103 protein-coding genes and 2 other annotated features (2 of these 105 only partly in view) are annotated in these 115,343 nt (G+C 30.6%); of the genes, 76 read left to right on the forward strand and 27 right to left on the reverse strand.

From position 1 onward, the window contains the following. Together ACX0KU_RS05910 and ACX0KU_RS05915 are read left to right on the forward strand one after the other, a co-directional pair. Positions 1–555, forward strand: partial view of a sugar phosphate isomerase/epimerase family protein gene (locus ACX0KU_RS05910; RefSeq protein WP_472991937.1) — the 3' portion only. Its footprint begins 237 nt before the window's first position; 555 of the gene's 792 nt are visible here — the last part of the coding sequence; its start codon lies beyond the left edge, outside the window; it ends in the stop codon at positions 553–555. 261 nt (positions 556–816) lie between these two features. Beyond that, positions 817–2,388: an N-acetylglucosaminidase gene (locus ACX0KU_RS05915; RefSeq protein ID WP_472991938.1), complete on the forward strand. Its 1,572-nt coding sequence runs from the start codon at positions 817–819 to the stop codon at positions 2,386–2,388. Between the two features lie 242 nt (positions 2,389–2,630). Here the strand turns inward: ACX0KU_RS05915 and ACX0KU_RS05920 are convergent, their stop codons facing one another. The 3 genes from ACX0KU_RS05920 to ACX0KU_RS05930 are packed head-to-tail and all read right to left on the reverse strand — an operon-like array spanning position 2,631 to position 4,796. Further along, positions 2,631–3,209 carry an anti-sigma-I factor RsgI family protein gene (locus ACX0KU_RS05920; RefSeq protein WP_472991939.1) on the reverse strand — a complete coding sequence of 193 codons (579 nt, stop codon included), beginning with the start codon at positions 3,207–3,209 and terminating at the stop codon, positions 2,631–2,633. 20 nt (positions 3,210–3,229) lie between these two features. Beyond that, on the reverse strand, positions 3,230–4,111 hold the full coding sequence (locus ACX0KU_RS05925; RefSeq protein WP_472991940.1) for an anti-sigma-I factor RsgI family protein: 882 nt from the start codon (positions 4,109–4,111) through the stop codon (positions 3,230–3,232). Further along, positions 4,104–4,796, reverse strand: coding sequence for a sigma-70 family RNA polymerase sigma factor (locus tag ACX0KU_RS05930; RefSeq protein WP_472991941.1), 693 nt, complete (start codon positions 4,794–4,796; stop codon positions 4,104–4,106). The genes ACX0KU_RS05925 and ACX0KU_RS05930 overlap by 8 nt, the downstream gene beginning before the upstream one ends. 192 nt (positions 4,797–4,988) lie before the next feature. Here ACX0KU_RS05930 and ACX0KU_RS05935 point away from each other — a divergent pair, with 192 nt between their 5' ends. The 3 genes from ACX0KU_RS05935 (at position 4,989) to ACX0KU_RS05945 (ending at position 7,650) form a co-directional block, all read left to right on the forward strand. Continuing rightward, positions 4,989–6,317 carry a DUF5667 domain-containing protein gene (locus ACX0KU_RS05935; protein WP_472991943.1) on the forward strand — a complete coding sequence of 443 codons (1,329 nt, stop codon included), beginning with the start codon at positions 4,989–4,991 and terminating at the stop codon, positions 6,315–6,317. 197 nt (positions 6,318–6,514) lie between these two features. Then, the gene (locus tag ACX0KU_RS05940) at positions 6,515–6,964 is read left to right on the forward strand and encodes a TlpA family protein disulfide reductase (RefSeq protein WP_472991944.1); all 450 of its coding nucleotides are present in this window, start codon (positions 6,515–6,517) and stop codon (positions 6,962–6,964) included. Continuing rightward, on the forward strand, positions 6,964–7,650 hold the full coding sequence (locus ACX0KU_RS05945) for a cytochrome c biogenesis CcdA family protein (RefSeq protein WP_472991945.1): 687 nt from the start codon (positions 6,964–6,966) through the stop codon (positions 7,648–7,650). The genes ACX0KU_RS05940 and ACX0KU_RS05945 overlap by 1 nt, the downstream gene beginning before the upstream one ends. Positions 7,651–7,766: 116 nt before the next feature. Here the strand turns inward: ACX0KU_RS05945 and glgD are convergent, their stop codons facing one another. Further along, a complete protein-coding gene (gene glgD / locus ACX0KU_RS05950) occupies positions 7,767–8,897 on the reverse strand; it encodes a glucose-1-phosphate adenylyltransferase subunit GlgD (protein ID WP_472991946.1) in 1,131 nt (376 codons plus the stop codon). A gap of 16 nt (positions 8,898–8,913) precedes the next feature. Further along, positions 8,914–10,059: a glucose-1-phosphate adenylyltransferase gene (locus tag ACX0KU_RS05955; RefSeq protein WP_472991947.1), complete on the reverse strand. Its 1,146-nt coding sequence runs from the start codon at positions 10,057–10,059 to the stop codon at positions 8,914–8,916. A gap of 311 nt (positions 10,060–10,370) precedes the next feature. Between ACX0KU_RS05955 and ACX0KU_RS05960 the strand changes: the two genes are divergently transcribed. Further along, positions 10,371–11,408, forward strand: a complete 1,038-nt coding sequence (locus ACX0KU_RS05960) for a DUF6263 family protein (RefSeq protein WP_472991948.1) — start codon at positions 10,371–10,373, stop codon at positions 11,406–11,408. 209 nt (positions 11,409–11,617) lie between these two features. Then, positions 11,618–12,844: a peptidase T gene (pepT, locus tag ACX0KU_RS05965; protein ID WP_472991949.1), complete on the forward strand. Its 1,227-nt coding sequence runs from the start codon at positions 11,618–11,620 to the stop codon at positions 12,842–12,844. Between the two features lie 114 nt (positions 12,845–12,958). Here pepT and ACX0KU_RS05970 read toward each other — a convergent pair whose 3' ends face one another. Then, a complete protein-coding gene (locus ACX0KU_RS05970; RefSeq protein ID WP_472991950.1) occupies positions 12,959–13,201 on the reverse strand; it encodes a metal-binding protein in 243 nt (80 codons plus the stop codon). A gap of 230 nt (positions 13,202–13,431) precedes the next feature. Here ACX0KU_RS05970 and ACX0KU_RS05975 point away from each other — a divergent pair, with 230 nt between their 5' ends. The 6 genes from ACX0KU_RS05975 to ACX0KU_RS06000 all read left to right on the forward strand — a co-directional run bounded on the left by ACX0KU_RS05975 (position 13,432) and on the right by ACX0KU_RS06000 (position 21,780). Then, entirely contained in the window at positions 13,432–14,007 is a 576-nt protein-coding gene (locus ACX0KU_RS05975; protein WP_472991951.1) for a nucleoside recognition domain-containing protein, read from the forward strand. A gap of 62 nt (positions 14,008–14,069) precedes the next feature. Further along, entirely contained in the window at positions 14,070–14,591 is a 522-nt protein-coding gene (locus ACX0KU_RS05980) for a spore maturation protein (RefSeq protein WP_472991952.1), read from the forward strand. Between the two features lie 196 nt (positions 14,592–14,787). Next, positions 14,788–15,513, forward strand: coding sequence for an ABC transporter ATP-binding protein (locus ACX0KU_RS05985; RefSeq protein ID WP_472991953.1), 726 nt, complete (start codon positions 14,788–14,790; stop codon positions 15,511–15,513). Then, positions 15,506–17,167: a putative ABC transporter permease subunit gene (locus tag ACX0KU_RS05990; protein ID WP_472991954.1), complete on the forward strand. Its 1,662-nt coding sequence runs from the start codon at positions 15,506–15,508 to the stop codon at positions 17,165–17,167. The genes ACX0KU_RS05985 and ACX0KU_RS05990 overlap by 8 nt, the downstream gene beginning before the upstream one ends. 313 nt (positions 17,168–17,480) lie before the next feature. After that, entirely contained in the window at positions 17,481–18,374 is an 894-nt protein-coding gene (thrB, locus tag ACX0KU_RS05995) for a homoserine kinase (RefSeq protein WP_472991955.1), read from the forward strand. A gap of 139 nt (positions 18,375–18,513) precedes the next feature. Beyond that, complete coding sequence (locus ACX0KU_RS06000; RefSeq protein ID WP_472991957.1) at positions 18,514–21,780, forward strand: SNF2 helicase associated domain-containing protein; 3,267 nt, start codon at positions 18,514–18,516, stop codon at positions 21,778–21,780. A gap of 68 nt (positions 21,781–21,848) precedes the next feature. Here the strand turns inward: ACX0KU_RS06000 and ACX0KU_RS06005 are convergent, their stop codons facing one another. After that, on the reverse strand, positions 21,849–22,751 hold the full coding sequence (locus ACX0KU_RS06005) for a polysaccharide deacetylase family protein (RefSeq protein WP_472991958.1): 903 nt from the start codon (positions 22,749–22,751) through the stop codon (positions 21,849–21,851). A gap of 237 nt (positions 22,752–22,988) precedes the next feature. Continuing rightward, positions 22,989–23,244: a binding site (T-box leader), on the forward strand. A gap of 97 nt (positions 23,245–23,341) precedes the next feature. Here ACX0KU_RS06005 and metG point away from each other — a divergent pair. The 11 genes from metG (at position 23,342) to ACX0KU_RS06060 (ending at position 35,540) form a co-directional block, all read left to right on the forward strand. Then, complete coding sequence (metG, locus tag ACX0KU_RS06010) at positions 23,342–25,282, forward strand: methionine--tRNA ligase (protein WP_472991959.1); 1,941 nt, start codon at positions 23,342–23,344, stop codon at positions 25,280–25,282. A 127-nt stretch (positions 25,283–25,409) separates the two neighbouring features. Continuing rightward, positions 25,410–26,936 (forward strand): DUF445 family protein, encoded by a 1,527-nt coding sequence (locus tag ACX0KU_RS06015; protein ID WP_472991960.1) that lies wholly within the window; start codon positions 25,410–25,412, stop codon positions 26,934–26,936. A gap of 123 nt (positions 26,937–27,059) precedes the next feature. Then, positions 27,060–27,569: a hypothetical protein gene (locus tag ACX0KU_RS06020; RefSeq protein ID WP_472991962.1), complete on the forward strand. Its 510-nt coding sequence runs from the start codon at positions 27,060–27,062 to the stop codon at positions 27,567–27,569. A 147-nt stretch (positions 27,570–27,716) separates the two neighbouring features. Then, positions 27,717–28,481, forward strand: a complete 765-nt coding sequence (locus ACX0KU_RS06025) for a TatD family hydrolase (RefSeq protein WP_472991963.1) — start codon at positions 27,717–27,719, stop codon at positions 28,479–28,481. A 275-nt stretch (positions 28,482–28,756) separates the two neighbouring features. Next, positions 28,757–29,797, forward strand: coding sequence for a 3D domain-containing protein (locus ACX0KU_RS06030; RefSeq protein WP_472991964.1), 1,041 nt, complete (start codon positions 28,757–28,759; stop codon positions 29,795–29,797). Positions 29,798–30,022: 225 nt separating this feature from the next. Beyond that, entirely contained in the window at positions 30,023–30,589 is a 567-nt protein-coding gene (rnmV, locus tag ACX0KU_RS06035; RefSeq protein ID WP_472991965.1) for a ribonuclease M5, read from the forward strand. After that, positions 30,570–31,421 carry a 16S rRNA (adenine(1518)-N(6)/adenine(1519)-N(6))-dimethyltransferase RsmA gene (rsmA, locus tag ACX0KU_RS06040; RefSeq protein ID WP_472991966.1) on the forward strand — a complete coding sequence of 284 codons (852 nt, stop codon included), beginning with the start codon at positions 30,570–30,572 and terminating at the stop codon, positions 31,419–31,421. The genes rnmV and rsmA overlap by 20 nt, the downstream gene beginning before the upstream one ends. A 126-nt stretch (positions 31,422–31,547) precedes the next feature. Beyond that, a complete protein-coding gene (locus ACX0KU_RS06045; RefSeq protein WP_472991967.1) occupies positions 31,548–33,041 on the forward strand; it encodes a DUF7922 domain-containing protein in 1,494 nt (497 codons plus the stop codon). A gap of 141 nt (positions 33,042–33,182) precedes the next feature. Continuing rightward, positions 33,183–33,764 (forward strand): hypothetical protein, encoded by a 582-nt coding sequence (locus ACX0KU_RS06050; protein WP_472991968.1) that lies wholly within the window; start codon positions 33,183–33,185, stop codon positions 33,762–33,764. Between the two features lie 173 nt (positions 33,765–33,937). After that, the gene (locus tag ACX0KU_RS06055; protein ID WP_472991969.1) at positions 33,938–34,762 is read left to right on the forward strand and encodes a YhfM domain-containing protein; all 825 of its coding nucleotides are present in this window, start codon (positions 33,938–33,940) and stop codon (positions 34,760–34,762) included. Positions 34,763–34,835: 73 nt separating this feature from the next. Beyond that, on the forward strand, positions 34,836–35,540 hold the full coding sequence (locus tag ACX0KU_RS06060) for an MgtC/SapB family protein (RefSeq protein WP_472991970.1): 705 nt from the start codon (positions 34,836–34,838) through the stop codon (positions 35,538–35,540). 46 nt (positions 35,541–35,586) lie between these two features. Here ACX0KU_RS06060 and ACX0KU_RS06065 read toward each other — a convergent pair whose 3' ends face one another. Next, on the reverse strand, positions 35,587–36,684 hold the full coding sequence (locus tag ACX0KU_RS06065) for a toxic anion resistance protein (RefSeq protein ID WP_472991971.1): 1,098 nt from the start codon (positions 36,682–36,684) through the stop codon (positions 35,587–35,589). 15 nt (positions 36,685–36,699) lie between these two features. Next, a complete protein-coding gene (locus ACX0KU_RS06070) occupies positions 36,700–39,165 on the reverse strand; it encodes a YceG family protein (protein ID WP_472991972.1) in 2,466 nt (821 codons plus the stop codon). 365 nt (positions 39,166–39,530) lie between these two features. On the opposite strand from ACX0KU_RS06070, the gene ACX0KU_RS06075 reads away from it, so the two are divergent. From ACX0KU_RS06075 to ACX0KU_RS06150, 16 genes are all read left to right on the forward strand, one after another. Further along, positions 39,531–39,770: a hypothetical protein gene (locus tag ACX0KU_RS06075; protein WP_472991973.1), complete on the forward strand. Its 240-nt coding sequence runs from the start codon at positions 39,531–39,533 to the stop codon at positions 39,768–39,770. Positions 39,771–39,915: 145 nt separating this feature from the next. Next, positions 39,916–41,613 carry a bifunctional diguanylate cyclase/phosphodiesterase gene (locus tag ACX0KU_RS06080; RefSeq protein ID WP_472991974.1) on the forward strand — a complete coding sequence of 566 codons (1,698 nt, stop codon included), beginning with the start codon at positions 39,916–39,918 and terminating at the stop codon, positions 41,611–41,613. Between the two features lie 79 nt (positions 41,614–41,692). Next, a complete protein-coding gene (locus ACX0KU_RS06085; RefSeq protein WP_472991975.1) occupies positions 41,693–42,352 on the forward strand; it encodes an AIM24 family protein in 660 nt (219 codons plus the stop codon). 39 nt (positions 42,353–42,391) lie between these two features. Next, complete coding sequence (locus ACX0KU_RS06090) at positions 42,392–43,174, forward strand: TerD family protein (protein WP_472991976.1); 783 nt, start codon at positions 42,392–42,394, stop codon at positions 43,172–43,174. An 88-nt stretch (positions 43,175–43,262) separates the two neighbouring features. Beyond that, on the forward strand, positions 43,263–43,466 hold the full coding sequence (locus ACX0KU_RS06095; protein WP_472991977.1) for a heavy-metal-associated domain-containing protein: 204 nt from the start codon (positions 43,263–43,265) through the stop codon (positions 43,464–43,466). Between the two features lie 236 nt (positions 43,467–43,702). Then, positions 43,703–44,332 (forward strand): Fe-only nitrogenase accessory protein AnfO, encoded by a 630-nt coding sequence (gene anfO / locus ACX0KU_RS06100; RefSeq protein WP_472991978.1) that lies wholly within the window; start codon positions 43,703–43,705, stop codon positions 44,330–44,332. 58 nt (positions 44,333–44,390) lie between these two features. Then, on the forward strand, positions 44,391–45,245 hold the full coding sequence (locus ACX0KU_RS06105; RefSeq protein WP_472991979.1) for a hypothetical protein: 855 nt from the start codon (positions 44,391–44,393) through the stop codon (positions 45,243–45,245). Between the two features lie 71 nt (positions 45,246–45,316). After that, positions 45,317–45,640: a HesB-like protein gene (locus tag ACX0KU_RS06110; protein ID WP_472991981.1), complete on the forward strand. Its 324-nt coding sequence runs from the start codon at positions 45,317–45,319 to the stop codon at positions 45,638–45,640. A 184-nt stretch (positions 45,641–45,824) separates the two neighbouring features. Next, positions 45,825–46,970: a glycerate kinase family protein gene (locus ACX0KU_RS06115; protein WP_472991982.1), complete on the forward strand. Its 1,146-nt coding sequence runs from the start codon at positions 45,825–45,827 to the stop codon at positions 46,968–46,970. Between the two features lie 122 nt (positions 46,971–47,092). Next, positions 47,093–48,262, forward strand: coding sequence for an HpcH/HpaI aldolase/citrate lyase family protein (locus tag ACX0KU_RS06120; protein ID WP_472991983.1), 1,170 nt, complete (start codon positions 47,093–47,095; stop codon positions 48,260–48,262). A gap of 12 nt (positions 48,263–48,274) precedes the next feature. Beyond that, complete coding sequence (locus ACX0KU_RS06125) at positions 48,275–49,738, forward strand: phosphoribosyltransferase family protein (RefSeq protein ID WP_472991984.1); 1,464 nt, start codon at positions 48,275–48,277, stop codon at positions 49,736–49,738. 4 nt (positions 49,739–49,742) lie between these two features. Then, positions 49,743–50,858, forward strand: a complete 1,116-nt coding sequence (locus ACX0KU_RS06130; RefSeq protein WP_472991985.1) for a cysteine protease StiP family protein — start codon at positions 49,743–49,745, stop codon at positions 50,856–50,858. After that, the gene (locus ACX0KU_RS06135; RefSeq protein WP_472991986.1) at positions 50,855–51,655 is read left to right on the forward strand and encodes an HAD family hydrolase; all 801 of its coding nucleotides are present in this window, start codon (positions 50,855–50,857) and stop codon (positions 51,653–51,655) included. The genes ACX0KU_RS06130 and ACX0KU_RS06135 overlap by 4 nt, the downstream gene beginning before the upstream one ends. Before the next feature lie 122 nt (positions 51,656–51,777). Beyond that, positions 51,778–52,359: a TerD family protein gene (locus ACX0KU_RS06140; protein WP_472991987.1), complete on the forward strand. Its 582-nt coding sequence runs from the start codon at positions 51,778–51,780 to the stop codon at positions 52,357–52,359. A gap of 49 nt (positions 52,360–52,408) precedes the next feature. Further along, a complete protein-coding gene (locus ACX0KU_RS06145) occupies positions 52,409–52,987 on the forward strand; it encodes a TerD family protein (protein WP_472991988.1) in 579 nt (192 codons plus the stop codon). A 42-nt stretch (positions 52,988–53,029) separates the two neighbouring features. Then, the gene (locus ACX0KU_RS06150; RefSeq protein WP_472991989.1) at positions 53,030–53,635 is read left to right on the forward strand and encodes a TerD family protein; all 606 of its coding nucleotides are present in this window, start codon (positions 53,030–53,032) and stop codon (positions 53,633–53,635) included. 69 nt (positions 53,636–53,704) lie between these two features. On the opposite strand, the gene ACX0KU_RS06155 is transcribed toward ACX0KU_RS06150, so the two are convergent. Both ACX0KU_RS06155 and ACX0KU_RS06160 read right to left on the reverse strand, forming a co-directional pair. Beyond that, positions 53,705–54,502: a rhomboid family intramembrane serine protease gene (locus ACX0KU_RS06155; protein ID WP_472991990.1), complete on the reverse strand. Its 798-nt coding sequence runs from the start codon at positions 54,500–54,502 to the stop codon at positions 53,705–53,707. Positions 54,503–54,537: 35 nt separating this feature from the next. Then, positions 54,538–54,924: a DUF2500 domain-containing protein gene (locus ACX0KU_RS06160; protein WP_472991991.1), complete on the reverse strand. Its 387-nt coding sequence runs from the start codon at positions 54,922–54,924 to the stop codon at positions 54,538–54,540. Between the two features lie 338 nt (positions 54,925–55,262). Between ACX0KU_RS06160 and ACX0KU_RS06165 the strand changes: the two genes are divergently transcribed. Beyond that, complete coding sequence (locus ACX0KU_RS06165; protein ID WP_472991992.1) at positions 55,263–56,861, forward strand: sensor histidine kinase; 1,599 nt, start codon at positions 55,263–55,265, stop codon at positions 56,859–56,861. 58 nt (positions 56,862–56,919) lie between these two features. Here the strand turns inward: ACX0KU_RS06165 and ACX0KU_RS06170 are convergent, their stop codons facing one another. The 4 genes from ACX0KU_RS06170 to argB form a co-directional block, all read right to left on the reverse strand. Beyond that, a complete protein-coding gene (locus ACX0KU_RS06170; RefSeq protein WP_472991993.1) occupies positions 56,920–57,798 on the reverse strand; it encodes a lysostaphin resistance A-like protein in 879 nt (292 codons plus the stop codon). 273 nt (positions 57,799–58,071) lie between these two features. Then, on the reverse strand, positions 58,072–59,070 hold the full coding sequence (locus ACX0KU_RS06175) for a phosphodiester glycosidase family protein (protein WP_472991994.1): 999 nt from the start codon (positions 59,068–59,070) through the stop codon (positions 58,072–58,074). A gap of 286 nt (positions 59,071–59,356) precedes the next feature. After that, positions 59,357–60,526 carry an aspartate aminotransferase family protein gene (locus ACX0KU_RS06180; RefSeq protein ID WP_472991995.1) on the reverse strand — a complete coding sequence of 390 codons (1,170 nt, stop codon included), beginning with the start codon at positions 60,524–60,526 and terminating at the stop codon, positions 59,357–59,359. Continuing rightward, positions 60,508–61,374, reverse strand: coding sequence for an acetylglutamate kinase (gene argB, locus ACX0KU_RS06185; RefSeq protein ID WP_472991996.1), 867 nt, complete (start codon positions 61,372–61,374; stop codon positions 60,508–60,510). The genes ACX0KU_RS06180 and argB overlap by 19 nt, the downstream gene beginning before the upstream one ends. Before the next feature lie 214 nt (positions 61,375–61,588). Between argB and argC the strand changes: the two genes are divergently transcribed. The 4 genes from argC to ACX0KU_RS06205 all read left to right on the forward strand — a co-directional run bounded on the left by argC (position 61,589) and on the right by ACX0KU_RS06205 (position 66,447). Further along, positions 61,589–62,626 (forward strand): N-acetyl-gamma-glutamyl-phosphate reductase, encoded by a 1,038-nt coding sequence (argC, locus tag ACX0KU_RS06190; RefSeq protein WP_472991997.1) that lies wholly within the window; start codon positions 61,589–61,591, stop codon positions 62,624–62,626. 19 nt (positions 62,627–62,645) lie between these two features. After that, entirely contained in the window at positions 62,646–63,863 is a 1,218-nt protein-coding gene (argJ, locus tag ACX0KU_RS06195) for a bifunctional glutamate N-acetyltransferase/amino-acid acetyltransferase ArgJ (RefSeq protein ID WP_472991998.1), read from the forward strand. Between the two features lie 147 nt (positions 63,864–64,010). Then, positions 64,011–65,477 (forward strand): aminoacyl-histidine dipeptidase, encoded by a 1,467-nt coding sequence (locus ACX0KU_RS06200; protein ID WP_472991999.1) that lies wholly within the window; start codon positions 64,011–64,013, stop codon positions 65,475–65,477. Between the two features lie 142 nt (positions 65,478–65,619). Continuing rightward, the gene (locus ACX0KU_RS06205; protein WP_472992000.1) at positions 65,620–66,447 is read left to right on the forward strand and encodes a ZIP family metal transporter; all 828 of its coding nucleotides are present in this window, start codon (positions 65,620–65,622) and stop codon (positions 66,445–66,447) included. A gap of 131 nt (positions 66,448–66,578) precedes the next feature. Here ACX0KU_RS06205 and ACX0KU_RS06210 read toward each other — a convergent pair whose 3' ends face one another. Together ACX0KU_RS06210 and ACX0KU_RS06215 are read right to left on the reverse strand one after the other, a co-directional pair. Next, a complete protein-coding gene (locus tag ACX0KU_RS06210) occupies positions 66,579–67,229 on the reverse strand; it encodes a hypothetical protein (RefSeq protein ID WP_472992001.1) in 651 nt (216 codons plus the stop codon). 250 nt (positions 67,230–67,479) lie between these two features. Further along, positions 67,480–70,914, reverse strand: coding sequence for a pyruvate carboxylase (locus tag ACX0KU_RS06215; RefSeq protein WP_472992002.1), 3,435 nt, complete (start codon positions 70,912–70,914; stop codon positions 67,480–67,482). A gap of 444 nt (positions 70,915–71,358) precedes the next feature. On the opposite strand from ACX0KU_RS06215, the gene ACX0KU_RS06220 reads away from it, so the two are divergent. Then, positions 71,359–71,784, forward strand: a complete 426-nt coding sequence (locus ACX0KU_RS06220) for a CBS domain-containing protein (protein ID WP_472992003.1) — start codon at positions 71,359–71,361, stop codon at positions 71,782–71,784. A gap of 49 nt (positions 71,785–71,833) precedes the next feature. Here ACX0KU_RS06220 and ACX0KU_RS06225 read toward each other — a convergent pair whose 3' ends face one another. After that, the gene (locus ACX0KU_RS06225) at positions 71,834–73,732 is read right to left on the reverse strand and encodes a type I glutamate--ammonia ligase (RefSeq protein WP_472992004.1); all 1,899 of its coding nucleotides are present in this window, start codon (positions 73,730–73,732) and stop codon (positions 71,834–71,836) included. 286 nt (positions 73,733–74,018) lie between these two features. Continuing rightward, positions 74,019–76,106 (reverse strand): glutamine synthetase III family protein, encoded by a 2,088-nt coding sequence (locus ACX0KU_RS06230; RefSeq protein ID WP_472992005.1) that lies wholly within the window; start codon positions 76,104–76,106, stop codon positions 74,019–74,021. A gap of 430 nt (positions 76,107–76,536) precedes the next feature. Between ACX0KU_RS06230 and murI the strand changes: the two genes are divergently transcribed. From murI to nrdG, 7 genes are all read left to right on the forward strand, one after another. Beyond that, positions 76,537–77,304: a glutamate racemase gene (gene murI, locus ACX0KU_RS06235; protein ID WP_472992006.1), complete on the forward strand. Its 768-nt coding sequence runs from the start codon at positions 76,537–76,539 to the stop codon at positions 77,302–77,304. A gap of 122 nt (positions 77,305–77,426) precedes the next feature. Then, positions 77,427–77,900, forward strand: coding sequence for a hypothetical protein (locus ACX0KU_RS06240; RefSeq protein ID WP_472992007.1), 474 nt, complete (start codon positions 77,427–77,429; stop codon positions 77,898–77,900). Between the two features lie 105 nt (positions 77,901–78,005). Beyond that, positions 78,006–78,521: a peptidylprolyl isomerase gene (locus ACX0KU_RS06245; protein ID WP_472992008.1), complete on the forward strand. Its 516-nt coding sequence runs from the start codon at positions 78,006–78,008 to the stop codon at positions 78,519–78,521. A 21-nt stretch (positions 78,522–78,542) separates the two neighbouring features. Then, positions 78,543–78,926 (forward strand): DUF3783 domain-containing protein, encoded by a 384-nt coding sequence (locus tag ACX0KU_RS06250; protein WP_472992009.1) that lies wholly within the window; start codon positions 78,543–78,545, stop codon positions 78,924–78,926. Positions 78,927–78,947: 21 nt separating this feature from the next. Further along, positions 78,948–79,607: a S24 family peptidase gene (locus tag ACX0KU_RS06255; RefSeq protein WP_472992010.1), complete on the forward strand. Its 660-nt coding sequence runs from the start codon at positions 78,948–78,950 to the stop codon at positions 79,605–79,607. A 225-nt stretch (positions 79,608–79,832) separates the two neighbouring features. Continuing rightward, positions 79,833–81,950: an anaerobic ribonucleoside-triphosphate reductase gene (gene nrdD / locus ACX0KU_RS06260; protein WP_472992011.1), complete on the forward strand. Its 2,118-nt coding sequence runs from the start codon at positions 79,833–79,835 to the stop codon at positions 81,948–81,950. 14 nt (positions 81,951–81,964) lie between these two features. Further along, the gene (gene nrdG, locus ACX0KU_RS06265) at positions 81,965–82,465 is read left to right on the forward strand and encodes an anaerobic ribonucleoside-triphosphate reductase activating protein (protein ID WP_472992012.1); all 501 of its coding nucleotides are present in this window, start codon (positions 81,965–81,967) and stop codon (positions 82,463–82,465) included. A gap of 96 nt (positions 82,466–82,561) precedes the next feature. Here the strand turns inward: nrdG and ACX0KU_RS06270 are convergent, their stop codons facing one another. Together ACX0KU_RS06270 and ACX0KU_RS06275 are read right to left on the reverse strand one after the other, a co-directional pair. Continuing rightward, entirely contained in the window at positions 82,562–83,203 is a 642-nt protein-coding gene (locus ACX0KU_RS06270; protein WP_472992013.1) for an MBL fold metallo-hydrolase, read from the reverse strand. A 206-nt stretch (positions 83,204–83,409) separates the two neighbouring features. Next, on the reverse strand, positions 83,410–84,627 hold the full coding sequence (locus tag ACX0KU_RS06275) for a transposase (protein ID WP_472989904.1): 1,218 nt from the start codon (positions 84,625–84,627) through the stop codon (positions 83,410–83,412). 316 nt (positions 84,628–84,943) lie between these two features. Between ACX0KU_RS06275 and ACX0KU_RS06280 the strand changes: the two genes are divergently transcribed. The 4 genes from ACX0KU_RS06280 (at position 84,944) to ileS (ending at position 93,086) form a co-directional block, all read left to right on the forward strand. Beyond that, positions 84,944–87,511 (forward strand): N-acetylmuramoyl-L-alanine amidase, encoded by a 2,568-nt coding sequence (locus ACX0KU_RS06280; RefSeq protein WP_472992014.1) that lies wholly within the window; start codon positions 84,944–84,946, stop codon positions 87,509–87,511. 150 nt (positions 87,512–87,661) lie between these two features. Next, positions 87,662–88,663 (forward strand): lysostaphin resistance A-like protein, encoded by a 1,002-nt coding sequence (locus ACX0KU_RS06285; protein WP_472992015.1) that lies wholly within the window; start codon positions 87,662–87,664, stop codon positions 88,661–88,663. A 43-nt stretch (positions 88,664–88,706) separates the two neighbouring features. After that, positions 88,707–89,318 (forward strand): type II toxin-antitoxin system PemK/MazF family toxin, encoded by a 612-nt coding sequence (locus tag ACX0KU_RS06290; RefSeq protein ID WP_472992016.1) that lies wholly within the window; start codon positions 88,707–88,709, stop codon positions 89,316–89,318. A 352-nt stretch (positions 89,319–89,670) separates the two neighbouring features. Further along, positions 89,671–89,891, forward strand: a binding site (T-box leader). A 78-nt stretch (positions 89,892–89,969) separates the two neighbouring features. Further along, positions 89,970–93,086 (forward strand): isoleucine--tRNA ligase, encoded by a 3,117-nt coding sequence (ileS, locus tag ACX0KU_RS06295; protein WP_472992017.1) that lies wholly within the window; start codon positions 89,970–89,972, stop codon positions 93,084–93,086. 96 nt (positions 93,087–93,182) lie between these two features. On the opposite strand, the gene ACX0KU_RS06300 is transcribed toward ileS, so the two are convergent. The 4 genes from ACX0KU_RS06300 to ACX0KU_RS06315 all read right to left on the reverse strand — a co-directional run bounded on the left by ACX0KU_RS06300 (position 93,183) and on the right by ACX0KU_RS06315 (position 97,086). Beyond that, positions 93,183–94,148, reverse strand: coding sequence for a polyprenyl synthetase family protein (locus tag ACX0KU_RS06300; protein WP_472992018.1), 966 nt, complete (start codon positions 94,146–94,148; stop codon positions 93,183–93,185). 17 nt (positions 94,149–94,165) lie between these two features. After that, a complete protein-coding gene (locus ACX0KU_RS06305) occupies positions 94,166–94,684 on the reverse strand; it encodes a Gx transporter family protein (protein WP_472992020.1) in 519 nt (172 codons plus the stop codon). Positions 94,685–94,694: 10 nt separating this feature from the next. After that, a complete protein-coding gene (locus ACX0KU_RS06310; RefSeq protein WP_472992021.1) occupies positions 94,695–95,078 on the reverse strand; it encodes a NusG domain II-containing protein in 384 nt (127 codons plus the stop codon). 145 nt (positions 95,079–95,223) lie between these two features. Then, on the reverse strand, positions 95,224–97,086 hold the full coding sequence (locus ACX0KU_RS06315) for an FAD-dependent oxidoreductase (protein WP_472992022.1): 1,863 nt from the start codon (positions 97,084–97,086) through the stop codon (positions 95,224–95,226). Between the two features lie 327 nt (positions 97,087–97,413). Here ACX0KU_RS06315 and ACX0KU_RS06320 point away from each other — a divergent pair, with 327 nt between their 5' ends. The 18 genes from ACX0KU_RS06320 to ACX0KU_RS06405 all read left to right on the forward strand — a co-directional run bounded on the left by ACX0KU_RS06320 (position 97,414) and on the right by ACX0KU_RS06405 (position 114,157). Further along, positions 97,414–98,286 carry an FMN-binding protein gene (locus tag ACX0KU_RS06320; protein WP_472992023.1) on the forward strand — a complete coding sequence of 291 codons (873 nt, stop codon included), beginning with the start codon at positions 97,414–97,416 and terminating at the stop codon, positions 98,284–98,286. Between the two features lie 93 nt (positions 98,287–98,379). After that, positions 98,380–99,429, forward strand: a complete 1,050-nt coding sequence (locus ACX0KU_RS06325; protein WP_472992024.1) for an FAD:protein FMN transferase — start codon at positions 98,380–98,382, stop codon at positions 99,427–99,429. Between the two features lie 23 nt (positions 99,430–99,452). Beyond that, the gene (gene menA, locus ACX0KU_RS06330) at positions 99,453–100,415 is read left to right on the forward strand and encodes a 1,4-dihydroxy-2-naphthoate polyprenyltransferase (protein WP_472992025.1); all 963 of its coding nucleotides are present in this window, start codon (positions 99,453–99,455) and stop codon (positions 100,413–100,415) included. A gap of 157 nt (positions 100,416–100,572) precedes the next feature. Beyond that, complete coding sequence (locus tag ACX0KU_RS06335) at positions 100,573–101,565, forward strand: oxidoreductase (RefSeq protein ID WP_472992026.1); 993 nt, start codon at positions 100,573–100,575, stop codon at positions 101,563–101,565. Positions 101,566–101,673: 108 nt separating this feature from the next. Then, positions 101,674–103,740 carry a YgiQ family radical SAM protein gene (locus ACX0KU_RS06340; RefSeq protein ID WP_472992027.1) on the forward strand — a complete coding sequence of 689 codons (2,067 nt, stop codon included), beginning with the start codon at positions 101,674–101,676 and terminating at the stop codon, positions 103,738–103,740. Positions 103,741–103,974: 234 nt separating this feature from the next. Then, entirely contained in the window at positions 103,975–104,313 is a 339-nt protein-coding gene (locus tag ACX0KU_RS06345; protein WP_472992028.1) for a hypothetical protein, read from the forward strand. Positions 104,314–104,355: 42 nt separating this feature from the next. Beyond that, positions 104,356–105,291: a lysophospholipase gene (locus ACX0KU_RS06350; RefSeq protein WP_472992029.1), complete on the forward strand. Its 936-nt coding sequence runs from the start codon at positions 104,356–104,358 to the stop codon at positions 105,289–105,291. A gap of 19 nt (positions 105,292–105,310) precedes the next feature. After that, positions 105,311–105,838, forward strand: a complete 528-nt coding sequence (locus tag ACX0KU_RS06355; RefSeq protein ID WP_472992030.1) for a nitroreductase family protein — start codon at positions 105,311–105,313, stop codon at positions 105,836–105,838. A 61-nt stretch (positions 105,839–105,899) separates the two neighbouring features. Further along, positions 105,900–106,895 (forward strand): alpha/beta fold hydrolase, encoded by a 996-nt coding sequence (locus tag ACX0KU_RS06360; protein ID WP_472992031.1) that lies wholly within the window; start codon positions 105,900–105,902, stop codon positions 106,893–106,895. Between the two features lie 518 nt (positions 106,896–107,413). Continuing rightward, positions 107,414–108,823 (forward strand): group II intron reverse transcriptase/maturase, encoded by a 1,410-nt coding sequence (gene ltrA, locus ACX0KU_RS06365; RefSeq protein ID WP_472991374.1) that lies wholly within the window; start codon positions 107,414–107,416, stop codon positions 108,821–108,823. Positions 108,824–108,995: 172 nt separating this feature from the next. Next, complete coding sequence (locus tag ACX0KU_RS06370) at positions 108,996–109,496, forward strand: prolyl-tRNA synthetase associated domain-containing protein (RefSeq protein ID WP_472992032.1); 501 nt, start codon at positions 108,996–108,998, stop codon at positions 109,494–109,496. 15 nt (positions 109,497–109,511) lie between these two features. Further along, on the forward strand, positions 109,512–110,414 hold the full coding sequence (locus ACX0KU_RS06375; RefSeq protein WP_472992033.1) for a radical SAM protein: 903 nt from the start codon (positions 109,512–109,514) through the stop codon (positions 110,412–110,414). A gap of 12 nt (positions 110,415–110,426) precedes the next feature. Then, positions 110,427–111,674: a radical SAM protein gene (locus ACX0KU_RS06380; RefSeq protein WP_472992034.1), complete on the forward strand. Its 1,248-nt coding sequence runs from the start codon at positions 110,427–110,429 to the stop codon at positions 111,672–111,674. Positions 111,675–111,721: 47 nt separating this feature from the next. After that, positions 111,722–112,123 (forward strand): hypothetical protein, encoded by a 402-nt coding sequence (locus ACX0KU_RS06385; RefSeq protein WP_472992035.1) that lies wholly within the window; start codon positions 111,722–111,724, stop codon positions 112,121–112,123. 53 nt (positions 112,124–112,176) lie between these two features. Then, positions 112,177–112,626 carry an NUDIX hydrolase gene (locus tag ACX0KU_RS06390; RefSeq protein WP_472992036.1) on the forward strand — a complete coding sequence of 150 codons (450 nt, stop codon included), beginning with the start codon at positions 112,177–112,179 and terminating at the stop codon, positions 112,624–112,626. A 46-nt stretch (positions 112,627–112,672) separates the two neighbouring features. Then, positions 112,673–113,074, forward strand: coding sequence for an NUDIX hydrolase (locus tag ACX0KU_RS06395; protein WP_472992037.1), 402 nt, complete (start codon positions 112,673–112,675; stop codon positions 113,072–113,074). Between the two features lie 11 nt (positions 113,075–113,085). Then, on the forward strand, positions 113,086–113,739 hold the full coding sequence (locus ACX0KU_RS06400) for an HAD family hydrolase (RefSeq protein WP_472992038.1): 654 nt from the start codon (positions 113,086–113,088) through the stop codon (positions 113,737–113,739). Between the two features lie 28 nt (positions 113,740–113,767). After that, on the forward strand, positions 113,768–114,157 hold the full coding sequence (locus tag ACX0KU_RS06405) for a ribosomal maturation YjgA family protein (protein ID WP_472992039.1): 390 nt from the start codon (positions 113,768–113,770) through the stop codon (positions 114,155–114,157). Between the two features lie 92 nt (positions 114,158–114,249). Here the strand turns inward: ACX0KU_RS06405 and ACX0KU_RS06410 are convergent, their stop codons facing one another. Beyond that, entirely contained in the window at positions 114,250–114,462 is a 213-nt protein-coding gene (locus ACX0KU_RS06410; RefSeq protein ID WP_472992040.1) for a C40 family peptidase, read from the reverse strand. Then, the gene (locus ACX0KU_RS06415) at positions 114,422–114,643 is read right to left on the reverse strand and encodes an SH3 domain-containing protein (RefSeq protein ID WP_472992413.1); all 222 of its coding nucleotides are present in this window, start codon (positions 114,641–114,643) and stop codon (positions 114,422–114,424) included. The genes ACX0KU_RS06410 and ACX0KU_RS06415 overlap by 41 nt, the downstream gene beginning before the upstream one ends. A 271-nt stretch (positions 114,644–114,914) precedes the next feature. Between ACX0KU_RS06415 and ACX0KU_RS06420 the strand changes: the two genes are divergently transcribed. Beyond that, positions 114,915–115,343, forward strand: partial view of a PocR ligand-binding domain-containing protein gene (locus ACX0KU_RS06420; RefSeq protein ID WP_472992041.1) — the 5' end (the start) only. Its footprint extends 1,308 nt past the window's final position; the window shows 429 of its 1,737 coding nt (coding positions 1–429); the start codon lies at positions 114,915–114,917; its stop codon lies off the right edge, out of view.

Here is a 115,343-nt window from a genome sequence, read left to right on the forward strand (position 1 = left end):
AATAGAGCAGGAATTAGTAGATTAAAAGAAGTAATAGATTTTGGATATGATATAGGGGCAACTAGGATGACTATGCATATTGGACCTGCAGTATGTTTTACATTAACAGATAGAAAGACCTATCTAGATGAGATTTATTATGAAGAATACAGGAAGGTTTTAGAAGAGAATTTGAAGGAGTTAGTGGCTTATTCTAAAAACAAAATAAAGCTGTGTATTGAAAATTCAGGAAGATTTCCAGTTAAGCTAGTTCAAGAAGTTTTAGAGAAGTTACTAATGGTGGAAGAAGATTTATTTTTAACATGGGATATAGGGCATTCTTATGAAAATAAGTATAATGAAGTAGAATTCTTTTTAAAGCATGTTGATAAAATAAGAACTTGCCATGTTCACGATAATAATGGAAAAAGTGATCATCAAATTATTGGAGAAGGAAATGTTGATTTTAGTTGGCATTTTGACAAAATGAAGAATAGAGACATAGTCTATATAATAGAAGTAAGACCAAGAGATAATGCAGTGAATTCAGCAAAGTTCCTAAGAAATATAATTTAAGAAGCAGAAAGATTAGAAGACTAAAGATAGAATAGGTACAGATTCTATGCCATCTAGATTTAGTCTTTTATAAAGATTTTAAAAATTAACGATTATTTAATATTGTAAAATATGGAGTTGTCTAAAATATAATGGTACAATTAAATAAGCGTATATGAAACATGGTAGTAAGTTCCTTAATATTTATAGTCTGAATGTACTTGAATTTTTGATATTTTTATCGATAATAAAGTAAGAAAAATTTCAAAGGAGGGTGGAGGAATGAGGAAAATATTTAGTATAGCTAAAGTTATAATTATTACAACATTATTTCTATGTAGTTATACACTGGCATTTGCAACAGGGATACAGTTTAACGAATTGCCTTCTCAACAAAATAAAAATATAAACAAGCCATGGACTGTTAAATTTAATTTAGAACTTGATGGAAGTACCATCAATAATACCAATGTAATAGTTAAGAGTAGTAATGGTAAACAAATGAAAACAACTATATCACTAGGCAAAGATAATAAGTCCTTAGTAATATATCCGCCAGTTGGAGGATACATTCCAGGAACAACGTATTCTGTAGAGTTAAGTACCGAAGTTAAAAGTAAAGATGGTAAGAAATTGTCCAAGCCTACTAAAATGAGTTTTACAACTTCCAAAGTATATGAAGATTCTACAAGTTATGTAGGACTACCTGTTATTAAGACTGTTGATATACTTGAAAAACCTGTTTTGAAGAATACTAAGACAAGCTTTAAAATTACAACAAATTACTTAGGAGATGTTCAGTATAGAATTTTTGCTTTTAAGTATCCAGATGAAGTTTATGATAATCCAAATACATATATTAATTCTCCTACATACAATGAAATAACAAAAGGATATACAACTGCTATAAGTGCAGCTAATCCATACACATTTTTAAAGTCAGAGGGTTTTGAATTAGGCAAATATAAGATTCTGATTTATGTAAAGAATAAGGGAACAGTAGGGCAAAATAAAGATGCTAATACGGATTATGATAATTATTATTCTACATATTTTAGAGTACTTTCAAATAACATATTTGAGAGTAATTTGAGTAGTATAGCAAGTACAGATAATACAATAATACCTACTATTTCATATACAAGCTATGACAAGAGCTTAGATGAGGCTGCTTTAGATCAGCTTAATGGGGCGCCAACCTATAGCGAAGGAAATTCATGGATGATACCAAGTAAAGAGTTAATAAAATATTACATGAATCCAAATAATTTTTTAGATAACACTTATAAATATAAGTTTTTAAATTTAAATTATATGGAGGGTGTTACTGAAGCTGACTTAAACAATATATTAAAAGGTAAGGGTGCCCTAAACGAAAAAGGAGCTGTATTTTTAAAGGCTGCTAAGGATAGCAATATTAATCCTTTATACCTAGTGTCACATGCCTTACTTGAAACTGGTAATGGAACCTCTACACTAGCTACTGGAATTCTTGTAAGTTCAGTAGGAGGAGTTAAGGTAGAACCTAAAACAACATATAACTTATTTGGAATAGGCGCAATAGATTCTGCTCCAGAAAAAGGTGGTTCAGAACGAGCTTATAAAGAATGTTGGTTTAGTGTAGATGAAGCAATAATAGGAGGAGCTAAGTTTGTAAGTACTGACTATATAAATAGTGAAAAGTACAAGCAAAATACACTTTATAAAATGAGATGGAATGTTAGTGTAAGATGGCATCAATATGCTACAGATACTGGATGGGCTCGGAAACAACTTGCAAGAGTGAAATTTGAAGAGCTTATGGCACAGGTTACGTCAGCAAAGCCAGTCTATGAAATTCCTAAATTTAAATAATGTACAAGCTACTAAGAAAAAAAATAAGTCATATAAGATTAGTTAAATCTTATATGACTTATTTTTTTTAGTTTATAGAAAATTATAATTTTATTCTTTTGTGGATAAACTTATAATTTTCTATAAAATAGGGTGTGCAGAGGGGGAACCCATTGCCGTAATAAGGGGGGTGCTCAGACGCATAGCGTCGTCGAAGGGGGACTAGGTCCCCATAGCGAAAAAAATCGGCGTAGCCGACTTTTTTATTCAATAACATAATCTGAACCTTTATTATTTATTTGTAAATTTAACTTTCTATCTTTAGTATAGCTTTGAAAGGAAGTCAGATTAATTGTTTGATTAGTTTTGCCAGAAATATATATAGTAATGGCATGTCCGCTATCTATATAATTTTTATTTATTACATTTTTTTTAGTGGCTTCTTCAATAATTAGTTCTAAACCTTTAGTTACATGTAGATTTTTTAAATCCAACTCAGATAACAACTTTCTACCAGAGGTACTAGTAGGTTCAATGGATACTATCTTATTCCATTTGTTTACTTTTAATTGTATAGTGGGAGGGATACTTATTATAACGGAACACGAGGAGCTGAAGTAGTAGTATATATGCCTACCAAAAATAATTACACCTGCTAATATGGCAATGAATATAAGGCGCTTTATAATAATAGGTCTTGGAATTGAAATGGTTCCAGAGTAAATATCACCTATCTTTGGAGTATTTCCTTGAAGCTTTAGGTTGAAAAATTCACCATGTACAGTCCGCACACATATAAAATCTGTAGCAACCTTAACTACTACACCAGTTTTTCTTTTCATATAGTCCTCCTAAAATCAACTTACTTATCTTTATGTTCTTTACTTTTATTATTTTTAGAGTTATTTTTCTCATTATAATTACTGGATTTAGGTATGTTTTTTTCTTTATCTTTTTTATCGTTTAAATCTGAATTTATATTTGCATTAGAATCCTTAACTTCAGCTTTTGAACTATTTTTAGGATTCTCATAAGACTCATCTATATTATCTTTTTTATTATTATCTTTATTATTTTTCAAATTCTTATTAGATTTAGAAGGAGTAACTTCCTTAATATCAGTATTAATATTTTCCTGTTCTTTTTCTAATTCTTTTCCATTTTTTATTATATCATTCTTAGCATTGTTTTTACTATAGTCAATTTTAATATCTATTTTTTTAGAACCAGCTTTTTCTTGGAGTTTAGGTAAATTTAGTGAAGTATCTTTGGAAGAAGTAACACTTAAAGAAATGTATTGTTCTTCTTTAAGGTTATCTTCATTTATAAAGTGTTCTTTTTCGGCTTCATCTAGAATTATTGTAAGTCCAGTATCAATATCTTTATTTTTTATATCTATAGAACTAGCTAATTGCTCACCAGTTTTATTTAGCGGTATAGTTTTTATTATTTTATTCCATCTATTTAATTTAAGTTCAAGAGACGGATTTATATCAACCACTACAGAAGTAGTTGGTGTATAGTAAGCATAAGCAGCTCCCCCAATAGAGGTGAAAAATGCTAGGCAAGCTGCACTAGCTATATATTTGTAAAAGTTAGGTCTTTTATAAATTTGTCCTGTATAAGTACTTCCGATAGATGGGAGGGTATCATTAATTGTAACGTCTACAAACTCACCATTAGGAGTCATTAAGAAGGCTCTTTTGTTTTTTATTTCCATAACAATTCCTGTTCTGCTATTCATTATTTTCACCAACCTTTATATTTAAATAAGATTTTATATAAGGATAATTTTTACTTGAAAGTATCAGTATTAAGGTAAGTAAATATCTGCGCCATTTTTCTAGATATCTTTTTTTGCAATTAGTAAAAAGAGCTATTTGGCTTATAGGGAGTAACCTCTTACTTTTTATATAGTTTAATATATCCTCATTACTAGAGCAGAGCAATGCTACATTTAATAAATTATTTCTAGTATCAATATGAGAGGGTGAAGAATTTATAAGTTCGTTAAGACTTAGCTTATATTTAGCAAGTTCCATAGAAAATTCAGCAATTTCCTCTGATCTTTTAGCATTTTCACAGTCAAGTTCATATTGATTTAATGATATTTTATAATCTATATACTCAGTAGTATTAATGTCATCATTATCGTTATTGAATATAATATAGGGTGTATTCCCTGTCTTTCTAAAAAAATCAATAAGGGAATTTTTTATTATAACAGAGGCATAACTAAAGAAGTTGCCCCTATCTTCACTATATTTATCACAAGCAGTATTAAAGGAGATAAGAGCAATGCTAAGTTCATCATCGTTATTCCAATCTAGCTTTCGTTTACATATTTTATAGGCAATGCCATATATAAAGTTTTTATTCTCTTCTATAAATTTAGTTCTATTATTATAAATAAGATCTGTTACATTCATTGCATCACCTCTCTGTCACTTCATATATATATATACGTATTGTACCCTATATTTAAGATGGGGTGTATCTTAAGATATTACCAAAATAAAATTATAGTTTAAAAACTTTTTTATCTACCCCTTAAAAATCAAAAGGTAGGTGCGTACATATATGCAGAAAAGAAAATAAAACATTTTGAGGAGGATGTACCGATGAAAAAATTAAAAATATTTGTGGTAACAGTAGCAATGCTTGCTAATATTGGGGGAGCTGCTCTTGCAGAAGGGGTGGATTCATTAGCAAATTCAGCTGGAATCAAACCAGATAGTATATTCTATGGCGTAGATACAGCATTAGATGATGTAAAGATAGCACTTGCTTTTAATGAAGAAGCAAAGGTTGAAGTTATTACTGATGTTGCAGAAGAAAGGCTTGGAGAATCAGAAGTTATGGTTGAAGAAGGAAAAGAAGACCTAGCTCAGACTGCTATTGAAGAATACAACAAAAACATGGAGACATCTAATGAGATACTTCAACAAATTATTCAGGCTACAGAAGGGGAAGAAGTTATAACAGAAACAGAGATTACTTTAGAAGATCAAGAAGGAACAGTTCTTGAAAATTCAAATCAAACTGAAGAAGTAGCAGCTGAAGAAAATGCTGTTATAGAAAATACTGATACTACAGAAGGTACAACTGTTACTGAAGAAAATACTACAGTTGAAGAAGTTACAACAACTACTGAAACTTCTACAGAAGAAGATGCTACAGCTACAGAAGAGAATACAAATGTAGATGAAACAAATAATACTGAAGAAACTGTTGAAGAAGAAGTTACTGAAGAAGCAGTTCAAGTAGATGAAAAAGATAATGAGAAATTAAAAGCTTTAGAAGCTAGAATAGTTGCAAGACATAAAAAATCAATCGAAGTATTAAAAGCAATACAAGAAAAGGTTTCAGAAAATGCTAAAGAGACTATTGCAGCTGTAATTGAGATGCAAACTGCAAGACAAGAAGCTATGATAAAAATGGTTGAACAAAGACATGAATTTAATACCGTAAAACAAGATGTAAAGGAAACTTTAGTTAAGCTTGAAGAAGCAAAACAAAGTGGAGATGAAGTAGCAATTAAGGAAGCAGAAGAAGTAGTAACTGCTAAAAAAGAAGCTTTTGTTGAGGCAAAGAGTGAATTTAAAGAAGCTTTTAAAAATAATATGGTTGTAAATAAAGCTATCAAAGAAGTAAAGAAAGAGCTTAAAAAAGAACTAAAAGTTGAAGTTAAAGCAGGAAACATAACTAAAGAAGAAGCAAAAGAAGCAGTAAAATCTATTGATACGAATAATGGACAAGGCGTTGTAAATAGAATTAAGGATAAAGCTGAAAAGGTTAAAGATGAAGTTAAAGAATTAGAAGATAAAGAAGGCAAGGAAGAAGTAAAAGAAAAAGAAGAAAAAGCTAGAGAAGAAAGAAAAGAAAATGAACAAAAGGGAAAAGAAACAGCAAAAGAAGCAAAAGAAGCAAAAGAAAAAAGTAAGAAATAAGATGGGGAGTAAAGACTAACTTTGCTACCAAATAATAAAATCAGGAAGAAACCTATAGTTTGATGGACTATAGGTTTCTTCTATTGATGTTATATAAGTAATACTAAAATACCTATCAAAAGATTTAAAATACTTATGTTATAATAATGAACATAAGCACATATTTATGATTAGATATAGATTTTGGAGGTAGGTAGATGAAAAATCAATTTAAGATAGCTATAACTATAATACTTATTATAGCTGTAGCAGGTATATATTATAGTAAGAATATTTATGGCAAGAAAGATAAGTTGGAGACTAGTATTACTAATAGAATAGAAGATATTATGAAGGTACATAATGGAGAACTTAAAAAGCTGGTTATTATGCAGTTATCTACAAAAACCTGCCCTAATTGTGTAGAAATGTATCCTATAATGAATAGTATAAATGAAAAGTATGGGGATAGGGTTATTGTTGGTGTTGTATATTTAGATGATAAGAAGATTTTAGATACGGCAATGAAACTCGCTAGAAAATATGAGGTTATGTATGTTCCAACAATAGTGTTTTTAGATAAAGATGGCAGGGTAGTGTCAAAGAAGGTTGGAGTCATGACAGAGGAAGAAATATTAGATATATTAAGTAAAATGGAAGTGATTTAATGGGAGAACTACTAAGGGATTTTTCAAGTATAATCTCAAGTAATGTGTATTTAGCGCTAGGTTTATCTTTTATAGCCGGAATAGTATCTTCATTTAGCCCTTGCGTATTATCTAGTATTCCACTTGTAGTTGGATATGTTGGAAAAGCAGGAGTTAAAGATAAGAGCACAGCTTTTAAATATTCATTATTTTTCTCCGTTGGAGTAGCTATGACCTTTACAATAATTGGGGTAGTTGTTGCAAGTATTGGACGCTTTATTAATTTAACTGGGACATCGTGGTATCTAATACTAGGAGCTATAATGCTCTTTGTGGGATTGAAGCTTATAGGTGTAATTGGAGAGGGAACTAGTAGCTGTAAGGTGCCAAATAAGAAAAGAGGATTATTTGGGGCATTTTTTCTAGGTATTGTAGGAGGAGGATTATCATCACCTTGTGCAACTCCTGTAATGGCCGCGATCTTAGCATATGTAGCTCAGCGAGGAAATATAGTAATTGGAGCACTAATGCTTCTATTGTACTCTATTGGACACTCTATACTAATACTTATTGTGGGAACTTCAGTTGGATTTGCCCAGCAACTAAGCATGTCAAGTAAGACTAAAACTATTGGAAATATAATAAAGATTATGTTAGGTATTATTGCTTTATTAATAGGGTTATATTTATTCTATCTAGGTTTTTGATTATTATATATTAAATTTATGTTTGAACTTTTATCCGATGACTACCTGTCGTAAGACTCCCATCTTAAGGAAGTTTAAATAAAAAAGGAAATCCATTTTGGATTTCCTTAAAATATTTATGCATGTTTTGCTTCGTCATAGCAGTAGAAATTTTTCTCAATAACAACAGGGTATTGAAGATCTCCTTTAAGCTCTTTATTCTGTTCTACTATAACATTTTTGTCTATTATTACTCTAGAGAGTTTAGCGTTTTCTTTGATTTCACAGTTTTGAAGTATTATGCACCCATCTAGTTCTGCACCTTTATGAATTATTACTCTTCTAGATATAATGCTATTCTTTACTGTTCCTTCTATAATGCAGCCATTAGCAATCAGTGAGTTGGAAACATTGGACTCGTATGAATACTTAGTAGGAGGAGCATCTTGTACCTTTGTATAAATAGGTCCTGCACCTAGAAATAATTCTTCATTCACTTTAGGGTTTAACATATCCATGTTTACTTTATAATATGAATTTGTAGAATTTATACATTCTAAGTAACCTTTAAACTCATAACCTTTTATTTTGAAATTCAAGGTATTTGCATAGATGCAACTTTTAATTGACTTATAGCATCCAGTAGATACACATTGATTTATAATACTTAATAGAATAGATTTTTTCATTATAAACATGTCCATTGATATATTATTAATAGATTTAACACCTATGTTTTTTCCAACACTTACAACATTATTGTTATCATCTAGATTCAAGGTATTACAACCAGAAAAACTTGAATCTGCATTATGAATATTTTTATATATTATAGTTATATCGGAACCGGATTTTTCATGATATTCTATAGCTTTAGTATAGTTTATATTACATATCATATTTGAAGATGAGAAAATAACATTGCTATGCTTACTTCTATATAAGTAGTCCACATTATCTTTAAATAAGTCCATATCATTCGTTTTTCCATCAGCAAAGTTAAAGTTAAACATAAAAAGTCCATTGATCTTTCTATCTAAATCCCATGGTTTACCAGATTCTAAATGATGTAGTAGAGATCTAGATTTGTCTTGGGTGTATATACCTATATTAGTCAACCCTGCATTTACCATATTAGATAGGACAAAATCAATTACTCTATATCTTCCGCCAATAGGGATTGCCGCTAACGGTCTGCTACTAGTTAAATTTTTTATGTGCTCATCATCCTCGTTTAAACTTATAATTCCCATATAGTCTTTAAGCATATTTATCCCCCTTGAATTATTTTATTATAGAGTTAATTTCAATTTTCTCATGATCTCCAACTACAGTTATACCTTGAGAATTTCCTATTATACTATTTTTGTGTATTTCACTTTCAGAACCAATGATACATTTTCTTACTATTACATTGTTTTCAATCTTAGTATTAGACATAATTACTGAATCCTCGATTATTGTATTTTCTCCTACATAAACACCAGGGAAGATTACAGAATTATTGACAGTTCCAAGAATACTACAGCCCTCAACTATTAAAGAGTTATTTATTTTAGCATTTGTACCTATATATTGAGGAGGTTTTGCTGGAGTTACAGAATATATTTTCCAATCCCTATCATGAATATTTAGTTCATTGTCGGGATTTAATAAATCCATATTAGATTCCCATAAGCTTTCAATAGTACCGACATCTTTCCAGTAACCTTTAAAAGGATAGGCATATAAATTATAACCAGAATTTAATAGTGAAGGGATAATATTCTTTCCGAAGTCATGATGAGAATGTTCGTCACGAGAGTCAGTAGTTAAGAACTTTTTTAAAGTTTTCCAGTTGAAAATATACACACCCATAGAAGCTTTATTACTTTTAGGATTTTCAGGCTTTTCTTCAAATTCATATATTTTGCTATCTTCATCTGTATTCATAATTCCAAATCGATTAGCTTCCTCGAAAGGAACATCTATTACCGCTATTGTTGCATCAGAACCTTTTTCTTTATGAAATTTTAGCATTTTAGAGTAATCCATTTTATATATATGATCACCTGAAAGTATAAGAACATGTTCAGGTTCATATCTATTAATAAAATGCATGTTTTGATATATAGCATCAGCTGTACCAATATACCAGTTACCACCGTCATTTCTAATATGAGGTGGTAGAATTGTAACTCCACCTTTATTTCTATCTAGATCCCAAGGGCTTCCTATACCAATATGAGCATTTAATATATGAGGTTGATATTGAGTTAAAACTCCTATAGTATCAATTCCAGAATTAGAACAATTACTTAAAGTAAAATCTATTATTCTATATTTGCCACCAAAAGGTACAGCTGGTTTAGCATTATTTGTAGTTAAAATTTTAAGTCGTGTACCTTGACCACCAGCAAGAATCATTGCTACTATTTCCTTTTTTAGCATTTATTTCACCACCGTTTATATTTGTAATAGCTTATCTTATAAATTGTATTAATGTTTGTATGAATATATTCAGGTTAATATATAAAATAGTTTATTATAATGTATTTAGCGCATATAAGTATATTACAATATTTTACAGTTAATTTCAATAATAAAATCCTAAAATTACCAAAAATAAAGTTTTAGGGATTTGAAATTTTAAATTTCAATATAATATTTATAGTTTTTCTAGAGAGATTTTCATTATAATACTTAAATATTTAAATTAATGGAACAATAACATTAAGAAAAATTTTTAGGAGGGAATATAATTGAAAAAAAGATTAAGGGTTTACATATTATTCCTTTGTGTATCTTTATTGTTTAGTGGATGTATAAATAAATCAGTTAACATGCTAATAAAACTAAAAAAAGGTGATTCATACAAAGTTGAAGTAGATAGCAGCGAAAAGATTATCCAAACAATAAAAGGTGGAGACACAGAAGTACAGTCTAAAATTAGAATAGGGTATTTATGCCATGTAACTAATATAGATGAAAATAAAAATGCGGATATTACGGTGAGCTTTGATACTGTAGATGCAAAATTCACCACAAGCAATGGACAAAGTTCTAATAATAAATCAAAAGGGGACGGTGGTGAAGAAGACAATGATGAAGAGAAAGAGCAAGAACAAAGTAATAGTCAGAAACAACCACCTTCAGAAAATAAAGAAGCTCTAGCTCAAGGAATGGATAAGTTTTCAAAGATTTATAATGCTCTAGTAGGAAAAAGTTTTACTATAAAAGTAGGGGAATATGGTAAAGTGAAACAAGTGGTAGGAATGGATGAAATAGTAAATAAACTTTTTACTGAGATGAATATAAAGAGTGAAAAAGATAAGGAAGAAATCAAAAAGGTTATGAAAGATAAGTTTGGAAATGAAGCAATAACAAAAAAGATAGAGAGAATAACTGCAGTATATCCCAATAAAAATATTAAAGTGGGAGAAAGCTGGAAAGAGGATAGAGATGTTTCGAATGAATTTCCTATAGTGACAGAGAATAACTATACTTTAAAAGAAAGTTCAGATGGAACATCAAGTATTACTGTAGATTCAAAGATAAAAGGTAAGGAAGAGGCTGAACCTACTATAGTAGATAATATAAAGATCAACTATGAGGATATTAAAGGAACTCAAAAAGGAAATATTAGCTTAAATGAAGAAACTGGTGTAATTAAAATGGCAGATATGGAGAGCAAATTTGATGGAAAAATGAAGTTTATATCAGATGATCCTAATATGGGGAGTATGATATTTCCTATATCTGTGGAAGAGAAAATAAGGGTTAATGTACTAAGACAGTAATGATACTTAAAATAGCTTTATAAACTTTAAGGATTCTAGAAAAGACAATGAATCCTTAAAGTACTCTATAAGATAATGGTGCTAAAATGGTAATGATGATTGTAAATATATTATGTTAAATTATAATATAAATGTGGGTAATTTTTGAAATTGACTAAGCGAAAATAGAATTGAAAAATTTATAGTTAAGGAATAAAGGAGGATGTATTATGGAAGGGGTAGTAGAACGATTTTTAAAATATGTTAAATATGATACAAGCTCTAGTGAAGAAACTGGAAAAGTACCAAGTACAGATACACAAATGATATTAGCAAAGGAATTAAGAAAAGAGTTAGAAGAAATGGGTATGAAGGATGTATCTTTAGATGAGAATGGGTATGTAATGGCTACACTACCTTCAAATACAAATAAGACTGTTCCAACAATAGGATTTATAGCACATATGGATACATCGCCTGATATGAGTGGAAAAGGAGTTAATCCACAGATTATAGAGAACTATAAAGGGCAAGATATAATAATTAATAAATCCAATAATATAGTATTAAAGATATCAGATTTCCCGGAATTAAAAAGTTATATTGGAAAAACATTAATAACTACAGATGGAACTACACTATTAGGAGCAGACGATAAAGCAGGAATTGCAGAAATAATGACTGCTGTAGATTATCTAATAAAACATCCAGAAATAAAACATGGAACAATTAAGGTTGGATTTACTCCAGATGAGGAGATAGGACAGGGAGCAGATCACTTTGATGTTAAGAAGTTTGGGGCAGATTTTGCTTATACTATGGATGGAGGCCCTATAGGAGAGCTTGAGTATGAAAATTTTAATGCAGCAGAGGCTAAGATAACTATACAAGGTAGAAATGTTCATCCAGGATATGCAAAGGATAGAATGATTAATTCAATACTTATTGCAAATGAATTTATAACAATGCTTCCACAGAAAGAAGTTCCTGAAAAAACAGAAGGGTATGAGGGCTTCTATCATCTTAACTCTTTTAATGGAGATGTTGAGGGCACAGTTCTTCAATATATAATAAGAGACCATGATATGAATAAGTTTGAAAATAGAAAAAGTACTATTACGAATATCATAGAAAATTTAAATAACAGGTATGGTGAGGGAGCAGTTACATTAGAAATGAAGAATCAATATTATAATATGAAAGAAAAAATTGAACCAGTGAAGCATATTGTAGATATTGCTTTTAAGGCTATGAAAGAGGTTGGAGTAGAACCTAAGGTAGTACCTATAAGGGGTGGAACGGACGGAGCAAAACTTTCCTTTATGGGACTTCCTACACCAAATATATTTGCAGGAGGTCATAATTTCCATGGGAAATATGAGTATATACCTATCTTTGCTATGGAAAAAGCAGTGGAAGTAATACTTAAAATAGTAGAATTATATGAAAAAGTCTAATGTAATGTGAAGATTTTAGTACAATAAAAATCAGCAGTTATTTTTTAAAAATTATGCTGCTGATTTTATTATTAGCATGTGCTTTAGTTAATATAAGAATAGTATTTATTTAAACTAGTGCATAGCCCTTTTGGCTGTTTTAAATAACTCATCCTCTATAAATGGAGCACAAAAGCTAAAGGATTTTTCATGGCCACATTCAGAACAAACACATATGCAGATATCATGTGGGATATTATCTAGCACATGAATCTCTAAAGATTCCGCTATAAAAGATCCTCCGCAAGCTTCACAAGGAGTAGAATTAATAATGCCATATTCACTTTCTATATACTTCATAATATCACGCAATATCATTTTTCTCCCCCAAATCGTATAAAGAATTATATAACCACATTTAATAGTATCATTTAACATGTATAATTTCAATAAGGTTATAGAAATATAGGACAGTCTCTTGATTTTAAGGTTAAGGGACTGTTTTTCAGTAAATATTTTAATTATTTTCATATGTTCAAGGTGATGGCTATATTGATAATTACATATACATAGATTATTGGAACTTACTTTTTATAGGGGTGGTAGATTTGATAAATATAATATGGTTTTTCTTAGTAGTTTTTGGAGTGATATTTGGACTAGCTACTGGAAGAGGAGAGTTAATTTCAAAATCAATTATGGGATCAACAGAAGCTTCAGTAAAATTAATTATTGCATTGATGGGAATGATGTGTCTTTGGTGCGGAATAATGAAGATTGCTCAAAAAAGTGGAATAACTGATAAATTAGGTATCGTATTAAGACCAATACTAAAGATATTATTTAAGGATGCTCAAAAGAGCCAAGAAGCTACGGGAAGTATACTTTTAAATCTTACATCTAATATGTTAGGACTTTCAAATGCGGCTACTCCTTTTGGCATAAAGGCTATGGAGGAACTACAAAAAATCAATCCACGTAAAGATACAGCAAGTAATGATATGGTACTTTTCTTGGTACTTAATGCAGCATGTATTCAACTTATTCCAACATCGATTATTTCTATGAGAGCAGCATGTGGATCTGCTAATCCAGGAATTGTAATTATTCCAGCTATAATAGCTACCGGGATAGCTGCATTTATGGGAGTTATATATTGTAAAATACTACAAAGATTTTTCTGAGTATATAAGCAATATGAGATTAATTTTAAAGTGTAATTCTGTTTTGTAGAGGGGGAGATGGTTTGACGTATTTTATAAGTTCACTAATTCCTATATTGGTAGGTTCTATAGTTGCCTATGGAATGTTTAAAAAAGTAAAAGTATACGAATGCTTTATTGAAGGGGCAAAGGACGGTCTTAAAGTTTGTTTTAATATTTATCCTTATTTATTAGCTATGCTTATAGGAGTAGGAGTATTTAGAGAATCAGGTGCTCTAGGGTATTTTATAAAAGGTGTACAGCCAATAGTAAAGTTTATTGGTCTTCCACCAGAGGTAGTTCCTCTTGTGATGGTAAAACCTTTATCAGGAAGCGGAGCACAGGGAATATTCATGGATATTTTAAGTAGGTATGGAGCGGATACATATATAGGACTTGTAGCATCAATTATAATAGGTTCTACAGAAACTATATTTTATACTCTTACAGTATATTTTGGTGCAGTAAATATAAAAAAGATACGACATACATTGTGGGCAGCAATTTTAGCTGACCTGACCGCTGTGATAGCTGCAGTAAGTATTGCAAAGATTATGTTTAAATAAAGTTAGGTGGCTGTTCATGTAATTAAATTATAGAACAGTCGCCTAACTTTATTTATTTAAATTACATGACAAAACTAGGACATCGGATTAATTATATATGAACAAATTGGAATGAATTTGTGGTGTTGAATAAACCTTTGAGGTATAATAAATAATTAATATTATTAAAGAACTAATTATTTAAAAGGAGTAAGTTATGATTGAAATTTTAAATGTAAATAAAAGTTACAATAATGTAGTAAAGGCTGCGGATAATTTAAATATAACAATAGAAGATGGAGAGATTTTTGGCTTTCTAGGCCCAAATGGGGCAGGCAAAACAACTACCATTAAGATGATAACAGGTATTTTAAAACCCGACTCTGGGAGCATAAAAATAAATGGCATAGATATACAAATGGATCCGTTAAAGGCTAAGGAGCAGTTTGGGTTTGTACCAGATAGTCCAGACATGTTTTTAAGATTAAAAGGAATAGAATACTTGAACTTCATGGCAGATATTTATAATGTATCTAAGGAGATTCGTAAAGATAGAATAGATAGTCTATCAGAAAGATTTGAAATAAAGGATGCACTTGGTGATCAAATTCAAAGTTATTCTCATGGTATGAGGCAAAAAATAATAATAATGGGAGTGCTTATACATGAACCATCAGTTTGGATATTAGATGAACCGATGACAGGATTAGATCCAAAATCCTCATATACATTAAAGCAAATGATGAGAGAGCATGCTGATAGTGGTAGGACCGTTTTCTTTTCAACTCATGTTCTTGAAGTAGCAGAAAAGATTTGTGACAAGGTAGCTATAATAAATAAAGGAAAGATATTATTTTTCGGAAGATTAGAAGAGCTAAAAGAGCAGGCTAAAGGAAATGAGTCCTTAGAAAAAATGTTTTTGGAGATGACTGGAAATGAGTAGGTTTATAGCCTTAACAAAGGTATTATTAAAAACTAATGGAGAATCCTTAGGAAAAAGTAGAGGTAAAATAAAGCTAAAGGGAGTAGGCATTATATTATTTTTAATAGCATGCTTTATGCCTTTAGCTATAGGCTTAGGAGCTTTTGTTAGTAAAGTTTATGAGGCATTAGCTCCAATAGATCAACAAGGAGCGCTGCTAGGACTTGGACTTTCTGTGGTAAGTATGATTATATTTTTCTTTGGCATATTTTATGTAATGGGAACATTCTACTTTTCTATGGATATAGAGTATCTATTACCCCTTCCTTTTAAGGCATCACAGATAATGAGTGCTAAATTGGTGGTTGTTTTAATTTATGAATACTTAACTGAAATAATAATTTTAGCGCCAATAATAATAGCCTACGGTATTAGTGATAGTGCTGGGATTTTATATTATATATTTGGGATATTAATATTTCTAATCCTTCCTATAATACCACTAATAATATCATCTATAATAGTAATGGTAATAATGAGATTTACTAGTATAGCAAAGAATAAAGATAGATTTAAGACGGTTGGCGGTATATTTGCAATGTTTATCGGTATAGGAGTAAATATATTTATGCAAAAAACTGCAGCAAGTCTTACAAGTCCAGAACAAATTCAAAAAATGTTTGTGGAGGGAAATAATTCTCTTATAGATTTAACTTCAAGAATGTTTCCAAGTGGAAAACTTGCTGCCTTAGCTTTAGTGGAAAATACTTCACTTATTGGAGCTTTAAATCTAATCCTATTTATAGGAATAACTATACTAGCAATAGCTATATTTATTTTATTAGGTGAAGGACTGTATTTAAAAGGAATTATAGGAATTTCAGAAGTTACAACTAAAAGAAAAGAATTAAGTAGTGAAGAGTTTTCTAAAGTAACAATTCAAAATTCCTCATTTAAAGCATATACAATAAAAGAAATTAAAATACTCTTTAGAACTCCAGCGTATTTTATGAACTGCGTAATAATAAACTTTTTATGGCCAGTATTTATATTACTTTCATCAGTTTTGAATCCAGAAGAGGGAAATAGTTTAGAAATGATAAGTGGTCTTGTGGCTCAATCAGACAAAGCACCAATTATACTTGCAGGAGCTATTGCAGCAATAGTATTTATATCTAGTTCAAATGCTATTGCTGCAACATCAATATCTAGGGAAGGGAAAAACTTATTTGTAAATAAGTATATACCTATGAATTATAAGACACAAATAATGTCAAAGGTATTCTCAGGATTTATTATGGGAGCAATTGGAATGATTATGCTTATCATAGTACTAATAGTGTTCACTCCTACCCCTATGTTATTATTAATTCTAATTAGTACTATTGGATTATGTGCTATTCTATTTACAAACTTTATTGGTATACTAATAGACTTAATTAGTCCTAAGTTACATTGGGATAATGAACAGAAGGCAGTAAAGCAAAATATGAATGTCCTTATAAACTTAGTGTTAAGTATAGTAGTATCAGGAAGTCTACTTTTTATTATATATAAATTTAAAGTATCTTTTACTATAACAGCTATATTTTTGTTTACAGTATATAATAGTATTAATTTAATTCTATACAAAGTAATATTAAGAAGAGGCACAAAACTGTATGGTAATTTATAATTGATAAGAAAAATAATATAAAAATAATTAAGAGTCAGGTGAAAATCTGACTCTTAATATATTTAATAGTGGTTTTAAAATTTATAGCGGGATATGTATTAAATATATGAGTATAGTTCCTAATTTTAATGCTTGAAAACACTGATATAGTATGATATTATTATGAAAATCCTTAAATAAAACACATATGTAATCTTGGAAAGAACAATAAATGGCATTATTTAGATTAAGAGTATTAAATATAATAATTAGTTTAGATAAAATATAAATACTGATTTAGTACGTGGCTCTAAAAAGATGAGGGGTGTATATTATGATAAAGGTAAGAGTGCCTGCAACTACGGCAAATATGGGACCGGGATTTGATAGCTTTGGAATGGCTTTGAATCTTTATAATGAGATAACAATAGAGAAAATTGAAAATGGAATAGAGTTTCTAGAAAATGGACAAACATCTGAAATACCATTAGAGGAAAATTTAATATATAAGTGTTTTTCTGATACAATGAAAAAAAACGGATATCCTTGTGATGGTTTTAGAATAAATATGATTAAATGCGATGTGCCTATGTCTAGAGGGCTTGGAAGTAGTGCTACTTGTATAGTAGCTGGAATAGCTGGAGCAAATGCATTTATGGGTAATATATTAAGTGAGGAAGATATAATAAATGAGGCGGCAAAGATAGAAGGACATCCTGATAATATAGTTCCAGCTGTAGTAGGGGGCATGGTTATATCTCTTGTACACAATAATAAGGTAGAGTACTCAAAGGTTAATGTGCCTGAGAATATAAGTATGTTTGTTATGGTGCCAGACTTTAAGCTAAGTACAGAGGATGCAAGAGGGGTATTACCTAAAACATATACAAGAGAAGATTGTATATTTAATCTTTCAAGAACGGCAATGTTTGTTAATGCTATGAATAATAGTGAGCTTGAAAAACTTAGAGTAAGTATACAAGATAAAATCCATCAAGATTATAGAAAAGGATTAATAAGAAATACAGATAGCATATTTAAGGAAGCAGAGAAAAATGGAGCTCTAGCAGAGTTTATAAGTGGATCAGGATCTACTCTTATAGCCTTAATAGATGATAATAATAAAGAGTTTTATGAAAATATGAAAAAGTTTTTAGACTCATTAGAGGATAAATGGCAAACATATACACTTAAAGCGGACTTTGAAGGAGTTAAGGTTTATAAATAGGTAAGGGATAGTTCTCATTTTTGAGGACTATCTCTTAATTATTTTCCAGAAATTTTATATTGATGTTTGTTTTTATAGGAACTTAGTCTAAAATGATTAATATAATATATTTTCATGTAAATTTTGTAGAGGTGATCATTTGATTTATATAGATGAAGGAACTATTAAGAATTTGACTAGTAGAGTTATTTATGATAGAGGGGAGAGTCATTACTTAGATGGCAAGGTTTTAGAAGTGTCATCTAAAAAGGTAAAAGAAGATACTACTGGAGAAGAGTTTACATTGATTAAAGGAGTTATTGAATCAAGTAGTAAGGATAGAGTCTATAATTCAAGAGCATTCGTTACTGAATATGGAGGAATAGTAAATTCCAAATGTGATTGTCAGCCCTTATCTAATTATTTTTCTGCAATAGGAATTTGTGAGCACGTTGTGGCTTTACTGTTAAAGCAAGTCAGAGAGGAAAGAAAGATTATTCAATTTAGTAAAGGATCAAGACAAATTAAAGATTTATTACAAGAGCTTAATGTAGGAATTTTAGTCAGAGATAATATAAAAAAGCAAGTGAAGTTACATTATACAATTCACCAAAAGGATATTTTTTCAGAACTATCTTCTATAGAATTTAAAATAGGAGAAGATACATTATATGTAATAAAAGATTTAATTGAGTTTTTGGATGTTGTTCAAAATAAAGATAAAAATATTAACTTTGGAAAGAACTTTATTTATAAGCCTAAAGAGCATGTATTCTCTCCAAATGATGAGAAGAGTATAAGTATACTTATGGAGATTTATGAAATAAATAAGAATCTTCAAAGTTTTGATAAGGGATATAGACATAATAGATTATTAAAGGGAAAAAAGGCATTATTAGCAGACAATCAATTAAAGCGAATTTTATATAGCTTAAAGGATAAACCTATTGAATTTAGATTCAATAAAGGATATTCAATTACTACAAATATAATAGAAGAAAAACTACCTTTGGAGTTTGATATATATGAACAACAGGGATATATATATATGAAACAAAAAGGAGAATCGATTATATTTTTAACTAAAGACGGTGAATATGTAATATATAATAATATGATATATCATATTACAAAAGATAAGGCTAAGATATTTAAAGCCTTTTATAATTTATATGATACTAAGATAAACAATACTATAAAGTTCAATATGGAGGACAAGGAAGAACTGGGATCTTATATATTGCCTAGTTTAAGAGACATAAGTTCTAATATAAATATAGATCCTACTATATCTGACGAATTTTATGAGGAGCCCTTAAGGGCAGAAATGTATTTTGATAAAAAAGGTAATGGAGTTACTATAGAAGTAAAGTTTAACTATGGAGATATAAGTATAAATCCTCTAAAGGACAAAGAAATAAGAAGTGGGGATAGTATACTTATAAGAGATATATCTCAGGAACTTAAGATAATTCAAGAATTAATAGATAGCGGATTCCAAAAAGAAGACTATAGGTTTGTTATGAAAAAGGAAGAAAATATTATAAGCTTTATACAAAACAAAATTGAACATCTATCTAATTTAGGAGAAGTTTATTACTCAAAAGAATTTAAGAATATAAAAATATACAATAATCCTACTATAGTATCTAATGTGAAAATAAATGAACATAACTTACTAGAATTTGATTTTAATATAAGTGAAGTTGAAAGAGAAGAACTTAAGGATATATTTAATGCAGTAAAAGAAAAGAAGAAATATTATAAGCTTAAGAAAGGTGGGTTTATACCACTTGAATCACAAGAACTGCAGGATTTTTCTAATATGATTAAATACCTAAATATAAAAGATTTTGATTTGCAAAAGGAAAAAATTCTTTTATCTACTTATAATGCTTTATATATAGATGAACTTGTAAAAGATAAGCAAGTATCAGTAAAAGCCCATGAGAGCTTTAACAATCTTGTAAGTAATATAAAGTCTGTGAAAAATATCGAATTTAAAGCTAGTGAAAATTTAGATAAAGTTATGAGAGAATATCAAAGATTTGGATTCAAGTGGCTGAAAACTCTTGCAGGTTGTGGACTAGGAGGAATATTAGCAGATGAGATGGGACTTGGTAAAACTCTTCAAGCAATAGCTTTTATTGAATCGGAAATAAAGGATAATAAAAGAGTACCAACACTAGTTATTGCTCCAACATCTTTAGTATATAATTGGAAGGATGAAATAGAAAAGTTTGCACCTAATTTAACTACTTTAATAATATCAGGTGATAAAAAAGAGAGAAAAGTAAAGCTAAAAGAAGCTGAAAATTATGATATTATAATTACGTCTTATCCATTAATAAGGAGAGATGTAGAAGAATACAAAGAAATTATTTTTAAATATTGTCTACTAGATGAAGCACAAAATATAAAAAATCCTAGTTCTATAAATTCAAGAGCTGTTAAAGAAATAAAGGCAAAAGCTTATTTTGCTTTAACAGGAACTCCAATAGAAAATTCTCTTACTGAGTTATGGTCTATATTTGATTTTATAATGCCAGGATATTTGATGAATCATAATAAGTTTTTGCAAAATTATGAAGTTCCTATTGTAAAAGATAATGATAAATTAGCATTGCAAGAATTGAATAGGCACATTAAACCTTTTATATTAAGAAGATTAAAAAAGGATGTGTTAAGTGAACTACCACCTAAAATTGAGCATAAAATATTGGTAGAAATGACTGATGAACAGAAAAAATTATATGCTGCATATTTAAGTCAATTCAAAGAGGATTTAGCTATAGAAATAAAAGAAAAAGGCTTTAAGAAAAGTAGACTTAAAATATTATCTATGTTAACACGATTAAGGCAAATTTGTGATGATCCATCTATATTTATAGAAAATTATAAGGGTGATAGTGGCAAGATGGAAACACTTCTAGGTATTTTAGAGGAAAGCATATCTTCAGAGCATAGGATACTACTATTTTCTCAATTTACTACTGTCCTTAAAAATATAGAAAAGATACTTATAAAAGAAAAAATAGATTATATGTATTTAGATGGTAAAACAAAGATGGAAGATAGAGTGACTATAGTTAAAGATTTTAATAATGGAAAAAGTAAAGTATTTTTAATATCTCTAAAGGCTGGAGGGGCAGGGCTTAATTTAACGGGAGCAGATACTGTAATACACTTTGACCCATGGTGGAATCCAGCAGTAGAAGATCAAGCAACGGATAGAGCACATAGAATGGGACAGAAAAGCACTGTAGAAGTTATAAAACTGATTACAAGAGGCACCATTGAAGAGAAAATATATAATCTTCAACAAAAGAAAAGGGAAATCATAAATAATGTTATAAACTCAGATATTTATGAGGAAAACTTAATATCCGAGTTAAGTGAAGACGAGGTAAGAGATTTATTTGTATAAAAGTATGTATTAAAAAATGCTGTAAAGTTATTCTTAAATAACCTTACAGCATTTTTATATTATTAAACTTACTCGGCTAAAGTTTTAAACTCATAGCCTTCAGACTTTAAAAATTCTATTATTTCAGGAAGAGAATCAGCGGTGGTGCTTTTACTTCCAGTATCATGCATTAGGATAACTACATGATTTTTATTTTTGGGATTCATATTATTTACGGAGTTTTTTAAATTTTGTACAAGTTCTGCTGAAGGGATAGTGCTTCTTTTAGAATCAACAGCGTCGTTATTTAAAGCATTCCAATCTACGTATGTGTAACCAGCTTTAGTTACAGCCTCCTTATAAGCAGTTCTGCCAAAAGAACCACCAGGAAAACGAATAATTTTATTATCAAAGGAGCCTAATATAGAGGCTAAAGCTTTATTGCTTTTATCTAAATCAACTAAAAAGTTATTAGTTGAGCTATAGATAAATTTATAGTCATGAGAATAAGTATGATTAGCAATTAAGTGTCCTGAATCATGAGTTCGTTTTGTTAGTTCAGGATACTGTTCAGCATTTTTTCCAATAACGAAAAAAGTAGCTTTAATATTATAATCATCCAGAATCTCTAATATTCTTGGAGTCACCTTAGAGCTTGGACCATCATCGAAAGTTAAAAAAACTTCTTTTTTATCTGGAGCAGCATCTGATGGTTTAACATTTTCTGGTGGTTTATTAGGTGTAGTTAGATTATTATTAGAATCTTCATCATTATTCCCATTCTGATTATTCTGGTCGTTAGGCTTGTCTACGTTTTCATCAGTAGAATTATCTTTATTACCTTGTATAGGAATATTGTTTTTAACTTGATTTTTTGTAGGGTTTTTTAAAAATTTCATTCCTAGTGTAAATCCCATGGCAAATATAAGCATAAAGCTAAGTGTTACAATAATTATTTTCTTTATATTTTGTCTCTTTCGTGAACGTCTCAAGATTATCCCATCCCCTATAATTAAAATATCTACAACAATCTTTAAAAAGATTTTATTAAGTATTAAGTTTGTATGTACTTTATTATATCACTTTATGTTAGATTTGGTTAAACAATTTGTCCATAAAAGTAAATAAAACTTGTTATACATAAGAAACATAAAAATTATTTTCATAGGAGATAATAATATTGACATATTAACCTATTTATCATAATATTTTATTTAGAAATTAGTATATTAAATGCATTGAAGAGAAGAGTAACAAATGAAGTTGTCTATAAGAGAGCTAGGTTAGGTGAAAGCTAGTGACACAGAAGTTTGTGAAGATGGCCTTGGAGCATACTATTCGAAATTTTTAGGGTAGTACGGAAGCAACCGTTATATTGTAGAGTGATAGAATTGCTTATATTATCTGGCAAGGAGTCACTTATTGAGGTTTTTGATGAGAGTCAAAAACAAATTAGAGTGGTAACACGTAAACTACGTCTCTAGGCAGGATAAAGCTTGCTTAGAGGCTTTTTATTTAAGTAAATTTAATGGAGTTGAGTATTCTATAGAATTTCTCAGCAAAAGAAAATGGAGGAATTAAAATGAGCAAAGGAAATTACTACATAACAACACCAATATATTATCCATCAGCAAATTTGCATATAGGAAATACGTATACTACGGTAGCCGCAGATGCTATTGCTAGGTTTAAAAGGCTAACAGGCTATGATGCATATTTATTAACGGGAACAGACGAACATGGACAAAAGATTCAAAGACTTGCAGAGGCGAAGGGAATTACATCAAAGGAATATGTTGACGAAATAGTAGCAGGTATTAAGGACTTATGGAGTATAATGAATGTAAGTTATGATAAGTTTATAAGAACTACAGATGATTATCATATAGAAACAGTGCAAAAGATATTTAAACAGCTCTATGATCAAGGAGATATCTACAAAAGTGAGTATGAAGGCTTATATTGCACTCCATGTGAATCGTTTTGGACAGAGACACAGCTTGTAAACGGGAACTGTCCAGATTGCGGAAGACCAGTTGAAAATACCAAAGAAGAGGCTTACTTCTTTAGGATGTCAAAGTATGCTGATAGATTAATAGATCATATAGAAACACATCCAGAATTTATACAACCAGAATCTAGAAAAAATGAAATGTTAAATAATTTTTTAAGACCAGGACTTCAAGATTTATGTGTGTCAAGAACTTCATTTGATTGGGGAATTCCTGTTACATTTGATAATAAACATGTAATATATGTATGGATAGATGCCCTTGCAAACTATATAACAGCCCTTGGTTATAATCAAGATAATGATGAACTATATCAAAAATATTGGCCTGCAAATATTCACTTAGTGGGAAAAGATATTTTAAGATTCCATACAATTTATTGGCCAATTATGCTTATGGCTTTAGAGTTACCACTTCCAAAGCAAGTTTTCGGGCATGGATGGCTTTTAGTTGATGGTGGCAAAATGTCAAAATCTAAAGGTAATGTAGTTGATCCAGTTACCCTAGTGGAGCACTTTGGAGCAGATGCAGTAAGATATTATCTTCTTCATGAGATACCATTTGGGCAAGATGGACTATATACAAGTGAAATATTTATAAAGAAAACAAATTCAGATCTTGCAAATGATCTTGGAAATCTTGTAAATAGAACAATTGCTATGATAAATAAGTATTTTGATGGAGTTATTCAAGAGCCAAATTCCAAAGAAGAAGTAGATGAAGATTTAATAAGGGTTACCTTAGGGTCACCATCAAAGGTAGAGGGAAGAATGGATGCATTAAAACTACCAGAAGCTTTGGATGAAATCTGGACAGTTGTAAGAAGAAGTAATAAATATATTGATGAGACTATGCCTTGGGTGCTTGCTAAGGATGAAGATAAAAAAGAAAGACTTGGAACAGTTTTATATAATCTAGTTGAGAGCTTAAGAGCAGTATCAGTAATGCTCTCAGCATTTCTTCCAGAAACAAGTGAAAAGATAAATAAACAATTAAATATAGATGTATGCACTTGGGATAGTTTAGCTTCTTTTGATGGAACAAAAGCTGGAACAACGGTAGGGGAAGGAGAAGTTATATTCCCAAGAATAGATGTAGAGAAGAAACTTGAGGAACTTGCAGCGCTACAAGCAGAGAAAGTAAAGATAGCTGAAGATTCTAGCAAGGTTGAGATGAAGCCATTAAAAGAAGAAATTACAATAGAAGACTTTGAGAAAATTGATTTGAGAGTAGTAAAAGTTATAGATTGCCAGCCAGTGAAAAAGGCAGATAAACTTCTTAAGTTAAAGGTTGATTTAGGAGGAGAAGAAAGACAGGTGATTTCTGGCATAGCTAAGTATTATAAGCCAGAAGATTTAATAGGAAAATACGTTGTTTTAGTAGCAAACTTAAAACCAGTAAAATTAAGAGGGGAATTATCACAAGGCATGATTCTTGCAGCCTCAGATGATAAGGAAAAATTATTTGCAGTAAATCCAGGAGAACTTCCAACAGGAAGCGTTGTAAAATAATAATTAGAATAATAAAAAAATAGGTATTATTACTTACAACTAACTAGATAAAGGAGACAAGAGCAACTTGTTTCCTTCTTCAAGTTTTAGCAAAGAGAAATAAGAAACAATGGAGGAAGGATTAGTTATGCAGTATAAAGAAATTTTATTTACAGCTATAATAGGCTCAATAATAGGATATATAACAAATTGGTTAGCTATAAAAATGCTATTTCGACCACGAACAGAAAAAAGGATATTCGGTATTAAAGTGCCATTTACTCCAGGACTTATTCCAAAGGAGCAAAAGAGGATGGCAAGTAGTATAGGAGATGCAGTAGGAAATCACTTGCTTACAACTGATACTATGATTCAGGCTATAGAAGATAATGGAATTGATGAGAAGTTTGGGAGATGGGTCGAAGCTAAAGTTTTGGAGTTAGAGGCAAGTAATGAGTCTTTAGGAGAACAAATTAAACATATAATTGGAGAAAAATATAGTTCTTTTAAGAGTTATATAAAAATTAAGGTAGCAGGCTTTGTATTAGGAACTATAAAAAAAGAGAAATTTAAAAAAGAAATGCAGAAGATGTTGTTGCAAGAAATAAAAAATGAACTAAATAATAGTCCGCAGACTATATTAGACAGTCAGTACTATAAAAAAATTAGAAGTAATCTATTAGAGAATGTCAATGAGTATAAAAACTCAGACGATTTCAAGAAAAATATTCAAAATATAATAGAAACTAAAATGAGTGAGTTTGAGAAGGATAATAAGACGTTAAAAGAAATTCTTCCGGCAGACTTTGTAAGTACATTAAAAGTATACATATATAGCAAGAACTATGATATAGCAATGACTATAAAGCAAATGCTAAAAGATGAAAATATACAAATCAAAATAAAACATGCATTATCTGATATGATAAGTAGTAATTTAAATTCTATGGTAGCTATGTTCTTAAATCCAGATATGATATATGCTAAATTGCTACCTGCAATTGAAGATTATTTAGACAAAGAAGATACTCATAGAGAAATTGCTCTTCTAATAAATGAATTAATTGATAAGGGACTAGACAATAGAGTATCAGATATTTTTTATAATCTTTCTGAAGAAGCAAAAAAGAGAAATGCAAGGAATATAAGTGAAGCAATATCAGAAAAGCTAATAGATGATAAGTTAATAGAAAACTTAATTTTAGATCTAGAAGAAAAGCTAAAGGATAGTAACACTATTGAGGAAGTTTTACAAAAGTTAGATATAGACTTAGAGGAACTTATAGAGAATTTCATTGGTGAAAAAATAAGTTGTACTATAAACAGTAAGGAAATCGAAGATAAGATAGAGATGTATGTTGATGATTTTGTAAAAGATGTCTTGAATATGCCTTTGCAGGATATGTTTAAGGGAAATAAAAAAAGTATATCAAAAGCTGCTGCAGAATTAGCGGAAGAAGTTTTTGAAACCTTCTTAAAAACTAGAGGAATAGAGTTTTTAAATGCTTTTGATATAAGTAAAATAGTTGAAGATAAAATAAACATTTTTGATATTACTTTTACAGAAAATCTTATACTTACAATAGCTAGTAAAGAATTAGAGGCCATAACTTGGCTTGGAGCCCTACTTGGTTTTGTAATGGGATTAGTATCGGCAATACTTTCTAGACTATAACATATAAATACAATTATAAATTTAATATAATATAGAATGGTGAGTAAAAATTTTAAAATATACCATAAACATCTCAACATAAATCATCTGTTTAGTGAGAAGCTAAAATAGGAGGTGATTATTATGAGAAAGTGGAAACTAGCGCTATTATCAATGCTAATGATTATATTCTTTTCTTCAAATATTGTTTATGCTAAGTCGATTTTTGAAACTACAATGGAAAACCCTCATCATGAAGAACATGTTAAAGAAAAGAGAGATATGATTAAGCATCACAAAAAGATGAATAAAAAGTTAGAAAAACAAATTGATAAGAAGTTAAAAGAAGTAGAAAAAATATTTATAGAGCTATCTAATAATAATATCGTAGCTCAAGAAGAATTTGAAAAAAATCTAGATAAAAAAATGAATGTAATTATGAATGAACTTATGGAGATTAGCGAAGTAGAGATGTCTATGTGGAATACACTAAAAACAGCAAATAGACAACTTAAAGCTGGAAATCATGAATCAGGAATGAAGAACTTAAATAAAACTATTGAGCAGTTAGAAAAGAAACATGAAATGCTTGTTAAGTTTAGTCAAACTTTAGATGAATTTATCATATTTTTAAAATCTGTACAGCATAAGTAAGTTAGATGCCATTTTCTAATATATTAGAAAGTGGTTTTTTAGTTAGTTTATTATCACATAAAGTCTAAAATTTGCATTAGTATATAAAAATGATATAATAAAGTTTGGTTATATATTAATAAAATTTCTATACTTGGAGGAATTAACATGATATTTGATTCGCATGCACATTATGATGATAGAAGATTTAATGTAGATAGAGAACAACTTATAAAAGAATTAAAAGAAAATAATATAGTAGGAGTACTAAATTGTGGGGCATCTCTAAGAGGAGCGAGAGAATCTTTCAAACTAGCTAAAAAATATGACTTTTTTTATGCTGCTGTAGGCATTCATCCAGGAAATGCTACTGAACTTACGGATAAAGCATTAGAAGAGATAAAAGAGATGACTAAGAATCCCAAAGTTAGAGCTATAGGTGAAATTGGGCTTGATTATTATTGGGAGCATAATCCACCAAAAGAAGTTCAAATAGAGGTATTTAGAAAACAAATGCAATTAGCAAAAGAGTTAAATTTGCCAGTGGTAATTCATGATAGAGATGCACATAAAGACACTTTAGATATAATGAAGGAGTTTCCAGAGGTTAAGGGTGTTCTTCACTGTTTTGCAGGTAGTGTAGAGTTTGCTCGTGAATGCTTAAAACTAGGATATTATATAGGATTTACCGGAGTTGTTACTTTTAATAATGCAAAAAAAGCTTTAGAGGTGGTAAAAGAAGTTCCACTAGAAAGAATTTTAGTTGAAACAGACGCACCTTATATGGCACCAACTCCCCATAGAGGAGAAAGAAATAGATCTGACTACATAAAGTTTATAATAGAAAAAATAGCAGAAGTTAAAGGATTATCAGTAGAAGAAGTAGAGCGTAGAACAATAGAAAATACCAAGGACTTGCTAAGAATTAATTAATAGTGTAGAATATAACTACGCTACTGGAAAAAAAAGTAAGTAGATAACTAGTGATAAATTTTCAACCGTATGTATAAAAGGTTACGAGGTTGGCAATGAATTAACATAAGTATATAAATACAATCATACTAATTGTATATAGGTACTAAAGATTAACAACAATATGCAAAGTATGCATTTTATTAACTTATTAAAAGGATAAAAGGAGCCCAATTTGACGTAAACTGCAATAGAGGGTATAATGGTTAAGGCGCTTTTGTCAGGGAGGTTTATTTATGTTACAAAAATTTAAAAGCAACATGAGAGCCTACTTATCGAACGGACCTAAAACAGCTCTTATAGTTATGCTAATTCTTATATGTGTAGGCATAGGGGTATTTAGCATGGAGAAGAGCATAAACATTTTAATTGACGGTGAAGAAATTAGTGTAATGACTTATAAGAGTAGCGTAGAAGATGTCTTGAAAAAGAATAGAATAATATTGGGTCCAAAAGATATTGTAGAACCACAACTAAAGAGTAAGTTGAAATCAGGAGATACTATAAGAATAGAAAAAGCTGTTAATGTTGAGCTAGAGATAGACGGCAAAACGAAAGCTATTCTTACTAATGCAGACAGAATTGAAGAGATGTTCTCAGAAGAAGGTATACAATTATCAAAAGAGGATAAAATTTCTCCAGCTAAAGAAGAAAAAATTAAGAACGGTCTAAAAATTGTGGTTACAAGAATTAATACTAAAATTGAAAAGAAAATTGAATCAATTCAATTTGCCACAGAAATAAGAAAGAATAATTCATTAAAGGATGGACATAAACAAGTTGTGCAAGAAGGAACAACTGGCGAGAAAGAAGTGAACATAAAAGTAATATATGAAAATGGAAAAGAAGTATCAAGAGCTGTGGTAGCAGAGAAAGTCATTAAAAATCCAAGCAATAAAATAGTGGCGATGGGTACGTTAAAGACTATGAATCTTTCTCGTGGAGGAGACATAGCTTACGCTGAAAAGATCAGAATGAAATCAACGGCCTATACATCAAGTTTAAAAGATACAGGCAAAAGACCTGGGGATAAATACTTTGGAATGACTGCATCTGGTACAAGAGCAAAAAGAAATCAGGAAGGTTACAGCTCTGTAGCTGTAGATCCTAATGTTATTCCACTTGGAACAAAATTATATATAGATGGTTACGGCTATGCTATCGCCGAGGATGTAGGTGGCGCTATTAAGGGAAACAAAATTGATGTGTACCTTGATTCGGATGCTGAATGTTACAGGTGGGGAGTAAGATATGTAGATGTGTACGTTGTTAAATAGAGCGATTACGCTCTTTTTTTTTAGTTTACAGGAAATTAGAGCGTGCGCAGATGTATAGTGTCGTCGAAGGGGGACTAGGTCTCCCTAACGAAAAAAGTCGGCGTAGCCGACTTTTTAGCTTGACATAATAACCTATATGGTTAAAAATATTATGTAGAGTATTGAGACCTATTAAAGATTTATTTACGATCAAATAAAGGGGTATATTGGAGGCTTTTATTTAGCATGATGATAAAGGAAGTTATTGTAGTTGAAGGTAGAGATGATATAACAGCTGTTAAAAGAGCAGTAACGGCTGAAATTATAGCTGTAGGTGGATTTGGAATAAATGCAGAGGTAATAGAAAGAATAAAAGAAGCTCAAAAAAGGCAGGGAGTAATAGTATTTACTGACCCAGACTTTGCGGGAGAGAAAATAAGAAGAATTATATCAAAACGAGTAAAAGGCATAAAGCATGCATATATAACTAAAAAAGAAGGACTTAAGGATGATGATATTGGTGTAGAGAATGCGTCTCCAGAAGTCATAAGAAAAGCATTAGAGAATGCTAAGTGTGAAGTTAAGGAAAAAAGAGAAGAGTTTAATGCACAAGATATATTCTTTTTTAATTTAACGGGAAGTCAAGAGGCAAAACTAAGAAGAGAAGCATTAGGTAGAGAAATTGGTATAGGCTACTGTAATTCTGCACAATTTATAACTAGATTAAATAACTATGGTATAAGTAAAGAAGAATTTATAAAAGCTCTAAATAAAGTTAATAAGGAGAAGTATAATGGAAAAAATGACAACTAGAGATGTTGTAAAAAAGTACGATTTTAAGTTTACTAAAAGTCTTGGACAAAATTTTTTAATAGATGATGGAGTTTTAGATGATATTGTAAAAGGTGCAGAAATTTCAAAAGAAGATTACGTAATAGAAATTGGACCAGGAGTTGGAACTCTTACTCGGGAATTATTGGCTAAGAGTAAATCTGTCTGTGCTATAGAGCTAGATTCTGATTTAATACCAATTCTAAATGAAGAGCTTAAAGACTTTAGTAATTTTAAGCTAATACATAAAGATGTACTTAAAGCAGATTTAAATGAGATAATAGGGGAAGAGAAAAATGTAAAAGTAGTAGCGAATCTTCCATACTATGTTACTACTCCAATAGTAGCAAAGCTTTTAAAAGAAGATTATAAGTTTAATTCTTTAACAATAATGATCCAAAAGGAAGTAGCGGAAAGAATGAATGCAGAGCCAGGTGGTAAGGATTACGGAGCACTAACGATTTTGGTTCAATATTACTGCAATACAAAGATTATAAGAAGAGTACCACCTACTGCATTTGTACCACAACCGAAGGTAGATTCTATAGTGATAAGATTAGATAAGTTAGATAAGCCTAGTGTAGATGTAGAAGATGAGGAATTATTTTTTAAGATAGCAAGACAATCATTTAATATGAGAAGAAAAACACTTAGGAACGCAGTTAAAAGTCTTGGTATACTCACTCCTGAACTTATGGAAGAAGCATTTGCTATATCCAATATAGATCCTAAAAGAAGAGGAGAAACACTATCACTTCAAGAATTTGCAACTTTAACAAATAATATAGATAAGTTTAGAAAAGAAGTATTGTAAGATATATATCTTACAATACTTCTTCTTTTTTTTATGATTTTGTTCATTTTTTGAAAAACTAACATATATTATAATAATGAATATAATTGCTAATTAAATCGAATAAGTTGTATGGGGGGAAAATCAGTGTCGGCTAAGAGAAGTTATAGTAGGTACTTTATAATATTACAAGAAGATGAAAAAGGCTATTCAACAGATAACAATAAATTTCCTACAGGATATGCAAAAGTTGAAAGAAAAAATGATAAATGTAAGGTATCTTATTATGTTCAAAATTTGAAGAAAAACAAGGAACCTTATTATATGGTTCTTATCTGTGATAGAAAAACTGATAAAAGGTTGGTTAATTTAGGTGCTATAAATATAGATGATTACGGTAGAGCTGAAATAGCTTATGAGTATAATGTAGAGAGTGTAGCTAATAGTAATATACCTATGGAAAATATAAAAGGTGCAGCTATAGTTAGGATGAATCCTTCAAGTGTAAATGGAGTTCTATGTGGGTTTGTAAGTGGAGTTAAATTAGAAGATTGGAAGAGCTATGCCATAATTGATAGTAAAGAGAGATCTAATGTAAGTAAAGATGAAGTAGATTCTAAAAATCAATCCAATACTAAAGAAGAGAAGAAAATACAAGAAGAATCAACTGATGATATAAATGAAAGTGTTGATTTAGGAGAAAATAATGCATTTGATGAATATGAAAAAAACATAGAGAATGCTAAGAACATAAATATTAAAATTGATAGAAATAGTAATGATGAAGAATTTAGTGAAGATAAAATTAATGAAGACGAGATTAATGATGACGTTGATGTAAGGGATGAAATAGAAGAAATAGAAGAAACTTTGAGCAGAGAAGATAGTGACTATATATTAGAAGAAGTTGATGATGAAACTGAATTTGATGAAGAACAGGATGACAGACACAAGAAGAAAAAAGATAAGGATTGTAATAAAGATAAACATGATAATAAGAAAGACAACAATAAAGAATCTAATAAAGATAAATATGATAATAAGAAAGATGACAATAAGGATTGCAATAAAGACAAACATGATAATAAGAAAGATGATAATAAGGAATCTAATAAAGATAAATGTGATAATAAGAAAGATGATAATAAAGAATCTAATAAAGATAAACATGATAACAAAAAAGATGATAATAAGGATAAATATGATGAGGATGATATAGAAGACTTAGAAGAATTCTTTGAAGATTTAGTAGATGGCTTTGAAGAAGTAAAAGAAATATGTCCTGAATTAGGAAAGTGTAAATGGTATAAGATTGATTCAAAAGAGCTAGAGAATATAAAACCTAATATAGAATTTAATAAGTATACAATGGTTTATTATCCAATGTTTAGCTACCATCCATATATAAGAAGACGTGGACATTATTTAATGGGTCATAAATGTGACTCAAAGGGTAAGGTTAGATATATAGTATATGCAATACCAGGAACTAAAAATATACAAGATCAACCATTCGGAGGAGCTACGGGATTTGTAACGTGGGTTTCTAGGAGTCATAGTGAAAAAGACAAAAATATAGGATATTGGGTTATGTTCTATGATTTCAAAAACTCAACAGTTGTTGTTCCGGTTAAAAAATAAATCCTCAACTAACTGCTTAATTTTAAGCAGTTAGTTGATATATTTTTTGGTGTGTATCATATCAAGTGAAACTTAATCCAGGTGTGGGTTGAAACCACATCTGAATGCTAGTTGAATTTTATAGGTTATGGGGAGGGTAGTATGAAGATAATAATAATGAACAAAAAGAAATTAGAAGTCTTTTTAACACTTATAGTACTTATGGCTATTTTATTTGGAGTAGGTAATGTTATAAAAGGCCACTTAAAACCGGTTAGTCTTATGCAAGATAATATAAAATCTTTAAAAGAATATAAAGTATTAGAGGGAAGCTTTATTTATAAATTACCTGAGGAATGGGGTACTGGGGTTAAAAGTTTTCCAGGGGATCAAATAATATATCATAATGATTTTACCTCAGATGATTTGCTAACAAGTGGATTTGTACAAGTGTGGAAGGAACAAGAAAATTTAAAGGAGTTTCTAGATAGAAGTAGAGAGATTTCAGAGAAACAAAATAAACTTGAGAACTATAAAATAAAGAGTACAAAAATAAAAGATAGAGAGGCATTTTCAATAAAATATAACATAATTTCTAAAGAAGTATCCTATATTGCTCATGAATATTTTATTAAACATAATAAAGGATTTATAAGATTTGCTTTTTTTAGTAGAACAGATAAATTTAAAGAAGATAAAATCAAGTTATATGAAAGCATATTAAATACAATATCTTTACAGTAAAAACTACTGCTACATAAGTTAATCATATAATTTTATTATAAATATAAAAGAAGCCTAGTGCTTCTTTTTATTATTTATTTATATGATATAATTTATAATGTAAAAATATATTTACTTATGATAAATAAGTAGAATAGTTTTCTATAAAAGAAGGGACTTGAGGGGGTAGCAATGTGCTAAGAGAGAGAGGGCTTTTTAAGGCATTATCTATAATATTTATAATAAGCATGCTAATGGGATGCAGTAAAGTTGATACTATGAAAGTTAAACTAGGTATCATAAATAAGGATTTTGAATATATTAATGAAGGAAGGATAAATAAAGTTATTATACAAAATATAAGAGATAAGGGATTTACTTTTATTGTTACAGATAAAGAAGCAATAAAAGACCTTTATGATATAATGTCTAAGGCTAAAGAGGTTGAAAATAAAATAACGCTAGAGCCAGATTATGAGTTAGAGTTTCACGAAGGTGTAAACAAAGTACATAAATTTAGCTATGTTGCAGGGCTAGATAAGAAAGACGCTGGTAACTTATATAGTAGTGATAAGATTTATGTAGTTTCTAAAAGATTAGATGATGATATTATAAAGAATTTTTGGAATATAAGAAGTCCAAGAGAATTTAAGGATGTATACTATAATTCTATACTTAAAGCAGTAGAAGATTATAGAAAGAGTGTAGGTGAAAGTAAGAAAATAGGAATAGATATAAATGATGATGATGTATCTAAATTTATACTTACAATGGATTTGGAAGAGTTTAAAGAAAAACTAGATACTAATACAGAGATGATTAAAAATGATGATAGAAATAATTATGAAATTATTGGAGAAGTAAAAACAGAAGGCTACAAAGCTAATTTATATAAAAGTGTTATAACTTTTTATGATAAAGAAAGTAAAAAGGAAACCAAGTATTATTTTGTAAATAAATATGATTTTATTTCATGGAGTTTTAATTTTACAAAGGATAAAGCGCCAGAAAACTTTTAGTAACATCAGTCTTAGTGAATATTATAGAGTGAAACTAAAAGATACAGAAAAGTAAAGGAGCTATAGATTTTTCATGAATTATTATGATGTATTATTGAGATTAAGTATAGCTATTATTGTAGGCGGAATTATAGGATACGAGAGAGAGTATACAAATAGACCAGCTGGGCTTAGGACTCACATTTTAGTATGTATAGCATCTACTGTGATTTCTATTATACAGATAAGTATTGTAAATGATACATTAAGTATGATTCTAAAACATCCGGAGCTACAAGACGCACTAAAAGCAGATATCGGGAGACTTTCAGCTCAAGTAATATCAGGTATTGGATTTTTAGGAATGGGTACTATAATTCGAAATAAAGGCTCTGTAAGAGGACTAACTACTGCAGCCAGTATTTGGGTAACAGCTTGTATTGGAATTGCTGTTGGTATGGGATATTACTTCTTAAGTTTTTCATCAACAGCAGCTGTGTATATAGTTCTAGTACTTATGAAAAGAGTTGAACTTAAGTTTTTTGAGAGAATAAGATCTGTAAAATTAGATATAGAATACTATACTAAAGGAGATTTAAGAGCTAATCTGGATAGATACTTTGGGGCTAGAAATATTAATACTAAGGAAGTTGTCTTTAATGTGGGGAGTGGAGAAGAACACAAACCCTTTAGAAAATGCACTTATACTATATTAGTCTCAAAACATGCTAATTTACGTAAAATAGAAAAGGATGTTAATTCTTTAGATGAAGTTATTAAAGCAACAATAGGTTGTTAATAAAAAGGTGTTTATGAAAAATTTCATAAACACCTTTTTTGTAGTACTATTGGCTAAGTCGGCTTTCAAAGTCCTTTTGTATTTCATGTAATCTTTTTGTGCCGTCTACACGTTTTTGTTTTGCTTCATTTTCAATTTGTTTTGTCTCTTCGATACCTTGAACGATAGTTTGCCATGTCTTTTCTAAAGTTTCGATTTGGATTGAACTTCCTGACGCAAGTTGTGCAGTCAATTTAGATTGAAGAGCAGTGTTTTGAGCATTTCTAATTAATAGCTCATTAGTTTTTTCATCTAATGCTGCCATTGCTTTAGCTTGAACTGCCTGTCTTTTTAAAGTTATAGCTTGAGTTAAACATTGCTTAAATATTGGAATGGTAACAATAAATGCAGAATTTATTTTTCTAACTAGATTATAGTTACCCTTTTGTATAAGCTTTATTTGAGGCATTGTTTGAAGAGCTACATTTTTAGCAAGTTCTAAATCATAAACTCTTTGCTCAAGCATTTCAAGTACCTGCATTCCATTAGAAAGATTAATTTGATCTATTTGTTCTATGGAAGTAGCAGCTTTATTTTGAAGCTCTGGCAATACAGTAGTTTTAAAGTTTTCAATTACCATATTACCTGCAAGGATATACTGCTCTAAAACTTCATAGTATTCTATATTCTTATGAAACATTTCTTGTAAGTTCTTATTAGAGGTATTAATCTCAGATTCATACTTTTTAAGTTGAACATAAACCTTATCTATTTCTCCGCCCATAGTGTTATACTTTTGAAATAGAGCTTCTATTGAATCTTTCGCTTTTTTCATAAATCTAGAGAAAAAACCTTCTTTTTTTTCTTCAAAGTCTTTAACATCAAACTTATCCATTATTTTATTAAGTTGAGTTAATAGAACTCCTGAATCTTCAACAGAGGTTGTTTGTATTGCATTAAGTATTTGATCTGCAAAACGAGAGATTTCTGTTGCAGTATCTTTACCAAAAGCCATTACAGAGTCAGCACTAGAGGTATCAAGTTGCTGAGCTAGAGCAACTACTTTAGGTGAATTTTTTACTTGTAGAGCTATCTCAGCGGTTTCTTTTTCAAGATTCTGTTCCTCATATTGTAATTCGTTTATTGAGTTTGTTTTATTCAACATATAAATTTCCCCCTTTTATTTAAATCTAGACCAAAATGAATTTGTCTTATCTTTATTTTTCCGAATAGAGTTTAAGTTTGGTATATTAAGATTAAAGTTGACATCTTCTAATTTATGAGTATCGTAGTAGGTTTCTGGTATTCTTTGTTCAATATTATTATAGCCTGTAGGAGTAAATATGGCTATATCAAAACCCATAAGGTTTAAGAAGGCTATAATAATAGAATCTTCTTCACTAAATATTTCTTTATTGTTATCATAAATTAAAAGTTTAGGAATCTTAAAAGGATAATCAAACTTTTGGATTAACTCCAGTAACTCTGAATCTATAGATAAAATACTCATTAGTATTTTAAGTTTAAAATCCGTATTTATAGGATTTGTAAACATAGGCAATTTAATTAATTGATTTATTTTGTCTATTATACCATCTTGAAGAGGAGTTTTTAAGTAAGAGAATTTATAAAGCTTATTTTTAAAAAGAGCCTCTTTATTTATTAAACCCTCTTTAAAACAATACTCTAAGCTATATAAATCATACCGTGAATAGTTACTGTTAGTAAAAGGAACCTTATGTATAAACATAATATTATGAATATCTTTGAACTCCTTAAATTCATTCCAGTAAGTATTTAGGTCATTGTGAACTCCACTTATCTTGGCAAAGAGATTAGGAATATAAACTACTCCATTTTCAATCTTAAAGCCCGGACGCATTCTAGCTTCTTCTTTCCAAAGAATTCGTAATTCATCATAGGTTGTTTTTAAAGTAAGAGGGTAAGTTTTATAGCTCTCAAATTGCCAAGGTCTATATAATCCATCCTCAGTATTATAAATTACACTACTGATTTCTCTTGAAGCCCTAAAAGCAGTTGTTTCATGTCTTATTATGATTTCTTCTTTTGGAAACTCTTTTAGTTCCGTTATTTCATCAAGTTCAATTAAATTAGTAAATTTACATTCCTTATCTATAACTGAAAAGGTCTTATCTTCTTTAGAATGAACATATAGAATGTCACAACCAAGCAGAGATAAGAAAATCAAAAAATATGCCTCATGTTTTTTTATATCACCATAATATAGTATTTTAGGGTTATAGACTTTTGCTGTAGAAGTTTTTAAATAATCAAATTTTTTAAATAGATTCGGAACATATTTATATGTCCACATCAAAAGCTTCAAAATAAAATTCTTAAGTTTAGCAGTATTTATATCAAATTCTTTGCTCATGTATAATTCTAGTATAATATTAAAACTTTTTATTAAAGATGAATTTATTATATCTTCTCTAAGATTAGGAAAAGCATCACATTCTATTAGATGTTGCATTAAAGTAGCTCTATCAAGGACAGAAGTTTTCCAAAGCTGAGAAGTTTTATTTACTAATTCTATATTAGCTTCTACTGGAAGATCCCTTGTAATTTTCATATATAATGAACCATACGATGAAAGCTGTACATCTATTTTATATAAGTCGTTAAAGTACTCATCATAATTATCTTTTATGCCTATATATCTGTAAAAATAAACTGGAATCAAGGGCATTGGTTTACCAACAAACCCACTTCGAGTAGTTAAAGGAAGAGTAAAATCCTTAAATATGTTAGTAGACACTTTGTAAACAGGAGTTATAGAATTTTTATATTTATCTATATTAAAGAGTTCCTTTGGTACAGTAACTAAATCAATTTTATTAGTATCACCAGGTTTTGGTAATCTATCTATTATTAAGTTTGATTTATTAGAAAGCTCTAGAATCTTTGAATAATGACCATTCTCATCAATAAGTGGAAAATCACCGTGATTGAGGGAGTTAATATATATAACATCGCAGCCAAGTCTAGATAAAAATATTAAAAAGTATACCTCATGTTTCTTGATATCACCCAAATAAACAACCTTTGGATTGATGATGTCTTTGTTTTTTTCACCTTTAATATCAAAGGATTGAAGTAAACTCGGAATAAATTCATTTATCCATGAGAGTAGCTTTAGAGTGAAATTTTTTATTTTTGTAGAATTTAAATGAGGTTCCTTTTTTGAATAAAGATTCAATGTATAGATTAAGCTTTCTTCCATAGAGGAATTTAGAAGCGAGTTCTTAAGTTCTGGAAGAGAAGCATTCCCTTTAAATAATGTTATTAAGGATTCAATTTTTGATTGATTAAAGAGTTCTAAATTGCATCTGTCCCAAACATATTGAATTTTATCAATTAAGGAAGGATTATGTTTTAATGGTATATTACCTATAAAATTTAGGTATAAATCATTTAAATTAGATAAATCTTTATCTAATTTATTTAATCTATGATAATATTCCTCTTCGTTATCAATACCTACATACCTATAAAAATATATAGGTACAATTGGAGTAGTGCCATTTATAAATCCAATTCTTCTATTTAAAGGGAGGAGTACATCATTGAATATATCATTAGAAGTTTTAAGAGATGAATTTATAAATTTTCTTATGTTAATCATTTAGCATGCCTACTTTCAATTAGAATCTCTTTAAATAATTAATTATCCATAATAATATTATACAAAAACAAGATGAAATATAGCAAGAATTGAAGTTAAAGTATATGAAATTATTTACATAAAACATATAATATTCAATCAAATACTAATTTAAGTATTAATTTGAATTTTGAATACAATTAAAAAAACATATGTTTTAGTATAAGCGTATTCATCTATTAATCGATAAATATATAATTATGTATTTTCATGTAAAAACAATGCATTAATAGAATAATAATATTATAGAAAAGAGATTTTATTGATAAATAAAAAGCTTTATAGAATAGACAAAACCTATAAGCTTAAGTTAACGGGGGTACATTATGGTTCCAAGAGATAATTATTATAATGAAGAAGATAAGAATGATGCTCGTAATTTTGAAAAGTTAAATCCCCAAAAAATAGCCTTAAAAATAGCTTGGTATTATTTTATTATAGGCTTATTGTGGATAGTTTTGTCAGACAAAATTATTATAAATTTAATTAGAGACACAAATAATTTAGTATTAATTAGTATTTATAACAGCTTTTATTATATTTTATTTAGTATTTACCTCCTTTAAAGGAATTAAGAAAAAAGGAGAGGAAATAGAAGAAAGTTATAAGAAATTAGAATTAGCTCATGAAGAATTAGAAGCAGCTTATGGACAACTTGGTGCTGCAGAAGAAGAATTAAGGCATCAGCTTGATAAGTTAATTGAGAGTCAAATGAATCTATTGGAGAGTGAAGAGCGATATAGGTTAATATTTGATGCAGTTAACGAGGGTATATGGAACTGGGATATTAAAAGTGGCAAGAAATACATTTCTGATAGATGGTATGAGATTATGTCATATCCTAAAGATAAGTTTAGTAATGTAGAGGAATGGTATGAACTAATTCATCCAAAGGATTTAGATATATTATTCAAGAATATGGAGGAACATATAAGGAATAAAACTAAGTATTATACTTGTGAGTTTAGATTTATGACAGGAAAAGGAGAGTATATATGGGTATTATCTAGAGGTAAGGCATTATTTGATGAGAATGGAGTAGTATATCGTTTAGCTGGTTCTCACAATGATATAACGGATGTTAAAAATTACCGAGATCAATTATACTATTTAGCCTATAATGAGTTGTTAACAGGATTACCTAATAGACTATCTTTATATGAAAACTTAACAAGTCGTATTAATAGAAAAAGAGATATTAAGCTAGGAGTAATTTTTATAAATATCGACAAATTTAAATATGTTAATGATACTTTAGGATATATTTTTGGAGATAAAGTTATAATAAAGGTTGGAGAAAGAATAAACACTCTAATAACAGATGAATGTTCTCTTTATAGTTTAAATGGAGATGAATTTATAGTAACTATAGATAAGATCAAAGGAACAAAAGATGTAGAAAATCTATGTGAGCATATATCACAGGGTTTTAAAGAACCTTTTAATATTGAAACAAGTACTTTACATATTCATGTTAGTATGGGTATGGCATGTTACCCAGATAATGGGGAAGATATAGAGAAACTGCTAAAATGTGCTGATTTAGCGGTGCATAAGGCTAAAGAGCTAGGTGGAAATAAATATGTAGTCTATAAAAAGCCTATGTATGATACTGTTATTGAAAGAACTAGTATAGAAGAGGGACTAAGAATAGCTCTTGAAAAAAATGAGATGGTAATTTACTATCAGCCACAACTTGATATAAAATCTAATAAAATAACAGGTTTTGAGGCGTTATTAAGGTGGAATAGTGCTAAGATTGGACCTGTATCACCTTTAAAGTTTATTAAAGTAGCTGAGGATACACATCTAATTATTCCTATAGGTGCGTGGGTATTGAAAAATGCATGTAGTTTTTTAAGAAAACTTAATGATACGGGATATAGAGATATTACAATATCAATAAATATTTCTATATTACAGCTTTTGCAAGAAGATTTTGTATCATTAGTAATGAATACGATTAACTCTACTAAAATTAATCCAGAAGAAGTAGAACTTGAGATAACAGAGTCTGTGCTTATGGAGTCTTTCGAAGATATATTGTGGAAATTGGGTGAATTGAAAAATCAAGGTGTTAAAATAGCTCTTGATGATTTTGGAAAAGGATACTCTTCTTTAAGCTATTTGAAGCAATTACCTATCTCGACTCTAAAGATAGACAAGGCATTTATTGATGATATATCTATATCTCAATATAATAAAACATTAACAGGACAAATTGTAGCTATGGGTAGAATAATGGGAATGACTGTAGTTGCTGAAGGAGTAGAAACAGAAGAGCAGTTAGAATATCTAGCAAAATACAAGTGCAACAAAATTCAAGGTTATATTTTTAGTAGACCAGTACCAGAAAAAGAAGCTATTAATTTACTGAAATTAAAGCAAGATAAGATAATGCTAAAGTAAATCTGTTATATCTTAATATGTTATAATAGAAAATAATGTTAATTGAGGGAAATGATCTTAATATAAAGGAGATGAGTACATGTTTAACTTTAGAGTTCATCAAGAATTAGCATGCGCAGCAGAAGGAGAAGGCCAATTTTACGCAAGAGTAGGAGCTATGGTGGCAAGTAAGGGGAGCTTTACTGCTGAGAAAGTACTTCTTGATCCTAATCAAAATAGGAGTATTTTAAATTCGGTTATGAATTTAGCAGCCAGGAAATTAACAGGAGAAAATATACCCATAATGAAAGTTACGGGAAAAGGAACTTATTACATGGCTAGCAGAGCACAACATGTCAGCATTATTAAACTTCAACAAGGACAAAACATAGGGGTTGAAGGGGAGAACCTACTTGCTTTTACTGAAGATTGTAAATATGGAGTTAGATTTGTAGGTACAGGTGTATTATCTCAAAAGGGAATGTTTACATCAAACCTTACAGGTATAGGACCTAATGCTCATGTTGCTATAACTACAAATGGAAATCCTATAATACTTGAAACGCCTTGTACGGTAGATCCAGATGCGGTAGTTTGCTGGACAGGCCATGATCCAAGTTTAAGATCTGATGTAAGCTGGAAAACATTATTAGGACAAACTTCTGGGGAGTCGTATTTATTTGAATTTAATACTTACGGAGAAGTAGTCATAGTTCAGCCATCAGAGAGAAATTCAGGATTACGTGTGGGAATAGATTAGAAAGAGTTTGGCAGATACTAAAAAGAAGGGAGGTAAAATATGAATTTAAATATAAATAGGGAAAGTACAGACATTCGAAGCTCTCAAGATAAAAGATACGGAAATTTAATTATAAATGCAACTTTTAGAGAAGATAAAGGTATTATTGATTTGAAGGAGCCTATAGATTCAAGTATCCAATCAGTAACGGGTACACCTATAAAGCAAAGTAAGAATATTAGCCTAAGAAGTACTATAAATATAAGTGATTCTGTTAAAGTTATGAGAGGTCAAAAATTTAGTATAAGTTCACAAATACAAGATTCATCTAAACTAATATTGGCATTGGATTGGGATGTGAATGCAGGCGGAAATAAAAGTTTGGAATTGGACACTTCTTTATTTATGGTAGATGAAAAGGGGAAAACGGCAGAAGAAGATTTTGTGTTTTATGGAAATCCAAGAAGTAGAGATGGTGCTTTAGTTATTAGCGGAGACTATAATTCAGGGATAAAAACAGCATATGATGAGTCCATTGAATTAAATCTAAATTCAGTTAAAATGAATATAGAAAAATTAGCTATTACAGTAACTATATTTGAAGGAGAAAAACGAAATCAGAGTTTTTCACAGATATCTAATGCATATATTAGAATTATAGATGCTCAAAGAAAGAGGGAACTTTTACATTACAGATTTGATGAAGGACTAAAATTTGAAACAGCTGTAGTGGTTGCTGAGATATATAGGTATAAAAATGAGTGGAAGATAAATCCTATAGGTAATGGATTTAATGGCGGATTAGATGCATTATGTAGTAATTATGGAATAGAAACAGAATAGAAATATAAGTTTTATTCTGAAGGGATAAAAACTCTTTTTTACTTTCATACTATTATTGATAAATAGATAAAATGAGAGGAGCGTATATATGAACACAATACATTGTAATGTTTCAGGCCTTGCTAATTCTCAAAGTAAAACTCAATTACTTAACGCATTAGATAAAGTTGAGGGAGTTCAAGAAGTTGCAGTAGACCTAGCAAGAGGAACAGTTGAAGTAGATTATAATTCACCAGCAAGTGAGAGTCAAATAAAGATGTGCATTGAGAATACAGGATATAAAATTCAATAAAATAATTAAAAAAGGTCAGCGAATTTCGCTGACCTTTTTTCTTTCATAAAAAAAGGAACAATCTATTGGTAAATTAATAAAAAATAGTGTATTATATTATTAAATATATAATTAATTGAGCAATATGGTGATTAATTATTAATAAAAATTAATGGGATTAAAATATTTAAACATAATTAAGAAAGGAGGGAGTTTTATCAGAGTAGTTGATAGATTCTGATAAATAGAGGATGGATATGAAAATTGCAGTATTTTTAGATAATAATAATAAGACAATATCCTTTGATGAAGCTGGAGTGGTTAAAATTTATTCAAAAGATAAAGAAGAGTGGAATGTAATAAAAGAAATTCCATTTAGTATTATTAACTTAAGTAGTACAAAGGAAATTCGTGAAAGTGTTATAAAGATGATTAATAATCTTGATGATTGTAAGGTTTTTGCAGCAACTGAAGTTAGAGGAATTTCCTTTACAATTCTTGATGGAATGAAATTTAATAGTTATGAGGTGGAAGGTAAGCCAGATGATTTTTTAGAAGATATTTTCCAGGGTGAATTAGAGGATAAACGTAATGAGTTTAATGAGAATAATGATTCAGAGACTAAATCAATACCAATGCCCTTAGAGGGTGAAGAAGAGGGGAAATATCATATTGATTTAAAGATGATTTTACAAAGTAATAAAAAAGTTACTTCAAAACAAATATTATTATCTTTTCTTAATAATATGAAATTTAATGAATTAGAAATAATATGTGGACATGTGCCGCCTTGGTTTGATAAAGAGTTTAAAAGATTAAATTTAAAATCAAATATGGATGCTATAGAAGATGGTTTTATAGTAAAAGTATATTCTGGGAAAGCTTAATGTTTTCTTAAGCCATGATAATATGTTAAAAAACATTTTCTATGAGAGGAGGAAGGGTATGAAGGATATAATAAAAACTAAATATGGTGATTTGATACCACTATATGAGAATGATGACCCAAGGCGTAAAGATATAGTAGCACTTTCTTTTTATGAAGATGGAAATTTAAAGAGTATTTCCCTTCAAAAACAAACTGAAATAGAAACTTCTTTAGGAAGATTAAAGGCTGAGTACATCATTTTTTATAAAAACGGAAATATTAAACGAATATTTCCCTTGAATGGCAAACTTACTGGCTATTGGAGTGAAGATGATGAGTATTCTTTGGCAGAAGAATTTAGTTTTGATTTTTCTTTTGCAAAGTTTAAACAAAAAGTTATAGGAGTTAATTTTTTTGAAAATGAGAAGCCTAAGAGTATTACTTTATGGCCAAAGGATAAAATAACAATAGAGTCACCAATAGGAGCTGTAGACGTTAGAATAGGCTTTTCACTTTATTCTGATGGAACACTTGAATCTTTCGAACCATATATGCCTATAGAAGTAGAGACACCTATAGGCAAGATAACAGCTTATGATAGGCAGGCAATTGGAATTCATGCTGACTCAAATTCTATAAAATTTTCTCAAGATGGAAAATTAGAAGCTTTAACAACTTCTTTAAATGAAGTTGAAATAAGAGATAAAAATGGATTTAAGACAGTGTATAAACCTAAATTACAACCCAGTCAAATTGATGAAACAGTTATAGATATTATTCCCATGAAGATTGAATTCCTGTATAATAAAGTTAGATTCAATAATAGTGAAAAGGAATATATCATTGATGATTATGAATTCTTGATAAGAATGACATCTTTAAATATTGGAAGCTCTTGTTCAAGCTGTTCAAGTTGTTCGGGGTGTTTTTAAAGAGAATTTTAAGCTATTATTGTTTTTAAACAATAAAAATAATTAAATTATTTAGTTAGGAGGGTATTGTAATGAAATATATTACAATTAGTGATGAAGGCTATAAAGAATTTAAACAATTACTACAAGATAGTAATGTTACTGATGAGGGGTTAAGAATTAGATATCTTGGAAATCAATGCAGTGGACCTGTTTTTAATATTGGTATTGGAATAGAAGGAAAGGGAGACGTTGTAGAAGAAGTTAAGGATTTAAAGTTTATAATGCATCAGGAATTAATAGATGAATTTGGTGGATTTATAATATTATCTAGTGATGAGAATGATGGGCAAGGACTTATGCTAAAACCAGCTATTGAACCAGCAGGTGGATGTGGTACTTGTTCAGGCTGTTAGTTTTTCCGGTATAAGAAAGACATAATGTATATGTATTAGCCTACAACAAAAAAACTGTTGTAGGCTAACTTTGTATAGTTTTATTTTAGAGTTACCTATTTAGAGAATTTAATTATTAATTATTGGGTAATTATAATATAATTGTAATTAAAATAAAGATATATTCAACTTTGGAGGATTATATATGAAGAAGAAAATTGTTATTGTATTGGCTCCAGATTCGTTTAAGGAAAGTATGACGGCAAAAGAAGTATGTATGGCTATGGAAAGAGGAATAAAAAAGGTTAATGATGAAGTTACTTGTGTCCATGTACCAATGGCTGACGGAGGAGAAGGTACTGTACAGTCTTTAGTTGATGCTACTGGAGGGCGTATACATTCATTAATGGTAACTGGACCTCTTGGGGACAAGGTAGAAGCTAGTTATGGTATTTTAGGAGATAACGAAACAGCTATATTAGAGATGGCTAGTGCAAGTGGAATTCATTTAGTTCCTACAGAGAAAAGAAATCCATTAATAACAACGACTTATGGGACTGGGGAACTTATAAAAGACTGTCTAGAGCATGGTGTGAAGAAAATATTAATAGGTATTGGAGGCAGTGCAACTAATGATGGGGGAGTAGGGGTTATTCAAGCTTTAGGCGGAAAATTGTTAGATAATGAAGGGAATGAACTGGCTTTCGGAGGAGGAGAGCTGGGGAAATTAGCCCATATTGATTTAAGTAATTTTGATAAAAGATTACATGATGTTGTTATAGAGGTTGCTTGTGATGTTTCTAATCCTCTTTGTGGAGAGAAAGGGGCTTCAAAAGTATTTGGACCTCAAAAAGGAGCTACTCCAGAGATAGTAAAGGAGCTTGATAGTAACTTAGCACATTATGCACACATAATTAAAAAGCAGCTTAAAAAAGATATAATTAACGTGCCAGGAGCTGGTGCAGCTGGAGGGCTAGGAGCAGGATTAATGGCATTCTTAAACGGAACATTGAAAAAAGGCATTGAAATGGTAATAGAATACACTGGTCTTGAGGAAAAGATTGAAGCGGCAGATATGGTATGGACAGGGGAAGGAAGTATAGACTTTCAAACTCAATATGGAAAGACTCCTCTGGGAGTTGCTACTATAGCAAAAAAATATAATAAACCAGTAATCGCATTAGCTGGTAAAGTTGGAGAAGATGTAGAAGTGTTATATGGTAACGGAATAGATTCTATCTTTGGAATAATGCAGGGTGTAACCTCATTGGAAGAAGCTTTAAAAAAGGGAGCCGAGAATACAGAGAAAACCTCTGAAAATATAATGAGATTAATGAAATCTATATTTTAGTTAAAATATGTAAACTTTTATTAACAATTACAAAATCTATTACTAAGTCGTTGATTTATCTGATAATATATAAATAAAGATAAATTATCGACTTTTTTTAGTTTGTTAACTTGGAGGGTAAAATGAGGTTTTTCAATGATTTATTGCCAAAGGACAAAAATCGAATTTTTTATAAGGAACCAGTAGAGATAACTAAAAAGACATCAAAAGATCATTTGGCTTTTGCCTTAGGGGCAACGCTTTATATTCCTGCCGTTAAAGAAGAAATTCTTGAAATTATTTTAAATAATAAATACAAAAGATTAACCTCTCTTGTACTTTGTTTGGAGGACTCAATCCCAGAGGATAAAGTTAAAGAAGCAGAGGATAATTTAGTTAGAGTATTGATAGCCTTAAGAGATGCTATAAAAGAAAAAAGATGTGATGAAAAAAGTATTCCTCTAATTTTTATTCGTATTAGAAGTACAAGCCAGTTAAAAAATTTTTCAAAAAAGAAGAAATTGTTCTTTAATGTAACAGGTTTTTGTTTTCCTAAATTCAATTCAGAGAATGGTGAGGAATATTTAAAAATCTTAGATGAATTTAATAAGGAGAGTCCATCACAATTATATGCTATGCCTATTTTAGAAACAAAAGGAATAGCATACAGAGAAACAAGACTTGAAGAACTTATAAGAATAAAACAAATTTTAGATTCTAATAAAGAAAGTATACTAAATGTTAGAATTGGGGGTACAGATCTTCTAGGGTTATACTCCATAAGACGTCAAATGGATAATAGTATATATGATATAGGAGTAATTAGAGATTGTATCTCAGATATAATAAACATATTTGGTAGAGCGGAAGAAGAGTATATTATATCGGGACCTGTATGGGAGTATTTTAGTAGTAATTCAGATAATAGAATATTAAAACCTCAATTAAGACAAAGTCCCTTTGTTGAACATTTAGGACAAAATGGTCTTAAGAAAAGAGAGTATTATTTAGAAAAATGCATTGATGGTCTTATTAAAGAAGTGGTGTTGGACAAGGCTAATGGACTTATAGGAAAGACTATAATACATCCAAGTCACATTTCTATTGTTAATGCTTTGTATGTTGTATCTAAAGAGGAATACGAAGATGCATTATCTATTATAGAAACCGAAAAAAGAGGAGCATATAAAAGTAGATATAACAATAAAATGAACGAAGGAAATCCACATTTAAATTGGGCTAATAAGGTACTAAAAAGAGCCCAGGTTTATGGAGTGTTCAACGAAGACTTAAATTGCATTGATTTATTCTAAGGAGAGAAAAGTATGAAAAATAGAGTAACTATTTTAGAACATATAGCTGTAGATGTTGAAGTATCAGAAAATCCGTTTAACTTTCAACTTCAAGAGCTGTTTTTAATGGCAGCAAGAAATAATATTAAAAGGGCATTTTTATTTGTAAGTAAGTTACTTGGAAAACATATACCAGTAAATCCCAAGAGGGGAATTTTAACTGGAAAACTGCTAGGCTTTTTAATAAAGGGAAAAGTAGAGTCAAGGGGACATAGCTACGAACAAGATAATGAGAATAACTATAGACTCCAGCTCGTAGCTACAGCATTAAAAGACGATAACTACATAGAGGAAGCAATGGAGTATTGCAATAACAATATTCTTTCATTAGATAAAGATACCTTGTTTATAGCTTTTGCTGAGACAGCTACAGCCCTAGGAAATAGTGTGTTTTCACAATTTAAAGGAGAAAATATTTTTTTTATACACACTACTAGAGATGAGCTTATTGAGTGTATATCAGTTTTTGATTTTGAAGAGGAACATTCTCATGCAACTAGTCATTTTTGCTACCTTCTTAGGGATGATATATTAAACAATTATGAAAGAATTGTTTTAGTAGATGATGAGATAACTACAGGGAAAACAGCACTAAATCTTATAAATGCTATAAATAATAAGTACTCAGGTAAAGAGTATGTAATAGTTTCTATACTAGATTGGAGACGAGAAAAACATATTAAGGAATATGCAGAGTTAGAAAGGGAGCTGGGAATAAAGATTCATGAAATCTCATTACTAGACGGAGAAGCTTATTGTGACAGTCCATCTATAAAAGAAATAGAACTTCAATATCAAAATCTTCATGATATGCCAAAGAGAAAAAACATATATGAAGAATTTTATATGAAAGGAGAATTGTATAAGACTTCTGGAATATATATTGATTCGCAAGATAAAAGTGAAGTTATAGTAAGAAACTATTTATTCCCTTGGGAGAAAACTAGAAAGTTCACAAGAACGCTTACTAACGGAGAGTTAAAGAGTTATGAATACTTGGAATTAAGCGGAAGGTTTGGAGTTAAAGCGGATGAGTTACATGAGATAGAGAATTATATAGATAGTATGTTATCGAATATTAATGAATTTAGTAAGAAGACTCTTGTCTTAGGAACAGAGGAATTTATGTATATACCTATGCTAATAGGAAGTAAAATTAAAGGAGCTAGATATCAATCAACCACTAGAAGTCCTATATACACAAGTGATGAAAAAGGGTATGGAATAAAGTGTGCATCTATATTCACAAATCCCTTTGATAAAAAGGTGATTAACTATATATATAATATAGAAAAAGGCATTTATAATGAAGTTTTGTTTATAACTGAAAGAGAAATAGATAAAGAAAGCAAGACAGAATTAATAGATTTATTTCAATCAGTTGAAATAAATAAAATAAATTTTCTTTATTTTCTAAAAACTGATGAAGAGGAGTAGTATAATGAAGTTAAAAAACATAAGAGAACCTGATATTATAGGAAGTTACTCCAGGGAGGATGTAACGTTCTTATTGAAAGATATATCAGATATAATACAAGAACAAGATAATGAACAAAGAGAGGACAGAGTGCAGAATGGTGGCCATTACTCAGAGATGCTTCCTATTGAGTATTTTCCTACTGAAGAATATATGGATATATTCTATAAGACTCTAATAGATACAAAGGAAAGGGTGGCTAAGGCAACTGCAATTGTAGCAGAACTTATATATAAAGAAAAAGGGGAAAGTGTAGTTATAGTTTCCTTAGCTAGAGCAGGAACACCCATTGGAATATTGATAAAAAGATATTTGGAGTTTAAATACAATATTAAAGTGTCCCACTACAGTATTTCAATTATAAGAGGTAAAGGAATTGATGAAAATGCATTAAAATATATTATAAACAAACATAACTCAGAAAAGATTCAATTTATAGATGGGTGGACAGGTAAAGGAGCCATAAACAGTGTCTTAAATGAAGCAATTTTAAAGTTTAATTATGAGTATGATACAAGGATAAGTGATAGATTAGCAGTGATAGCAGATCCAGCCTGCTGTGTAGAACTATATGGTACTCGAGAAGACTTTCTGATCCCATCAGCATGCTTAAATTCTACAGTTTCTGGATTAGTTAGTAGAACAGTATTAAGAGATGATATTATTAGCAAAAATGATTTTCATGGAGCAAAGTTTTATAAAGAATGGTTAGACAAGGATCTATCTAACAGTTTTATAGAGACTATAACAGAATGCTTTTCGAATGTTGCAGTAGATAAAAGTTACTTAGAGTTGGTAGATAGTAAAATATATAATAAAGGAATTAAAGAGGTTAAAGAAATAAAAGAAAAATATAATATAGAGAATATTAATCTCATTAAGCCAGGCATAGGAGAAACAACTAGAGTTTTATTAAGACGTATTCCATGGAAGATATTAGTGAGTGATGAGAACAATCCTGACTTGAAACATATATTAGTGCTTGCACGAGACAAACAGGTTCCAGTAGAAATTTATAAGGATATGAGTTACTCTTGTTGTGGACTTATAAAATCCAAAAAGAAGGAGAATATAGAATGATTTTTGCCTCCGACTTAGATCGTACTTTAATTTATTCAAGAAAGTTAATAGAAGATACTGATAATGAAATTATATTAGTGGAAAGATATGATGGAAAAGAACTTAGCTTCATGAGGAAAAGAGCGCTTGAGAGGTTAAAAGGGATCTCAGAAAAGATGCTATTTATTCCTGTAACAACAAGAACTATAGAACAATATAAAAGGATATTTATAATAGAAGATTATATAAAACCAACTTATGCTATTACAAGTAATGGAGGGAATATACTAAAAAATGGCGAAGTTGATGAACATTGGAGAGAGATAATAAATAATAAAGTAAATAGCTTAACTCCACATGAGACTGTTAAAGAGAAGTTTTTGAAAAGTTTTTCCCATATTTCATGGATTAATAAAATGATTTTGAGGGATAATTTATTTTATAGTGTCCATTTTGAAAAACAAACGGATATTAATCTTACTGAGTTAGAAGGGTTTAGAAAATGGGCAGAAGATAATCACTGGAAGGTATCACTTCAAGGTAGAAAGTTATATATTGTTCCTGAACCAGTTAATAAGTGGGATGCGGTCTTATATATAAAAAATATAGAAAATAAAACTAAAGTTATTTCAGCAGGAGATTCTTATCTAGATTATCCTATATTAATTAATGCAGACCATGCTATATGTCCATCTCATGGAGAATTGAAGCTTTTAATTGATAATAAAAAAGTTAAAAAGAATCATATTAAAATGACAATTAGTGAAGGAATCGGGGCATCAGAGGAAATAATGGAAATAGTGAGAAAATTGGCTTAATTACAGGATTTGATTTTTAAATTTGTAAACTCTATAATATATAATATAAGGAATTATGTAATATATTGATAAAATGGAAATAAAAAAGTAACATAAACTAAAAAAGAAGGAAGGTATTTTAAATGGCAATTAGTTTATCAAAAGGTCAAAAGGTAGATTTAACAAAAACAAATCCAGGATTAACAAAAGTAATAGTGGGACTTGGTTGGGACACCAATAAGTACGATGGCGGAAATGATTTTGATTTAGACACTGCTGCTTTTTTGCTTGGAGGTAATGGGAAAGTAAACTCTGATTCGGATTTTGTATTCTATAATAATTTAACAGACCCTTCAAGCTCAGTAACTCACCTTGGAGATAATCGTACTGGAGCTGGAGATGGAGATGACGAGCAGATAAGAGTTGAGCTAAATAAGATTCCAGCAAGTATTGAAAAGATAGATTTTACAGTAACTATTCATGATGCACAAGCAAGATCACAAAACTTCGGCCAAGTTTCGAATGCCTTTATAAGAATAGTTAATGAAGATACTAACGAGGAATTAATTAGATATGATTTAAGTGAAGACTACAGCATAGAAACTGCAATAGTTGTAGCAGAATTGTATCGCCATGGTTCAGAGTGGAAATTTAATGCTATAGGAAGTGGTTTTCAAGGTGGACTTGGAGCTCTTTGTGGAAACTTTGGAATAAATATAGGATAATATTTTAAGGCTTATTAAATTGTTAAGGTTAGATGGAGGGATAATACATATGGGAATTAATTTATCTAAAGGTCAAAAAATTAGCTTATCAAAAGAAGTGCCTGGATTAAAAGAAGTTATAATAGGACTTGGTTGGGATACAAAAAGATATGATGGCGGAAATGATTTTGACTTAGATGCATCCGCTTTTTTGGTTGGAGATAATGGGAGAGTAAATAATGATGCAGAGTTTGTATTTTATAATAATTTAACAGATCCAAGTGGAGCTGTAACGCACACAGGAGATAATAGAACTGGTGAAGGAGATGGGGATGATGAAACTATCATAATAGATTTCCCTAAGGTTCCTCAAAATATAGCTAAAATAGCTATTACTGTTACAATTCATGACGCATTAGCTAGGGGACAAAACTTTGGTCAAATATCAAATGCATTTGTAAGAGTAGTAAATAAGGAAAATGGAGAAGAAGTACTTAGGTATGATTTATCTGAAGATTTCTCTATAGAAACAGCTTTAGTGTTCTGTGAATTATATCGTCATAACGGAGAGTGGAAATTTAGTGCTATAGGAAGTGGATTCCAAGGTGGACTTGAGGCTCTTTGCAAAAACTATGGATTAGATGTATAAGATGTATTTTCAGATATAATAAAAGCATAGGGGGACAGTATAATGGCTATTAATTTACAAAAGGGTCAAAGAGTAAGCTTAACAAAGGATAATGCTGGTTTATCTAAAATAATGGTAGGCTTAGGTTGGGACCCTGTAGCTCAAGGTGGTAAGGGTTTACTTGGAAGTTTATTTGGATCAAGTGCTCCAAATATAGATTGTGATGCATCAGTATTCTTGATAGATACAAATGAAAAGCTTAAATCAAAAGAGAATATAGTTTATTTCGCTAATCTAAAACATAAAAGTGGAAGTGTTCAACATATGGGAGATAATCTTACTGGAGATGGCGATGGTGACGATGAGCAAGTTATGATTGACTTATCAAAAGTTCCCCAAGATATAGCTAAACTTGTTTTTGTGGTAAACATTTATGACGCTGCAAAACGTAAACAGCATTTTGGAATGATAAGAAATGCCTTCATAAGAATTATAAATAATGATAATAAACAAGAGATGCTTAGATTTAATTTAACTGATGATTATTCAAATAAAACAGGATTGTTTGTAGCTGAAATTTATAGAAACGGAAGCGAATGGAAATTTGCAGCTATAGGAGAAGGAGATACTTCTACAAGTCTTGGAGAAATGATTAACAGATATAAATAAGTATAAGAGAATTTTTTTATAAACATGTCCCAGGGAATAAATTTTATCCCTGGGACATGTTTGTGTGGTTTATTGTACATGGTCATGAGATTTTAAGTGATCCATACAGTACTCATAGTCACCATTACATTTAGAACAGTATCTAAAATCCATATCAGGATTATCTTTTTCAGTTATTCCACAAGTAGTACACTTATGAATAGTCGCTTTAGTAGGCATACTAGCCTTAAATTTTTGTCTTGTATGATAAGATTTCCTTGAAGTATTAGTCCTATTTATAATATCTTTTCCAAAGAATATAAAGTAGTTAATTATAGAGGCAATAGGAGCTAACTTATAGGGTATTGGGAGTACCACAATGGAATATCCTATAAAAAGCCAGTTAAACCATGCTATATATTTCATTTTTACAGGAATTATAAAGTATATTAGTATTTCAAAATCTGGATAGAGTCTAGCAAAAGCTAAAAATAGAGATAAATTTATATATGTTGCTGACACAGGTATTCCAGACACAAAGGCTGCAATAGTAGTTCCAAGCATACCCATGAAATAATATAGGTTAAATCTAAAGCTACCCCATTCCTGTTCAAGTGCATTTCCTATCATGTAGTAAAAATAAAGGGCAATTATAATCCATAGTAAGCTATTTGTAGGAGGAATAAAGATATAGGTTATAAGTCTCCATACTTGCCCTTTAAGTACTAACTCAGGTACTAGGATAAACTTATTTGTAATATTATGAGCACTAGCAGGAGAAAAGCGCATCAAGATAAATATTACAGCATTAAGTAATACTATATAGTTTATAAGTCCCGGAATTGCTACTCTTCCAAATTTTCTCTCCAGTTTATCAAGCCAATTCATTGTAAACACTCCTTTAGTATTTTCATTAGAAGTAATTAGTATATATCTCTTTTGAATTGTTTAAACCATTCACCTTGATAGATGAGTTCACCTATGTCACCTTCTGCTAAAAGGCCGTATTCTTTTCCGCTTAGAGTAAGTTCCATTCTCTGACCTGCATCAGTTTCAAAAGTTGCATAATAATAGGTACTAGAAGAATGCATATGATTATTATCATTATTGTGGTGATGATGACTTACTTCTGTGCGTTTTGTTATAACTTTTGAATGTTCAGTTAAAATTGGAGATGTAGCATTTCTATGATAGTTTTTAGCTGACGTAACTATTGAAAAAATCATAAACCCCATAATAAATAAGAAAAATATCATAAAGAACAGGGGCATACCAAGGAAAAAGCCTCCTCCGAAACCGGGATCCATCATAAATCATCCTCCTTATTATATCTACTAAGAATTACTATATTGGTAATTCTATACTATTATTTTACTATATGAAGAGTTAAAATGCTAATATTTACTATGTAATTTTTGTTTAGATGTAACTTTTTACTATATGTTTTTTTATATTTTTAGAAAAACTTATTATTTCTATTAAGAAATCTAAATACAATTAATAATCAATTAATAAAGAAAATTAATATGTAAAATCTGAACAATTCTTGTTTAAATTTTTACATAAATGGTTTATTATATTATAATATGACATATTAAGTTAATATAAGATATTAATGGATATAGGGTTTAGGAGGACTTAGAGGAAGATGAACTCAAATAGGATAATACAGAATATAGAGCTCAGAAATGTACTTTTAGCAGATTTAATAGAGAAATATATATGGGAATTTAAATTTGGTACTAATGAATTTTATGTCTCTCCATATTGGAATAGATTCTTAGGATATGGACCAGAAGATGTAAAAGAAAGTAAAAACTTTTGGCTATCTGTCATCCATCCAGAAGATATTCAGATTTTAAAAAAGAAAATTCAGGAGTGCAAGCAAAGAATTGTAGATATATTTAGCGCAGAATATAGAGTAAGGTCCAAAAATGGCATATACAAATGGATTTTTAGTGAGGCAAAAATTCATTATGATGAAAGAGAAAATCCAGTATTTATGATTGGATATAACTTGAATTTAAGCGATTTGAAAGAAAAGGAAGATACTAGAAGTAGAAAGATAGTTGAAATGGCACCAACTGGGGCGATTATATATGAGAATAATATTATTACGTATATTAATAATGCAGGAGCAAGATTTTTAGGGGCTAGTTCTAAAGATGAACTTATAGGAAAAGAGATGACATCAATCATACACAAGGATTATTGGCAGATTGCAGAACAGAGAAGAGCATCCATAAAGTGTGGAAAAATTCCAGAACCTATGGAAATGAATCTTGTACGTTGTGATGGAAGAGTTATATGTGCAGAACTATACACAATGCCTATAAATTTTAAAGGCAATATAGCTGGACTTAGTTATATAAAAGATATAACTGAACAAAAAAGAATTCTTGAAAAGAAACAAAAGTTACTAGAAAACACCTTGGAATACGATAGAATAAAAACAGAATTTTTCTCAAATATATCTCATGAGCTTAGAACTCCCCTTAATATTGTTTTGTCTAGCATACAGCTATTGAATTCTGTATATAGAGATAAGCATATTAAATCTGAAAGGTTTTATAGTACCTATGAAAAACATGTTGGGGCTATGCAACAGAATAGCTATAGGCTTCTTAAACTTATAAATAATTTAATTGATATTACACGAATAGATGCAGGTTTTATAAAAACTGAACTAAGAAATCAAAATATTGTAGATACAATAGAGAATATTTCAATGTCCGCTGTGCCTTACCTTGAGTCAAAAGGTATTTCATTAGTTTTTGATACAGATATAGAAGAAAAGATTATAGCATTTGATGAAGAAAAAATGGAAAGAATTATTTTGAATTTACTTTCAAATGCTGCTAAGTTTACTGACCTAGGAGATGCTGTACATGTAATTATTAAGGATGAAGGGGACAGTGTTAATATAATAATTAAGGATACAGGATATGGAATTCCTGAGGATAAAGTTAATATCATATTCGATAGATTTAGGCAGGTAGATTCCCTTTTTACAAGAAGAGCTGAAGGAAGTGGAATAGGACTATCTTTAGTTAAGTACCTTGTAGAAGCTCATAAAGGGAGCATTTGTGTTAATAGCATTCTTGGTAGAGGAAGTGAATTTATAATAACTCTGCCAGCAAAAATAGTAGATAATAATATCGAATCATATAAATCTAAGCATGAAATAAGAGATAATGAGAGTAAAATAGAGTTAGTAAATATTGAGTTTTCAGATATATATAAATAAAACCTGCATATTAGCAGGTTTTATTACGTGTAGCATATAGTCTTATCTAACTATAATTTTATACTGGAGTATTGGTTAAGAAACTGATACCTATAGAAATTAGTAGGAATATAATTATAGATACATAAATAGGTACTGTAAAAACTTTTTCTTTTTCCGAACAGGTATCTATATTAGGCAAATAGTTATTGTTTTTCTTCAGTGAGTCAATCAGAAGTACTAATAAACCAATAAATATAATCATTATGGTAAAGTTAGTTAGCAAAAAGTTAACTAGTTCACCAGGAGCATAATCTGATAGAGATTTAATAGGTTCAAGGGCTTGCTGTGGAGAATTTTGCACAAACCAAGTACCAATTGCACTAGGACTATTAAAGGTAAAATGAATTATCATAGAAGAAAATATGGAGTTAGTTATAGATACAGTATAAGTTAGAATGATTCCTAATACAAAAGTATAAACAAATTGATTTAAGTTCATATGAAACATTCCAAAAAGAAATCCATTCATTAAAGCAGCCTTTCTCAAGCTGATACTTTTATATCCGTTTAAAACTACGCCTCTCATAAAAATTTCTTCACATATAGTAGGAGTTAGAGCTAAAATAGCAATCCAAGCCACTAGAGGCATGGATGGAAATTTAGATACACTATCCTGAATATGGTTATGAAATACTAATTCAGAAAGGCTACCTATAGTTCCTACTAGTGGAATAGAGCACATTGCTATAAGTAAGCTAATAAGAGCACTTTTTTTAGTTAATTTATTAAGTCTTAAGGAAGATTTAATAGAGGATTTTGAAAAAACTAAATATAATATTGACGGAAATAATATAAATAAAAATTGAAAAATTACGGTAGATACATGTATAGGTAGAGTAGGAAAAACTAAATATAAGAAAATTTCACCTACTAAAAGAACTATAATAACTAACATATATAATAGATTAGCATTTTTATACTGTTGTCATTATATATTGCTCCCCTCGGAAGAGTTAAATTTCATACTCTACTATTGTACTATAAAGTAGGACAAAAATAGTACAGTAAATAATGTATTATACTGTATGTTTTAAGTAATGAGGAATATATGTCCAAAACATGTTCATAAAGTATATAATTATTGTAAGCCAGGACAAAAGTAAAACCAGCTAATTTAATTAGCTGGTTTTACAATATGTATTCTTTTAAAGTTTTGATTAAATTATTATTAAGGTTCTACATAGAATATAGATTGAATTTCTCTCTCGCCAGTAGATTTATAAGGATTACTTATAACATCACCATTGTAATACATAGTAGAGGAGGAACCACCGTCTAAATTCACAGCATTATATGCACCATATTCATAGAGGATATCTTGTAGTTCTCTAAGGGTTACTGCAAGTCTACCTATGTATTTGCCATCAACAACTAAGAATAATATACTGCCATCTTTTCTCTGTCCAATAGCTGTTCTAGGTGCAGTACCCCATCCACCGTCCCCGGAGGTTATAGTTTTTTCACCATTTACAATAAGGCAAGGACCAAAAGATACCGCATTCATTACTTGAAGTTTAAGCATTTCTTCCATTCCATAATCGCCTACTAGTAAAACACCATCCCTTGTTATACCTGCGATACATATTTTCTCGTTTATTTTTAGACTGTTATATAATACTTTCCCATTAGATATAAGAACTCCACTAGGATTGCCTAACTTGTTACCTGAGTCATTTACTAAATCTTCATTAGCTGCAAAACCACCAGCATTTATTGCTGCAAAAGTATTATATCTTGTAGCCATACTACTTGTAGTTTCTCCACGTTCACCTAACATTTCACTATATCCAACTCGAATTTTAGTAGGATTTTTTATAACAAGTAAATAACCTGTGAACTTATCACCATTTATAACATACTTTTCGACTTCGTTATTATCTTTCGTTCCATTAGTAATTTCTTTTTTAAGTTCATTTATATCAGTTTGGACAATTGTATTTATCTTATTTTTACTCATTATTTCATCTATACGTTTCATAGATAAAAATGTGGTTGCAATCCACTGATGAGTAGAAGTGGTCATTGCAGATCCAACTACCATAGCTTTAACATTTTCAAAAGGTCCGTAGTATAGTAGAAATGGCGCTGTAATAATAGAAAAAACTATTTCAAATATTATAAAGAACTTTTTTGGAAAACTATTATTTCGTGACTCTTTCTTTAACATATATACCACCTTTATTTATTCTTAACTTAAGATATATAATTTATGTAATAGGGAATAGTAAAAATAGTACTACTTATATATTATATATTTTATGTACGATTATACAAACATAATCATTCGACTAAAAAACCTAAATAGCCAATAACATTTAATATTATATCATGATATTGTTTATTATATGATGAACTTAAGAATAATTTAAGAAATAATTAATAAATTAAGATAAGAAAAGCTTCCAAAATAAATTTGGAAGCTTTTCACAAGGGAATATCAAAAAAAGAAGAAATTAGCGAAATTTAGATAAAACTTTTTCAAAAATATTTAGAGCTGAGTCTATTTCTTTAAGGGTAACATTTAAAGGAGGAAGTAAGCGGATAATATCCTTTCCTGCACTTATAACTAAAAGCCCTTCTTTTAAGCATTCAGCTATAAAGGTTTTAGGGTCAACGTTTATTTTGATTCCAATGAGAAGACCCATTCCTCTTATATCATCTATAATTGAATATTTAGATTTTAGCAAATTTAATTTATCAACAAGATAGCTACTTTTCTCATCTACTGAATCTATTATTCCACCCTCAGTTAATTCTTTTACAACTGCAAAAGAAACAGCACATGCTAATGGATTTCCACCATAAGTAGTTCCGTGATCTCCAGGTACAAGAGAAGTGGAGCAGCGAGAGTTTGCGATAATAGCTCCGATAGGGAAGCCACCACCTAAGGCTTTAGCTAAGCATACAATATCAGGAATTACATTGAATTTTTTATAAGCAAAAAGGCTTCCTGTTCTTCCCATACCGCATTGTATTTCATCAAATATTAATAAGGAATCAAATTTATCACAAAGCTTTCTGGCTTCTTTTAGAAAATCAATATTAGCAGATATGATTCCACCTTCACCTTGGATAGGCTCTAAAATTACTGCGCATACATTCTCGTCAAAGGCATTATTTAATGCATCTATATCATTAAAATCTATACTTATAGTTCCGCCTATAAGAGGAGCGAAGGTTTCTTGATATTTACCTTGTCCTGTAACTGAAAGTGAACCCATACTTCTTCCATGGAAAGAATTATTCATATATATTATTTTATGCTTATCAGGAGAGCCAGTAAGTCTTCCATATTTTCTTGAAAGCTTTAAAGCAGCTTCAACAGCTTCGGTTCCGCTGTTACAGAAGAATGCTTGCTCGTGATCACTATTTTTGCATAAAATTTCTGCTAGTTTAATAGCCTCAGGACTCCAATAATAGTTTGATATGTGCATTAATTTAGAACTTTGTTCCTTTAAGGCATTCACTATGATTGGATGAGAATGTCCAAGACAGTTAGTAGCAACCCCTGAAACGAAGTCTACATACTCATTATTATCTGTATCATATATTTTACATCCAAATCCTTTTTCAAAAGTTACATCAAATCTTCCATAAGTACTCATTACATTGCTTCTTGACATTTTAAAACTTCACCTCTCAAGCTAATTCTAGTTCCACAATTAGAAAAAATATTTTTAATTAAACAGTGGTCTTCTCTTCCATCTATTAAATGAATATCTTTAGTACCACTTTCTAAGGCTTCTATACAACATTCCATCTTAGGAATCATTCCACCACATATAATGTTTGTTGATATATAGTCTTTTATTTCTTTTACTGTTATAGAGTTTATTAACGAAGATTTATCATTAATATCTTTATACACACCTTCTACATCTGTAAGAATTATAAGTTTCTCAGCTTGTATAGCTGAACTTATAAAGGAAGCTGCATAATCTGCATTAATATTATATTTATTTCCTTCACAGTCACAACCTACAGGAGAGATTACAGGAACATAATCATCAGACAGAAGATTTAAAATTAAATCTTTATTTATAAACTCCACTTCTCCTACATAACCTATGTCAATTGCGTTATTATCTACATTAAGATATTTTTTCTTTGCAGTTATAAGCTTATTATCACTTCCACTTATTCCTACAGCTTTGACACCTTCATTACTAAGACAAGATGCAATATTTTTATTTACTTTTCCGGAAAGAACCATTTCTACTATTTCTATAGTAGCTTCATCAGTTACTCTAAGGCCATTTATAAACTTGCTTTCTAGACCTATCTTGTTTAGCCACTTAGATATTTCAGGACCTCCACCGTGAACTATAACAACATTTATGCCTGCAAGCCTCATTTGTAGTATATCTTCAAAAAATGATTTTTGAGCGGACTTATTTTCCATAGTGCTTCCACCATATTTAATTACAAATGTTTTGCCTTTAAAGTTTTTTAAATAACTCTGTTCCTCCATAATGTTGCACCAGCCTTTATAAAGAATTTTATTACTGAATAATTATACTATGTATTTTATAAATATGCAATATAATTTATAGTAAAATAATTTAAAATATACATGGAGCCTTGCGGTTTTAATTAAGATAATATAAAAAAATATAAATAAAATATGTTGAATAATTATTGAGTATTATGTATAATTTCTTATATTAGATTAGTGGGGTGATAATATGATTAAAGTAGGAATAATTGGTGCTACAGGATATGCTGGCCAGCAAACTGTATGGTTTTTGCATAATCATCCGAAGGTTCAAATAGAATTTTTATGTTCTCATAGCTATGCAGATGTTGAATTTTCGCAAATATATAATAATTATTTAGGTTTTATGAAAGAAGTTTGCATAAACATACAAGAAGCAGAAAATAGACTAAAGGATATAGATGTACTCTTTATAGCCCTTCCTCATGGTAAGTCTTTTGAAGTTACACGAAAGGCACTAGAGCTTGGAGTTAAGGTTATAGATTTAGGAGCTGATTTTAGGTTAAACTCATCAGAAGTATATAGCCAGTGGTATGGGCTAAATAATGATGCTAGTGAATTATTAAAAGAGGCAGTATATGGTCTTACAGAAATATATAGAGATGATGTAAAAAATACAAAGCTTCTAGCTAATCCAGGATGCTACACAACGGCAAGTATACTAGCTTTATATCCATTGTTAAAAGAAAAATTAATAGATGTAGATTCTATAATAATAGATGCTAAATCAGGAGTATCAGGAGCAGGAAGAGCACTAAGTATACCGTCTTTATTTGCAGAGTGTAATGAATCTATTAAGGCTTATGGAGTAGGTACTCATAGACATACTCCGGAAATTGAGCAAGAGTTATCAAAGGCAGCAGGAGAAGAAGTAGTTTTAACATTTACTCCGCACTTAGTTCCTATGAATAGAGGAATTTTATCTACCTGTTATGGAAAGTTGAATAAGAAATTAAATCAAGATGAGATTTATGATATATATAGAAACTTTTATAATGGGGAATACTTTATAAAAGTAATTGATGAGTTACCTGAAACTAAAAATGTTAAGGGAAGTAACTTATGTCATATAGGAATAAGAGTTGATAATAGAACGGGAAGAGTTATCGTAGTTTCAGCTATAGATAACTTAATAAAGGGTGCTGCAGGGCAAGCTGTTCAGAATATGAATGTAATGTTTGGATTTGAAGAAACGGAAGGTATTAATATCTTACCTATGCAAATATAAGATTGAAGGAGAAATTATCATGCAAATTTTGGAGAATAAATTTATTGAAGGCGTTAAAGGATTTAAAGCCGCTGGAATTGCAGCTGGTCTTAAAAAGAGTAATAAAAAGGATTTAGCTATAATTTATAGTGAAAAAAAAGCAGTATCTGCTGGAGTTTTTACAACTAATAGAGTTAAAGCAGCTTGTGTACTTTTGAATATGGAGAATGTAAAGAGTGAAAACACTCAAGCCATAATAGTTAATAGTGGGCATGCTAATGCATGTACAGGAGAGAGTGGACTTGAAGATGCAAAGAAGATAGTAGAAATCACATCAAAAAAACTAGGACTAAATCCTGAAGAAGTTTTGCAGGCGTCAACTGGAGTTATTGGGGTATCCATACCTATGGATATTATAGAAAAAGGAATCAATGAAATCTGCGATTTAGCTTCAGTAGATGGCGGAAATGAAGCAGCAGAAGCTATAATGACTACGGATACAATAAGTAAACAAATTACTGTAGAGATTGTACTTGATGGAAAAAAGGTTTTAATAAGTGGGGCGGCAAAAGGTTCAGGAATGATTAAACCGAATATGGCTACTATGCTTAGTTTTGTTGTAACTGATGCAAATATAAGCAAGAAAATGCTTGACAAGGCTATAAAAAGTAGTGTTAAAGATTCATATAATATGATTTCTGTAGATGGAGACGTAAGCACCAATGATATGCTAATTGCTCTTGCTAATGGTGCAGCAGAAAATAAAATTATTGATGAGGAAAATGAAGATTATAAAATCTTTAAAGAGGCCTTTGATTTTGTAAACATGGAGCTTTCAAAGAAGATAGCAAGAGATGGAGAAGGAGCAACAAAGCTTGTAGAAGTAGAGGTTGTAAATGCTAAGGATGAAGAAAGTGCAAAGCTTTGTGCTATGTCTGTAGTGTCTTCTAATCTTGTTAAAGCAGCACTATTTGGATGTGATCCTAACTGGGGAAGAGTAGTGTGTGCTCTTGGATATTCAGGAGGAGATTTTGATCCTAATAAAGTGGATTTAACCTTTAAAAGCTCAGAAGGAGAAATAAAGGTTTTTGAAAAGGGCGTAAATATAGAATTTGATGAAGAGAAAGCAAGTAAGATATTAAGTAATGAGAGCATAGTATTATATGCAGATTTAAATGATGGAAGATATAGTGCAAAGGCATGGGGCTGCGATCTTACTTATAAATACGTTGAAATAAATGGAGAGTATAGAACATAATATAATATGATATCTAATTAATAGTTACTAAAAGTGTAGGCAAAGACTACACTTTTTTATTTTCTATAATAAATCTAGCAACTTCTGTATTAAACTTTATGTATATGATAAAATTATAATTAACTATATTTCAAGTAATCGGAAAGGATGAAGAAATTGACCAATATATTAAAAGATTTATCACCAAGTTTAGTATTTAAGTATTTTGAAGAGATAAGTAATATTCCTCGTTGTTCAGGAAATGAAAAGAGAATAAGTGATTATTTAGTTAATTTTGCAAAAGAAAATAATCTTGAAGTTATACAAGATGATTTATTAAATGTAATAATAAAAAAGAGGGCAACTAAAGGATATGAAAATGCTCCTACAGTAATATTACAAGGTCATATGGATATGGTATGTGAAAAAAATGGAGGCACAGAGCATGACTTTGATAAAGATCCAATCAAGTTAAGAATAGATGGAGACTTTATAAAGGCTACGGAAACAACCTTAGGGGCAGATAATGGAATAGCAGTAGCATACTGTCTAGCAATACTTGCAAGTAATGATGTGCAGCATCCAGCTTTAGAGGCTCTGATTACAACTGAAGAGGAAACTGGAATGGGAGGAGTTTCTAATATAAGTCCAGAAAGATTAAAGGGTAAGATATTAATTAATATAGATTCAGAAGAAGAGGGAGAACTTTTGTCATCTTGTGCTGGTGGAGTAAGAAACAGAGTAAGTCTTACAGTAGAAGTGGAAGAAAGAAGAGATGGATTTACTCCTTATAAGATTAATGTCAAAGGATTAAAGGGTGGCCATTCTGGTATGGATATTCATAAGGAGAGAGGAAACTCGAATAAGCTTATGGGAAGAGTGTTAAACGACATAAGTCTAAAAATGGAGATGTATATATCAGAAATAAATGGTGGCGCCAAAATGAATGCTATACCAAGAGAAGCAGAAGCTATAATTTTTATTAAAGAGAATGCTAAATCACATCTAGAAGAAGCAATTAATGAGTTAAGTAAAAGCTTTAGAAATGAACTGAGAGTATCAGACCCAGGCGTTACTATAGAGTTAACAGAAGGAGAGAAAAGAGCGTACAGAATTTTTTCAAGGGCATTAACAGATAAAATAGTAGCTTTACTAATGCTAATTCCTAGTGGAATAAAAACTATGAGTATGGACATTGAAGGACTTGTACAAAGTTCTACGAATCTAGGTGTAGTTACGACAAGTCAAGATGAAATTACCTTCGAAAGCGCTGTAAGAAGTTCAGTAAGTAGCTTAAAGAAAGCTATAGTGAAAGAAATTGAGGTAGCAGCTAAGGTTGTTGGAGCATCTATGACACTAGACTCAGATTACCCAGCCTGGGAGTATAATGCTAACTCTTATATAAGAGAGGTATTTATAAATACTTATAAGGAGCTGACTGGAGCTCAGCCAAAGATAACAGCAATACATGCAGGGTTAGAATGTGGAATATTAAATAACATTCTAGGGGATTTAGACATGATTTCCTTTGGGCCTAATATGTATGATGTCCACACACCAGATGAAAAGTTAAGTATTTCTTCAACTGAGAGAACTTATAAATATCTAATAGAAGTGTTAAAAAATATTAAATAGTTTCAGAAATGTCATATGGGTTGTTTGCTTTATTTCATACTCTCTTAAACCTGAACTATATATTCATTACTAAAAAGATAGTAACTATATTTTAGATAAATCATATTATAAGATTAGTGAGGGTGTAGAGGGGGGTGTTTTTATGATAGAGTACCTTTCACAATACAATGTCGTCTTACTGGGACTTTTGGCTAGCTTAGGAGCAGGATTAGCCACTGGAATGGGTGCACTACCAATATTCTTTACAAGAAATGTTTCCAAAAAACTCCTAGATGTTTTATTAGGGATTGCCGCAGGAGTTATGCTAGCAGCTACCTCCTTTAGTTTAATTGTTCCTGCAATTGATAAAGGCGGTGGAGGCGTTAGGGGAGCTACAATAGCTTTAATTGGTATTTTATGTGGTGGTGTTTTCCTTGATTTTATAGATAAACATTTCCCAAATACTAATTTACTTGCTAATGCGGTAGATGGCGACAATGATACAGAAAATAATATTACCAGTGTTGATATAAAGAGAAAAAGTAGGCTAAGGAAAACCTGGCTATTTGTTCTTGCTATCACTATACACAACTTCCCAGAAGGATTAGCAGTAGGTGTAGGCTTTGGAGATGGAGATATTGCTAATGGATTAAGTCTTGCTATTGGGATTGGTCTTCAAAATTTTCCAGAGGGTTTAGCCGTGGCATTACCACTTATTAGAGAGGGATTTTCTAGAAAAAAAGCCTTTTTAGTAGCTCTTGGATCAGGTTTAGTTGAGCCTATTGGAGGATTAATGGGAGTAGGACTTATACAGATATCAAGACCAATATTACCTTTTGCCCTTGCATTTGCTGCAGGAGCAATGTTATTTGTAATCAGTCATGAAATTATTCCAGAAACTCAAAAGAATAAGGGACATTCTAAGTTAGCTACACATGCTTTATTAGTTGGTTTTGTTATTATGATGTTTTTGGATAATACATTAGGGTAATAAGAGATAATTAGAATAATAGATTAATTCTTTTATATAAATTAATAAAAAATAAATGTTAAGAGGGGGGACTCTTAACATTTATTTTTTAGTTTATAGGAAATTATAAGCTTATCCTTTGCGGGATAAATTTATAATTTCCTAACTATATTATTAAAGTATTTTTTAGCTTCATTTAAATATTTAATATCAAAAGAATATTTAAATTCAGGGTTAGCAGCTTCAACAAAGGCAGCTATCCAAGACTTACGTAGCTCATAAAAATTAGCAGCATTTCCACCAACTCGTTCCCAGTAGTCGCCGTGAAGGTCTATAACAGTTATCCATTCTATTATATCGGATTCATTTTTTGTCACACTATTAGCGTTATCACAAGGCATTCCTTGAAGAATATAATTATTTAAAACTTTAAATAATTCATCTGGAGTCGATACGTCATATTTTTCAGCAGAATCCTTACCACAAAAACTACCTTGAGATGAGTAAGCTTTTTCAATTAGTTTAAAACCCTCATCTCCAAATTGTTCAATTAATTTAGTAATAAGATATGCCTGCCTAGTTTCAGCTACAGATATTCTATTTTGTAACCAACCGTGTATATTACTTGTATCGATGATATCTTCGATAGGAGTATCATCTAATGGTGGTTGAAATTTGCTGTTTATATCTTCTAAAATATTACTGATATCAGTAAAGTTGTTAAGAATATCTTTTTCAAGAGATTCATAAAGCTTTATTTTGTTAAATAACCAAGTGTGGATTGGGGCTAGAAATTTACTCATTTAAAACACCTCTTTTAAAAAATTTGTAATCTTATTTTAATATCATGACTATATTATTGGCGTACTTAAGTTCATTCATACTAGAATAAATTTGATCAACTTTATATAGGTTATTTTATAATAGTACAAACATTAAAACAGTAACAAATGTTACTATAATAGGGTAAATATAAAAAATAAAATAAACTAAATAAAAGAACTAAACAAAAAAAGATAAAGCATAAAAAGTATGCTTTATCTTTTTTTATATTTATTTAAGTTTTATTAGCAGTTGACCAGACTTAACTTGTTGACCGTCTTTAACTAAAATAGATTCAATAGTTCCAGCAGTTGTAGCAGTAATAGTTGTTTCCATCTTCATTGCTTCAATTACGATTAAGCTGTCATTTTCAGCTATCTCATCGCCTTCTTTTACTAGAAGTTTTAAAACTGTTCCTGGAATACTTGCACCAATTTCAAGAGGATTATCTGTATCTGCCATTTCAAGTGCAGTAGTTTGAGTAGAAGCTATTAAACTACTCTTATCCTTTACCTTAATTTCATGTCTATTTCCATTAACCTCAAAGTATAAAGTTCTATTTCCTTCATTATCTAACTTACTCATCTCTATAAGTTTAATAATCATAGTTTTTCCTTCAGCAATTTCAATCTCGCAAGTTTCACCTTCGGATAGACCATGGAAGTAAATATCACTTCCAATTCTACTTAAATCACCATTTGTCTTAATATATTTTAAATAATCTTTGAATACATCAGGATATAGTGCATAGCTTAATAGATCTTGTTTAGTAGGTTCCATATTAAAGAACTTTCTTAAGCCTTCAGCTATAAAATCAAAATTTTCAGGAGGAAGAAGTTCTCCAGGTCTACAAGTTATAGGTTCTTCTCCTTTTAAAACTATTGTTTGAAGGTCTTCTGGGAATCCACCCTCAGGTTGACCCATCATACCTTTGAAGTATGATACAACAGAATCAGGGAAAGCTAAGTCTTTTGCTTTTTCTACTATGTTTTCAGCAGTTAAACCATTTTGAACCATAAATATTGCAAGATCCCCAACCATTTTAGAAGAAGGAGTAACTTTTACTATATCTCCAAGTAAAATGTTAACTTCTTGATACATTTGCTTAACTTCATCGAATCTGTGGCCAAGTCCAAAGCTTTCAATTTGTGGTTTTAAATTAGAGTATTGACCACCAGGTATTTCATATTTATATATTTCAGTAGATCCAGATTTTAAGTCAGACTCAAATGTTTCATAAACAGGTCTTACTGCACCCCAGTAATCAGAAAGTTTTTGAACTCCATCTAAATTAATGCCAGTAGCTCTCTTAGTATTTTCAAGAGCCGCTACTACAGAATTTAATGCTGGTTGACTAGTTAATCCTGACATACTATTAAGTGCAGTGTCAACTATATCAATACCAGCTTCAGCAGCCATTAATAAAGTAGCTACACCATTACCAGTAGTATCGTGAGTGTGAAGATGTATAGGTATAGAAACTTCTTCTTTAAGGGCTTTAACAAGTTTATATGCAGCATAAGGTTTTAATAGAGCTGACATATCTTTTATAGCTAATATATGAGCACCCATTTTTTCGATTTCTTTTGCTTTCTTTACATAGTATTCAAGAGAATATTTATCTCTTGTAGAGTCTAGTATATCACCTGTATAACATATGCAAGCTTCTGCGATTTTATCTTTTTTAAGAACTTGGTCTATTGCAACCTCCATACCTTTTAACCAGTTTAATGAATCGAATATTCTAAATACATCGATACCAGAATCAGCAGATTCATTTATAAACTCTCTAATAACATTATCAGGATAGTTTTTATATCCAACCCCATTTGCACCTCTTATAAGCATTTGGAATAGGAGATTAGGAATTCTTTTTCTAAGTTCTTGAAGACGAGTCCAAGGAGATTCTTTTAAGAATCTATAAGCTACGTCAAAAGTTGCTCCACCCCACATTTCAAGTGAGAAAAGATCTTTTTCAAGAACAGCGGTAGCTTTTGCAGCTTTTATGATATCAATGTTTCTTAATCTTGTAGCCATAAGAGATTGATGACCATCTCTTAAAGTAGTATCTGTAATAAGTAGTTTTTCTTGAGATCTTACCCAGTTTACTAAGCCTTCAGGACCTTGTTCATCTAAAATTTGTTTTGTACCTCTTAAATCATTAGGTACAGTTATTTTTGGAAGAACAGGAACATCAAAATCTTTTTTTGCTCCGTGAGTATGATTTACAACTTTTTCACCTATAAATTTAAGAACGTTAAGTTCTTTATCTGCTTTTACTGAAATATCTAAAAGTTCAGTATGCTCTTCTATGAAGCCTGTTGTGCAATCACCAGCGAGGAAAGTAGGGTGATTTAAAACATTTATTAGGAAACCAGTATTAGTTTTAACACCAGAAATCTTAAGCTCTTTCATAGAACGTAGAGCTTTTCTTACAGCATCTTCAAAGGTTCTTGCCCAAGTAATAGTTTTTACAAGTAAACTATCATAGTATGGACTTACTACAGCACCAGTAAAGCCGTTTCCGCCATCAAGTCTTACTCCAAAGCCAGAACCAGTTCTATAGACATCTATTTTTCCTGTATCTGGTGCAAAGTTATTTGCGGGGTCTTCTGTTGTTATTCTACACTGAATAGCAAATCCTCTAGGTTGAACATCTGCTTGAGAAGATATTCCTATTTCAGGGCAAGATAAAGGATAGCCCATTGCTACAAGTAATTGGCTTTGAACAATATCTATACCAGTAGTCATTTCGGTTACAGTATGTTCAACCTGGATTCTTGGATTCATCTCTATGAAATAATGATTTCCATGCATGTCAACTAGGAATTCTAATGTACCAGCACTTCTATAATCTACTGATTTTGCGATTTTTAATGCATCTTCACAAATAGCTTCTCTTCTTTCTTCAGGAAGAGAGAAAGCAGGTGTATACTCAACTACCTTTTGATGACGTCTTTGAATAGAACAATCACGTTCATATAAATGTACTATATTTCCATGTTTGTCTCCTAAAATTTGAACTTCTATGTGTTTAGGTCTTTCTAAGTATTTTTCAACAAAAATATCATCTATACCAAAAGCTTTTTTTGCTTCATTTTTAGCACTTCTAAAAGACGGTAATAATTCTTGTTTATTTCTTACTATTCTCATACCACGTCCACCGCCACCAGCAGCAGCTTTAAGCATGATAGGATATCCACAGGACTCAGCAAACTCGATAGCTTCATCTTCAGAAGCAACAGGTTTTTCTACTCCAGGAATAGTTGGAACTCCAACAGCTTGAGCAACAATCTTAGATTTAATTTTGTCTCCTAGCTTTTCCATCATATCGCCAGTAGGTCCAATAAATTCGATTCCAGCTTCCGCACACTTTCTTGCAAATTCAGCATTTTCAGAAAGGAAACCATAACCAGGATGTATAGCATCTACTCCTTTTTTTAGAGCAAGACTTATTATCTCATCTATGTTTAAATAAACTTCAATAGGTCCTAGGCCTTTTCCAATTTGATATGCTTCGTCTGCTTTGGTTCTAAAAAGAGCATATTTATCCTCTTCAGAGTATATAGCAACCGTTCTAATACCTAACTCGTTACAAGCTCTGAATATTCTAATAGCAATTTCACCCCTGTTTGCTACAAGAACTCTTTTAAACTTTTTAACCATTTCATTCACTCCCCATTTAAAATATATATAAATAAAAAAATATAATCATTGCAATAAACGTGCTTAAATAAATTCAAAAATAAAGATAAGAATATTATATATGAGATAAAACATTATTGCAATTGCATAATTAAAAAAAACCACTTGCAAATTTGCAAATTATTAATGACAATGTGTAAGATTATTAAAAGACGTAAATTTTATATATTGTTTGTGTTTTTAAAAATAATATATAAGAAGAATTTATTATATTATACTCTAAAATGTGTGAAATTAAAGATATAGTTAAAGCTTTATTATAGAAAAGAGTCATATAAATTAAGTTATTTAAAAATGTTAACGAAAATGTAACTATCTATTTTTGATTAATACATAATATAGAGTTATAATTTTAAATAGAAGACTAATAACTAAACTATAAATACAGGATAAGGGAGATGAAGTATGAACATTGCATTTTTTCTTACACCTAAAAAAGATGTTGTATGTGAAAAGTTAGATTCTACTATGAGACAAGCTTTGGAGAGAATGGAACAACATAGATATACAGCAATTCCACTGGTGGACCCAAAGGGCAAATATGTTGGGACACTTACAGAGGGAGATATACTTTGGAAGCTTAAAAATACACCAGAACTAAATTTTAAAAATACAGAAAAGATATTACTTGGAGATATACCAAGACATATGAAAAACGATTCAGTAAATATACATTCAAATATTGAAGACCTTATTAGTCTTGCCATAAATCAGAACTTTGTACCTGTAGTAGATGATAATCATATATTTATAGGAATAATTAAAAGAAGTGATATTATTAATTATTGTTATAAGAAAGCATTTAATAAGGAGGAGTTAAGCAAAGCTTAACTCCTCCTTATTTTAACTATATACACTAAATACTAAGTTTTATATCCAGTTAGATATCTAAAAGATTTCTAGTATAGTCTGCATAAAGTGCTTTTAACTCACCAATTTTATCATCCATTTCAATTTGAAGAGAGGAAACAGTTGCGAAGTCTTCAGCTTCAACAGCTTCGTATATTTTTGTAAATAGAGATTTAGTGGAGTAAGAATCTTTCATAAGATAAAGTCTTAGCTCATTAACTTTTTGCCATCTAGTTACATCAATATCTTGAGCTTTACTAACATCATGTAGCATTTTATAGTTTCTAATTAGCGCAGAGTAGTTTGGAATTATTCTGCTAGTTATTTCTGTTATCCATCTTCTATTAACTGTTGTTTTGTAGCTGTCAATTAATTTATCAGAAAATACATTGCCGGATTTTAACATTTCTAATTTTGTAGGATAAGTATCTAATCCGCAAAGATTTTCATATACAGTTGCAGGAGCTTTTCCAAATAATCTAGATCTTTCTTCCTCAGAATAATCTTCAAATACATCATGCTCACTTCTGTATGCTCTGTCTTTTTCAAGATAATCAGTTTCAACTCCAGCTTCTTTTGAAAGTTCTGCTAAAAGATCATCCTCTGTTTTGCCATTAGTTATAGCATAAGTTATACCGTCATTACATGCCATAAATAAAGCAGCTAAAGCTAAATAAGTATTTGTATGAGGATTTGGTGATCTTAATTCAAATCTAGTTCCAAGAGGAGACATAAGATCACGTATAACACCTACGAGTATAGTTCTATTTCTTGAAGGTATATCTACTGAATGACCTATAGAAGTAACTATACACACAGGAGCTTCAAAACCAGGTTTTAATCTTTTTAATGAATCATTAGTAGCAGATACAAAAGGGTTTATAACTTCGTAGTTCTTTAATACACCCATTAATGAAGCATATCCATAGATACTTAAGAAGTGGTTTCTGGTAGAAGCGAATAAGTTTATTCTCTTACCATTCTTTAATTTTAAAGCTATGCTCAAGTGAGTGTGTTCACCATTTCCAGCAACGCCTTCTATAGGTTTTGCAAGGAAAGTAACATCAAGACCATATCTTCTAAATGTTTCTCTAATTAATATTCTAACAAATAGTTCATTATCAGCCGCTTGCACAGCATCTGAATATTTCCAGTCTATTTCAAGTTGTTCCATTATATGAGTTAAGCTTCCATCTTCTCCAAGAGTAGCTTTTACCCCACCAACTTCTTTATGACCCATTTCAGACTCAAGTCCATATCTATCCATTAAAGTTAATGTTTCCTCAAGAGCAGTTCTAACACAACCCTTAGTTCTCGTCCAGTATTGTTCTTGAAGGACTTGAGATGTTGAAAGTTCTTCTATGTGGGCTTTTTCTTCAGGAGTTTTAACCCAGAACTCTAATTCAGTTGCTGCAGTTGCAACTATATCATCTATATCATCTACAGTTATGCCATGTTCATCTAATAGTGCAGGATATTGTTTATAAAGATTCATAAGGTTGTTTTCTATATTAGCTATTGAAGATTTAAGAATATGTCTTGAATCGATAGCTTTACCTTCATGAATTAAAAAACAAGGCATTCTAAGAGTTCCAATAGGTTTTCCAGTTTCTTCATCAATGTTTTCAAAGTTATAATCAATAAACCAGTTAACATCGACGTCAGGAATCATATCCACTTTTGCATTATTAATAGTAGCTATTCCAGGGAATGCCACTGAAGATCCGTCAGTTTGTGTTGATCCCTTTAAAAATCCTTCGATATCCTCTAAGAATATTCTTACTGGGATTTTTTCATCAGTATCATTTCCAGCTAAATCAATACCAATAAGAGATACAAACTTTACTTCAGGATGTGCGTTTAAAATTTCTTTTAAGATTTGTTCAGAATGATCGGCTTTTGGTATTGTATAAATCAAATCACTAAACATAAATATCCTCCTAATTTTATTTAATTTTAGTATAAATGCTAAATAATTCACATGAATTTTACATTTATTATTTTAAAAAGTCTAATTTATTTCAGATTAGATTTTAACATATCTATTAGTATATTAATTAAATAATAATTTATATGCCTAACTAAGTCAATAAAGTAGAATGGTTTATTATAAAGTTTATGAAAAGGTAGGATTAATTCGCATTAATATAAATAGAAAAAGAGTACCTGTCCTAATTATTTTTAAATAATTAGGACAGGTACTCTTTTAAAGCATCTTATAGACTAAATAGTAATTCTCCATAAGTTGGTAATGGCCAATATTCTGCATCTACAATAGTTTCAAGTTTATCTGCAACTTCTCTTAACATATTCATTTTTTCGAATACATCAAATTTATATGAATAAGCAATTTCATAACAATCTCCTGAAAGAGCTTGAACTTTTTCTAATGAAGCCTCTAATTCAGATATTTTACTCTTTAATGAAGTTGCTAAACTAGCTACTTCGCAAAGTAATTCTGTTTGAACTGTAGCATCTACGCCAGCAGCTTTAACAGCAGCAGCAGAGGTAGCTAAGTTAGTTTCAAATTTGATAACAGCAGGTAAAATTTGACGTTTTGCTATAATAAGTGCTGTTTCAGCTTCTATATTTATAATTGTAGAATAGTTATCCAGATACACTTCATAGCGTGAATGCATTTCTGTTGGACTTAATACATTATGCTTTGCCATTAAAGCTATATTCTTTTCAGAAGTTAGAGATTTTATAGCTTCAACAGTAGTTTTTATGTTTGGAAGCCCTCTTTTTTCTGCTTCAACTACCCATTCATCTGAATAACCATTTCCGTTAAATATGATTTTCTTATGAGTTTTAGCAATTTCAGTAAGAATAGCTTGAACTTCAGCATCTACATCTGATGCTTTTTCTAATCTATCTGCAACTTCAGAAAGTACTTCTGCAACAGCTGTGTTTAGAACAGAGTTAGCACCAGCAATATTACCTGAAGATGGTACCATTCTAAATTCAAATTTATTTCCCGTGAATGCAAAAGGTGATGTTCTGTTTCTATCAGTAGCATCTTTCATAAGTATAGGAAGTGATAAAGCACCAAGAGATAGATTTCCACCACATTTTGAAGAAGTAGCAGTTCCATTTTCAAGTTGTTCTATAATATCTCCTAATTGTTCTCCTAAGAATACTGATATAATTGCTGGAGGAGCTTCATTAGCACCTAAACGGTGGTCGTTACCAGCATTAGAAGCAGAAAATCGTAATAAATCTGAATATTCATCAACAGCTTTTACAACTGAAGCTAAGAATAATAAAAATTGAGTGTTTTCATGTGGTGTTTCACCTGGCTCGAGAAGATTATGACCATCGTCAGTGCTCATTGACCAGTTGTTATGCTTACCAGATCCATTTATGCCTGCAAAAGGTTTTTCATGAAGTAAACAAACTAAACCATGTCTTACTGCAACTTTTTTCATAATATCCATTGTAAGTTGATTGTTATCAGTTGCAACATTTGTTGTACCAAATATTGGAGCTAATTCAAATTGTCCTGGAGCAACTTCATTATGTTTAGTTTTAGCTGGAACTCCAAGTTTCCAAAGTTCTTCATCAAGTTCTTTCATGTAAGCGGAAATTCTTTCTTTTATTGTTCCGAAATAGTGATCCTCAAGTTCTTGTCCTTTTGGAGGTTTTGCGCCAAATAAAGTTCTACCAGTGAATACTAAATCTTGACGCTTGTTAAATAATTCTTTATCAACTAAGAAGTATTCTTGTTCAGGTCCTACTGTTGTTACAACTTTTTTAACAGTAGTATTTCCAAGAGCTTTTAAAACACGAACAGCCTGTTTTGATAAAGCTTCCATAGAACGAAGAAGAGGAGTCTTTTTATCAAGTGCTTCACCTGTATATGAAGTAAAAGCAGTTGGTATATATAAAGTTCCATCTTTTACAAAAGCAGGCGAAGTTATATCCCATGCAGTATAACCCCTAGCTTCAAAAGTAGCTCTGATTCCGCCAGAAGGGAAAGAAGATGCATCAGGTTCACCTTTTATTAATTCTTTTCCAGAAAACTCTAATACTGCTTTTCCATCTCCAGTTGGAGCGATAAAAGAATCATGTTTTTCTGCTGTAGTCTCAGTTAATGGCTGAAACCAGTGAGTAAAGTGAGTAGCTCCTTTTGCAAGTGCCCAGTCCTTCATTACAGAAGCTATTACATCTGCTGAATCTAAATCAAGAGAAATACCTTCTGCTATTGCTTTTTTATAAGCCTTATACGTAGCTTTAGGAAGACATTCCTTCATAACTGCATCGCTGAATAAATTTGAACCAAAATTTTCGATTAAAGTACTCATTATAAAATCCCCTTTCGATATGAAAAAATAATATATTATATAGCCCAAATAAAAACATACGGTAATATCTAAAAAATCGTAATTTATTATTTTTTAAGTATAATTTTAAAGATTATACAAAAATTTTATTATAAATTTGATAGATTGTCAACGAAATTATGATAAATTAATAAAATGTGAAAAGGTTTAAATAAAATATAACAATAAAATGTGGAGTGAATAACTAATTAAGGTAAATGATTATAATAATTTATAGAGTTTTGATTTATAGATAGTTTTTATAAAGGTTAGATATAGCCATACAAATATTTGTGAAGTATAATTTTAATATACAATTTTAGAAAAATATTAAATACCTTTTACAATTAGTTGTAGTGATTGGAGGTGAAAGCTGCTTTCTAATAATGTAATTATAGAGCAGCATGGACATATGGAAAAAAGACCTATAGGTTTTTTTGATTCTGGAGTAGGGGGACTAAGTGTACTCAAAGAAGCAAAGAAGTTAATGCCTAATGAAGATTTTATATATTTTGGAGATTCAAAGAATGCCCCTTATGGTATGAAAAATGTTGATGAGGTTAAAAAATTAAGTATACAAGCATCAGAGTTTTTGCTGAGTTATAATGTTAAAGCAATTGTAGTAGCATGTAATACAGCAACTAGTGCAGCTATTGAAGATTTAAGAAGGATATATAAAGATATACCTATAATAGGAATAGAGCCAGCATTAAAGCCAGCGGTTGAATTAAATCATAGTGGTAAAATAGTTATTATGGCTACACCTATGACTTTAGCTGAAAGAAAGTTTAATAACCTTATGGAGAAGTATAAAACCACTTCAGAAATTATACCACTACCTTGTCCGGGACTTGTTGAATTTATAGAAAGAGGTGTACTAGAGGGAGAAGAAATAAGAAGCTTTATTAGAGAAAAGTTTTCTTCAGTAGTACATAGTAAAATTGCAGCGGTAGTACTCGGATGTACTCATTATCCCTTTATAAAAAATGAATTATACAAAGTATTAGGAAATGAAGTTACTATAATAGATGGAAGTAGGGGAACATCAACTCATCTAAAAAGAATGCTTGAAGAGAAAAAGTGGATTAATAATCGAAATGAAAATGGAAAAGTAATGATATTTAATTCATCAGAGAAAGATGAGTTAATAAAAATATCAGAGTGGTTATTAAAGGCTTAATTAGATGGTGCATAACGGTAATAGAATAAATTATTATATAATTGATAGTTCACATATCACCTAAAAAAAAAGTGAGAATAAATTAGTAGTAGAGGTAACTCTAATACAATAGAAATAAGGTGATGAAAGTGAAAGTCTTTGCTGTTAAAAAGGAGAAAGAAGAAATAACAAATGAGGCTGGAGAAAAAGTATCCTATATTACGCTGTTTAATGAAAACAAATTTAACTATATAGTTATAAAAAACCCTTCAGATAGTAATGAGATATATACAATTAAAGATATTAAGATATTGAATGTAGATAACACTAATGAACTATGTCTTATGCAAGGGGAAGATGAAAAGCTAAAGGAAAGCGAAGAAATAAGAGCAGTTGATAAGGTAGGAATACTTAATATAGAGAGCAGACTTCAGGAAATTGAAGATAATAAAAAGCTTCAGCTATGTCGAAATCAGCTTGTGGAAAACAAGGAATGTGATATACTAGATGATTCAGTTTTGATAGTTCTTCCTAAGGGATGTCTATTTATGAAGCTAGATAATGAAGTGACTAAGTTAGATGTAAATATAAAATGGACAAGTGAACCCATAGGGTGATCTTATGGATCATACAAAAGTATTTATCATAAATGTGTATACTGTGGTATAATTTAGTCTATGCTATTAAATAGCTTTAATTAATAAACGAAGGAGGATAAATTAATGAACCCTATTGTTACTATTAAAATGCAAAATGGAGATCAAATGAAACTGGAGTTATATCCAGAAATTGCTCCTAATTCAGTTAATAACTTTATAAGTTTAGTGAAGAAAGGTTTTTATAATGGAGTTATATTTCATAGAGTAATTCCAGGATTTATGATTCAAGGGGGAGACCCAGAAGGAACAGGAATGGGTGGACCAAACTATTCAATTAAAGGAGAATTCTCTGGAAATGGCTTTAAAAATGATTTAAAGCACTCTAAAGGAGTATTGTCCATGGCAAGATCAATGAATCCAAATTCGGCTGGAAGTCAATTCTTTATAATGGTAGAGGATGCTCCACACCTAGATGGTCAATATGCAGCTTTTGGAAAGGTTACAGAAGGCATTGAGGTAGCAGATAAAATTGTTAGTGTTAAAAGAGATCGTAGCGATAGACCTTATGAAGATCAAGTTATGGAAAGTGTTACAGTAGATACTTTTGGAGTGGAGTATCCAGAACCAGAAACAGTTTAATTAGAAATTGAGGTATAATACATGAGTGCTGAGAGTGAAAAAATCTTATTGATATATGGATTTGATTATAATGAACAGCTAAAGCTTAGTGAATTATTAAAAGAAAACAATTTACCTTTATATAGGGTAATAGATGAAAGCGTGGTTAATTTAACTTTAGAGGATATACTGAGTAAAAAAGCTACAGATATGTGTTCTAGTGATTTACAAAAAGAAAAAGTGATTTTATTTAATCAATGCAGCGATGATGATATAAAAACTACTATGAGAGTTGTAAGAGCTAGTTACAGTGAAAAACCTATTTTTGCAGTAGTTACACATACTTCGATTAACTGGAGATTTAATTATCTCTTGGAACATCTTATAGAAGAGCGAAGTAGGTTTGAAAAGACACATAGAAACTAAAGTTAAGTCGGAGGCATTTATATGAGCAGGATTGGTGGGAAGATAAAAGAAGCTAGGTTAAGCGCAAATTTGACAGAAAAGCAACTAGCTAAAAAGAGCGGTGTTGCAGAGAGCTTTATAAAGGAAGTTGAAACTGGTAGAAAAGTAATAAATGAAAATGTTATAGAAAAGATATCTAAAGTTTTAGGCAAAGATTTAAATGATATAGGAATGTCTTTTGAAGAAGAAAGTTTCAAAGAAGAAGTGTCGAAGCCTAAAAAGACTCTAGAGGCTGTACAGGATGTATGGAGTGATGCCTTTAGCTCAGTGTTAAAAACTGTTCCTATATACAGATATGATCTAAGTAAAGCTTTAGGTGGAAAACAAATGCCTATTTTAAATAATAAGATAGAAGGCTATAGCAAAGATAAAGTATTATTTCTACAAGTTGAAAATGATGATATGATAGGTTTTAGAATAGGTAAAGAGGATCTAGTATTTGGACATATATCTCATGAAGTAGAAAACAATTCTATATGCCTTATTGAAAATAATGGTGAGAGATTTATAAGACAAATAAAAAGACTAGATAATACTAAATTACTTTTAGTAAGTAATAACGGAATTCTTAAAACTGAAACAGTTGGAATTAAAGAGATTAAAGTTTTAGTAAAATTAGAAAGAGTGGAAATAAAGTTATAGCAGCAGATATAATATCTGCTGCTATAACTTTTGTAGTTAATATATTAAATGCAATTATAACAAGCAGTTGTCAATGTTAGTAAGTATATAAAAAACGTATTAAAAAGAAGAAAAATAAACCAGGTATAAGGTATTAATTTAATTCAGTATATTTAAAGATTGATAATAAAAATATTGTGGAGTATAATATCCAGGTACAATATGTTGTGTCTGGAGGTAAATGGTATGCTATATGTAGTGAAACGAGATGGAAGAAGAGTTCAGTTTAATTCTATAAAGATAATTAATGCTATAAAGGGGTCAGCGGAAGAGATTGCTTTTAATTTAAAAGATAGCGAGGCTGTAGAGCTTGCTCAAAAGGTTATGGAGAAAATTGAAAGATTAGATTGTGAAGAGATATCAGTAGAGGATATTCAAAATATAGTAGAGAAGGTTTTGCCAGAGAACGGACATGAATTAATCGGAAAAACTTATTCTAATTATAGAAGTGAGAGAACGAAGATTAGAGAAAAGAAGTCAGACTTGATGAGGGCTATACAGAATATAGGGATTGAGACTGATAGAGATAATGCTAATGTTGGAAATAATTTCAGTTCAAAACTTCTTAGAATAGCAAGTGAATCTAACAAGTGGCATAATTTAGGGATGATGCCAAAGCATTTAGCAAAATTACACGAGAACGGAGATATATATTTTCATGATTTAGATTCATACAATTTAACTATAAACTGTTTAAATATTGAAACAGGAAAAATATTATCTAGAGGTTTTAATACAGGATATGGCACAATTCTTCCCGCAAAGAGAATAGAATCAGCTGCTGAATTATCATGTATATTGCTTCAAAGCGCACAAAATGATATGTTTGGGGGACAATCCCATGTAAACTTCGACAATGATATGGCTCCTTTTGTTAGTAGCTCAAGAGAAGAAATAAGAAAAGAGTATGAAGGTTACTTTGGAAACTTTGATAAATTAGATGAAATAATAGAAGAAAAGCTAGAGAAAACAGTTCGTCAATCAATGCAAGGTATAGTTTATAATTTAAATACAATGCATTCAAGAGCAGGAAGTCAAGTTCCCTTCAGTTCTATAAATTTAGGACTTCCTCAAAGTAAAGATGCTGCTATGGTAGATAGAATATTCTTAGAGGAATATGAAAGAGGACTTGGAAAAGGAGAGCAACCAATTTTCCCTAATATAGTATTTAGAGTTAAGGAAGGGGTTAACAGAGAACCAGGTGATCCGTATTACTACCTTTACGAACTTGCTTGTAGAGTAGCTAGCAAGAGAATGAATCCTATGTTTATGAATCTAGATGCAGACTTTAATAAAGAATACTATGATAAGGGCGTAATTGCATCAACTATGGGATGTAGAACTTATATAATGTCAAATGTAAATGGAGAACCAGGTCCAGAAGGAAGAGGGAATATATCTCCAGCTACCATAAATTTACCAAGAATCGGAATTTTAGCTAAAGGAAATGTGGATAAATTCTTCTCACTATTAGATAATAGACTAGAATTATTAAGAGAATCCTTATTACATAGATATAGTGTTTTGAAAAATTTAAAAGTTAAAGATTTACCTTTTGTTGCAGGGGAACATTTGATGCGTGGTTCTGAAAATTTAGAAGCTGAAGATTCAATAGATCCAATCCTAAGACAAGGAACATGGGGAGTTGGATTTATAGGAGTTGCAGAAACTTTAACTGCATTACTTGGAAAACATCATGGAGAAAGCAAAGAAGCCTATGAATTAGCTATAAAGATAGTATCACATATTAGAGCATTTTGTGATAAGTATAGAACTATAGATAAGCTTAACTGGTCATGTTATGCAACGCCAGCAGAAGGGCTTTCAGGAAGATTCATCCTTCAAGATAAAGCTATATATGGCAATATAGAAGGGGTTACAGATAAGGAGTATTACACAAATAGTTATCATTTACCAGTGTACTATAAATCTTCTATTAAAGATAAGATAAACTTAGAAGAGCCTTTCCACAAGATATGTAATGGAGGTCACATAACTTATATTGAAATGGATGGGTACCCAGAGCCAGAGGATGTGAAGGCTATAATTGATTATTCATATAAGAACACTAATATAAATTATATAGGTATTAATTTTCATATGAAGTACTGTAAAGAGTGTGGAGAACGTATAGAAGCACTTGAAGAAGAGTGTCCTAAATGTGGAAGCACAAATATACAAGGTATTTCTAGAGTTACAGGATACTTGTCCTTAGATGAAAGATTTGGGGCAGGTAAGGTAGCAGAAAGAGCAGATAGATTATCACATAATGATGATAAACATATAAATAATTATTTCTGTTAGTGGAGAGAAATGACATGGAACTAAAAGTAGCTGGATTTTTAGATAACACAATGGTAAATGGTGAAGGATTAAGGAGCGCACTATTTTTATCAGGCTGCACGCATAACTGTGAAGGATGTCACAACAAAGCTATGCAGGATTTTAACTATGGAGATTATGTACAAGTTCAACAAATATTAGATAGGATAAATCTTAATCTACCCTTAATAAAAGGAGTGACCTTTTCAGGGGGAGAACCTTTTGAACAAGCAAAAGAGTTAAGAATTCTTGCAGAGAAATTAAGAAATTATAATTTAAATATTTGGTGTTACACTGGATATACTCTTGAGCAAATTTTAGAGAGTAAAGACAAGAATAAGTTAAAATTATTGGAGCATATTGATGTACTTGTAGATGGAAAATTTCAAAAAGACTTGATAAAAGGTGCACTAAGGTATACAGGGTCTAGGAATCAAAGAATTATTAATGTAAAAGAAAGCTTAAAAAAAGGAAATGTTATAAACTATTTTAAATAATATTTAAGTAACTAGTAAGTCTTATAAATACTAATTACTATTAAAAAAAAGAAAATTGCTCAGCAATTTTCTTCTTTTTTAGTTTATAGTAAATTATTACTGAAGAATAGGGTCAAGTATTTTTACTATGTTTTTATCTTGTAGTTCGACCTCAATTACTAGAGTAGAGTGGGAAATTCTATCACCATTTTTCATATTAGTTATAAAGGTCTCCACACCGTCTATTGGGAAAGATATGTAAGGAGTTTTATAATGCATTGGAATTACTATATGAGCATTAATAGATTTTGCAATAGAGGCAGCTTCTTTTCCATTTATAGTAAAGTTTCCACCAACAGGAATTAAAAGAATATCTATATCTCCAATTTTACTTAGATATTCCTCAGAAAGATTATGACCTAAGTCTCCTAAATGACAAACTCTATAGTTATCTATTGTCATTATATAGATTATATTCTCACCTCGTTTAGCACCCTTAACATTGTCATGATAGGATATAATACCTTCTATAGATATATCGCATTTATTAAAAAGTCCAACCTTATCTACAATTTCAGGATTACCTTTTACATATTGAAGACAATCATGATCGAAGTGATGATGACTTATAATAACCAAGTCAGCCTTATCATCATATATTTTATATCCTACTGTTTCATCAAAGGGATCTGTAAGAATTCTTTTTCCGCTAGAATCTTTAATCAAAAATGAAGAGTGTCCAAGCCAAGTAATTTCCATTTAAAACACTTCCTTTAAAATAATATTTTTATATTATAATTTTAACCTTAAAATTATAATTAAAACTACGAATATATAAATGAGCAAATTGCACAATTAGATTTTAAATACTCATAAAAATAAATTACTAAAAACACTAAAAAAGATAATAGCAAAGCTAAGCACTACCGTGCCTGTGGATAACCTATTAATTTTTGAAAATTATTTTACGCTACTTTCTTTAAGCCGTCAGGCTGATTAATTGCAATAGTAGCTGCTACTAATGTAATACAATTTAATAAAGCAAATATTTTAGCCTTACGGATTCCTTTGGAACGGATATTATCAGTGCTCAGATATTCCTTTAAGCGAGAGTTACATCTTTCAATAGAGCTTCTTTTATTGTAAACATCTTGCCATTTTTTTGAATCTCTTAAAGGATAGCTATAAAATCTGTTCTCTTTTTTATAATTTACTTTATAGCATAGACCATAATTAGAATTACTACACCATTTCATCCCGGAGGGACAGTTTACTTTATCAGTTGCATGAGGACATCTAAACTTTAAATAGTTTCCATCCTTTCCCCAATACGCTAATGGATATCCAAGAGAGCATATTGGATGAAAGTTCTCATTCATTCCTTCTGGTGGGGCATATGCTCCTCTAGTATTCAATGCTATTATAGGTTGAGCTTTAATAATATGAGTGATGTAATCATAGACTTTTTTATAGTCATAGCCTGAATCCATAATGTAATTCACTGGTTTAAATGTCGGACCATAGGTGTTTTTAAATTTAGCTATTATCGGTAAAGCTATATCTCCATCATTATAACTAGCAGGACTTAGTAATATGCTTAATGGCAATTCACTTTTGCAGTCAGCAAGTATGTGTAATTTAAATCCAAACCACTTTATTTTATTGCCATCTGTATCATTTTTAGCTCCCCAGTTAGGAGAAACTCCATCATTTTTAAGCTTAGATGATGGTTTAGATTTTTCATAAGCATTTAACTTAGTAGAATCTATAGCAACATTTTTACCATCAATAATGTTTAATTCTTTTGCTTTAAATATAAGAGCTTCAAAATCTCTTTCAAGCTCATTAGTGCTAGATATTTTATCTAAAAATCTACTAAATGTTGAGGCAGAAGGTACAGTATCCAAAATGTTAATACCGCAGGTATATCTGAAAACAGGATCTGTTTTAAGTCTATCGACTAGTTTTTTCACTGTTTTAATTTGCTCTAACTGCATTGCAATTAATGAATATAACAAAGTTAAAGGATTCCGCCCTTTCGGGCCGCGCATAGCGCTTTTAGGAGATAAAAAATTCAAGATATTAGTAAAATCTAATTGAGCAAGAATCAACTCTAATTTTGTTTTTGGTTGATATTTTATAATTTCCTCAAAGGATAATAGACATTGTTGTTGAATATACATAAGTGAGGTTCACTCCTTTTGTTGGTGATTTTGCTTGCACTTAATATATTCAACAATTTGGGGTGAATCTCCTTTTTGATTTATAAAAAAATTAGTTATATCAACTATTTAAAAATATGAAATTTGCTCAAATAATAAAATTATACAAACTTTTGGAAAATATGATACTATTTTAATATATAACCGTAATTATTATTATAAAGGATAAAAGATTAAGCCATCTATATTATAACTTTTTAAAAGTTTATTGGTTTTATTGAATTATTTATCCATATGAAATAGAATTAAATTATATATGTCGTTTGGGGGGGATATTTTGAACACATTAAAAAAAGTTGCAATATTTTTAGTTCTCATGCTGTTCATGGGAATAGGGACACCTATTCAGGCTTTTGCGTCTACATATAAAGATATGGGAAGCAAACTAGGGGTCAAAGCTGATGAAGTACGGATAATAAGATTTAATCAAGATATTAACGGTACAACCATTAGTGGAAACGTAGTAGTATTAAATGACAAAAATGTAGAGGTGCCTATTAAGGCAGAACTTAAAGATTCAAAATCTATTGTAGTTACACCTGTAAGTGAGTATGAAGAGGGAAAGACTTATAGTTTGATTGTGAAAGATGGAATTAAGGGAAAGAATGGAGAAAAGATTAAAAGTCCAGCAAAAATGATATTTACTGTAGAAAGTAAGATACAAAACCCAACAGCACCAAAGGGATATATAGTTGCTTTAGATGCTGGACGTGCAGCAAATGATATTGGTGCACAAGTTGGACCAACGGGAATATTGGGAAAAGACATTAATTTAGCTGTAACACTAAAGGCAGGAAAGATTTTAGAGGCAAATGGTATTAATGTTATATATACAAGAACAGGAGATGCAGTTTCTTGGAGCAAAGATCAAAGTATTGATGCTAGAAGTAAGATAGTAAATGATGCAAAAGCTAATATGTTAGTTAGTATACATTGCAACGCATCAACTATTACCACTGCATCAGGATCAGAAACTTATTATTTAACAGGAAATAATGAGTCTAAAAAATTAGCTTCATATGTACAAGCTGAACTTCCAGTAAAGACTGGATTACCTAATAGAGGAATAGTTGAAAGTAGCTTAAAAACTTTAAGTAGTGTGAATGCTACGGCAGTTTATGTGGATTTAGGTTTTATAACAAATCCAACCGAGGAAAAAATATTAAATAGTGAAAACTTCAAAACTAACAGTGCAGAGGCTATAGCAAGTGCTGTCATAAAATATTTATATATTAAACAAAGTACATATATAAAAGATGTAAAAGATATATCAGCATTGCTTTATACGGGGGAGAGTTATAACCTACCATCCACTATAAATGCTGTTATGAGTGATAATACAGATACTAAAGTTCCAGTTAAGTGGAACAAAACTTATGTGGATACTTCTAAAGAAGGAACTTATTATTATAGTGGAACGGTTGCGGGATATACAGGTACTGTTAATCTAAAAGTTGTGGTTGTTCCTAAACCAAATTCAAGCACTTCGCAAATAAGTAAAGTTGCTATAGACCCATCAAGTGCTGCAAATTTATTAGGATCTACAGGGCCGACTGGGATTAAAGAGAAGGATGTAAACTTAGCGATAGCCCTTAAACTTGGAAAAATTCTTCAGGATAAAGGAATAGAAGTAGTTTATACAAGAACGGGAGATAGTGTGTCTTGGTCAGAGAGCAGTGATCCTGAACAAAGAAGTAAAATTGCAAATGATTTTGGAGCTCAACTCCTTGTAAGTATTCATACTAATTCTTTTAGTACTCTTTCTGCTAATGGAATAGAAACTTACTATATGCCTGGTGATAATGTAGGAAAAGCCTTAGCACAAAGTGTTCAGACAAATATAGTAGCTGATACTTTAGGATATAACAGGGGAGCTAAGGAAAAGAGTTTTAAACTTTTAGAAGGCTTTAATGGAACTGGAATATTAGTTTATCCAGGATTTATAACAAATTCAAATGAGGAAATACTTCTTAATACTTCCAGTTACCAAGATAAAATTGCCGGAGCTATAGCAAGAAGTATAATAGGTAGTAATGATGGAACAACTGAACAGATTAAATCAGTAAATGATATAACAGCTTCAGTTATTCAAGGAATTAACTATTCTTTACCTACAAAAGTATCAGCTATAACTACTGATAATAAGATAGTGCAAGCAGATATTATATGGGAGACTAATTCTGTAGATACAAGTAATACTGGAACACAGTTGATAAAAGGAAGAGTTGCAAATTATAGCGGGGAAGTAGTCTTAACGGTAATGGTATTACCAAAAAACACGACAAAATATAAAGTTGCTATAGATGCAGGCCATGGAGGAACTGATCCAGGAGCCATAGGTGTTAATGGAACTAAGGAAAAAGATATAGTATTAGCTATTAGTTTGAAACTAGGAGATATTCTTGTTGAAAATGGTGTAGAAGTAGTATATACAAGAACTAGTGATAATCCTACTTGGTTAAATAATAAGGATACAAGACTTCAAACGAGAGTTGACATAGCAAATAATGCTAAAGTAGACTATTTTGTTTCTATTCATGCAAACAGTATAAGTGGAAGTCCAACTACATCTGGAATAGAAACTTTTTATGATAGGGATAAAACTAACGGAATACCACTCGCTACAAATATACAAAAACAGCTTATACAAGAATTTGGAGCAAAGGACAGAGGTGTTAAGTCAAGTGGACTTTTTGTAGTTAAATATACAACTGCACCATCTGCACTTATAGAATTAGAGTTTTTGAGTAATCCGGATAAAGAGAAGTTGCTAAAGGACCCAGTTTATCAACAAAGATATGCAGAGGCAATAGCAAGAGGTATAATGCAAACTTTAGGTAAGTAAAAATTATACCCACAATATAATAGTAAATTTCTTTAAAAGTAAAGGAAGAGATAGAAATATTACAAAAGTTAGTTGTAATATTGAATCTCTTCCTTTATTATAATAATATTAGATTATTTATGGGCAAAATGAATAAAAGGGGTCAGTTTAATGAGTAATAGAAAAATCATTCAGTCCAATTTATTTGCACTAATTTTATTAATACTATATGCTATAGCGCCTCAAGTATTAATACCTATATTTAAGATAACAAAGCTACCACAGATAGCTTATTTAGTGTTACCACAATTGCTTTTACTTATAGTTCCAACTCTAGTTTATTTTATAATAACTAAAAAGCCCTTAAAAGAAACTCTAAGGTTGAATGCAATAGGAATTAGAACTATAGTGATTGTTATTGCAATAGGGTTTTTATCTCAACCTATAGCTATGTTCTTGTCATTTATAACTCAATTTATATTTCCTAATAGAATAAGTCAAGTTGTAGCATCTCTTAATGAAATACCACTTATTATAAGAGTAGGAGTCATTGCGTTGGTGCCTGCAATATGTGAAGAAATAACTATGCGGGGAGTAGTATTAGCGGGTTATAATAATATAAGTATAAAAAAATCAGCTGTTATGACAGGTGTTTTTTTTGGAATGTTACATTTAGATGGAAACCAACTGTTATATGCATTTGTACTAGGAATAGTCTTTGCGTATCTAGTTAGAATTACAAATTCTATATACTCTTCTATGATATGTCACTTTGTTATTAATGCATCTCAAGTGGTGTTGCAAGAAATATCCACCAAACTATTAGAACTTTCAGGACAACAAGTAGAACTAGCGCAGCAAGCAGGAATATCAGCATTTACTACAGGGCAATTAATAAATACATTTTTTGTTTTATTAACTGGAACCATAATTTGCATAGGTCTTATAGTAATGTTTATACAAAAGTTAAGTAGAATTCACGATATGAAGAGCATAAGTAACATGATAAGAGGGATAGATAATACGGCGGAAGAAATAATAAATTCAAATGAAGATAGTATAGATTTTAATGAAGAAAATAATGAAGTAAAAATATTTAATTGGCCTGTATATATTTATTTTATAATTTATATTATATTTATAGGGTTTCAGCTTAAGGAAATATATTTTTAATAGGGGCGTAATATTATTAGACAGAAGCAAGGGGGAATAATTAATGAAGCAGAACGTAATAGAAGTAAAAAAGGAGGACTTCAAAAAGCTTGAGGACTTTAAAAAGATTATTGAAGAAAGTAAACAAGAAATTCATAGTGCTTTAAATGAATATGGTAAATTAATAAATAAAAAGTTACAAGCTAATGAAGAGATAAAGTCTATAAAAAAGAAAGCATATAATATAAAAAAAATATATAGCTATGTATCTTGGGTAAATGAGCAAGCAAAGATGAATGATAATGCATTAAGAGATATTAGGGCTATTCCAAGAAGAGGAGAAGTATGGACCTGCGAACTTGGTCAAAACATAGGTTCTGAAGAGAATAAAATTAGACCAGTTATAATAATTCAAAATGATACTGGTAATAAGAATGCTCCAACAACCATAGTAGCGCCTATATCTAATAGACCTAAAAAAATTGCTGTACATATAGAACTTAGAGAAAGTGATTATAAGTTAGAAAATGGAGAAAAGAGTCATATAACGGGGACAATACTTGCAGAGCAGATAAAAGTAGTTTCAAAGGTAAGATTGGGAAGACATATTGCTACTTTAAATAAAGATTTCATGGAACTCTTAGATTCTAAGCTTAGAATCTCTCTAGATTTGTAATAAATTCCATCAAGTTGAATATAATATATTATAATATGTAGAAGTTTAATAGAAAATAAAGAAAAGATTAAAAAACTATTGATTTACTTTATCATTAGTGTTAGAATAAGAACGTCGATAAGGGAGTACATACCTAATTACAGATTAGGAGACCATATATCATATTATCCCTGTTATTTATTGTCACATACCTAGTATAGGCTAGGAGATTATATAACATAACTAAATGACATATTAGCAAAGAAGATTGGATTAAACCAATCTTCTTTGCGTTATATGACAAATTGACAATAAAAGACTATTGTAATATAATATAGCTTAAATTGATATTTACTAAAATTAAATTAAGTATTTAAGAACTGAGAACAGGAAAAGTATTTAAGCTCTATGTTTGCAGAGAGTGGGGTGTATGCTGAAAACCCCATAACTAAGGTTTAGAGAATATCACCTGGGAGTTGAAAACCTAAAGGACCTTAGTCTAATTAAGTTTTTCCGTTATTTCGCGTTAAGAAATAGAGTATTTTAGTACTCGAAATGTTTCACATAGGTGGTTTATAATACTGCGTCCTTATGGATGCAGTTTTTTTATTTTACAAAGTATATTTACAGAAAGAATAAGAAGTAGTTTATATAAAGAAAGGGGAATAGACAATGTATAAGAAAGTAGAAGCTTCTGCAAATTTTGTTGGTATGGAAAAAAATATCGCAAGTTTTTGGAATGAGAGAAGTGTAATTCAAAAAAGTTTTAATAGAAATGAAGATGGTGAATATTTTACATTTTACGACGGACCTCCAACAGCAAATGGAAAGCCTCACGTGGGACACGTTCTTACAAGAGTAATGAAGGATTTAATTCCTAGATATAAGGTTATGAAGGGATATAAAGTTTTAAGAAAAGCAGGATGGGATACACATGGTCTTCCGGTAGAGCTTGAAATTGAAAAGAAGCTTGGAATATCAGGTAAACCTCAAATTGAAGATTATGGTGTAGAAAAATTTGTAACAGAATGTAAAGAAAGTGTATTTAAGTATACTAGCCTTTGGAAAGACATGTCAGAAAAACTAGGATTTTGGGTTGATATGGATAATCCATATGTAACTTATCATAATGATTATATAGAATCTGTTTGGTGGGCACTTAAGAGAATGTGGGAAAAAGAACTCCTATACAAAGGACATAGAATAACTCCATACTGTCCAAGATGTGGAACGGGACTATCTTCACATGAAGTTGCTCAAGGATATAAAGATGTAAAAGAAGCTACAGCTTTTGTTAAGTTTAAAGTTAAGGGGGAAGACAATAAGTACATACTAGCATGGACGACAACTCCTTGGACATTACCAAGTAATGTGGCTTTAACAATTAACAAGAAATATGACTATGTGGAAGTACTAAAAGATGGAGAAAATTTAATTCTTGCTAAGGATCTATGTGGAAAGGTATTAGGAGAAGAATTTGAAGTAGTAAGAGAATTTAAAGGTGAAGAATTGATCGGAACAGAATACGAGCAATTATTTAAGTTTGCAACTACTGATAAAAAAGCATTCTATGTAGTACATGGTGACTATGTAACATTATCAGATGGTACAGGGGTAGTTCACACGGCACCAGCTTATGGTGAAGATGATGCTCAGACAGGAAAGAAATACGATTTACCACTTATTAATTTAGTTGATGCAGAAGGTAAATTCATAGATGCAGTTGAACCGTGGAAAGGCCTATTTGTTAAAAAGGCTGATCCTAAGATTTTAGAATATATGAAAGAAAACGGAATGCTTTATAAGTCAGAGAAGTTTACGCACTCATATCCACACTGCTGGAGATGTGATACACCACTTCTTTACTATCCAAAGGATAGTTGGTTTGTAAGAATGACGTCTCTTAGAGATAAGCTTTTAGAAAATAATAATAAAATAAATTGGTATCCAGATAATATTAGAACGGGAAGAATGGGTAAATTCCTTGAAAATGTTGTTGATTGGGGTATTTCAAGAGATAGATATTGGGGAACTCCGCTTCCGATTTGGGAATGTGAATGTGGTCATAGAGAGTGTATTGGAAGTATTGAAGAACTTAAAGAAAAGGGAGTAAATGTTCAAGAAGGTATAGAACTTCATAAGCCATATATTGATCAAGTTAAATTAACTTGTCCTCATTGTCAAAAAGAAATGACAAGAACTCATGAAGTTATAGATTGTTGGTTTGATTCAGGTTCAATGCCTTTTGCACAACATCACTATCCATTTGAAAATAAAGAAGTATTTGAAAAGACTTATCCAGCACAATTTATATCAGAAGCTGTAGACCAAACAAGAGGATGGTTCTATTCATTACTAGCAATATCAACAGCTATATTTGATAAGGCTTCTTATGAAAATTGTATAGTGCTAGGACACGTTCTAGATAAACAAGGACTTAAAATGTCAAAATCAAAGGGAAATGTAGTAGATCCATTTGATGTATTAAATAATGAGGGAGCAGATGCTACAAGATGGCATTTCTACACTGCTAGTGCACCATGGCTTCCAACAAGATTCTCAGAGGATGATGTAAAAGAGACTCAAAGAAAATTCTTAAGTACATTATGGAATGTATATTCCTTCTATGTTTTATATGCAGAGCTTGATAAATTCAATCCACTTGAGTATAAAGACTTTGTATCAGAAAACGTAATGGATAAGTGGGTAATGTCTAAGTTAAATACATTAATCAAAAATGTAGAAGGAAATTTAGATAACTACAAAATTACAGAAGCTGCATTAGAACTTGAAGACTTTGTTGATGAACTTTCAAATTGGTATGTAAGACGTAATAGATCAAGATTCTGGACTACAGAGCTTACGGAAGAGAAGATTGGAGCATACACAACACTTTATAAGGTTCTTACAACTATAATTCAAGTTGCAGCACCATTTATACCATTTATGGCAGAAGAAATCTATCAAAACTTAGTGGTTAATTTAGATAAAGATGCTGTAGAAAGCGTTCATCTTTTAACATGGCCAACATATGACCTAAGTGTTGTAGATAGTGAACTTGAATCACAAATGGATTTAGCATATAAAATAGTTAAGCTTGGACGTAGTGCTAGAAATGGAGCTAATATTAAGAATAGACAGCCACTTGCAGAAATGCTAGTTAGTACAAAATCACTTCCAGAATACTATGGAGATATAGTAAAGGATGAACTTAATATTAAGAACATAGTTTTTGGAGCAGATCTTTCAAAGTATGTTAATTTTGAAATTAAACCAAATCTTCCAGTGCTAGGAAAAGCTTATGGTAAGCATATTCCAGCAATAAAAAAAGCTATAGCTGGAAAGAATCAAATGGATCTTGCACAAACAATAAATAGAGGTGAATCAGTATTCGTTGATATTGATGGTTTGGATGAGCAAATAATGTTAACAGCAGAAAATCTACTTGTAACAATGCAAGGACTTGAAGGATTTGCTTTCTCAGGAGAAGGTGAAGTAGGAGTAGTTCTTGAAACCACTATTACAGATGAACTTAGAGAAGAAGGTTTTGTTCGTGAAATCTTAAGTAAGGTTCAAAACTTAAGAAAAGAAAGCGGATTTGAGGTTGCAGATAGAATAAGACTTTATGTAACGGGAAATCAGATGCTTGAGGAGATAGTTAAGAAGTTTGAAGAGCATATAAAGAAAGAAACTTTAGCTGCAGAAGTAGCTTATAATGAAGCTAAAGAATACAATGATTTTAAGATAAACGGAGAAAATCTTGAAATAGCTGTTGAGAAAGAAGATTAATAATTAATAAGAAAAGCACCTACTATTTACTGTTACGGTAAGTAGTAGGTGCTTTTTAAGTACGAAATATTCTTTGTCCATTTTGACTCGGTGATTTTAGTATGTTCTTAAAAGTAGTTTTTCAGCAACTTCTCTTAATACTATTTTATAAGGATTTTCAGGAAGTCCATTTATTAATTTAAAGGCTTTTTTTGTATACTTATCAGCAAGAGTTTTGGCACTTTCTATACCGTTATTTTTCCTTATTAGAGCTATTATATTTTTTACATCCTCATCTGAAAAATTTTCTTTTTGAAGATATTCTTCGAAGGAACTCTTATGTTTTTTTACAGCATATATAAAAGGTATTGTAAATATTCCTTGTTTTATATCATTTCCTATAGGTTTTCCTACTAAATCGTTAGTTCCTACATAATCTAAAATATCATCTATAATTTGAAAAGCCATTCCAATATTGTGGCCTATTCTCCAAAATTGTCTAGATAAAGAATTGCTACAACCACTTTCAGCGGCTCCTGTGTATAAGGATAAAGAGAATAGTTCCGCAGTTTTTCCAGAGATTCTAGTTAAATAGTTTTTAACTGAAAGTCTACTGTCAAATTTAGAGTTTAACTGCTCTAGTTCTCCTAAACAAACTCTAGACATAGAATTGCTATCTATTTTTATACTTTGAAGAGTTGAGGAAGAAGCTAAGATTTTAAAGCATACACAGAAAAGAAAATCTCCAATATATACAGCATAATCCTTGCCATACTTTGATTGTACAGTTTCTTGACCACGTCGCAACTTAGAGTCATCTATAACATCGTCATGAACTAGAGTAGCCATATGAAGTAATTCTATTACTGCAGCTAGAGATCTAGCTTTGTTAGGGTCATAGCTTCCAAAATGTGAAGATATTATGACAAAGGAAGGTCTTAGCATTTTCCCCCCAGAGTAGATTAAATCTTTAATAGAATTTTCTACTTTTTTATCTTTACATTTAACACTTTTCTCCATAAGGGAAACTACAGCTTTTAATTCATTTTTTATGTCATCATATTTATCCCATATTTTATCCATATTATCAATCCTCTACGTTAAATTTTTTTAAAATAAGGTAGTTTTACCATATGACTAATGGCATAGTTTGCTGTGATACCTATAAAGATTCCTGTACCGATACCTGCTATGGATAGAACAGGCAAATACAACATAACATTTATATTTCTAACTATAGCGGAAGCTATAAGTAATTGACCAATATTATGAAAAACAGCACCAGAAGCACTTACTCCTATAATACTAAGATTATCTTTTCCTATGTTTTTTGAAAATATCATTATAAGATAACTAAGAATTGCACCAGAAGCACTGTACATAAAAGATGAAAGATTACCACCAAGCATGGTAGACAATATAAGTCTTAGGATGATTACTAAAAAGACTTGTTTATTATTTCCGAGAGTATATAGTGCAATAACTGTAATTAGGTTTGCAAGTCCAAGCTTTGCACCAGGAGTAATAAAAGGCACTGGAATCATACTCTCGAATATATAAAGGACTAAAGCTTGAGCAACTAAAAGTGATATATAAACCATTCTAGACGTGTTCTTCATTAAATTCACCTCAATACGGTATGATAATATCGTCATTATCTTTATTGCCTTTTATCTCTACCATTAATTTATGTGGAAGACAAACTAAACTTTCGCCAGGTTTTGATATGAAGCTAGGTCTCATACAAATTTTATCAGGACAATTGGCATCTATTATAGCAATGGAATCATCTTTTAATGCAACTAAGTTATATCCCTTTGCAGTTTTAATTTTAAACTCTTCTTCTCCGCGGTGCTCAGATAAAAGTATTTTTTTATAGAGATTGCCTTCGATAGTTATTTCAGCGTAAGTGTTAGTATAGTCTCTACCAAGCATAGTTCCTAGAATTATTTCAGGAATGAATGAGAGAAGCATTAAGAGGACTATAACAATTATATCCCATTTTTTAAACATAGAGTTACCCCCAGTTAATTCTATTAGTTTAGAGTATAATTACTAAATTAACTTTCAAATAATCATTAGGTAGAGTGAAATTCACTCTACCTAATGATTATTATATAAATTAATGTTTTATTATTTTTTAATAAAAAAATTAAATCTATTGTTTATAGATTGGGACTCTTTTTCCGAGCCACCAATTTGAAGCTTTCCTATTTATCCATGGTATAACCCAGTAATCTAAGCCAAATGTTCTTCCAGCACCACCCATTAGAGCGATAGATCCAAAGAAGTACCAGAATATATCCCAACCAGCCATTGCAGAAAGTATGAAGTTAACAACCATGAATGCAGATGCAGCACTTGCAAGGAAAGTGAATAAACCTGCAAGTAAAGCGAGGCCCATTCCTATTTCAAGAAGTACAACCATCCTTTGGAACCAAACTGCCATTTGGGCATTTGGTATCATAACTTTCATTATTGAAGAATAAAAACCTGGCATACTACTTAGTATTGGTTCAGCATAAGTAGTAGCAGCCTCAGTACCTGATTCAGAAGCACCAGAGTTAGCGGCTGTATATAGCCACTCAAAAGGCATTTTTATATTTCCAGATTTAATCCAACTATCTTGACCTGGTCCGTAAAGTAGAGATTTAAAGCCTTCCTCAGCCCAGGTTCCTTCACCGATAAATTTCTTTAACCCCTCTAGTAACCAAATTAGTCCTATATATAGCCTGAGTGGTACAAGCCATAATCTATTCCCTTTAGAGGATAAGTGTCCTCTCATTATACTTCTCTTATCTTCTATTGAAAAAAATTCATGAATTAAATAGTGATAACAAGCATTAATACCATTAACTCCCCATAGATAGTGAAGATTAACAATATGCTTCATCACCATAGCAAAAAAGCCAGATAACTTCATGCCTGAAAGGTTAGCTACGCAATATCTTCCACCAATTGAAACCATAAAACCATGATAACTTGATTTAAACTTTGTCATTTCTTTCTTTTCTATTGATGCAACTATGTTTTTAACTATAGTATCACCAGTTTGTAGAGCTGCTTCAACTATTTGAGGAGTTCCTTTACCTGGCTCTTCTTCGTAGTAAGTAAGATCACCTACTACAAATACATCTTCTTTTCCTACTGCTTGCATATACTCATTTGAAAGAAGTCTTCCAGCTCTTCCGTTTTCTAATCCGTATTCAGATACTTCTTGATTCGCTTGTATACCGCAAGTCCATATAAGGGTATTAGTTTGAATCTCAGTTCCATCTTTCAATTTTATTGTATTTGGAGTAACTTCCACTATTGGAGCTTCCTTTAATAGTTCAATTCCATTCTTAGTCATATATCTTTCAGCTTTATTCGCTTGATCTCTATCAAGCATATTTAAAATTGTAGACATCGCTTCTACTACTAAAAGCCTGACTTCATCATGATCAACATTATACTCCTTAGCTAATTTCTTCTTCCACTCAAGAAGTTCTCCAGCCATTTCAATTCCGGTAAATCCAGATCCTGCTACGACAAAAGTAAGCATTTCTCTTCTTTTTTCTTTGTTTCTTTCCTTGGCAGCCTTAGAAAACATGAGTTGAATATGTTTTCTAATTGTTATAGCATCTTCAAATGACCAAAGAGTGAATCCATTTTCTTTTACACCAGGCACACCAAAGAAGGCAGGCTCTGATCCAGTACCTATTACAAGATAATCATATTCATATTTGCCATAAGTAGTAACGACTGTTTTTTTATGAGTATCTACTTTTTCTATATAATCTGTAACTACTTTAACTTTTGTTTTATTAAATATTTTACCTAACTCAATTTGAACTGATTCTGGAGGAACTCTTCCGCCAGCTACTTCATGAAGTTCTGTCATTAAAGTATGAAAAGGATTTTTATCAATTAGCGTGATTTCCACAGATGTATCGCTCTTATATTTCTTCGATAGTTTCTTAGCTACATGTATTCCGCCATATCCTGCACCCAAGATTAGTATCTTTGTATTACTTGACATATACTCACCTCTCATAATTAAAGTTTAATAAAATTATAACAAAATTAATAATAGCATTAATTAAAGTTTATCTCTAAATCTGAAAAATGTCTATATATATATAAGGTAATTTACTTAGTATAAATAGTGATAAAATAGAGTATAATATATAAAAATCCCAAAAAAGGTTATTGTTTTTTTATAATATTTTCCATAATAAAATAATAATATTAAAACATAGGTAGAAAAATATTACACTAGTGTAGTATAATGTAATTAATGAATAAATTACCAAAAACATACTGGAAAGTTTGTGCAAATCTTAACGAAATCGGGGGGAGTTTAATAATGAGAAGAAGATTATTATCAATAATGTTAACTACTGTTATTGTGGGAGCAGGTTTATTTACTGGATGTAAACAAAGAGAAGCAGCTCCAACAAATAATGCTTCTACTGAAACAACTAAAGCTGATTTAAAGGATGGAAAATTTAAGGCAGAAGCTTCAGACTTCGATGAAAGAGGATGGAAGCCATTTGTTGAAGCAGATGTTAAAGACGGGAAAATTACTGCAGTTACTTTTGATTATATTAATAAAGATGGAAAATTCAAATCAGAAGACGCTGAATACAATAAAAATATGGAAGCAAAGGTTAAGACAGGTCCAGCTAAATTTACTAAGGAATTAGAAGATGCATTAGTTGAAAAGCAAGATGTTACTAAAATAGATGTTGTGACAGGGGCAACTCATTCAACAGATAACTTTAAGACACTTGCTACAAAAGTTATGGAAAATGCAAAAGCAGGAGATGTTACAGTAGCAAAAGTTGTTTTTGAAGAAGCTAAGACAGCTCTAAAAGATGGTAAATATAAAGCAGAAGCTTCAGACTTCGATGAAAGAGGATGGAAGCCATTTGTTGAAGCAGACGTTAAAGACGGAAAAATTACTACAGTTACTTTTGATTATATTAATAAAGATGGAAAATTCAAATCAGAAGATGCTGAATACAATAAAAATATGGAAGCAAAGGTTAAGACAGGACCAGCTAAATTTACTAAGCAATTAGAAGATGCATTAGTTGAAAAACAAGATGTTGCTAAAATAGATGTTGTTACAGGTGCAACTCATTCAACAGATAATTTTAAAGCAATTGCTGTAAAAGTGGTTGAGAATGCTCAAAAAGGGGATACAACAGTAGCAAAGGTTACTATAGGTAAATAAATTCTAGACATATAGATATAGGATATATATAATATGACCTTAGGTGGATAAAACCTAAGGTCTTTTAACTAGATGATATAAGGAGGAAAACCTATGAAGATTAATAAAAAAAGAGGAGTTCTCATATTAGGGTTACTTATCTTTAGTTTAAGTATTATAGGATGTAGTAAAAATGAGTCTAATAAATCTATTAGCCCAGTAACAAAAACCAATTTCTTTATGGGAACAGTGGTTAAGATTTCAATATATGAAGAAGGAAAAGAAGATATAATTGAAAAAGGTTTTAATAGAATTAAAGAAATTGAAAATGAAGTAAGTATAAATATAGAAGGTACAGAAATTGATAAAGTAAATGATGCAGCAGGAAAAATAGCTGTAAAAGTAGAACATGACGCATTTGAGATAACGAAAAAAGGGTTAGAATATTCAAAGTTATCGGAAGGTAGCTTCGATATAACTATAGGACCTATAGTAAAGCTATGGAGTATTGGTTTACCTGAGGCTAAGGTGCCAAATAAAGAAGAAATAGATGAAAAGCTTACCCTTGTGGGATATGAAAGGCTTCAAATAAATAATGAAGATAAATCTATATTTTTAAAAGACAAAGGAATGAAGATTGACCTTGGAGCTATTGCAAAAGGATATACAGCAGACGCTGTTGTAGAGGTACTAAGAGAAAATGGTGTAAAAAGCGCAATTATAGATTTAGGTGGGAATGTATTTGCAATAGGTAATAAGCCTGACGGGAATGCTTGGAAGATAGGCATTCAAGACCCTTTTGACCAAAGAGGAAAAATTGTTGGTGTCATTGAGGTAAAAGATAAATCTATAGTGACATCAGGAATATACGAGAGGTTTATAGAGAAGGATGGCAAGAAGTATCATCATATTTTAAGTCCTTTTAATGGATATCCTTATGATAATGAAATTGCAGGAGTAACAATAATAAGCAATAAATCTATAGATGGGGATGCTCTTTCAACTGCAGTATTTTCTAAAGGATTAAAAAGTGGAATGGAATTTGTAGAAAATATAAAAGATATTGAAGCTATCTTTATTACTAAGAATAAAGAGGTATATATAACCTCAGGCCTAAAGAATAACTTTACGATTACTAAGGATGAATTCAAACTTACAAATTAATTAAGGGATGAGGTAAGAAAAGAATGTGGCTAAAAAGATTCTTTTTGTTTGTTGAGATTCAAACTAAAGTTGCTAGTATTATTCCGTTTATATTAGGGACAACATATTCTTTATATAGATATGAAAGTTTTCAGTTTAAGAACTTTATAGTTATGTTTATAGCTTTAATAAGCTTTGATATGGCTACTACAGCTATTAACAATTACTGCGACTATAAAAAAGCAGTTAGAACTATGAATAAGCCTGATAGTGACCTGAATAATACAAATAGTAATGTAATTGAAAGATACGGAATGGAAGAGTCAACAGCTCTAGGTATAATATTTATACTACTATCTATTGCAACTGCATTTGGAATTTTATTAACGTTAAATACAAATATAACTGTTCTTCTTATAGGGATGATTTGTTTTATATCAGGGATTCTTTATACTTTTGGACCTGTGCCGATTTCAAGGATGCCTTTAGGAGAAATATTTTCAGGTATATTTATGGGATTTGTAATTCCATTTCTAGCTATATATATTCACGTATTCGATCAAAATATTATCACTTTAACATATGAAAAAAGTATGCTAAATCTTAGCATAAACATAATAGAAATGTTTTATATGTTTCTAATTTCTTTACCACTTATAAGTGGTATCGCAAATATAATGCTTGCAAATAATATTTGCGATATAGAAGAAGATGTTGTAAATAGAAGATATACTCTACCATATTATATAGGAAAAAAAAATGCATTAGTGTTGTTTAGTGTTTTATACTATTTGGGGTACTTAACAATAGTAGTATCAGTATTGTTAAAGATTCTACCAATAGTTACTCTGCTTGTACTGCTAACTGTAATTTTAGTAAATAAAAATATAAATTTATTTACTGAAAGACCAGTTAAAAGTGAAACCTTTGTCTTAGCTGTCAAAAACTTTGTAATAATAAATCTATCATATATTCTTTTGATGAGTATAGCAATCATAATAAATTGAATTAAATATTAAGAGGTTCACTCTTAACATTTAGATAATTAGCCACTCCTATTAAATTATAATATGTGTGGCTATAATAAATTAGTAAATATCTATATTAATAAAATTCATTATAAATAAGAACAATAAATATATAGATAAACTAGGAGGAATAAGAATGAAAAAGAGTAGCGTTTTATTAGAGAAGCAGAAGGTAAAGAAACTTGTTTTTAACAATAGATACGCGTGTGCACCATTTGATATATCAAAAGCAACTGAAGAAGGCCTCATTACTGAGGAGCTATTATCAATTTATGAAAAGCGTAAAGGGCCATCTTTAATTGTTGTTGAGCAAGCTGCCATAAGAGCTGATGGTCAATATAGAGAGAACTTGATTTTTGTAGATCGAGATGAATGCATAGAGGGACTATCTAAGCTAGTGGATGTTATACATAATAATAACCAAGTAGCAGTTCTGCAAATTAATCATGCAGGAAGTGCTGCTGATACAAGTTTAACAAAAGTGGAAGCTGTAGCACCTTCAAGCATAATACATCCAGTATTTAATAGGTCTATGCCAAGGGAGCTTACTATAAGTGCCATTCATGATATTAAAGAAGATTTTATTAAGGCATCTCTCCGTGCTAAAAAGGCTGGATTTGATGGCGTAGAGCTTCATAATTGTCATGGGTTTTTGTTGACGCAATTTCTTTCTCCTCTTACAAATTTAAGAACTGATGAATATGGTGGTAGTCTAGAAAATAGAAGTCGTCTACTAATGGAGGTAACTAAAGCAGTACGTGATGCAGTAGGTGAGGATTGCCTTCTACTTGTTAGATTAGGATTAGATGATCTTTTACCTGGAGGACTCACATTAGAGGAGGGCTGCCAAGTAGCTGAGAAGCTAGAAAAGATAGGAATTGATATTCTTGATATATCTACAGGACTTATGCCACCCCTAGGATTACCAGGACCTGCTATGTTAAGGGATATGCTTAGGACTGTTAAAGGACATGTTAATATTCCTGTCATCGGGGCAGGAGAGCTAGCAGACATTGAAATAGCTGCTGATATGGTATCAAAAGGAGAAGTAGATTTCATTGCTCTTGCTAGACCTATAATGGAGCAACCCAATTTTGTAGAGAAATTACTAGAAAAGATAAAAAGCTAATCTTAGTAGAGTGATAAAAAGCTATGAATTATCTTATAATAAATGTTATAATTGTAGTTTAGGTTTAAAATATATAGTGATAGTAGAATACAAAAGAAGGTGTAGAGCATGAGTGATAATAAGTTTTTGCCAATTAGCAAGCAGGATATGATAGATAGAGATTGGGAACAGTTAGATTTTGTTGTTGTTACAGGAGATGCCTATGTAGACCATCACAGTTTTGGAGCTGCGATAATCTCGAGGGTTCTAGAAAATGCAGGATATAAGGTGGGAATAATAGCTCAGCCAAAGTGGAAGGATGCAGAGGATTTTAAGAAGCTTGGAAGACCAAGACTTGGATTCTTAGTAACTGCAGGAAACATGGATTCCATGGTTAATCATTATACTGTAAGCAAACGACTAAGAGATAAGGATCTTTATTCTCCAGGTGGAGAAATGGGATTAAGACCAGATAGAGCAACTATTGTTTATTCAAATAGAATAAGAGAAGCTTATAAAAATATTCCTATTGTAATTGGTGGAGTGGAAGCAAGTTTAAGAAGATTTGCTCACTATGATTATTGGAGTGACAAAGTAAGAAAGTCTATTTTAATTGATAGTGGAGCGGATTTACTTTTATATGGAATGAGCGAAAAGCAAATCATTGAAGTTGCCAGCAGCTTAAATGATGGCTTTGATGTAAAATATATAAGACATATACTAGGAACATGTTATGTTGTAGACGACTTAGAAAATATAGATGATTATATTGAAATACCTTCCTATAAAGAGGTAGCAGAAGATAAAATAAAATATGCAAAAGCATTCAAAGTACAATATGATGAACAAGATGCTATAAGAGGAAAAAATATAGTACAAAAGCATACAGACAAGTATCTTGTACAAAATAAACCTGAAATGCCTCTTAGTAGGGAAGAACTTGATAGAGTTTATGAATTACCTTATCAAAAGAACTATCATCCTGTTTATGAGAAGATGGGTGGTATACCTGCTATAGAAGAGGTTAAATTTAGTATAGTTAGTTCAAGAGGATGTTTTGGAAGCTGTGCTTTCTGCGCTATAACCTTTCATCAAGGAAGAGTAGTTCAAAGTAGAAGTGAAAAAAATATATTAGACGAAGCAAGAGAAATTACAAACCATGAAGACTTTAAAGGGTATATTCATGACGTAGGAGGACCTACTGCAAACTTTAGGCATCCTGCCTGTGATAAGCAGCTTAAAGTAGGTGCATGTAAAGATAGACAATGCTTAAGCCCAAGCCCGTGTAAAAGCTTAAAGATAGATCATAAAGAATATTTAGGATTGCTTAGAAAGTTAAGAGAACTACCTAAGGTTAAAAAGGTTTTTGTACGTTCAGGATTAAGATATGATTATATTATGGCAGATAAAAATGAAACATTTTTCAAAGAACTTATCCAGCATCATGTAAGTGGTCAACTTAAGGTAGCTCCTGAGCATGTATCTCATAAAGTTTTAAATTATATGGGAAAACCGGCAGGAAAAACTTATGATAAGTTTAGAGAAAAGTTCTATAAGATAACTAAGAGTATGAATAAAGAGCAATATTTAATACCTTATTTAATGTCTAGCCATCCAGGAAGTACTCTCCAGACCGCTATAGAACTAGCTGAATATCTAAGAGATACTAATTACCAGCCTGAACAGGTTCAAGATTTTTACCCTACGCCAGGGACATTATCAACAACTATGTTCTACACTGAACTGGACCCACTTACTATGAAGGAAGTATATGTTCCTAAAACTAGACACGAAAAAGCTATGCAAAGGGCATTACTTCAATTTAGAGATCCAATGAAATACGACTTAGTACATGAAGCCTTAGTAGAAGCTCATAGAGAAGACCTAATTGGCATAGGACCAAAGTGTCTTATAAAGCCAAGAGGAGTTGGAAAAGGAAGAAGAGTAGCAGGTCAAGGAAGCGGTAAGTCGAATAGTAGCTTTAAAGGGAATTTTAAGAGCACAAGAGGTGAAGAAAAATCTACTGGAAAACAAAGTAGAAGTAAAGATAAGCCTATTGGAAGAAATGGTAAAGTGAAAGATAAACCTGTAGGTAAACAAACTAAGGTTAGTGGTAAGCCTTCAAATAGACAAAATGCTGGTAAAAGTGTAGGCAAAAGAGATATTGGAAAAGGTAGAGCTAAAAAAAGTAGATAGATTAGAAATGGATCTTCATTTATAAAATGGAGGTCTATTTTTTTTATCCTTAATTATTAAAAAGGAAGATGAGATTTCAAAAACAAACTGATATAGAGCCATAACAAATGCTTAATTATAAACAATAAGTTGGCATATATGTTATAATTAGTTAAAATAAATCTACTTAATTTTGTATATAAATTTTATAAATAACAAATAAAATAGTTAGTAGATTGATGTGGAGGAAATAAAGTGATGGGAATAATTTTGAGTTTGGCAATTTTTCTATTTTTTATTATTTATTTTTCTGTAAGGTTAGCAATTAGTCCATTGTTAAATAGACACGATAAAATTATTGAAGATAAGCAAGACTTCGGACTAGTTAAGTTACGAGATATAGAGTTGTTAAGTGATACTGAACTTAAAGAAGTAATGGAACTATATCAGAATAAAAGTGACAGAGAAAAAAATTATGAAGTATATAAAAAATATGCAAAAGTTCTAAATGAATTGAAAGAAATGGGATATCTTGCTGACGAACAGTATTCTATTAGATTAAATAAACTTAACAAGTATTTCAATGTTGATTAGTATTTAGTACATATTTTTGTATACAGGAGAAAGGACAGGGTTATGGAGAATAACATTAAGGAAGGTTCTTTTATAAAAGGCAAAGACGAAAAAGAGATTTTTGTGTATTGCTGGGAAAGTGTTTCAGAGCCTAGAGCAGTTATTCAGATTTTTCATGGTATGGCTGAACATGCAGGAAGGTATAAAAGGTTTGCAGAGTATTTAAATGCTCAGGGTTTTATTGTATATGCAAATGATCATAGGGGGCACGGAAGGACTGCTGGCTCTGTTGAGGAACTTGGATACATAGGAGAAGATGGTTTTAATGCTATTGTAGAAGATGAGTATATAATTAGTAAGTTTATAAAGGAAAAGCATAAAAATTTACCTATTATAATTTTGGGGCACAGTTTTGGATCTTTTGTTGCACAGGAATATATAATTAAGTATGGAGATAGAATAAAAGGAGTAATACTCTCAGGCTCAGCGGCAAGAACGGGATTAGATGTTAGAGTAGGGAAATTTATAGCATCTATTGAAAAAAGTATATTTGGAGATAAGAAAAAGAGTAGAGTAATAGATTATTTAAGCTTTAGTGGTTACAATAAGAAAATAAAGAATGATAAGTATAAATTTCAATGGTTGAGCTGTGACTTAGAGGAAGTTAAAAAATATGAGGAAGACCCACTTTGTGGAACTGTATTTACTACAGGATTTTTTTACTGGTTTTTTAAAGGGATTTTAGAACTTTACAAAAAAGACAGATTAATTAAAATACCAAATGATTTACCTATCCTTATTGTTTCTGGATATGAAGATCCGGTAGGTAACTATGGCGATTTAGTAAAAAGGCTTTATGAAATTTACAAAGCTATAGGCATTAAAAATTTAGATATAGAACTTTATCTAGATAGAAGACATGAACTAATAAATGAAATAAATAGGAATGAAGTATTTACAGATTTATCAATGTGGATTGATAAATGTATAGAAAAATGATTATGAGAGGAGAGTTTAAATGAGTTTTTTAGATTTAGCAAAGAAGAGGTATGCAGTAAGAAAATTTCAAGGAACAAAGGTTGAAGAAGAAAAATTATTAAAAATTCTTGAAGCAGGTAGAGTTGCACCTACAGCTGCAAATAGTCAGCCACAAAGAGTAATTGTAATTCGTGAAGAAGAAGGACTAACAAAACTTAAAAAAGTAGCGAATGTTTATGAAGCACCATTAGCACTTATTGTGTGTGGAGATCATAAAAGTGTATGGCAAAGGCCTATGGATGGCAAGAACATGGTGGATATTGATACAAGTATTGTTACTGATCATATGATGTTAGAAGCTACTGAACTAGGGCTTGGAACAGTTTGGATATGCTACTTTGACCCTGATGCAGTAAGAAAGGAATATAACATACCTGAACATATAGAGCCAGTTAATATATTAGCTGTTGGGTACAGTGCAGAAGAAGCAGCTTTACCAGATAGACATGAAGATACTCGTAAACCTATGAACGAAACTGTATTCTATGAAATGTTTTCTAGTAAATAACATATCTTAATAAAACAGTCAAGAGAGTAATTACTTGATCTAAATTAAAGGGAGTGTAAATATGAATATGCCCTTCACACTAAAAAAGCATTATAAATTAAAGATTTCTAAAGCAGTAGTAATAATTTTTTTATTAATTGCTACAGGAACTTCATATCAAAAAGCCATGCTAGATCAAGAGAATAAATTATATAAGTCGCCAGGTAAATTGATCGATGTGCACAATCATAAAATGCATGTGTATAGTGAAGGGATTGGCTCACCCACAGTTATTTTTACAGTAGGATCAGGTACTCCAAGTGCATATACTGATTACTACTTTATACAGAAGGAAATATCAAAAATAGCAAGAACAGTATCCTATGATAGGTTTGGATATGGTTGGAGTGAAGCTACATCTATAGCAAGAACTATAGATCAGCAAGTTAATGAACTACATGAGCTGCTAATGAAAGCAGGAGAGAAACCCCCATATGTTTTAGTGGGACATTCCCTTTCTTCTTTAGAGATTATACGTTATGCGCAAATGTTTCCCAAAGAAGTAGGCGGAATATTATTAATCGATGGAGGAAACCCAAAATATTATGCAGATTTTAACGAAGGAAGTAGTGTAGTATTTAGCTATCTTTTAGAAGGTTTAAGAAATTGTGGATTTATGAGAGTTTTGGGCAATGTAGGGATAATGACTCCATTACTTGCTGAAAACAAGCGAACTAAATTGCTCCCGGAAACATTAAGTAAAGTAGATAAAGCATTATTCTATAAAACTTTATCAAATAAGACTAATAGAGGTGCATTAAAAAATATAAATGAAAATGGAAAAACTGTCATAGACAATGGCACACTTGGAGATATACCACTTATCATTTTAACTGCAGAACAAAATAAGGTTAGTAAAGCTATTTCTAAATGGGAAGAAAGTCAGGTAGAGCTTAAAAAGTGGTCTAACAACAGTAAACAAGAAGAGGTAGAGGATGCTAGCCATTATATACATTGGGATAAGCCAGAGGTAGTAGTTGAAAGAATAAAAGAGTTAATAAAGAGTATTAGACTTTAGGAGGCTGACTTTTAACATTGTGTTTTACGAAACATTTCCTAGAAAATAATATATATTAACAAAGCAGTCAAGTAGGTACTTGGCTGTTTTGTTTTTGTGTGCCCAGCATGGGCAACAACTTGGCGGTGAAAGTCCGCTGTGGGCTTGGTAGTGGGAACCACTAGCCAATGGCAAGGGTGTCCATCGTGAGGTGGAATCTGAAGGAAGCCGGAGGCAAAATCTCGGTCTGAGGTACACAAACTATATGTGAGGCTTACTAGGGATGGACGAGTTTGCAAAACAAAACAAAGTCCAACACTATCCAAATCCTTAGAAGTATATATAGCAGATATATGAGAGGAAGGTTGTTGTTCTTACCTGGGGAGGTCTGATAGATACATCATGAATAAAGATGAATTTCTAAAGTGATAACCTACATAGTGATATGTAGCTGAACTATCAGAAGTCAGCAGAGGTCATAGTATCACGCTAAACGCGTTAGCGTGGGAAGGACTGAACTTTAAGGAGGTTTAGAAATTTTGAAAGTTTCGCAAGATAATCAAAAATTGCAGAAAACTAAATATGTAGGCTCTAGTGCGGAAAATAGAGTGGAACTTGAAGATAAGCAAAGAGTGCATAGAGAATCTTCGGCAACTTCAAATGGAAGAACCAATGAATTTGAATATGGCTCACTAGAAAGAATTTTATCTAGGAACAATATGTTCGCTGCTCTTAAAAGAGTTGTCTCTAATAAAGGTAGTCACGGAGTGGATGGGATGAAGGTTCATGAACTTGAACAATTTCTTAAAACAAACTGGCTACGCGTTAGAGAGGAGATTTTTAATAGTGAGTATAGACCAATGCCGGTTAGAAGAGTTGAAATTCCAAAATTAAGTGGAGGAACTAGAAAGCTAGGTATTCCAACAGTTTTGGATAGACTTATTCAACAAGCTATCGCTCAAGAACTAAACATAATTTACGATGAAGGTTTCTCAGATAATAGTTATGGGTTTAGACCGAATAGGTCGGCAAAAGATGCTATAGAGAAAGCTAAAAGTTATATAACGGATGGTTATAGATGGGTCGTAGATATAGATTTAGAAAATTTCTTTGATAGGGTTAATCACGATATTTTGATGTATAAACTTTCCAAAGATATTAAGGATAAAAGAGTACTTAAATTAATAAGAAGGTATCTGCAATCAGGAATAATGATAGGTGGTATAGTAACTAAGAGTGAAAATGGAACTCCGCAAGGAGGACCACTAAGTCCACTACTTTCTAATATTATGCTAGATGAACTAGATAAAGAATTAGAAAAAAGAGGACACAAATTCTGTCGTTATGCTGATGACTGTAATATATACGTTAAGAGTGAAAGAGCAGGTAAAAGAGTTATGGATAACATAAGTTCCTTTATTGAAAATAAGCTTAAATTAAAAGTTAACGTAAATAAAAGTGCGGTCGAAAGACCTTGGAAGAGAAAATTTCTAGGGTTCTCATTATTCCTAATGTTTGGTAAAGCAAACGCAAAAATATCTGAACAATCAATTAAAAGATATAAAGATAAAATCAGAGAAGTTCTATCAAGGTCAAAACCTATGACATTAGAACAAAGAATAATTAAATTAAACCAAGTAAACGTTGGGTGGATTAATTATTATGGAATAGCTAAATGTAAGGGAGTGACAGAGCAGTTAGATATTTGGATAAGGCAAAGATTAAGAATGTGTATATGGAAACAATGGAAGAAGGTTAGAACAAGATACAAAAACCTTAAGAAATTGGGACTGAGTCACTATCGAGCAATAAAATTCGCCAATACCCGGAAGGGATACTGGCGAACAGCTAATAGTGCTATTTTAAACACAACACTAACAAATCAATTTTTCTCGGACTTAGGATTAAAAAGCCTAACACGTCAATATATTAAAATTCATTCTACTTAAAGAACCGCCGTGTACCAGGCCGGTACGCACGGTGGTGTGAGAGGACGGAAAATAAAATAATTATTTTCCTCCTACTCGATATATGTAAAGTTTAGTAGATTGTATAGATAGCAAAACTTAAAGATAGATTCATATATGGTATAATATAACATAAGAGAGAGGTAGATATTGAATGGTTAGTGAAAAAGAAAAGAAAGTATATGAGGTTTTAGATAATTTAAATATAAACTACAAAAAATATGAGCATGTACCTGTGTTTACAATTGAAGAAGCTAATGAGTTAGATATAGATATTAATGGACATCACTGTAAGAATCTTTTTATTAGAAATAGAAAAGGCAATCAGCATTACTTAGTAATTATAGAAGAATCAAAGAAAGTAGATTTAAAGGAATTAGCATTAAAGCTAAAAAGTACACCTTTAAGTTTTGCATCAGAGGATAGATTAGATAAATTTCTAGGGCTTACTCCTGGGTCAGTTACTCCTTTTGGACTAATAAATGATACAAATGGAGAAGTAATAGTAGTAATTGATGAGATCTATAGGAGTGAAGAAGGCATTTCTATATGCTTTCATCCAAATATTAATACTGCAACTATTGAGTTAAGTCTTGAGGATTTTGATAAATATTTGCAATGGTGTGGGAATAAAGTATTATATGTTGAGATTTAATTGTGGGGGTGCGGCTTGAGAATTAGAGATTTTGTAAGTTTAAGTATATTTGGAATTAAGACTATTTTATTTAAAATGCGAAAACCTATTTTAGGGACAATAATACTTACGGATTATTGTAATTTAAGCTGTAAGCATTGTGCTGTAAATAATATAAATAAAACAATGTGTAGTTATGAAGATATAGCTGAAGAAATGAGAAACTTCTATAATGAAGGTATAAGAATATTATTCTTTTGTGGTGGAGAAACCTTGACATGGGAGGATAAGGATAAAACTGTTAGAGATTTAATAGTAGAGGCAAAAATTATGGGATTTTTAATTGTAAATGTAGTGACTAATGGAACTATAGATTTAAATATTCCCGAGGCAGATGTAATCTTTTTGAGCTTAGATGGAGGTAAGGAGAAACATAACATTATCAGAGGAGACACCTTTGATAATGTTATGGACAATGTATCAAGGGCAAATAACTCAAATATTTGTGTATATATGGCGGTAAATAATATAAATCATGAAGATATTGAAGAGGTATACTCTTTAGTAAAAGAAACACCCAACTTAAACTCTATTTCTTTTAACTTCCATACTCCTTATAAAGGAACAGAATATTTAACACTGAGCAGGGATAAAAAGGTAGAAGCTATAAATAGGATTAAAACCATGATAAAAAGGGGTTATCCTATATTTAATTTATACTCTGCCCTAGATTATTATTTAGAAGGTAAGTGGGACAGGCCTTGCTATCAGTGTATTGTATCTGAAAATAAGAAAAGATATATATGTGGTAGATGTATAGAAATCGAAGGATTATGCGAAGAGTGCGGATACCTCTTTGCTATAGAGTTTTCATTGTTATGCAGAGGGAATATAAGAGTCATATTGGATATGATAAAGACCTATTTAAAATATGTATAGGAGAAAATAAGCATGATTACAAATATTTTAAGAATACTTCTTACAAGATCTTTTAAGCCTTTAGTTTTTAAAGAAAAAGAAGATTATAAATTGAGTTTAGATGTTAATAGCACTGGGATATATGTACATACTCCATTTTGTACAAGCCTTTGTTCATTCTGTCCTTATAATAAGGTTCAATACCAAAAGGAGTTAATAGAACCTTATAAAGAAGCTCTAATAAAAGAAATAAATCTAGTAGGAAAGCAAGATGGAATTACAAGAACTATAAGCAGTATATATTTTGGAGGGGGTACACCTGCTCTTATGCTAGAGGAGCTTGAAGAGATTATAGCTGCTCTAAAGAATAACTTTAACATACACAGCAATATTGGCATAGAGCTCCATCCACGGGATATTACGAAGGAAATGCTTATCAAATTAAAAAACATAGGTTTTGATATGGTAAGTATAGGTATACAGTCTTTTAATGAGAATTGTCTTGAAAAATTAGAAAGAGAGTATGTTGATGGAGCTAAGAAAGTGAAGTTAGCAAGAGAGATAGGTTTTAAAACCATCGATGTTGATCTGATTTTTGGTATAGTAAATCAAAGTCCGGAGAGTTTAAAAAAAGATTTTAAAATTGCTTTTGAATCAGGAGCTACTCAGGTTTCTACCTATCCATTCATAGACTTTTCATATGCTAATAATAAAAGCAAACCTCTAGGTAAAAAGGAGAAAAAATATCTTCTTGAAAGTCTCGAAAGAGTTAGCATAGAAATGGATTGTGATAGAACTGCTGTATGGACCTTCGGAAAAAGAAATAATGATAGATACTCATCAATTACACGAGATACGTTCATTGGTTTTGGTCCTAGTGCTACATCATTAACAAGAGAGTTATTTAAAATCAACACTTTTTCAGTAGAAGAATATATTAAGTGTATAAATAAGAATAGTATTCCTACAGCATTAACTATGAAGTTTAATAAAAGAACTAGGGCACTTTACTGGTTATTTTGGAATGCATATACTCTAAAATTAAATAACAGTCAGTTCAAAGAGCTTTTCGGAGTTAATTTAGAAGATATGTTTGGTGTTGAATTAAGGTTAGGCAGACTATTAGGTTTATTAAAAAAGGTAGAAGGTGGATATATACTAACAAAGAATGGAACTTACTTATATCATCTAGCTGAACAAAAATATACTAATCAGTATATAGATAAAACATGGAGAGCCGCAAAAGAAAATCCATGGCCAGAGGAAGTTGAACTTTATTAATATATAGATATTTAGTATTATAATTAAGAAACAAATGGAGGACTAATATGGCCACTATTGTTAAAAATAAAAGAACAAATAAAAAATATATTTTATTAGGAACTGGATTAGGAGTATTTAAAGCTATTAGACCAAGCTTTCTAGGAGGAAACTTAATTCCTCACGAAGAAGAAGGCAGGGTTACCGAGGTAGCAGTTTGTGATTATAGAGGAAATATAATTTGGATAAGTTTTGATGATATACAGGTATTAGAAGTAGATGGGGTTAGTATTTCAGAGATAAGTATATTCGAATGTGATAGAGAGCCAGAAAGAGCTGCTAGAGAAATAGAAGAGCTAGAAAAAACACAAAATTATAAATTAAATTGCCCAGTATGTGGAAGAGAAACAGAGGGTACTGAAAAATATTGTTATGGTTGTGGTTTTAACTTTCTTGAAAATGAAGAATAATAAAAAGATTATTTAAGAGAAAATCAAATTATAATTAGGAAAGGAGCTATAACATGAATTACGTAAAGTATATACGTGATAGAGTTGGGCATGATGAAATAAACCTTACAGGGGTAAATGTGCTTATAATAAATGAAAAGAATCAAGTATTACTTCAAAAGAGAGGAACCTTTCCATATAAGTGGGGATTAATTGGAGGCATTACTGAACTAGGAGAATCTCTTGAAGAAACTGCAGTTAGAGAAGCAAGAGAAGAGACAGGATTAGATATTGGGAAATTAAACTTATTTGGGACTACATCTGGAAAAGAATGTTACATAGATTTTCCAAATGGGGATAAGGCATATTTTATAAGTGTTGGATATTTTACTAAGGAGTTTAGTGGAGCATTGAAGATAGATAATTTTGAAACTAAAGAGTTAAAGTTTTTTAGCTATGAAGGATTACCTAATGATATACCAAATAGCCATAAACTAATGTTAGATAAATATTATGTTAATTAGATAAAGCAGCAAATTCACTAGTGAAATTTTACAAGGGGGATGAATTATGGAGAACGGTAAGAGAATTGATTTTTCAGTTAAAGCATTCATAGTAAATGAAGGTAAATTTTTAATTATGCATAAAAATAAAGAGAAAGGAGATCTTTGGGAGTTACCAGGAGGAAGAATGGAGTTTGGGGAAAGTGCTGAGGAGACTTTAAGAAGAGAATTATTGGAGGAAACTGGACTTTTGGTTATCCCAGTTAAAGTACTAGATACATGGAATGTAGTATACGAAAAATACCAGGTTACTGGAGTAATATATTTATGTAAGATTGATAACACGGAAGTTAATTTATCCGATGAGCACGATAAATATAAGTGGGTAAACGTAAGTAATGAGTCTTTAGCTAATATGTATGAGGCTTATAAGAAAAAAATGATGAACTGGAATTGGAATGATTTATAGGGGGGATTTTTATGAAGTATAAATATGTTTTATTTGATTTAGATGGAACACTTACTGATTCAAAAATAGGAATAACAAAGTCTGTACAATATTCACTAAAGAAATTTGGAATAGAAGAAGAATCTTTAGATGATTTAGAAAAGTTTATTGGACCTCCACTAAAAGAATCTTTTATGGAGTTTTATTCTTTTGATGATAAAAAGGCAATAGAGGCCATTAAGTACTATAGAGAATATTTTAGAGATAAGGGTATCTTTGAGAACGAGGTATATGAAGGAATACCTGAATTATTAAGAGATTTAAAAGACAGAGGTTTTATACTTGCTGTTGCAACATCAAAACCAACAGTATTTGCAGAGATTATTATTGAGCATTTTGATCTAAAGAAATATTTTGATATAGTTGTTGGCAGTAACTTAGATGGAACTATGATAAGCAAGGCAGAGATTATAAGCCATGTAATAGATTCATTAAAGATTGGTAATTCTGAAGAGATTATTATGATAGGTGACAGAAAACATGATGTAATAGGAGCTCAGAAGAATAGTGTAGATTGTATTGGAGTTTTATATGGTTTTGGACCTAAAGAAGAATTAGAAATAGTTGGGCCTACTTATCTCGCAAACTCAGTGAGAGACATACATAAGTTAATAATTAATGGTTAATATATGTTAAAGAATAGTGAGGACTATTATGTTAGCTAAAAGAAATAGATCTATTTATAGTATTTTAACAGTAACTACTATGATTCTTGGGTTAAGCACCAGATATTTTAGAGTATATTTACCGAAGTGGACAAACCTATATTTAGGAGATGCTTTATGGGCACTTATGATTTTCTTTTTATTTGCAATGCTATTCAGGAATAGGAAAGCTACGTTTATTATGGTACTAGCGATATTATTTTCTTTTGGTATTGAAATAAGTCAATTATATCATTCACCATGGATTGATACTCTAAGAACTACAAGATTAGGTGGATTAGTTTTAGGATATGGATTTTTGTGGAGCGACTTAGTTTCGTATTGTGCTGGTATTAGTATAGGAATGCTTGTTGATAGACAGCTTAATCCGAATATTTAGAATTAAAGGTTAGATTATATAATAATATATTATAAGGTACTAAATATTTGATAAAAATCATCAAATATTTAGTATCTTTTTAAAGGGAATGATTAGTAAATAATTCTTCTTGGTGTTACAAAACGACTTTCCCAATAAGAAGTAGATATATCCGTGGTTTTTACTACATCTCCTGATGAAGGACTGTGTATCATTTGATTATTTCCAATATATATACCTACATGATTTATATTATTTGTTCCTTCAAAAGAATAGAAAACTAAATCACCAGGTTTCAGAACCTCCTTCGCTAAGAGATTCGCCACCCCAAACGTAAGGAGTCCCAAGTAAAGATTTTGCATTAGAAATCACTGTAATAATTTTCTCTTGAATATTATTTAATTTCAAATAAGAGCTACTAACCCAACCAACTTTTTCATTAGACAATTGAATTTTATACCAGCCACTGGATTGACCTATAACTTTAACTCTATTTCCCTTCCATATCTCTAACTAATTTATATCCAGTATACCAGTCCATATTAGTCCTCCTTAGTAAAGTCAAAGGTTAAAAAAACTCATAGATATAGAATTTCCAAATTTGAAATTAATATTGATTACTGTATATATGTTTAAAACAAACTTCCATAAGTACCAATTTAAATCTTTATAAACAATAAATGTAATGATAAAATGATTAAAATGATTAAAATGATTAAAGTATTATTTGTTATATTTTTTATAAAAATAATATATAATAAGGGGATATTTTAGAAATATGGTTAACTTTAAAGAATTGATAAACATTGAATCATTGAAAAAAATTGCTGAAAATATTTATGCAATTACAGGAATTACTATGGCATTTATTGATACTGATGGAAGAGTTGAACTTATTTTGGGGCTACAAGATATATGCGGCAAGTTTCATAGAGTACATCCAATTACCTGTAATCGTTGTTTAATTAGTGATAAATGTGGTAATGAACATATACAAGAGGGTGAATACATAGTTTATAAATGTTTAAATAATATGAGGGATGTTGCTATACCTATTTTTATATCAGGTATTCATGTAGGTTCAATTTTGATTGGCCAATTTTTTTATGATGATGAAGTTATAGATATAGAATATTTTCGTGCACAAGCACTAGAATTTGGATTTGATGAAAAAGATTACATAGAAGCATTAAGCAGAGTACCTATT

It is taken from the genome of Clostridium sp. X, assembly GCF_055755365.1.

Excerpts from the sequence above, each read along its gene's own strand:
- ACX0KU_RS05915 (WP_472991938.1), top strand. The coding sequence starts at position 817 with ATGAGGAAAATATTTAGTATAGCTAAAGTTATAATTATTACAACATTA.
- ACX0KU_RS05920 (WP_472991939.1), bottom strand. The coding sequence starts at position 3,209 with ATGAAAAGAAAAACTGGTGTAGTAGTTAAGGTTGCTACAGATTTTATA.
- ACX0KU_RS05925 (WP_472991940.1), bottom strand. The coding sequence starts at position 4,111 with ATGAATAGCAGAACAGGAATTGTTATGGAAATAAAAAACAAAAGAGCC.
- ACX0KU_RS05930 (WP_472991941.1), bottom strand. The coding sequence starts at position 4,796 with ATGAATGTAACAGATCTTATTTATAATAATAGAACTAAATTTATAGAA.
- ACX0KU_RS05935 (WP_472991943.1), top strand. The coding sequence starts at position 4,989 with ATGAAAAAATTAAAAATATTTGTGGTAACAGTAGCAATGCTTGCTAAT.
- ACX0KU_RS05940 (WP_472991944.1), top strand. The coding sequence starts at position 6,515 with ATGAAAAATCAATTTAAGATAGCTATAACTATAATACTTATTATAGCT.
- ACX0KU_RS05945 (WP_472991945.1), top strand. The coding sequence starts at position 6,964 with ATGGGAGAACTACTAAGGGATTTTTCAAGTATAATCTCAAGTAATGTG.
- glgD (WP_472991946.1), bottom strand. The coding sequence starts at position 8,897 with ATGCTTAAAGACTATATGGGAATTATAAGTTTAAACGAGGATGATGAG.
- ACX0KU_RS05955 (WP_472991947.1), bottom strand. The coding sequence starts at position 10,059 with ATGCTAAAAAAGGAAATAGTAGCAATGATTCTTGCTGGTGGTCAAGGT.
- pepT (WP_472991949.1), top strand. The coding sequence starts at position 11,618 with ATGGAAGGGGTAGTAGAACGATTTTTAAAATATGTTAAATATGATACA.
- ACX0KU_RS05970 (WP_472991950.1), bottom strand. The coding sequence starts at position 13,201 with ATGATATTGCGTGATATTATGAAGTATATAGAAAGTGAATATGGCATT.
- ACX0KU_RS05985 (WP_472991953.1), top strand. The coding sequence starts at position 14,788 with ATGATTGAAATTTTAAATGTAAATAAAAGTTACAATAATGTAGTAAAG.
- ACX0KU_RS05990 (WP_472991954.1), top strand. The coding sequence starts at position 15,506 with ATGAGTAGGTTTATAGCCTTAACAAAGGTATTATTAAAAACTAATGGA.
- thrB (WP_472991955.1), top strand. The coding sequence starts at position 17,481 with ATGATAAAGGTAAGAGTGCCTGCAACTACGGCAAATATGGGACCGGGA.
- metG (WP_472991959.1), top strand. The coding sequence starts at position 23,342 with ATGAGCAAAGGAAATTACTACATAACAACACCAATATATTATCCATCA.
- ACX0KU_RS06015 (WP_472991960.1), top strand. The coding sequence starts at position 25,410 with ATGCAGTATAAAGAAATTTTATTTACAGCTATAATAGGCTCAATAATA.
- ACX0KU_RS06020 (WP_472991962.1), top strand. The coding sequence starts at position 27,060 with ATGAGAAAGTGGAAACTAGCGCTATTATCAATGCTAATGATTATATTC.
- ACX0KU_RS06025 (WP_472991963.1), top strand. The coding sequence starts at position 27,717 with ATGATATTTGATTCGCATGCACATTATGATGATAGAAGATTTAATGTA.
- ACX0KU_RS06030 (WP_472991964.1), top strand. The coding sequence starts at position 28,757 with ATGTTACAAAAATTTAAAAGCAACATGAGAGCCTACTTATCGAACGGA.
- rnmV (WP_472991965.1), top strand. The coding sequence starts at position 30,023 with ATGATGATAAAGGAAGTTATTGTAGTTGAAGGTAGAGATGATATAACA.
- rsmA (WP_472991966.1), top strand. The coding sequence starts at position 30,570 with ATGGAAAAAATGACAACTAGAGATGTTGTAAAAAAGTACGATTTTAAG.
- ACX0KU_RS06050 (WP_472991968.1), top strand. The coding sequence starts at position 33,183 with ATGAAGATAATAATAATGAACAAAAAGAAATTAGAAGTCTTTTTAACA.
- ACX0KU_RS06060 (WP_472991970.1), top strand. The coding sequence starts at position 34,836 with ATGAATTATTATGATGTATTATTGAGATTAAGTATAGCTATTATTGTA.
- ACX0KU_RS06065 (WP_472991971.1), bottom strand. The coding sequence starts at position 36,684 with ATGTTGAATAAAACAAACTCAATAAACGAATTACAATATGAGGAACAG.
- ACX0KU_RS06070 (WP_472991972.1), bottom strand. The coding sequence starts at position 39,165 with ATGATTAACATAAGAAAATTTATAAATTCATCTCTTAAAACTTCTAAT.
- ACX0KU_RS06075 (WP_472991973.1), top strand. The coding sequence starts at position 39,531 with ATGGTTCCAAGAGATAATTATTATAATGAAGAAGATAAGAATGATGCT.
- ACX0KU_RS06080 (WP_472991974.1), top strand. The coding sequence starts at position 39,916 with ATGAATCTATTGGAGAGTGAAGAGCGATATAGGTTAATATTTGATGCA.
- ACX0KU_RS06085 (WP_472991975.1), top strand. The coding sequence starts at position 41,693 with ATGTTTAACTTTAGAGTTCATCAAGAATTAGCATGCGCAGCAGAAGGA.
- ACX0KU_RS06090 (WP_472991976.1), top strand. The coding sequence starts at position 42,392 with ATGAATTTAAATATAAATAGGGAAAGTACAGACATTCGAAGCTCTCAA.
- ACX0KU_RS06095 (WP_472991977.1), top strand. The coding sequence starts at position 43,263 with ATGAACACAATACATTGTAATGTTTCAGGCCTTGCTAATTCTCAAAGT.
- anfO (WP_472991978.1), top strand. The coding sequence starts at position 43,703 with ATGAAAATTGCAGTATTTTTAGATAATAATAATAAGACAATATCCTTT.
- ACX0KU_RS06105 (WP_472991979.1), top strand. The coding sequence starts at position 44,391 with ATGAAGGATATAATAAAAACTAAATATGGTGATTTGATACCACTATAT.
- ACX0KU_RS06110 (WP_472991981.1), top strand. The coding sequence starts at position 45,317 with ATGAAATATATTACAATTAGTGATGAAGGCTATAAAGAATTTAAACAA.
- ACX0KU_RS06115 (WP_472991982.1), top strand. The coding sequence starts at position 45,825 with ATGAAGAAGAAAATTGTTATTGTATTGGCTCCAGATTCGTTTAAGGAA.
- ACX0KU_RS06120 (WP_472991983.1), top strand. The coding sequence starts at position 47,093 with ATGAGGTTTTTCAATGATTTATTGCCAAAGGACAAAAATCGAATTTTT.
- ACX0KU_RS06125 (WP_472991984.1), top strand. The coding sequence starts at position 48,275 with ATGAAAAATAGAGTAACTATTTTAGAACATATAGCTGTAGATGTTGAA.
- ACX0KU_RS06130 (WP_472991985.1), top strand. The coding sequence starts at position 49,743 with ATGAAGTTAAAAAACATAAGAGAACCTGATATTATAGGAAGTTACTCC.
- ACX0KU_RS06135 (WP_472991986.1), top strand. The coding sequence starts at position 50,855 with ATGATTTTTGCCTCCGACTTAGATCGTACTTTAATTTATTCAAGAAAG.
- ACX0KU_RS06140 (WP_472991987.1), top strand. The coding sequence starts at position 51,778 with ATGGCAATTAGTTTATCAAAAGGTCAAAAGGTAGATTTAACAAAAACA.
- ACX0KU_RS06145 (WP_472991988.1), top strand. The coding sequence starts at position 52,409 with ATGGGAATTAATTTATCTAAAGGTCAAAAAATTAGCTTATCAAAAGAA.
- ACX0KU_RS06150 (WP_472991989.1), top strand. The coding sequence starts at position 53,030 with ATGGCTATTAATTTACAAAAGGGTCAAAGAGTAAGCTTAACAAAGGAT.
- ACX0KU_RS06155 (WP_472991990.1), bottom strand. The coding sequence starts at position 54,502 with ATGAATTGGCTTGATAAACTGGAGAGAAAATTTGGAAGAGTAGCAATT.
- ACX0KU_RS06160 (WP_472991991.1), bottom strand. The coding sequence starts at position 54,924 with ATGATGGATCCCGGTTTCGGAGGAGGCTTTTTCCTTGGTATGCCCCTG.
- ACX0KU_RS06165 (WP_472991992.1), top strand. The coding sequence starts at position 55,263 with ATGAACTCAAATAGGATAATACAGAATATAGAGCTCAGAAATGTACTT.
- ACX0KU_RS06170 (WP_472991993.1), bottom strand. The coding sequence starts at position 57,798 with ATGTTAGTTATTATAGTTCTTTTAGTAGGTGAAATTTTCTTATATTTA.
- ACX0KU_RS06175 (WP_472991994.1), bottom strand. The coding sequence starts at position 59,070 with ATGTTAAAGAAAGAGTCACGAAATAATAGTTTTCCAAAAAAGTTCTTT.
- ACX0KU_RS06180 (WP_472991995.1), bottom strand. The coding sequence starts at position 60,526 with ATGTCAAGAAGCAATGTAATGAGTACTTATGGAAGATTTGATGTAACT.
- argB (WP_472991996.1), bottom strand. The coding sequence starts at position 61,374 with ATGGAGGAACAGAGTTATTTAAAAAACTTTAAAGGCAAAACATTTGTA.
- argC (WP_472991997.1), top strand. The coding sequence starts at position 61,589 with ATGATTAAAGTAGGAATAATTGGTGCTACAGGATATGCTGGCCAGCAA.
- argJ (WP_472991998.1), top strand. The coding sequence starts at position 62,646 with ATGCAAATTTTGGAGAATAAATTTATTGAAGGCGTTAAAGGATTTAAA.
- ACX0KU_RS06200 (WP_472991999.1), top strand. The coding sequence starts at position 64,011 with ATGAAGAAATTGACCAATATATTAAAAGATTTATCACCAAGTTTAGTA.
- ACX0KU_RS06205 (WP_472992000.1), top strand. The coding sequence starts at position 65,620 with ATGATAGAGTACCTTTCACAATACAATGTCGTCTTACTGGGACTTTTG.
- ACX0KU_RS06210 (WP_472992001.1), bottom strand. The coding sequence starts at position 67,229 with ATGAGTAAATTTCTAGCCCCAATCCACACTTGGTTATTTAACAAAATA.
- ACX0KU_RS06215 (WP_472992002.1), bottom strand. The coding sequence starts at position 70,914 with ATGGTTAAAAAGTTTAAAAGAGTTCTTGTAGCAAACAGGGGTGAAATT.
- ACX0KU_RS06220 (WP_472992003.1), top strand. The coding sequence starts at position 71,359 with ATGAACATTGCATTTTTTCTTACACCTAAAAAAGATGTTGTATGTGAA.
- ACX0KU_RS06225 (WP_472992004.1), bottom strand. The coding sequence starts at position 73,732 with ATGTTTAGTGATTTGATTTATACAATACCAAAAGCCGATCATTCTGAA.
- ACX0KU_RS06230 (WP_472992005.1), bottom strand. The coding sequence starts at position 76,106 with ATGAGTACTTTAATCGAAAATTTTGGTTCAAATTTATTCAGCGATGCA.
- murI (WP_472992006.1), top strand. The coding sequence starts at position 76,537 with ATGGAAAAAAGACCTATAGGTTTTTTTGATTCTGGAGTAGGGGGACTA.
- ACX0KU_RS06240 (WP_472992007.1), top strand. The coding sequence starts at position 77,427 with ATGAAAGTGAAAGTCTTTGCTGTTAAAAAGGAGAAAGAAGAAATAACA.
- ACX0KU_RS06245 (WP_472992008.1), top strand. The coding sequence starts at position 78,006 with ATGAACCCTATTGTTACTATTAAAATGCAAAATGGAGATCAAATGAAA.
- ACX0KU_RS06250 (WP_472992009.1), top strand. The coding sequence starts at position 78,543 with ATGAGTGCTGAGAGTGAAAAAATCTTATTGATATATGGATTTGATTAT.
- ACX0KU_RS06255 (WP_472992010.1), top strand. The coding sequence starts at position 78,948 with ATGAGCAGGATTGGTGGGAAGATAAAAGAAGCTAGGTTAAGCGCAAAT.
- nrdD (WP_472992011.1), top strand. The coding sequence starts at position 79,833 with ATGCTATATGTAGTGAAACGAGATGGAAGAAGAGTTCAGTTTAATTCT.
- nrdG (WP_472992012.1), top strand. The coding sequence starts at position 81,965 with ATGGAACTAAAAGTAGCTGGATTTTTAGATAACACAATGGTAAATGGT.
- ACX0KU_RS06270 (WP_472992013.1), bottom strand. The coding sequence starts at position 83,203 with ATGGAAATTACTTGGCTTGGACACTCTTCATTTTTGATTAAAGATTCT.
- ACX0KU_RS06275 (WP_472989904.1), bottom strand. The coding sequence starts at position 84,627 with ATGTATATTCAACAACAATGTCTATTATCCTTTGAGGAAATTATAAAA.
- ACX0KU_RS06285 (WP_472992015.1), top strand. The coding sequence starts at position 87,662 with ATGAGTAATAGAAAAATCATTCAGTCCAATTTATTTGCACTAATTTTA.
- ACX0KU_RS06290 (WP_472992016.1), top strand. The coding sequence starts at position 88,707 with ATGAAGCAGAACGTAATAGAAGTAAAAAAGGAGGACTTCAAAAAGCTT.
- ileS (WP_472992017.1), top strand. The coding sequence starts at position 89,970 with ATGTATAAGAAAGTAGAAGCTTCTGCAAATTTTGTTGGTATGGAAAAA.
- ACX0KU_RS06300 (WP_472992018.1), bottom strand. The coding sequence starts at position 94,148 with ATGGATAAAATATGGGATAAATATGATGACATAAAAAATGAATTAAAA.
- ACX0KU_RS06305 (WP_472992020.1), bottom strand. The coding sequence starts at position 94,684 with ATGAAGAACACGTCTAGAATGGTTTATATATCACTTTTAGTTGCTCAA.
- ACX0KU_RS06310 (WP_472992021.1), bottom strand. The coding sequence starts at position 95,078 with ATGTTTAAAAAATGGGATATAATTGTTATAGTCCTCTTAATGCTTCTC.
- ACX0KU_RS06315 (WP_472992022.1), bottom strand. The coding sequence starts at position 97,086 with ATGTCAAGTAATACAAAGATACTAATCTTGGGTGCAGGATATGGCGGA.
- ACX0KU_RS06320 (WP_472992023.1), top strand. The coding sequence starts at position 97,414 with ATGAGAAGAAGATTATTATCAATAATGTTAACTACTGTTATTGTGGGA.
- ACX0KU_RS06325 (WP_472992024.1), top strand. The coding sequence starts at position 98,380 with ATGAAGATTAATAAAAAAAGAGGAGTTCTCATATTAGGGTTACTTATC.
- menA (WP_472992025.1), top strand. The coding sequence starts at position 99,453 with ATGTGGCTAAAAAGATTCTTTTTGTTTGTTGAGATTCAAACTAAAGTT.
- ACX0KU_RS06335 (WP_472992026.1), top strand. The coding sequence starts at position 100,573 with ATGAAAAAGAGTAGCGTTTTATTAGAGAAGCAGAAGGTAAAGAAACTT.
- ACX0KU_RS06340 (WP_472992027.1), top strand. The coding sequence starts at position 101,674 with ATGAGTGATAATAAGTTTTTGCCAATTAGCAAGCAGGATATGATAGAT.
- ACX0KU_RS06350 (WP_472992029.1), top strand. The coding sequence starts at position 104,356 with ATGGAGAATAACATTAAGGAAGGTTCTTTTATAAAAGGCAAAGACGAA.
- ACX0KU_RS06355 (WP_472992030.1), top strand. The coding sequence starts at position 105,311 with ATGAGTTTTTTAGATTTAGCAAAGAAGAGGTATGCAGTAAGAAAATTT.
- ACX0KU_RS06360 (WP_472992031.1), top strand. The coding sequence starts at position 105,900 with ATGAATATGCCCTTCACACTAAAAAAGCATTATAAATTAAAGATTTCT.
- ACX0KU_RS06370 (WP_472992032.1), top strand. The coding sequence starts at position 108,996 with ATGGTTAGTGAAAAAGAAAAGAAAGTATATGAGGTTTTAGATAATTTA.
- ACX0KU_RS06380 (WP_472992034.1), top strand. The coding sequence starts at position 110,427 with ATGATTACAAATATTTTAAGAATACTTCTTACAAGATCTTTTAAGCCT.
- ACX0KU_RS06385 (WP_472992035.1), top strand. The coding sequence starts at position 111,722 with ATGGCCACTATTGTTAAAAATAAAAGAACAAATAAAAAATATATTTTA.
- ACX0KU_RS06390 (WP_472992036.1), top strand. The coding sequence starts at position 112,177 with ATGAATTACGTAAAGTATATACGTGATAGAGTTGGGCATGATGAAATA.
- ACX0KU_RS06395 (WP_472992037.1), top strand. The coding sequence starts at position 112,673 with ATGGAGAACGGTAAGAGAATTGATTTTTCAGTTAAAGCATTCATAGTA.
- ACX0KU_RS06400 (WP_472992038.1), top strand. The coding sequence starts at position 113,086 with ATGAAGTATAAATATGTTTTATTTGATTTAGATGGAACACTTACTGAT.
- ACX0KU_RS06405 (WP_472992039.1), top strand. The coding sequence starts at position 113,768 with ATGTTAGCTAAAAGAAATAGATCTATTTATAGTATTTTAACAGTAACT.